Annotated in this window: 107 protein-coding genes and 2 pseudogenes (2 of these 109 running past the window's edge); 41 read left to right on the top strand and 68 right to left on the bottom strand. The window is 65.0% G+C overall.

The genetic code is table 11. The features are described 5' to 3' along the window. The 3 genes in view from glcF to Q4S45_RS01285 are tightly spaced (at most 7 nt apart) and all read right to left on the bottom strand, a layout consistent with a single transcriptional unit that may run on beyond the window. Window positions 1-733: the 5' portion of a glycolate oxidase subunit GlcF gene (gene glcF, locus Q4S45_RS01295; protein ID WP_305508405.1), read on the bottom strand. Its footprint begins 488 nt before the window's first position; 733 of the gene's 1,221 nt are visible here — the first part of the coding sequence; it begins with the start codon at window positions 731-733; its stop codon lies off the left edge, out of view. Continuing rightward, the gene (gene glcE / locus Q4S45_RS01290) at window positions 733-1,785 is read right to left on the bottom strand and encodes a glycolate oxidase subunit GlcE (RefSeq protein ID WP_305508399.1); all 1,053 of its coding nucleotides are present in this window, start codon (window positions 1,783-1,785) and stop codon (window positions 733-735) included. The genes glcF and glcE overlap by 1 nt, the downstream gene beginning before the upstream one ends. A 7-nt stretch (window positions 1,786-1,792) precedes the next feature. Further along, window positions 1,793-3,274, bottom strand: a complete 1,482-nt coding sequence (locus Q4S45_RS01285) for an FAD-linked oxidase C-terminal domain-containing protein (protein ID WP_305508397.1) — start codon at window positions 3,272-3,274, stop codon at window positions 1,793-1,795. Window positions 3,275-3,338: 64 nt separating this feature from the next. Between Q4S45_RS01285 and Q4S45_RS01280 the strand changes: the two genes are divergently transcribed. Further along, entirely contained in the window at window positions 3,339-3,890 is a 552-nt protein-coding gene (locus Q4S45_RS01280; protein ID WP_305508395.1) for a cob(I)yrinic acid a,c-diamide adenosyltransferase, read from the top strand. 99 nt (window positions 3,891-3,989) lie between these two features. On the opposite strand, the gene dxs is transcribed toward Q4S45_RS01280, so the two are convergent. The 3 genes from dxs to Q4S45_RS01265 are packed head-to-tail and all read right to left on the bottom strand — an operon-like array spanning window position 3,990 to window position 7,018. Beyond that, entirely contained in the window at window positions 3,990-5,861 is a 1,872-nt protein-coding gene (gene dxs, locus Q4S45_RS01275) for a 1-deoxy-D-xylulose-5-phosphate synthase (RefSeq protein ID WP_305508393.1), read from the bottom strand. Beyond that, window positions 5,862-6,758, bottom strand: a complete 897-nt coding sequence (locus Q4S45_RS01270; protein ID WP_305508391.1) for a polyprenyl synthetase family protein — start codon at window positions 6,756-6,758, stop codon at window positions 5,862-5,864. Then, entirely contained in the window at window positions 6,755-7,018 is a 264-nt protein-coding gene (locus tag Q4S45_RS01265) for an exodeoxyribonuclease VII small subunit (RefSeq protein ID WP_305508389.1), read from the bottom strand. The genes Q4S45_RS01270 and Q4S45_RS01265 overlap by 4 nt, the downstream gene beginning before the upstream one ends. A 343-nt stretch (window positions 7,019-7,361) precedes the next feature. Here Q4S45_RS01265 and Q4S45_RS01260 point away from each other — a divergent pair, with 343 nt between their 5' ends. The 3 genes from Q4S45_RS01260 to Q4S45_RS01250 are packed head-to-tail and all read left to right on the top strand — an operon-like array spanning window position 7,362 to window position 10,259. After that, a complete protein-coding gene (locus Q4S45_RS01260) occupies window positions 7,362-8,477 on the top strand; it encodes an aromatic ring-hydroxylating dioxygenase subunit alpha (protein WP_305508388.1) in 1,116 nt (371 codons plus the stop codon). Next, window positions 8,477-9,400 (top strand): DMT family transporter, encoded by a 924-nt coding sequence (locus Q4S45_RS01255; RefSeq protein WP_305508386.1) that lies wholly within the window; start codon window positions 8,477-8,479, stop codon window positions 9,398-9,400. Before Q4S45_RS01260 ends, Q4S45_RS01255 begins: the two co-directional genes overlap by 1 nt. A 7-nt stretch (window positions 9,401-9,407) precedes the next feature. Next, complete coding sequence (locus Q4S45_RS01250; RefSeq protein WP_305508384.1) at window positions 9,408-10,259, top strand: sulfurtransferase; 852 nt, start codon at window positions 9,408-9,410, stop codon at window positions 10,257-10,259. A gap of 88 nt (window positions 10,260-10,347) precedes the next feature. On the opposite strand, the gene Q4S45_RS01245 is transcribed toward Q4S45_RS01250, so the two are convergent. From Q4S45_RS01245 to polA, 4 genes are all read right to left on the bottom strand, one after another. After that, complete coding sequence (locus Q4S45_RS01245) at window positions 10,348-11,157, bottom strand: ZIP family metal transporter (RefSeq protein WP_305508382.1); 810 nt, start codon at window positions 11,155-11,157, stop codon at window positions 10,348-10,350. Window positions 11,158-11,253: 96 nt separating this feature from the next. Then, window positions 11,254-12,681: a DUF4382 domain-containing protein gene (locus tag Q4S45_RS01240; RefSeq protein WP_305508380.1), complete on the bottom strand. Its 1,428-nt coding sequence runs from the start codon at window positions 12,679-12,681 to the stop codon at window positions 11,254-11,256. 233 nt (window positions 12,682-12,914) lie between these two features. Then, complete coding sequence (locus Q4S45_RS01235; protein ID WP_305508378.1) at window positions 12,915-14,135, bottom strand: DUF4382 domain-containing protein; 1,221 nt, start codon at window positions 14,133-14,135, stop codon at window positions 12,915-12,917. A 314-nt stretch (window positions 14,136-14,449) separates the two neighbouring features. Next, a complete protein-coding gene (polA, locus tag Q4S45_RS01230) occupies window positions 14,450-17,194 on the bottom strand; it encodes a DNA polymerase I (protein ID WP_305508376.1) in 2,745 nt (914 codons plus the stop codon). 170 nt (window positions 17,195-17,364) lie between these two features. Between polA and Q4S45_RS01225 the strand changes: the two genes are divergently transcribed. The 6 genes from Q4S45_RS01225 (at window position 17,365) to Q4S45_RS01200 (ending at window position 22,247) form a co-directional block, all read left to right on the top strand. Further along, window positions 17,365-17,829: a DUF2782 domain-containing protein gene (locus Q4S45_RS01225; RefSeq protein WP_305508374.1), complete on the top strand. Its 465-nt coding sequence runs from the start codon at window positions 17,365-17,367 to the stop codon at window positions 17,827-17,829. Window positions 17,830-17,887: 58 nt separating this feature from the next. Next, window positions 17,888-18,847 (top strand): homoserine kinase, encoded by a 960-nt coding sequence (locus tag Q4S45_RS01220; RefSeq protein WP_305508373.1) that lies wholly within the window; start codon window positions 17,888-17,890, stop codon window positions 18,845-18,847. Further along, window positions 18,844-19,608 (top strand): BPSS1780 family membrane protein, encoded by a 765-nt coding sequence (locus Q4S45_RS01215; RefSeq protein WP_305508371.1) that lies wholly within the window; start codon window positions 18,844-18,846, stop codon window positions 19,606-19,608. Before Q4S45_RS01220 ends, Q4S45_RS01215 begins: the two co-directional genes overlap by 4 nt. Window positions 19,609-19,732: 124 nt before the next feature. Next, window positions 19,733-21,211 carry a DUF5666 domain-containing protein gene (locus Q4S45_RS01210; RefSeq protein WP_305508369.1) on the top strand — a complete coding sequence of 493 codons (1,479 nt, stop codon included), beginning with the start codon at window positions 19,733-19,735 and terminating at the stop codon, window positions 21,209-21,211. Window positions 21,212-21,342: 131 nt separating this feature from the next. After that, window positions 21,343-21,876, top strand: coding sequence for a hypothetical protein (locus Q4S45_RS01205; RefSeq protein WP_305508367.1), 534 nt, complete (start codon window positions 21,343-21,345; stop codon window positions 21,874-21,876). Further along, complete coding sequence (locus tag Q4S45_RS01200; RefSeq protein WP_305508365.1) at window positions 21,876-22,247, top strand: YajD family HNH nuclease; 372 nt, start codon at window positions 21,876-21,878, stop codon at window positions 22,245-22,247. The genes Q4S45_RS01205 and Q4S45_RS01200 overlap by 1 nt, the downstream gene beginning before the upstream one ends. Window positions 22,248-22,354: 107 nt before the next feature. On the opposite strand, the gene Q4S45_RS01195 is transcribed toward Q4S45_RS01200, so the two are convergent. The 8 genes from Q4S45_RS01195 to Q4S45_RS01160 form a co-directional block, all read right to left on the bottom strand. Beyond that, the gene (locus tag Q4S45_RS01195; RefSeq protein ID WP_305508363.1) at window positions 22,355-24,661 is read right to left on the bottom strand and encodes a UvrD-helicase domain-containing protein; all 2,307 of its coding nucleotides are present in this window, start codon (window positions 24,659-24,661) and stop codon (window positions 22,355-22,357) included. A gap of 39 nt (window positions 24,662-24,700) precedes the next feature. After that, window positions 24,701-25,084 (bottom strand): hypothetical protein, encoded by a 384-nt coding sequence (locus Q4S45_RS01190; RefSeq protein WP_305508361.1) that lies wholly within the window; start codon window positions 25,082-25,084, stop codon window positions 24,701-24,703. Window positions 25,085-25,207: 123 nt separating this feature from the next. Then, window positions 25,208-27,268 (bottom strand): M13 family metallopeptidase, encoded by a 2,061-nt coding sequence (locus Q4S45_RS01185; protein ID WP_305508360.1) that lies wholly within the window; start codon window positions 27,266-27,268, stop codon window positions 25,208-25,210. A gap of 175 nt (window positions 27,269-27,443) precedes the next feature. Beyond that, window positions 27,444-28,253 (bottom strand): hypothetical protein, encoded by an 810-nt coding sequence (locus Q4S45_RS01180; protein WP_305508358.1) that lies wholly within the window; start codon window positions 28,251-28,253, stop codon window positions 27,444-27,446. A gap of 147 nt (window positions 28,254-28,400) precedes the next feature. Beyond that, a complete protein-coding gene (locus Q4S45_RS01175; RefSeq protein ID WP_305508357.1) occupies window positions 28,401-29,507 on the bottom strand; it encodes an S-(hydroxymethyl)glutathione dehydrogenase/class III alcohol dehydrogenase in 1,107 nt (368 codons plus the stop codon). Window positions 29,508-29,570: 63 nt separating this feature from the next. Beyond that, the gene (locus Q4S45_RS01170; RefSeq protein ID WP_305508356.1) at window positions 29,571-29,969 is read right to left on the bottom strand and encodes a response regulator; all 399 of its coding nucleotides are present in this window, start codon (window positions 29,967-29,969) and stop codon (window positions 29,571-29,573) included. A 1-nt stretch (window position 29,970) separates the two neighbouring features. After that, window positions 29,971-30,477 carry a response regulator gene (locus Q4S45_RS01165; protein WP_305508354.1) on the bottom strand — a complete coding sequence of 169 codons (507 nt, stop codon included), beginning with the start codon at window positions 30,475-30,477 and terminating at the stop codon, window positions 29,971-29,973. 316 nt (window positions 30,478-30,793) lie between these two features. Continuing rightward, entirely contained in the window at window positions 30,794-31,426 is a 633-nt protein-coding gene (locus Q4S45_RS01160) for an ANTAR domain-containing response regulator (RefSeq protein ID WP_305508352.1), read from the bottom strand. Window positions 31,427-31,538: 112 nt separating this feature from the next. On the opposite strand from Q4S45_RS01160, the gene Q4S45_RS01155 reads away from it, so the two are divergent. Together Q4S45_RS01155 and Q4S45_RS01150 are read left to right on the top strand one after the other, a co-directional pair. Then, a complete protein-coding gene (locus Q4S45_RS01155; protein WP_305508350.1) occupies window positions 31,539-31,895 on the top strand; it encodes a hypothetical protein in 357 nt (118 codons plus the stop codon). Between the two features lie 79 nt (window positions 31,896-31,974). Next, window positions 31,975-34,776 (top strand): valine--tRNA ligase, encoded by a 2,802-nt coding sequence (locus Q4S45_RS01150; RefSeq protein ID WP_305508348.1) that lies wholly within the window; start codon window positions 31,975-31,977, stop codon window positions 34,774-34,776. 212 nt (window positions 34,777-34,988) lie between these two features. Here Q4S45_RS01150 and Q4S45_RS01145 read toward each other — a convergent pair whose 3' ends face one another. Then, a complete protein-coding gene (locus Q4S45_RS01145; protein WP_305512019.1) occupies window positions 34,989-35,438 on the bottom strand; it encodes a YaiI/YqxD family protein in 450 nt (149 codons plus the stop codon). Window positions 35,439-35,609: 171 nt separating this feature from the next. Between Q4S45_RS01145 and Q4S45_RS01140 the strand changes: the two genes are divergently transcribed. Then, the gene (locus Q4S45_RS01140; RefSeq protein WP_305508347.1) at window positions 35,610-36,032 is read left to right on the top strand and encodes a hypothetical protein; all 423 of its coding nucleotides are present in this window, start codon (window positions 35,610-35,612) and stop codon (window positions 36,030-36,032) included. Here Q4S45_RS01140 and ruvB read toward each other — a convergent pair. From ruvB to tyrS, 10 genes are all read right to left on the bottom strand, one after another. Further along, window positions 36,029-37,093, bottom strand: coding sequence for a Holliday junction branch migration DNA helicase RuvB (gene ruvB, locus Q4S45_RS01135; RefSeq protein WP_305508346.1), 1,065 nt, complete (start codon window positions 37,091-37,093; stop codon window positions 36,029-36,031). The genes Q4S45_RS01140 and ruvB overlap by 4 nt on opposite strands. A gap of 3 nt (window positions 37,094-37,096) precedes the next feature. Further along, window positions 37,097-37,675: a Holliday junction branch migration protein RuvA gene (ruvA, locus tag Q4S45_RS01130; RefSeq protein WP_305508344.1), complete on the bottom strand. Its 579-nt coding sequence runs from the start codon at window positions 37,673-37,675 to the stop codon at window positions 37,097-37,099. Between the two features lie 22 nt (window positions 37,676-37,697). Beyond that, a complete protein-coding gene (gene ruvC / locus Q4S45_RS01125; protein ID WP_305508342.1) occupies window positions 37,698-38,234 on the bottom strand; it encodes a crossover junction endodeoxyribonuclease RuvC in 537 nt (178 codons plus the stop codon). 180 nt (window positions 38,235-38,414) lie between these two features. Then, window positions 38,415-39,998 (bottom strand): bifunctional phosphoribosylaminoimidazolecarboxamide formyltransferase/IMP cyclohydrolase, encoded by a 1,584-nt coding sequence (purH, locus tag Q4S45_RS01120; RefSeq protein ID WP_305508340.1) that lies wholly within the window; start codon window positions 39,996-39,998, stop codon window positions 38,415-38,417. 89 nt (window positions 39,999-40,087) lie between these two features. Next, complete coding sequence (locus Q4S45_RS01115; RefSeq protein WP_133113302.1) at window positions 40,088-40,321, bottom strand: helix-turn-helix domain-containing protein; 234 nt, start codon at window positions 40,319-40,321, stop codon at window positions 40,088-40,090. 93 nt (window positions 40,322-40,414) lie between these two features. Further along, window positions 40,415-41,440: a tRNA dihydrouridine synthase DusB gene (gene dusB / locus Q4S45_RS01110; protein ID WP_305508337.1), complete on the bottom strand. Its 1,026-nt coding sequence runs from the start codon at window positions 41,438-41,440 to the stop codon at window positions 40,415-40,417. A gap of 80 nt (window positions 41,441-41,520) precedes the next feature. Then, window positions 41,521-42,168: a histidine phosphatase family protein gene (locus tag Q4S45_RS01105; RefSeq protein WP_305508335.1), complete on the bottom strand. Its 648-nt coding sequence runs from the start codon at window positions 42,166-42,168 to the stop codon at window positions 41,521-41,523. A gap of 131 nt (window positions 42,169-42,299) precedes the next feature. Further along, window positions 42,300-42,965, bottom strand: a complete 666-nt coding sequence (locus tag Q4S45_RS01100) for a YbhB/YbcL family Raf kinase inhibitor-like protein (RefSeq protein WP_305508333.1) — start codon at window positions 42,963-42,965, stop codon at window positions 42,300-42,302. A gap of 48 nt (window positions 42,966-43,013) precedes the next feature. Further along, entirely contained in the window at window positions 43,014-43,472 is a 459-nt protein-coding gene (gene dtd, locus Q4S45_RS01095; protein WP_305508331.1) for a D-aminoacyl-tRNA deacylase, read from the bottom strand. After that, window positions 43,469-44,731 carry a tyrosine--tRNA ligase gene (gene tyrS / locus Q4S45_RS01090; protein ID WP_305508330.1) on the bottom strand — a complete coding sequence of 421 codons (1,263 nt, stop codon included), beginning with the start codon at window positions 44,729-44,731 and terminating at the stop codon, window positions 43,469-43,471. The genes dtd and tyrS overlap by 4 nt, the downstream gene beginning before the upstream one ends. Before the next feature lie 158 nt (window positions 44,732-44,889). Here tyrS and Q4S45_RS01085 point away from each other — a divergent pair, with 158 nt between their 5' ends. From Q4S45_RS01085 to Q4S45_RS01070, 4 genes are all read left to right on the top strand, one after another. Then, complete coding sequence (locus Q4S45_RS01085; RefSeq protein ID WP_305508328.1) at window positions 44,890-46,266, top strand: M23 family metallopeptidase; 1,377 nt, start codon at window positions 44,890-44,892, stop codon at window positions 46,264-46,266. A 136-nt stretch (window positions 46,267-46,402) separates the two neighbouring features. Next, window positions 46,403-46,714, top strand: coding sequence for a transposase (locus tag Q4S45_RS01080; RefSeq protein ID WP_305505222.1), 312 nt, complete (start codon window positions 46,403-46,405; stop codon window positions 46,712-46,714). Continuing rightward, window positions 46,711-47,580, top strand: coding sequence for an IS3 family transposase (locus Q4S45_RS01075; protein WP_305512018.1), 870 nt, complete (start codon window positions 46,711-46,713; stop codon window positions 47,578-47,580). The genes Q4S45_RS01080 and Q4S45_RS01075 overlap by 4 nt, the downstream gene beginning before the upstream one ends. A 126-nt stretch (window positions 47,581-47,706) precedes the next feature. After that, the gene (locus Q4S45_RS01070; RefSeq protein WP_305508326.1) at window positions 47,707-48,810 is read left to right on the top strand and encodes an anhydro-N-acetylmuramic acid kinase; all 1,104 of its coding nucleotides are present in this window, start codon (window positions 47,707-47,709) and stop codon (window positions 48,808-48,810) included. Between the two features lie 34 nt (window positions 48,811-48,844). Here the strand turns inward: Q4S45_RS01070 and erpA are convergent, their stop codons facing one another. The 4 genes from erpA to rplM all read right to left on the bottom strand — a co-directional run bounded on the left by erpA (window position 48,845) and on the right by rplM (window position 51,487). Next, a complete protein-coding gene (gene erpA / locus Q4S45_RS01065; protein ID WP_305508324.1) occupies window positions 48,845-49,207 on the bottom strand; it encodes an iron-sulfur cluster insertion protein ErpA in 363 nt (120 codons plus the stop codon). 181 nt (window positions 49,208-49,388) lie between these two features. Then, window positions 49,389-50,426 (bottom strand): N-acetyl-gamma-glutamyl-phosphate reductase, encoded by a 1,038-nt coding sequence (gene argC / locus Q4S45_RS01060; protein WP_305508322.1) that lies wholly within the window; start codon window positions 50,424-50,426, stop codon window positions 49,389-49,391. A 230-nt stretch (window positions 50,427-50,656) separates the two neighbouring features. Further along, on the bottom strand, window positions 50,657-51,049 hold the full coding sequence (gene rpsI / locus Q4S45_RS01055) for a 30S ribosomal protein S9 (protein WP_305508320.1): 393 nt from the start codon (window positions 51,047-51,049) through the stop codon (window positions 50,657-50,659). A 9-nt stretch (window positions 51,050-51,058) separates the two neighbouring features. Continuing rightward, window positions 51,059-51,487 (bottom strand): 50S ribosomal protein L13, encoded by a 429-nt coding sequence (gene rplM / locus Q4S45_RS01050; protein ID WP_305508318.1) that lies wholly within the window; start codon window positions 51,485-51,487, stop codon window positions 51,059-51,061. Between the two features lie 278 nt (window positions 51,488-51,765). On the opposite strand from rplM, the gene Q4S45_RS01045 reads away from it, so the two are divergent. The 4 genes from Q4S45_RS01045 (at window position 51,766) to Q4S45_RS01030 (ending at window position 55,608) form a co-directional block, all read left to right on the top strand. Beyond that, entirely contained in the window at window positions 51,766-53,190 is a 1,425-nt protein-coding gene (locus tag Q4S45_RS01045; protein ID WP_305508316.1) for an alpha/beta fold hydrolase, read from the top strand. A gap of 13 nt (window positions 53,191-53,203) precedes the next feature. Further along, window positions 53,204-53,935 carry an ATP-binding cassette domain-containing protein gene (locus tag Q4S45_RS01040; protein ID WP_305508314.1) on the top strand — a complete coding sequence of 244 codons (732 nt, stop codon included), beginning with the start codon at window positions 53,204-53,206 and terminating at the stop codon, window positions 53,933-53,935. Then, window positions 53,932-55,116, top strand: a complete 1,185-nt coding sequence (locus tag Q4S45_RS01035) for an ABC transporter permease (RefSeq protein WP_305508312.1) — start codon at window positions 53,932-53,934, stop codon at window positions 55,114-55,116. The genes Q4S45_RS01040 and Q4S45_RS01035 overlap by 4 nt, the downstream gene beginning before the upstream one ends. 69 nt (window positions 55,117-55,185) lie before the next feature. Beyond that, a complete protein-coding gene (locus tag Q4S45_RS01030; RefSeq protein ID WP_305508310.1) occupies window positions 55,186-55,608 on the top strand; it encodes an OsmC family protein in 423 nt (140 codons plus the stop codon). Between the two features lie 91 nt (window positions 55,609-55,699). On the opposite strand, the gene coq7 is transcribed toward Q4S45_RS01030, so the two are convergent. Further along, a complete protein-coding gene (gene coq7 / locus Q4S45_RS01025; RefSeq protein ID WP_305508309.1) occupies window positions 55,700-56,344 on the bottom strand; it encodes a 2-polyprenyl-3-methyl-6-methoxy-1,4-benzoquinone monooxygenase in 645 nt (214 codons plus the stop codon). A 29-nt stretch (window positions 56,345-56,373) separates the two neighbouring features. Continuing rightward, window positions 56,374-56,823, bottom strand: a complete 450-nt coding sequence (locus Q4S45_RS01020; RefSeq protein WP_305508307.1) for a hypothetical protein — start codon at window positions 56,821-56,823, stop codon at window positions 56,374-56,376. 99 nt (window positions 56,824-56,922) lie between these two features. Between Q4S45_RS01020 and petA the strand changes: the two genes are divergently transcribed. Next, the gene (petA, locus tag Q4S45_RS01015) at window positions 56,923-57,519 is read left to right on the top strand and encodes a ubiquinol-cytochrome c reductase iron-sulfur subunit (protein WP_305508306.1); all 597 of its coding nucleotides are present in this window, start codon (window positions 56,923-56,925) and stop codon (window positions 57,517-57,519) included. 361 nt (window positions 57,520-57,880) lie between these two features. Here the strand turns inward: petA and Q4S45_RS01010 are convergent, their stop codons facing one another. The 3 genes from Q4S45_RS01010 to Q4S45_RS01000 form a co-directional block, all read right to left on the bottom strand. After that, complete coding sequence (locus Q4S45_RS01010; RefSeq protein WP_305508304.1) at window positions 57,881-58,420, bottom strand: hypothetical protein; 540 nt, start codon at window positions 58,418-58,420, stop codon at window positions 57,881-57,883. A gap of 1 nt (window position 58,421) precedes the next feature. Then, entirely contained in the window at window positions 58,422-58,910 is a 489-nt protein-coding gene (locus tag Q4S45_RS01005; RefSeq protein WP_305508302.1) for an AHH domain-containing protein, read from the bottom strand. Window positions 58,911-59,345: 435 nt separating this feature from the next. Then, the gene (locus tag Q4S45_RS01000) at window positions 59,346-59,822 is read right to left on the bottom strand and encodes a hypothetical protein (protein ID WP_305508300.1); all 477 of its coding nucleotides are present in this window, start codon (window positions 59,820-59,822) and stop codon (window positions 59,346-59,348) included. Between the two features lie 891 nt (window positions 59,823-60,713). On the opposite strand from Q4S45_RS01000, the gene Q4S45_RS00995 reads away from it, so the two are divergent. Genes Q4S45_RS00995 through Q4S45_RS00985 form a run of 3 tightly spaced genes read left to right on the top strand, consistent with a single transcriptional unit; the run spans window position 60,714 to window position 65,438 of the window. After that, a complete protein-coding gene (locus tag Q4S45_RS00995; protein ID WP_305508298.1) occupies window positions 60,714-61,604 on the top strand; it encodes an ABC transporter ATP-binding protein in 891 nt (296 codons plus the stop codon). 7 nt (window positions 61,605-61,611) lie between these two features. After that, window positions 61,612-65,181 carry a M1 family aminopeptidase gene (locus Q4S45_RS00990; RefSeq protein WP_305508297.1) on the top strand — a complete coding sequence of 1,190 codons (3,570 nt, stop codon included), beginning with the start codon at window positions 61,612-61,614 and terminating at the stop codon, window positions 65,179-65,181. A gap of 44 nt (window positions 65,182-65,225) precedes the next feature. Then, on the top strand, window positions 65,226-65,438 hold the full coding sequence (locus Q4S45_RS00985; RefSeq protein WP_305508295.1) for an addiction module protein: 213 nt from the start codon (window positions 65,226-65,228) through the stop codon (window positions 65,436-65,438). A gap of 88 nt (window positions 65,439-65,526) precedes the next feature. Here Q4S45_RS00985 and Q4S45_RS00980 read toward each other — a convergent pair whose 3' ends face one another. From Q4S45_RS00980 to Q4S45_RS00965, 4 genes are all read right to left on the bottom strand, one after another. Continuing rightward, window positions 65,527-66,525, bottom strand: coding sequence for a hypothetical protein (locus Q4S45_RS00980; protein ID WP_305508293.1), 999 nt, complete (start codon window positions 66,523-66,525; stop codon window positions 65,527-65,529). Continuing rightward, window positions 66,522-67,115, bottom strand: coding sequence for a hypothetical protein (locus tag Q4S45_RS00975; RefSeq protein WP_305508291.1), 594 nt, complete (start codon window positions 67,113-67,115; stop codon window positions 66,522-66,524). The genes Q4S45_RS00980 and Q4S45_RS00975 overlap by 4 nt, the downstream gene beginning before the upstream one ends. 256 nt (window positions 67,116-67,371) lie before the next feature. Beyond that, window positions 67,372-70,032, bottom strand: a complete 2,661-nt coding sequence (locus Q4S45_RS00970; protein WP_305508289.1) for a DNA topoisomerase III — start codon at window positions 70,030-70,032, stop codon at window positions 67,372-67,374. Window positions 70,033-70,228: 196 nt separating this feature from the next. Further along, window positions 70,229-70,693, bottom strand: coding sequence for a DUF494 family protein (locus Q4S45_RS00965; protein WP_305508287.1), 465 nt, complete (start codon window positions 70,691-70,693; stop codon window positions 70,229-70,231). Window positions 70,694-70,805: 112 nt separating this feature from the next. Here Q4S45_RS00965 and Q4S45_RS00960 point away from each other — a divergent pair, with 112 nt between their 5' ends. Then, window positions 70,806-71,750, top strand: a complete 945-nt coding sequence (locus Q4S45_RS00960) for a hypothetical protein (RefSeq protein WP_305508285.1) — start codon at window positions 70,806-70,808, stop codon at window positions 71,748-71,750. Between the two features lie 96 nt (window positions 71,751-71,846). Here Q4S45_RS00960 and dprA read toward each other — a convergent pair whose 3' ends face one another. Then, window positions 71,847-72,911 carry a DNA-processing protein DprA gene (dprA, locus tag Q4S45_RS00955; protein ID WP_374046071.1) on the bottom strand — a complete coding sequence of 355 codons (1,065 nt, stop codon included), beginning with the start codon at window positions 72,909-72,911 and terminating at the stop codon, window positions 71,847-71,849. Between the two features lie 7 nt (window positions 72,912-72,918). Continuing rightward, window positions 72,919-74,016 (bottom strand): LysM peptidoglycan-binding domain-containing protein, encoded by a 1,098-nt coding sequence (locus Q4S45_RS00950; RefSeq protein WP_305508283.1) that lies wholly within the window; start codon window positions 74,014-74,016, stop codon window positions 72,919-72,921. Window positions 74,017-74,292: 276 nt separating this feature from the next. Here Q4S45_RS00950 and def point away from each other — a divergent pair, with 276 nt between their 5' ends. Next, entirely contained in the window at window positions 74,293-74,835 is a 543-nt protein-coding gene (gene def, locus Q4S45_RS00945; protein ID WP_305508281.1) for a peptide deformylase, read from the top strand. Window positions 74,836-74,851: 16 nt separating this feature from the next. Continuing rightward, window positions 74,852-75,808, top strand: a complete 957-nt coding sequence (gene fmt, locus Q4S45_RS00940; protein WP_305508280.1) for a methionyl-tRNA formyltransferase — start codon at window positions 74,852-74,854, stop codon at window positions 75,806-75,808. A gap of 88 nt (window positions 75,809-75,896) precedes the next feature. On the opposite strand, the gene Q4S45_RS00935 is transcribed toward fmt, so the two are convergent. Further along, window positions 75,897-76,130, bottom strand: coding sequence for a BrnA antitoxin family protein (locus Q4S45_RS00935; protein WP_305508278.1), 234 nt, complete (start codon window positions 76,128-76,130; stop codon window positions 75,897-75,899). Between the two features lie 284 nt (window positions 76,131-76,414). On the opposite strand from Q4S45_RS00935, the gene metH reads away from it, so the two are divergent. Further along, window positions 76,415-80,185, top strand: coding sequence for a methionine synthase (gene metH / locus Q4S45_RS00930; RefSeq protein WP_305508276.1), 3,771 nt, complete (start codon window positions 76,415-76,417; stop codon window positions 80,183-80,185). A 40-nt stretch (window positions 80,186-80,225) separates the two neighbouring features. Here metH and yiaA read toward each other — a convergent pair whose 3' ends face one another. The 14 genes and pseudogenes from yiaA to rsmB all read right to left on the bottom strand — a co-directional run bounded on the left by yiaA (window position 80,226) and on the right by rsmB (window position 92,728). Beyond that, entirely contained in the window at window positions 80,226-80,621 is a 396-nt protein-coding gene (yiaA, locus tag Q4S45_RS00925; protein ID WP_305508274.1) for an inner membrane protein YiaA, read from the bottom strand. Between the two features lie 71 nt (window positions 80,622-80,692). Continuing rightward, complete coding sequence (locus Q4S45_RS00920) at window positions 80,693-81,967, bottom strand: ABC transporter permease (protein ID WP_305508272.1); 1,275 nt, start codon at window positions 81,965-81,967, stop codon at window positions 80,693-80,695. 1 nt (window position 81,968) lies between these two features. Further along, entirely contained in the window at window positions 81,969-82,910 is a 942-nt protein-coding gene (locus tag Q4S45_RS00915; RefSeq protein ID WP_305508270.1) for an ABC transporter ATP-binding protein, read from the bottom strand. A 161-nt stretch (window positions 82,911-83,071) separates the two neighbouring features. Further along, entirely contained in the window at window positions 83,072-84,349 is a 1,278-nt protein-coding gene (locus Q4S45_RS00910; protein ID WP_305508268.1) for an EAL and HDOD domain-containing protein, read from the bottom strand. Window positions 84,350-84,456: 107 nt separating this feature from the next. Further along, window positions 84,457-85,224 (bottom strand): class II glutamine amidotransferase, encoded by a 768-nt coding sequence (locus tag Q4S45_RS00905; RefSeq protein ID WP_305508266.1) that lies wholly within the window; start codon window positions 85,222-85,224, stop codon window positions 84,457-84,459. Between the two features lie 129 nt (window positions 85,225-85,353). Next, the gene (locus Q4S45_RS00900) at window positions 85,354-86,328 is read right to left on the bottom strand and encodes an IS110 family transposase (RefSeq protein ID WP_305505521.1); all 975 of its coding nucleotides are present in this window, start codon (window positions 86,326-86,328) and stop codon (window positions 85,354-85,356) included. Between the two features lie 244 nt (window positions 86,329-86,572). Next, a pseudogene (locus tag Q4S45_RS00895) lies at window positions 86,573-86,680 on the bottom strand (DUF3567 family protein); the annotation flags it as partial. A 2-nt stretch (window positions 86,681-86,682) separates the two neighbouring features. Continuing rightward, a pseudogene (locus Q4S45_RS00890) lies at window positions 86,683-86,745 on the bottom strand (class II glutamine amidotransferase); the annotation flags it as partial. A gap of 139 nt (window positions 86,746-86,884) precedes the next feature. Continuing rightward, window positions 86,885-87,142 carry a DUF3567 domain-containing protein gene (locus Q4S45_RS00885; RefSeq protein WP_054266260.1) on the bottom strand — a complete coding sequence of 86 codons (258 nt, stop codon included), beginning with the start codon at window positions 87,140-87,142 and terminating at the stop codon, window positions 86,885-86,887. An 82-nt stretch (window positions 87,143-87,224) separates the two neighbouring features. Then, entirely contained in the window at window positions 87,225-87,605 is a 381-nt protein-coding gene (locus Q4S45_RS00880) for a GTPase (RefSeq protein ID WP_305508258.1), read from the bottom strand. Beyond that, complete coding sequence (locus Q4S45_RS00875) at window positions 87,602-88,321, bottom strand: response regulator (RefSeq protein ID WP_305508256.1); 720 nt, start codon at window positions 88,319-88,321, stop codon at window positions 87,602-87,604. Before Q4S45_RS00875 ends, Q4S45_RS00880 begins: the two co-directional genes overlap by 4 nt. A gap of 98 nt (window positions 88,322-88,419) precedes the next feature. Continuing rightward, window positions 88,420-90,705, bottom strand: coding sequence for an ATP-binding protein (locus Q4S45_RS00870; RefSeq protein ID WP_305508254.1), 2,286 nt, complete (start codon window positions 90,703-90,705; stop codon window positions 88,420-88,422). A 1-nt stretch (window position 90,706) separates the two neighbouring features. Next, a complete protein-coding gene (locus tag Q4S45_RS00865) occupies window positions 90,707-91,273 on the bottom strand; it encodes a DUF4390 domain-containing protein (RefSeq protein WP_305508252.1) in 567 nt (188 codons plus the stop codon). Between the two features lie 45 nt (window positions 91,274-91,318). Next, window positions 91,319-92,728, bottom strand: coding sequence for a 16S rRNA (cytosine(967)-C(5))-methyltransferase RsmB (gene rsmB, locus Q4S45_RS00860; protein WP_305508250.1), 1,410 nt, complete (start codon window positions 92,726-92,728; stop codon window positions 91,319-91,321). A 224-nt stretch (window positions 92,729-92,952) separates the two neighbouring features. Here rsmB and argS point away from each other — a divergent pair, with 224 nt between their 5' ends. The 7 genes from argS to Q4S45_RS00825 are packed head-to-tail and all read left to right on the top strand — an operon-like array spanning window position 92,953 to window position 98,960. Then, window positions 92,953-94,662: an arginine--tRNA ligase gene (gene argS, locus Q4S45_RS00855; RefSeq protein ID WP_305508246.1), complete on the top strand. Its 1,710-nt coding sequence runs from the start codon at window positions 92,953-92,955 to the stop codon at window positions 94,660-94,662. 31 nt (window positions 94,663-94,693) lie between these two features. Continuing rightward, window positions 94,694-95,353: an SPOR domain-containing protein gene (locus Q4S45_RS00850; protein ID WP_305508244.1), complete on the top strand. Its 660-nt coding sequence runs from the start codon at window positions 94,694-94,696 to the stop codon at window positions 95,351-95,353. A gap of 14 nt (window positions 95,354-95,367) precedes the next feature. Next, window positions 95,368-96,030 (top strand): thiol:disulfide interchange protein DsbA/DsbL, encoded by a 663-nt coding sequence (locus Q4S45_RS00845; RefSeq protein WP_305508242.1) that lies wholly within the window; start codon window positions 95,368-95,370, stop codon window positions 96,028-96,030. Window positions 96,031-96,041: 11 nt separating this feature from the next. Beyond that, entirely contained in the window at window positions 96,042-96,809 is a 768-nt protein-coding gene (locus Q4S45_RS00840; RefSeq protein WP_305508240.1) for an SDR family oxidoreductase, read from the top strand. After that, window positions 96,806-97,573: a biotin--[acetyl-CoA-carboxylase] ligase gene (locus tag Q4S45_RS00835; protein ID WP_374046070.1), complete on the top strand. Its 768-nt coding sequence runs from the start codon at window positions 96,806-96,808 to the stop codon at window positions 97,571-97,573. The genes Q4S45_RS00840 and Q4S45_RS00835 overlap by 4 nt, the downstream gene beginning before the upstream one ends. A 1-nt stretch (window position 97,574) precedes the next feature. Further along, the gene (locus tag Q4S45_RS00830) at window positions 97,575-98,303 is read left to right on the top strand and encodes a type III pantothenate kinase (protein ID WP_305508238.1); all 729 of its coding nucleotides are present in this window, start codon (window positions 97,575-97,577) and stop codon (window positions 98,301-98,303) included. A gap of 3 nt (window positions 98,304-98,306) precedes the next feature. Next, the gene (locus Q4S45_RS00825; protein ID WP_305508236.1) at window positions 98,307-98,960 is read left to right on the top strand and encodes an SPOR domain-containing protein; all 654 of its coding nucleotides are present in this window, start codon (window positions 98,307-98,309) and stop codon (window positions 98,958-98,960) included. Window positions 98,961-98,966: 6 nt separating this feature from the next. On the opposite strand, the gene Q4S45_RS00820 is transcribed toward Q4S45_RS00825, so the two are convergent. The 6 genes from Q4S45_RS00820 to Q4S45_RS00795 all read right to left on the bottom strand — a co-directional run bounded on the left by Q4S45_RS00820 (window position 98,967) and on the right by Q4S45_RS00795 (window position 105,669). Further along, window positions 98,967-99,923 (bottom strand): septal ring lytic transglycosylase RlpA family protein, encoded by a 957-nt coding sequence (locus Q4S45_RS00820; RefSeq protein ID WP_305508235.1) that lies wholly within the window; start codon window positions 99,921-99,923, stop codon window positions 98,967-98,969. Then, window positions 99,920-101,035 (bottom strand): rod shape-determining protein RodA, encoded by a 1,116-nt coding sequence (rodA, locus tag Q4S45_RS00815; protein ID WP_305508233.1) that lies wholly within the window; start codon window positions 101,033-101,035, stop codon window positions 99,920-99,922. Before rodA ends, Q4S45_RS00820 begins: the two co-directional genes overlap by 4 nt. Window positions 101,036-101,037: 2 nt before the next feature. After that, a complete protein-coding gene (mrdA, locus tag Q4S45_RS00810; protein WP_305508231.1) occupies window positions 101,038-103,014 on the bottom strand; it encodes a penicillin-binding protein 2 in 1,977 nt (658 codons plus the stop codon). 13 nt (window positions 103,015-103,027) lie between these two features. Next, window positions 103,028-103,540, bottom strand: coding sequence for a rod shape-determining protein MreD (mreD, locus tag Q4S45_RS00805; protein WP_305508229.1), 513 nt, complete (start codon window positions 103,538-103,540; stop codon window positions 103,028-103,030). Beyond that, window positions 103,537-104,535 (bottom strand): rod shape-determining protein MreC, encoded by a 999-nt coding sequence (gene mreC, locus Q4S45_RS00800; protein ID WP_305508228.1) that lies wholly within the window; start codon window positions 104,533-104,535, stop codon window positions 103,537-103,539. Before mreC ends, mreD begins: the two co-directional genes overlap by 4 nt. 90 nt (window positions 104,536-104,625) lie before the next feature. Then, window positions 104,626-105,669 carry a rod shape-determining protein gene (locus tag Q4S45_RS00795; RefSeq protein WP_018057985.1) on the bottom strand — a complete coding sequence of 348 codons (1,044 nt, stop codon included), beginning with the start codon at window positions 105,667-105,669 and terminating at the stop codon, window positions 104,626-104,628. 318 nt (window positions 105,670-105,987) lie between these two features. Here Q4S45_RS00795 and gatC point away from each other — a divergent pair, with 318 nt between their 5' ends. The 3 genes from gatC to gatB are packed head-to-tail and all read left to right on the top strand — an operon-like array spanning window position 105,988 to window position 109,285. Next, the gene (gatC, locus tag Q4S45_RS00790; RefSeq protein ID WP_305508224.1) at window positions 105,988-106,290 is read left to right on the top strand and encodes an Asp-tRNA(Asn)/Glu-tRNA(Gln) amidotransferase subunit GatC; all 303 of its coding nucleotides are present in this window, start codon (window positions 105,988-105,990) and stop codon (window positions 106,288-106,290) included. Between the two features lie 31 nt (window positions 106,291-106,321). Beyond that, window positions 106,322-107,797: an Asp-tRNA(Asn)/Glu-tRNA(Gln) amidotransferase subunit GatA gene (gene gatA / locus Q4S45_RS00785; protein ID WP_305508222.1), complete on the top strand. Its 1,476-nt coding sequence runs from the start codon at window positions 106,322-106,324 to the stop codon at window positions 107,795-107,797. A gap of 27 nt (window positions 107,798-107,824) precedes the next feature. Then, the gene (gene gatB, locus Q4S45_RS00780; RefSeq protein ID WP_305508220.1) at window positions 107,825-109,285 is read left to right on the top strand and encodes an Asp-tRNA(Asn)/Glu-tRNA(Gln) amidotransferase subunit GatB; all 1,461 of its coding nucleotides are present in this window, start codon (window positions 107,825-107,827) and stop codon (window positions 109,283-109,285) included. 258 nt (window positions 109,286-109,543) lie between these two features. On the opposite strand, the gene pyrE is transcribed toward gatB, so the two are convergent. Further along, window positions 109,544-110,206, bottom strand: coding sequence for an orotate phosphoribosyltransferase (gene pyrE, locus Q4S45_RS00775; RefSeq protein ID WP_305508219.1), 663 nt, complete (start codon window positions 110,204-110,206; stop codon window positions 109,544-109,546). A gap of 88 nt (window positions 110,207-110,294) precedes the next feature. On the opposite strand from pyrE, the gene Q4S45_RS00770 reads away from it, so the two are divergent. Together Q4S45_RS00770 and Q4S45_RS00765 are read left to right on the top strand one after the other, a co-directional pair. Then, entirely contained in the window at window positions 110,295-111,068 is a 774-nt protein-coding gene (locus Q4S45_RS00770; RefSeq protein WP_305508218.1) for an exodeoxyribonuclease III, read from the top strand. Window positions 111,069-111,212: 144 nt separating this feature from the next. Further along, window positions 111,213-112,034 (top strand): PEP-CTERM sorting domain-containing protein, encoded by an 822-nt coding sequence (locus Q4S45_RS00765; protein WP_305508216.1) that lies wholly within the window; start codon window positions 111,213-111,215, stop codon window positions 112,032-112,034. 56 nt (window positions 112,035-112,090) lie between these two features. Here the strand turns inward: Q4S45_RS00765 and Q4S45_RS00760 are convergent, their stop codons facing one another. Beyond that, a complete protein-coding gene (locus Q4S45_RS00760) occupies window positions 112,091-113,008 on the bottom strand; it encodes a pseudouridine synthase (RefSeq protein WP_305508214.1) in 918 nt (305 codons plus the stop codon). 3 nt (window positions 113,009-113,011) lie between these two features. After that, window positions 113,012-113,180: the final stretch of a M48 family metallopeptidase gene (locus Q4S45_RS00755; RefSeq protein WP_305508212.1), read on the bottom strand. Its footprint extends 713 nt past the window's final position; the window shows 169 of its 882 coding nt (coding positions 714-882); its start codon lies off the right edge, out of view; it ends in the stop codon at window positions 113,012-113,014.

Below are 113,180 nucleotides of genomic sequence, written 5' to 3'. Positions count from 1 at the left end.
TCATCACGATCGCCTCGACCTGGTCCACCATCGGCCACCACGCGTCGATATTGCGGCGCATGTCGTCCAGCCCCGCCTCCTGGTCGTTCAGGTGGAAGCGCAGCGCGCCGCAGCAACCGGCCTTTGGCGCCACCAGCAGCTGCACGCCGACCGCATCGAGCACGCGCGCGGTGGCGCTGTTGATGTTCGGCGCCATCGACGGCTGCACGCAGCCATCCAGCACCAGCATCTTGCGTGCGTGGACGCGCGATGGCCACACACCCGCATCGGGCGTCGGCGGCAGCTTGTCCTGCAGGTTCTCGGACAGCAGCGGGCGCACCATCTGGCCGGCCTTGAACGCCGGCTTGAAGATCCATTCGCGCGGCAGCGTCTCTTTCAACAGCGTGCGCGTGATGCGCTCGCCGAGCGGACGCGCGACGCGCTGCTCGACCACCTTGCGGCCGATGTCCACCAGCCGCCCGTACTTCACGCCCGACGGACAGGTCGACTCGCAATTGCGGCAGGTCAGGCAGCGGTCCAGGTGCAGCTGGGTCTTGCGGGTCGGCTCGGCGCCCTCAAGTACTTGCTTAATCAAGTAAATACGGCCGCGCGGGCCATCGAGTTCGTCGCCCAGGATCTGGTAGGTCGGGCAGGTCGCGGTGCAGAAGCCGCAGTGCACGCAGGCGCCCAGAATCGCTTCGGCCTCGTTGCCTTCGGCGGTGCCTTTGATGAAGTCGGCGAGATTGGTTTGCATCAGTACATCCGTCCGGGATTGAATACGTTCGACGGGTCGAATGCCGCCTTGAGACGCTCGTGGATTTTTGCGATGGCCGGCGCCAGCGGCTGGAACACGCCAACGCTCTTGTCGCCGCCGCGGAACAGCGTGGCGTGGCCGCCGACCGCGGCGACGGCTTTACGGATGTCCTGCGCCGAGCCGCTGCCCTTGAGCCAGCGCTGCGCGCCGCCCCACTCGATCAGCTGCTCGCCCTTGAGGATGATGGCGCCGGTGGTCGATGGCACCGACAGGCGCCACAGGCTATCCGCGCCGTCAAAGAACGCATGCTCCTGCTCGCGCAGGCTGGCCCAGAACGCGGGACCGTCAACAACGGCTTCGCCGCCAAACTCGCGCACCGCCGCGTCCACCGCAGCCTGGGCGCCCTCGAGGCGCACGGTCAGCTGGCCATCGTGCCAGCAGCTCGCGGATATCGGCAACGGCTGGCCGCCCCACTCGTTCAGGCGCCGGATGGCGTCGATCTCGCTCATTTCGAATCGCAGCGTCGCCTCTCGCACCGCGCGCGGCAACACCTTGATCGAATGCTGCAGCATCAGGCCCAGCGTGCCCATGGAGCCGGCCAGCAGGCGAGAGACGTCGTAGCCGGCGACGTTCTTCATGACCTGGCCGCCGAAGGTGAGCATCTCGCCGCGACCGTCCATCATTACCGCGCCCAGCACGAAGTCGCGCACCGCCCCGCTGGTGGCGCGCCGCGGCCCCGAAAGTCCGGCCGCAATCGCGCCGCCGAACGTGGCGCCGGCGCCGAAGTGCGGCGGCTCGAAGGCGAGCATCTGGTTGCGCTCGGCCAGCACCGCCTCGATCTCGGCGAGCGGCGTGCCGCTGCGCGCGGTGATCACCAGCTCGGTCGGCTCGTAGTCGACGATGCCGGAAAACGCGCGGGTATCGAGGATGTCGCCATCCAGCGCCTGGCCGTACCAGTCCTTGGTGCCGCCGCCGCGAATGCGCAGGCTGCGCTTGTCGGCCGCGGCCGCGAGGATCCGGTCCCTGAATTGTTCGATGTGCTGCACTGTCATGTCCTCGTCAGAATCGCGGCAAGTCCGCAAACGGCAGCAGGCCGGCGCTGACCCGCATCTTGCCGAATTCGGCGCAACGGTTCAGGGTCGGGATGGCCTTGTCGGGATTAAGCAGGAACGGCACATCGAAGGCGCGCTTCACCGCGAAGAACGCGTCCAGCTCCGCCCTGCCGAACTGGATGCACATCGAATCGATCTTTTCCTTGCCCACGCCGTGTTCGCCGGTGATGGTGCCGCCGACTTCCACGCACAGCGCGAGGATGGCCGCGCCGAACGCCTCGGCGCGCGCGAATTCGCCCGGCTGGTTCGCGTCGAACAGGATCAGCGGGTGCAGGTTGCCGTCGCCCGCGTGGAACACGTTGGCGCAGCGCAGGCCGTATTCGGCTTCCATCAGTTCGATGCCGGTCAGGACCTGGGCCAGCTTCTTGCGCGGTATGGTGCCGTCCATGCAGTAGTAGTCGGGCGAGATGCGGCCGGCCGCCGGGAAGGCGTTCTTGCGGCCGGACCAGAATTTCATGCGCTCCGCTTCGGTCTGCGACACCTGGATCGCGCTGGCGCCGGCCGCTTCCAGCACCGCGGTCATGCGCTCGATTTCCTCATCCACTTCAAGCTGGGTGCCGTCGGCCTCGCACAGCAGGATCGCGGCGGCGTCGATGTCATAGCCGGCCTTCACGAAAGGCTCGACCATGCGCGACGAGGTGCGGTCCATCATCTCCAGGCCCGCGGGAATGATGCCGGCCGCGATCACGCTGGCCACGGCGTTGCCGCCGGTGACCACGTCGTCGAACGAGGCCATGATCACCCGCGCCGACTGCGGCTTGGGCACCAGCTTGACCGTCACTTCGGTGACGATGCCGAGCATGCCTTCGGAGCCGATGAAAACCGCCAGCAGGTCCAGGCCCGGCGCGTCGAGCGCCTCGCCGCCAAGCTCGATGATGTCGCCATCGATGGTGGCCACGCGCACGCGCAGCACGTTGTGCACGGTCAGGCCGTACTTGAGGCAGTGCACGCCGCCCGAGTTTTCGGCCACGTTGCCGCCGATGGTGCAGGCGATCTGCGACGACGGATCGGGCGCGTAGTACAGGCCGTGCGGCGCGGCCGCTTCCGAGATGGCGAGGTTGCGCACGCCCGGCTGGACCACGGCGGTGCGCGCGTACGGCTCGACCCGCACGATGCGGTTCAGGCGCGCGGTGGAGATGACCACGCCGTCGTGCAGCGGCAGCGCGCCGCCGGACAGGCCGGTGCCGGCGCCGCGCGGCACGATCGGCACCTTCAGCTCGCGGCAGATGTTGAGGATCGTGAGCACCTGCTCTTCGGAGTCGGGCAAGGTGACGACCATCGGCAGCTGGCGGTAGGCCGCCAGGCCGTCGCATTCGTAGGGATGCGTGTCTTCGGGGTCGGACAGCACGCAGCGTTCGGGCAGCGCGGCGCGCAAGGCTGCCGCCACCTGTTGCCTGCGCTGGGGATCGATGGGGAGTGACTGGGACATATGACGATTGTACTGGATTGGCATTTTGCCGTATCCTCGGCCTATTCGATTTAAGGAAAAAATCATGGGAAACAGGCTTTCAAAAATCGCGACGCGCACGGGCGACAACGGCACCACCGGGCTGGGCGACGGCAGCCGCACCGAGAAGGACAGCGCGCGCATCGCAACCTTGGGCGATGTGGACGAACTCAATAGCTTTGTCGGGCTGCTGCTGTGCGAGGACATGCCGGCCGACCTGCGCGAGGAACTGGTGACGATCCAGCACGACCTGTTCGACCTTGGCGGCGAGCTGTGCATCCCGGGCTTCCAGCTGATCACGGACGCGCACGTGGTGCGGCTCGATGCGATGCTGGAGAAGTACAACGCGGACCTGCCGGTACTGAAGGAGTTCATCCTGCCGGCGGGGTCGCGCGCCGCGTCGATCGCGCACGTGTGCAGGACCGTGTGCCGGCGCGCGGAGCGCAGCATCGTCACTCTGGGGAAGGCGGAGAAGATCAACGAGCATCCGCGCCAGTATGTGAACCGGCTGTCGGATCTGATGTTCGTGCTGGCGCGGGTGCTGAACCGGTTTGCCGGCGGCAGCGACGTGCTGTGGCAGCACGAGCGCAAGCGGTAAAGCGAAGATGGGGTCAGGTCCGCAGGACCAGACCCCGATACTGCAAGCGCCGCGTCACGAAGCCGGGGTCTGGTCCTGCGGACCTGACCCCATGTTGCATTAGCTATTGTTGACGACCAGCCGCGGCTCGGCCACGGCAAAGCGCTGGCGAATCGACGCGGCGATACCCTTGGCGTCGAGCCCGACGCCGGCCAGCAGTGCCGCCGGATCGCCATGGTCGATGAACTGGTCCGGCAGACCGAGCATCATGATCGGCTTGACCATGCCCTCGGCGGCCAGCGCCTCAGCCACGGCCGAACCGGCGCCGCCCATCACGCAGCCCTCTTCCACCGTCACCAGGTAGTCGTGCTCGCGCGCCAGCTGCTTCACCAGCTCGACGTCGAGCGGCTTCACGAAGCGCATGTTGGCCACGGTCGCATTCAACTCTTCGCCGGCCTTGACGCTCGGCGCCACCATCGAGCCGAACGCCAGGATCGCCACGCCGGCGCCGCGGCGCTTGATTTCGCCCTTGCCGATTTCGATCGAGGTCAGTTCCTTCTCGATGACCGCACCAATGCCGGCGCCACGCGGATAGCGCACCGCCGCCGGTCCGTTGTAATGGAAGCCGGTGGTGAGCATGCGGCGGCATTCGTTTTCGTCCGACGCCGCCATCACCACCATGTTCGGGATGCAGCGCAGGTAGGCCAGGTCGTAATTGCCGGCGTGGGTCGCACCGTCGGCGCCGACCAGGCCCGCGCGGTCGAGCGCGAACACCACGTCGAGGTTTTGCAGCGCCACGTCGTGGATCAGCTGGTCGTAGGCGCGCTGCAGGAAGGTCGAGTAGATCGCCACCACCGGCTTCAGGCCTTCGGTCGCCAGGCCACCGGCGAAGGTCACCGAATGCTGCTCGGCGATGCCGACGTCGAAGTAGCGGTCAGGGTACTGCTGCTCGAAGCGCACCATGCCCGAACCTTCGCGCATCGCCGGCGTGATGCCGACCAGGCGCTTGTCGGCGGCCGCCATGTCGCACAGCCAGTTGCCGAACACTTCGGTGTAGGTGACCTTGCCCGCTGCCGCCGGCGGCTTGATGCCTTCGGACGGATTGAACTTGCCGGTGCCGTGGTACAGGATAGGCTCGGCCTCGGCCAGCTTGTAGCCCTGCCCCTTCTTGGTGACGACGTGCAGGAACTGCGGGCCCTTGAGCTTCTTGATGTTTTCCAGCGTAGGAATCAGCGATTCGAGGTCGTGGCCGTCGATCGGGCCGATGTAGTTGAAGCCGAACTCCTCGAACATCGTGGCCGGAACCACCATGCCCTTGGCGTGTTCTTCCAGGCGTTTGGCCAGCTCGCGCACCGGCGACGGCAGCACCGATTTGCCGACCGTCTTGGCGGCCGCGTAGAACTGCCCCGACATCAAGCGCGCCAGGTAGCGGTTCAGCGCGCCGACCGGCGGCGAGATCGACATGTCGTTGTCATTCAGGATGACGAGCAGGTTAATGTCTTCCTGCACGCCGGCGTTGTTCAGCGCCTCGAACGCCATCCCGGCCGTCATCGAGCCGTCGCCGATCACGGCGATCGCGTGGCGATGCTCGCCCTTGATCTTGGCCGCCTGCGCCATGCCGAGCGCCGCTGAAATGGAGGTTGACGAGTGCGCGGTGCCGAAGGTGTCGTACTCGCTCTCGTCGCGCTTCGGGAAGCCCGACAGGCCGGCGAACTGGCGCAGCGTGTGCATGCGGTCGCGCCGTCCGGTGAGGATCTTGTGCGAATAAGTCTGGTGGCCGACGTCCCATACGATGCGGTCGTGCGGCGTGTTGAACACGTAGTGCAGCGCGATCGACAGCTCCACCGTGCCCAGGTTGGACGACAGGTGGCCGCCGGTTTTCGACACCGACTCGAGCAGGTACTGGCGCAGCTCGTGCGCCAGCGGCGTGAGCTGGGTGCGCGCCAGCTTGCGCAGCTGGGCCGGTTCGTTGATTGTTTCTAGCAAGTTCATTTACGCTTTCCGCTGCACGATGAGGTCCGCCAGCTGGCGCAACCTCTGTGCTCCTTCTCCAAACGGCGCCAGCGCTTCATGCGCTTCACGCCTCAATTTTTCCGCCAGTTGCTGCGACTCTTCCAGGCCGAGGATCGACACGTAGGTCGGCTTGCCGTTCGCCGCGTCCTTGCCGGCGGTCTTGCCCAGCGTGGCCGAATCCGCCGTCGCATCGAGCACGTCGTCCACAACCTGGAACGCCAGGCCGATCGCGTTCGCGTACGCGTGCAGCGCAACGCGTTCGTCGGCCGTTACTTCGCGTCCGGCCAGCGCGCCCAGCATCACGGACGCGCGCAGCAAGGCGCCGGTTTTCAGCTGGTGCATGCGCTCGAGCTGTTCGATCGTCAGCGCCAGGCCAACGCTATCGAGGTCGATCGCCTGGCCGCCGCACATGCCGAGCGACCCGGACGCGCCGGCCAGCACGCGCAGCATCGACACCAGGCGTCCCGGCGGCAGGCTGTAGTCGCGCGACAGCACGTCGAAGGCCTGCGCCTGCAGCGCGTCGCCCACCAGCAGCGCGGTCGCTTCGTCGTAGGCCACGTGCACCGTCGGCTTGCCGCGGCGCAGGGCGTCGTCATCCATGCACGGCATGTCGTCGTGAACCAGCGAGTACGCGTGGATCATTTCGACCGCCGCCGCGGCGCGCTTCAATACATCGGTCTCGGCGCCGAACAGGCCACCGGCGGCGAACACCAGCAGCGGGCGCACCCGCTTGCCGCCGCCGAGCACCGTGTAGCGCATCGCTTCGTGCAATTTGGCCGGCGCCACATCGGGCTGCGGCAGGAACTCGCCGAGCGCGTCCTCGACATGCACCTGCACCGTCTGCATCCAGCCTTCGAAGGAAGCATACAGCGTCATTGCGCGCCCTCGTCGATGCCTTCGGCGGCGAACGGCTTGAGCATGTCGCCTTCGAGCACCTTGACCTGGGATTCCACTTTTTCGAGCTGGGCCGCACAGTACTTGACCAGCTCGGAGCCGCGCGCGTAGGCGGCCACCGATGCCTCGAGCGGCAGCTGGCCCGACTCCATCTGGGTCACCAGTTGCGCCAGCTCGGCCATCGCCTGCTCGAACGATTCGGGCGCCGGCGCCGCGTCGTCCGCTGTTAATTTCTTTGCCATAGATGCTTTATTCGTAAGGCCGCGCGCAACTTGTGCGCCGGCGGCCAGTCTAATTCTTTATTCTAGATCAATCCACCGCTTCGGTGATGACGCGTGGGTCTTATGCCAGCATGCGCACAAATGCACATTTTATCGTACTCGGTCGCGTCCCAATGAAAACGATGCTTTTGCTGCAATACCTGCATCGCACGGCACCACATTCCCGCGCCGATCCGAGACTGTAGAGCCCGTTCCACGGTATAATCGCCGGTTCTGTCCGAAATACCGTATTCCGCAGCCAAAAATACTGGTCTTTGGATTCTTTCTCTTCTTTGCGTGATGCATATATTAAAGGGGGGTTGGGATGTCCGATCTGGCTACCCACGCCAAGCTGGCGCGCCCGAACGCGCAGCTTCCGGTAGATGTTTATTTTGACGACGCGCTCCTGAAGCGCGAGATACAGCAATTGTTCCAGTCGGGGCCGCGCTACGTCGGCCACGAACTGATGGTGCCCGAGGTCGGCGACTTTGCCACGCTCGCGTCCGAGAAAGAAGGCCGCATGCTGGTGCGCAATCCGCACGGCATCGAAGTGCTGTCCAACGTCTGCCGCCACCGCCAGGCGCTGATGTTCAATGGCCGCGGCAACGCCGACAACATCGTCTGCCCGCTGCACCGCTGGACCTACGACCTCAAGGGCGAGCTGATCGGCGCGCCGCACTTCCCCGAGACGCCGTGCCTGCACCTGGCCAAGACGCCGCTGCAAAACTGGAACGGCCTGCTGTTCGAGCAGAACGGCTACAACGTCATGGAAAAGCTGTCGAAGCTGTCGGTGACGAAGGATTTCGATTTTACCGGCTACATGTTCGACCACGTCGAAGTCCAGACCTGCAATTACAACTGGAAGACCTTCATCGAGGTCTACCTGGAGGACTACCACGTCGAGCCCTTCCACGCCGGCCTGGGTGGCTTCGTCAGCTGCGACGACCTGCGCTGGGAATTCGGCCGCGACTACTCGGTGCAGACGGTCGGGGTCAACCGCGGCCTGCAGAAATCCGGTTCGGCGATCTACCAGAAGTGGCAGGAGCAGGTGCTCAAGTTCCGCGGCGGCGTGCCGCCCGAGAACGGCGCGATCTGGTTCACGCTGTACCCGAACATCATGGTCGAGTGGTATCCGCACGTGCTGATCGTCTCGACCCTGTGGCCGGACGGCCCGCAAAAGACGCGCAACGTCGTCGAGTTCTACTACCCCGAGGAGATCGTGCTGTTCGAGCGCGAATTCATCGAGGCCGAGCGCGCCGCGTACATGGAAACCTGCGTCGAGGACGACGAGATCGCCCTGCGCATGGACGCCGGCCGCCGCATCCTGATGGAGCGCGGCGTCAGCGAGACCGGGCCGTACCAATCGCCGATGGAAGACGGCATGCAGCACTTCCACGAGTGGTACCGCGCCAATATCGACATCGCCGGCCAGGAGAGCTGATGGCGTCGATGTGGATGCTGGCCGCCGCCTTCCTGTTTTCCGTGATGGGGGCGTGCGTCAAGCTGGCATCCGCCTCCTTCTCCATTTCCGAAATCGTCATGTACCGCGGCCTGATCGGCGTGGTCATGCTGTCGCTGCTGGTGCGCCACCAGGGCGGCAGTTTGCGCACGGTGCACATCAAGGATCATCTCTGGCGCGGCTTCGTCGGCGTGCTGTCGCTGTGGCTGTGGTTTTACGGGATATCCAAGCTGCCGCTCGCGACCGCCGTCACCCTCAACTACATGTCGCCGATCTGGATGGCGGCCTTCCTGTTCTGCGCCGGCTGGTGGCATTCGAAGGACCACGTCGAATGGCCGCTGGTGGGCGCCATCCTGCTGTCCTTCATTGGCGTCACCCTGGTGCTGCAGCCGGCGTTCGAAGCGCGTCAGTGGCTCGGCGCGATCACCACGCTCTGCTCCGGCATGCTGTCGGCCGCGGCCTACCTCCAGGTGCGCAAGCTGTCGCAACTGGGCGAGCCCGAATACCGCGTGGTGTTCTATTTTTCGGTGGTGAACCTGATGGCCGGCCTGGCGGGCAGCGCCACCACCGTCGTCGATCCTTCCGTCGTCACCTGGCACGCATTGGACCTGCGCGGCGCCGCGCTGATGTTGACGATGGGCGTGTCGGCCACGCTCGCGCAGATGGCGATGACGCGCGCCTACGGCACCGGCAAGACACTGGTGGTGGCCAACCTGCAGTACACCGGCATCATCTTCTCCAGCGTCTGGGGCATGCTGCTGTGGGGCGACCGCTTCGACTGGCACGTCTGGCTCGGCATGGCCGTGATCCTCGGGTCCGGACTGGCCGTCACCTATTACAATACCCGCAGCACCGACCGCGGCACCGCGGTCGAGAAGACCGATCCGATTGCAAGCGAGACCTGAGGACGCCATGAACACCACACTGATTTCCGCCAGCGAACTAGCAGCGCGCATCGACGACCCGAAAGTCATCGTGGTCGACTGCCGCCACGACCTGATGAACCTCGAGGCCGGGCGCGAAGCCTACGCTGCGGGGCATATTCCCGGCGCCGTGTTCGGCGACATGGAGCATGCGCTGTCGGGCGCAAAGCGCGGCGCCGACGGCCAGTTCCGCGGGCGCCATCCGCTGCCCGAGCGCGCCGCGCTGATCGAGACGCTGCGTTCGTGGGGAGTCGGCAACGACACCCAGGTGGTGGCCTACGACGCGCATGGCGGCATGTACGCGGCGCGGCTGTGGTGGCTGCTGCGCTGGGTCGGCCACCCGGCCGTCGCGGTGCTCGATGGCGGGATGCCGGCCTGGCAGGCGCTGGGGCTGCCGCTGTCGGCGGACACGCCGGTGAAGGCGCGCGGTTCGCTTGCCGAGCGCGAGCCGCTGGTACGCACTGTGACTGCGGGCGAGGTGCTGGCCAACATCGGCACGGGCGAGCGCCAGGTGGTCGATGCGCGCGCGCCGGACCGCTTCCGCGGCGAGAATGAAACCATCGACCCGGTGGGCGGGCATATTCCCGGCGCGAAGAACCGCTTCTTCAAGGACAATCTGCAGGCCGACGGGCGCTTCAAGGATGCGGCGCAGCTGAAGGCCGATTTCGCGCCACTGTTCGCCGATCCGGCCAAGGCCGTGATGCAGTGCGGCTCGGGCGTGACGGCCTGCCACAACCTGCTCGCGCTGGAAGTGGCGGGCATGCCGGGCGCCGCCCTGTATCCGGGATCGTGGAGCGAATGGTGCGCAGACCCGGCGCGGCCGGTGGCCACCGGAGCCTGAGCCGCTGGGGTCTGGTCCCGCGGACCTGACCCCATTTTGATATTCACGGCTGAAGATGGGGTCAGGTCCGCAGGACCAGACCCCGGCGCTAGGCCCGGTGCCCGCCCGTCAGGAACAGGACGATCAGGACTCCGGCGCCGATCAATAGCACCTGCGGCACCGATTCGCGCACCGTGGCGCGGCGCTGCATCTGCGGCATCAGGTCGCTGACCGCGATGTAGATGAAGCCCGACGCGGCAAACACCAGCACATACGGTATCAGCCCGCTGGCCCGGTCCAGCGTGAAGTAGCCCAGCAATCCTCCCGCCACCGCCATCAGGCTGCACAGCAGGTTGAACACGTAGGCGCGCGTGCGCGTGAAGCCGGCATTGAGCAGCACGATGAAGTCGCCGATCTCCTGCGGGATCTCGTGCGCGATGATCGCCAGCCCCGTCACCAGCCCGAGCTGCGGATTGGCCAGGAAGGCCGCGGCGATCAGGATGCCGTCGGTGAAGTTGTGCATGCCGTCGCCGATCAGGATCATCCATCCCGCCTTGCCCGCCTCGCGCGCGTCGTGCCCGTGCGCGTGGTGGTGGCCGTCGCCTTCGTGATGGTGCGAGTGGCGCAGGATCGCCAGTTTCTCGAGCATGAAAAAACACAGCAGGCCGGCCAGCAAAGTGCCGAACAAGCTGCGCGGATCGGCCTTCGAATCGAACGCTTCCGGCAGCGCGTGCAGCAGCGACGTCGACAGCATGATGCCGACCGACAGGCTGACCATGCGCTCGACCATCTTCGACAGCAGCGCGAACGAAAACACCGCCGCGGCGGTGATGGAAAACACGCCGGCGATGGTCGTCGCCAGCAGGATGGATAGGAGAATCGGGTCGATTTTGAAGCCTCGTGAACGCGCGTTTGCCATGACGGCAACTCGGCATTGTACTGCACAGCGCCGTCACGGCGGCCCGCTCATCAGCAACCCCGGCCGGCGCTGAGGCGCGCGCCGGCCGGGGCCGGATCAGTTGCCGACGGTCGGCAACGGCAGCGTGCGCGTGGTGGTGTAGCCAGGCGCGGACGCGGCGACCGTGTAGACGCCGACGCCCGGCGTGACCGTCTGGGCGCTGAACGCGAGCGGCTGCCCGGCGGCGTACGGGGCCAGCAGCGGCGCCGCCACCGGCATGTTGTCGAAGCGCACCGAGCCCGTGCCAAGGTCGGCGATCCGGTAGTTGATCGTCACCACCGGGCCCGACGCGAAACTCTGGATCGCGCTGCCGAACGCCGGCTGCACCTGGCTGGCCGGAATCAGCGACAGGCTCGCGTCGATCCGCCCGATGCCGCTGGCCTGCAGCGTCAGCGGCGCGGCGGAGCCATTGAGCGCGACCGTGCTGACCGCGGACGCTACCGGCACCGCGGCGATCACCGCGGCGGAGCGGCCGTCGGCGGTGATCACCACGTCGTAGTTGCCGGGACTCAGGCGCGACAGGAAGAATTCGCCGGTGACCGGATCAGGCACGGTGGCGCGCACGATGATGCCGCCTTGCTGCGCCGTCACCAGCGCATGGGCGCCGAGCAGGCTTGGGGCGACGAAACCGGTGATGCCGTTCTTGACCGTCTGCACGGCCTTGACGTACGGACGCAGCAGGTACTGGCCGCCCTTCGGCACCACCGAGCGGCAGGCGTCGAAATCGGCCACCAGGTTCAGGGTCTGCCCGTTGACCAGGTCGAAGCCCGCGTCGATCAGGATGCCATCTGGCGCGGACTCCTGGGTCAGCAGCGGGACTTCGGTGCTGGTGCCCGTCACCACGACGCTGTTGGTGGTGTCGTGGGCGTTGTTCGGATCGAGCACCAGGCGCGCCTGGCCGTACTGGCCCGGCGTCAGGGCCGCGGTGGCCAGGGCTTCGAGGGCGCCATTGCGCATGTTCGCCAGGTTGATGCGGCGCGCAGGCTGCACCGGAATTTCGGTCCAGCCCGGGTCGCTCGGGGCGGCGGTCGCGCTCGGGTGGAACCGCACCTTGGTGACCGTGACGTTGACGGCATCGAAGCCGCAGGCCGGCTCCGCCACCACGCCGAATTTCACGGTGCCGAACAGGACGGTTGGCAATGGCGTCGGGGCCGGGGCCGGGGCAGGAGCCGGTGCGGGAGCCGGGGCGGGCGTCGAGCCGGTGTCCGTCGCGGGGAAGGTCCACGTCGGCACAGGCGCCTGATCCGGAAGCGGGGTCGGGACGGTGGTGTCGGGCGCCGGCGTTGGCGCTGGCGCTGGCGCCGGGGCCGGTGCGGGTGCTGGCGCAGGCGCGGGGGCTGGTGCTGGTGCTGGTGCTGGTGCAGGCGCCGGCGCGGGCGCGCTGACGCCGCTGGAGCCGCCTCCGCCTCCGCCGCATGCGGTGACGATGGCTGCGGCCATGGTGGTGAGTGCGATCAGGCGAAAGTTGTGGAGCGTGGTTTTCATGGTGAGCCTCGAATTCGAATAGTGGGCAGCGTGCTACGGCCGCAGCAACGAGCTCTGCCACGGATTCGATCTTATAGACTCGTCCCAACATTTCCGTTCGCAAACTCACATAGCAAAAGGAAATTGCGAGAAAGCCATAATTAATAATTATTTAATGCAACTATACTCCGGGAAATAAAAAAAGCCCCAAAGAATCTTTTCTTCGGGGCTGGCAAGTGTTGCTAAACGGCCGATTACGGGATCAGCGCGAAATTCACATTCGCCTGGTTCGCTGCCGAAACATCGACCGGCGTGATCGACTTGGTGGCGTAGCCCGTTGCCGACGCCTCGACTGTGTACTTGCCGGCGCCCGGGGTGCTGGTCAGGTTCTGGCTGAACACCAGCGGCAAGGTCGCGCTGTAGGCCGTGTACTGCGGCGCGGCCACCGGCAGCTTCGCCAGGGTATAGGCGCCGGTTGCCAGGTCGGCGCCGGCGTACTTGATGACGACCGTCGGGCCGGCGGCAAACGACTGCTTCGCCGCGACGTAGGCAGGCTCGGTGGCGCTGGCCGGCGTCATGGTGACGGCGCCCGCGATCGAAGCGCTGGTGCTGGCGGCCAGGGTGATCGGCGCTGCCGCCGTGCTGAGCGCGGTGGTGCTGCTGATGGAGGCGACCGGCACCGCGGCGACCACGGAAGCGGCGCGGTCGTCGGCGGTGATGACGACGTCGTAATTGCCCGGCGTCAGGCGCGACAGGAAGAATTCACCGGTCGAACTCGGCACGGTGGAGCTGACGATCGCGCCGTTCTGCTGGGCCGACACGCTGACGTGGCTGGCCAGCAGCGCCGGGCTGATGAAGCCGGAGATGCCGTTGATCGCGGTCGGCACGACCTTGACGACCGGCTTGAGCAGGTACTTGCCGTTGCCGGTCGTGACCACCGATTTGCAGGCGTTGAAGTCGACCACCAGGTCAACGCGCTGGCCGGCGACGACATCGAATTCGTTGACCAGCTTGATGCCGCTCTGGGTCGCGCTTGGCGTGGTCAGCGAGGTCTCGGTGGTGCTGCCGGTGGCAACGACGGAGTTGGCCAGGCCGTTGCCGCTGTTGGCGTCGAGCACAAGGCGCAGCTGCGAATAATGGCCGGGCGCCAGCGTGGTCTGGCCGAGCGATTCGAGCACGCCATTGGACAGGTTCAGCAGGTTGATCTTCTTGGCGGGCGAGAGCGTGATGTCGGTCCAGCCGGAATCGGTGTCGGACGCGCTGGAGCTCTGGTGCACGCGCACCTTGTTGACGGTGACGTTGACCGCGTCGAAACCGCAGGCCGGCGCGTCGGTCATCGAAACGCCCAGCGTGCCCATGGTGGCGGTGGGCGCCGGCGTGGCGGTCGTGCCGCCCCCGCCGCCGCAGGCGACCAGGGTTGCCGCGGCAATGGCGGTGGAAGCGAACAGGGCGATGCGGGAAGTCGATGCGTTCATAAGATTGCCTTTGATAGTTGTACGGTGAAAGCTTGAAATCAGCCACCCAAACACAGCTGTAATGACACCTTACTATCCGTACGGCAACCTATTGGTGCGCCAACACACCTTGAAACGACTGCTTACACCAATTACAGGATGGCATTGTCAAGACGATCATGGAACGTTGTTAAATGCGCATACCGGGGTAGATTATGCGAGATCTTGCATATTCGGGGAGGGGGCTGGTCCTGCGGACCTGACCCCATTTTTCGGCATCCGCTGGCATCGACCAGGATGGGGTCAGGTCCGCAGGACCAAACCCCGTTGGCAACTTAATGCGCCTCTTCCCAGTTCTTGCCGATGCCCACTTCGGCCAGCAGCGGCACCTTCAGCTCGGCCACGCCGGCCATCAGCGCCGGCAGCTTCACTTTCACCAGTTCCAGCTCCGCTTCCGGCACCTCGAGCACCAGCTCGTCGTGCACCTGCATGATCATGCGCGTGCCCAGATTGTCCTGCTCGATCCAGCCCTGCACCGCGATCATCGCCAGCTTGATCAGGTCGGCCGCCGTGCCCTGCATCGGCGCGTTGATCGCGGCCCGCTCGGCGCCCTGCCTGCGGGGACCGTTCGGCGAATTGATCTCCGGCAGCCACAGGCGCCGCCCGAACACCGTCTCGACGTAGCCGCGCGCCTTGGCCTGCATGCGCGTGTCGTCCATGTACTGCTTCACGCCCGAAAAGCGCGCGAAGTATTTGTCGATGTAGCTCTGCGCCGCGGCGCGCTCGACGCCCAGGTTGGTGGCCAGGCCGAACGCGCTCATGCCGTAGATCAGGCCGAAGTTGATCACCTTGGCGTAGCGCCGCTGCTCGCTGTCGACGTCCGCCGGCGCCACGCCGAAGATCTCGGCGGCCGTGGCGCGGTGGATGTCCTCGCCCTCGGCGAAGGCGTGCAGCATGGCCGCGTCTTCCGAGATGTGCGCCATGATGCGCAGCTCGATCTGCGAGTAGTCGGCCGACACGATCACGTTGCCCGGCGCGGCGATGAAGGCTTCGCGGATGCGCCGCCCTTCCGCGGTGCGAACCGGGATGTTCTGCAGGTTCGGATCGTTCGACGACAGCCGCCCCGTCACCGCCACCGCCTGCGCGTAGTTGGTGTGCACACGGCCCGTGTCGCGGTTGACCATCTTCGGCAGCTTGTCGGTGTAGGTCGACTTCAGCTTGGACATGCCGCGGTATTCGAGCAGGATCTTCGGCAGCGGAAAATCCTCGGCCAGCTTTTGCAGCACTTCTTCGTCGGTCGATGGCGCGCCGCTCGGCGTCTTCTTCACCACCGGCAGTCCCAGTTTGCCGAAGAAGATCTCGCCGATCTGCTTGGGCGAGCCGAGGTTGAACGGGCCGCCGGCCAGTTCGTGCGCCTTGGCCTCGAGCTCCATGATGCGCTTGCCCAGTTCGGCCGACTGCACGTCGAGCAGCGCGGCGTCGATCAGCACGCCGTTGCGCTCGATCTTCTGCAGCACCACCGACGTCGGCAGCTCGATCTGGCGGTAGATGAAGGCCAGCTTCGGATCGCTCTCGACCGAATCCTTCATCGCGTGATACAGGCGCAGCGTGATGTCGGAATCCTCGCCCGCGTACTCGGTCGCGCGCTCAAGCTCGACCTGGTCGAAGCAGATCTGGCCGGCACCCTTGCCGCACACTTCGGTGAACGGGATGGTGGTGTAGCCCAGGTGGCGCAGCGCCATGTTGTCCATGTCGTGCGGCTTGTGCGACTCGAATACGTAGGACTGCAGCAGCGTGTCGTGCGCGATGCCGCGCAGCGTAATGCCGTGGTTGGCGAAGATGTGGCTGTCGTACTTGAGGTTCTGGCCAACCTTCGGCTTGGCCGGGTCTTCCAGCCAGGCCTTCATCTGCTCCAGCACCAGCTCGCGCGGCAGCTGCTGCGGCACGCCGGCGTAGCGGTGCGCCAGCGGGATGTAGGCGCCCTTGCCTTCTTCGACCGACAGTGAGATGCCCACCATCTGCGCCGTCATCGGCTCGAGCGAGGTGGTCTCGGTGTCCACCGAAGTCAGTTCGGCCGCGTCGATCAGCGCCAGCCATTTATCAAGCTGTTCCTGCGTGGTGACGGTCTCGTACTCGCCGCGGATCAGCGGCACCAGCTGCGGCTCGCCGAACAGGTCGGGCGAGGTCGGCGCCGGGCCTTGCGGGCGGCCGGCGTCCGGGCTGTTGACGATTTCCTTGAGCAGCGTCTTGAAGCCGTAGCGCTGGAAGAAGTCCTTCAGGCCTTCGAGGTTCTCCGGCTGGCCGACCAGCGATTCGGTGATCGACACCATGTGCCCGGACAGGTCGCAGTCGCACTTCACGGTGATCAGCTCGCGGCCCTGCGGCAGCCAGGCGAGCGCCGTGCGCAGGTTCTCGCCAACGGCGCCGGTGATCTTCGCGTGGTTCTCCATCACGCCCTCTAAACTGTCGTGCGCCGCCAGCCATTTCAGCGCGGTCTTCGGGCCGCACTTCATCACGCCGGGGATGTTGTCCACGGTGTCGCCGATCAGGGTCAGGTAGTCGATGATGCGGTTCGGCGGCACGCCGAACTTGGCCAGCACGCCCGCTTCGTCGAGCTTCTCGTTGGTCATCGTGTTGATCAGCATGACCTTGTCGTTGACCAGCTGCGCCAGGTCCTTGTCGCCGGTCGAGACAATGGTGTTCATGCCGAGCTTGGACGCTTCGACCGACAGGGTGCCGATCACGTCGTCCGCTTCCACGCCTTCGACCATCAGGATCGGCCAGCCCATGTGCTTGACGGCTTCGTGGATCGGCTCGATCTGCTGGCGCAGGTCGTCGGGCATCGGCGCGCGCGTGGCCTTGTAGTCGGGATACATGTCATCGCGGAAGGTCTTGCCCTTGGCGTCGAACACGCAGGCAATGTAGGCCGCGGGGTAATCGGCGCGCAGGCGGCGCAGCATGTTGACCATGCCGTGCATCGCGCCGGTCGGGTGGCCGTCCGGGCTGCGCAGGTCCGGCAAGGCGTGGAATGCGCGGTACAGGTAACTGGAACCGTCGACTAACAGCAGGGTATTTTGCATAGTGCTCGATATGGATGAGGGCCGCAGGGGCGGCGAAGCGGCTGTCATTATCGCAGAATCCCGCTTGGAGAAAACGCAACAATTCGCAACGCGGTATGCTCTCCATATGGGGACGAATTCGACGCGTTCCACTGGCAGTCGTGTCGATTTGTTACAATGGCATATAACGAATGACTAGGCAAAACATCATGGCGCGCTCTACTTCTGTTTGGAAATTTTTGCTGCTCGGCACGCTCGCGCACGCCAGCTTGGTCCAGGCCCAGCAGGCTCAGCAGACACCGCCCGCGGCCACGCCGCCCAAGCTCGAGCGCATCGAGGACGGCAGCGACCAGCCGGTCACCATCACGCCCCAGCAGCGCGGCAAGCAGAAGGTGACGGAGAAGCGTGAAGGCGGCCGCGTCACCGAAGTGCAGGTGACTACCGGCAAGAGCAGCTACACGATGAAGGCGCCGACGCCCGGTTCGGTGAACGACCAGGCCGACCTGACCGGCAGCAAGCTGCGTCCGCCGCAGTGGAAGGTGCTCGAATTCGACCTCTCCGGCAAGAAGAAGCAGACCGACGCGGAAGCGGCCGCCGCCGCGGCCGAAGCGCCGGTGCTCGCGCCCGCGCCGCCGCCGCCCGTGATCGTCAAGTAAGCCTTGCCCCCGGGCGCCCCGGCGCCCTCCCCCAACTCCTTTTCCCTTTCGCTTGCACATGGCAGTTTTCACCTCGGTCAGCCTGGACGACCTCTCCCACTGGATCGAGCAATTCCCCCTGGGTCAAGCCACGGCAATCAAGGGCATCGCCTCCGGCATCGAGAACAGCAATTTTTTCATCAGCACCGAGCGCGGCGAATTCGTCCTGACGATTTTCGAGAACCTCGACTTCGACCAGCTGCCGTTCTACCTCAAGCTGATGCACCACCTGGCCGAGCGCGGCGTGCTGGTGCCGGCGCCGGTGGCCAACGAGGCGGGCGAGCTGGTGGTGCCGCTGCACGGCAAGCCGGCCGCCATCGTCAGCAAGCTCGACGGCGCTTCGCAGATGGACCCGCAGCCGGTGCACTGCGCCGCGGTCGGCGCGATGGTGGCGCGGATGCACCTGGCCGCGCGCGACTTCCCGATGAGCCAGCCGAACCTGCGCGGCCTCGACTGGTGGACCGCGACGGCGCCCCAAGTGCTGCCGTTCCTGTCGGCCGACAATGCCGAGCTGCTGCGCGCCGAGATCGCGTTCCAGCAGCAGGTCGCCGCCAGCGAAGCCTACCGCCAGCTGGCGCGCGGCCCGGTGCACGCCGACCTGTTCCGCAATAACGTCATGTTCGACGGCGAGCGCCTGACCGGCTTCTTCGATTTCTATTTCGCCGGCTGCGACACCTGGCTGTTCGACCTGGCCGTCACCGTCAACGACTGGTGCATCGACCAGGACAACGGCAAGCTCGACCCTGCCCGCGTGGACGCGATGCTGCTCGCCTACCACGCAGTGCGGCCGTTCACCGACGCCGAGCGCGCCAGCTGGCAAGCGATGCTGCGCGCCGCCGCGCTGCGCTTCTGGCTGTCGCGCCTGTACGACCTGTACCTGCCGCGCCAGGCGGAAATCCTGACGCCGCACGATCCGGCCCATTTCGAACGCATCCTGCGCGAACGCATTGCCACCGCGGCGCCGGAATTGCCGGCATGAGCGCGATTCCCGCAAAGGCAGGCTGGAGCTGGCTCAAGCAAGGCATGGGGCTGTTTCGCAAGCAGCCGGGCGCGCTGACCACGCTGCTGTTCGCCAACGTGTTGTTCAGCCTGGTGGTCGGCATCATCCCCGTGCTCGGCCAGATTGCCGGCGCGGTGCTGATTCCGTCGCTCAGCATGGCGTTCATGCAGGCCTGCCGGCTGATCGAGAATAACCAGCGCGTCACGCCGGCCGTGCTGCTGACCGGCTTTCGCAAGACCGTGGTCAAGGACCTGTGCAAGATCGGGCTGGCCTACCTGGCCGTCTCGATGGTGCTGAAACTGGTCGCGTGGCTGCTGATCGACGACGAATTCCTCAAGCAGGCGATCAATCCGGGCAACCCGCCGGTGGTCGCGCTATCCGACATGCTCGGCATGCTGCTGATCGGGTTCCTGCAAACGGCCACGGTGATCGCGCTGTGCTTCGCGCCGCCGCTGGTGTTGTGGCAGCGGATGCCCCCAGGGAAAGCCATCTTCTTCAGCTTTTTCGCGGTGCTTCGCTCGGCGCGCGTATTCCTGGTCATGCTGCTGGCCTGGGTCGGCATTCTCATGGTGTCGGCGTCGGTACTGATGATGTTCTTCGGCATGAACACGTTCGGCCGCATCGCCATCACCTGGCTGGGGTTCTTGTTCGTGCTGTTCCTGCAGTGCGCGATGTACGTCGGCTACCGCCAGATTTTCGGCGTGCCGGAAGCCGCGGCGCCGGCCAGCGGGCTCCGTTAGCCACGCCGCGCTTGCGCAAAAACAACACCCTGCAGCGTTTGTCTTTACAGATGATATTGCCACACGGCAATATATGATCGCCTGCCTCTGTTGAGGCCGTTCCGATCACCTGTCTGGAGACCGCATGAAAAATCTGCCCTTGACCCGTACTTTGCTCGGCGCCGCGTGCGCTGCCGCCGTACTCGCCGCTTGCGGCGGCGGCGGGAGCGCCAGTGCGCCAGCCGCACCGGCGCCCGCCGCGCCCGCCGCCCCCGTCCTGCTCGGCATGCCGACCGTATCGGGCACCGTCACCGGATTCGGCAGCGTGATCGTTGACGGCGTGCGCATCGACGACGCCAAAGTTGCCGCGGGCAAGGAAAAGGCCGACGGCACCGTCGCAGCCGCCGAACTGAAGATCGGCCAGCACGTCGAGGTCGAGCACGACGGCAACCTGGTGGCGACGAAGATTCGCGTCAGCGCCGAAGTCGAAGGTTCCGTCGCTGCCGTCGACCTGGCCGCCGGGACGATCACGGTGCTGGGCCAGACGGTGACCATCAACGCCGACGCGGCGCTGGGTCCGGTGACCGTGTTTGGCGCGCCCTACACGAAGCTCGATGACGTCAAGGCCGGCGACGCGGTCGAAATCCACGGCCTGATCAAGACCGACGCCGCCGGCAAAGTCTCGCTCCAGGCGACGCGCATCGAAAAGAAGAGCGCCGACATCGCGGACCGCGTGAACGGCATCATCTTCGACCTGTCGGCCACGGCCCACACCTTCAAGGTTGGCAAACTGCTGGTCGATTATTCCGCCGCGACAGTCATGCCGGCCGGCGCGGTGCTGGCCAACGGCAACGAAGTGACGGTGGCCATCCCGGTCGGCACGGTCGAAAAAGGTGTGGCGGTCAAGGCCAGTGCCATCAAGGTCAAGGACCGCAAGGCCGAAAGTCAGGGCAAGGAAGTCGAACTGGGCGGCGCCGTATCGGCGTTCGACACGGCCGCCAAGGTGCTGACGGTGAACGGCGTGAAAGTCGACGTGTCGGCGATCGCATTCAACCAGCCGGGCAAGACGCTGGCCGACCTGAAGCCGGGCGCGTACATCGTCGTCAAGGGCACCTACGGCGCCGACGGCGTGCTCAAGGGCGCCACGGTGGTGGTGCGCGGCGTCGAGCAGGAAAAGGGCAAGGAAGTCGAACTGCACGGCTCGATCGCCGACTTCCGCTCGATGGCCGACTTCAAGCTGCGCGGCGTAACCATCGACGCCACCGGCGCCACCATCGACACCGCGTCCTGCCTTGGCGTGACCCAGCTGGGCAACGAGATGCAGGTGGCCGTCACCGGCAGCCTGAGCCCTTCCGGCGTCGTCAAGATCACTTCGGTGAAGTGCGAAAAGGTTGACAGCGCAAGTATCGTCGTCACGCGCCAGGGCAAGGTCAGCAAGGTCGACACGACCGCCAAAACCTTCGCGATCACGACCAGCAAAGAGACCATCACTGTTTCGTGGGGCAGCGCGACGACCTTCGTCGATGTCGATGCCGCCACCATGGCCGACAAGTACGTCACGGTCGAGGCGAACACGTCCACTACCGGCCTGCAGGCGAGAAAGATTTCGCTGATTAAGCAGTAAGCCGGCCCGCCCCGCCGCCGACTCTCCCCCGGAGCAATCCGCGGGAGAGTTTTTTTTGGCCTGCTCCCGCGAAGAAGGATGCCCGCGCCGCGCGATGTTAAACTTCGCCCCACAGACTAGAGAATGACACCATGAACACCACCACCAAGGCGCCGGCCGCGAAACGCACCGAGCCGAGCGCCGCCCGCGCCGAGAACCCCTTCCTCGACGGCGACCTGTACAAAAGGACCCGCGAGTACTCCCCGCGCGAAGCGATGTTCTCCAAGGAGATGAAGGCCATCAACGAGCGCGGCGCGGGCAAGCGCAACCGCGATCCGCTGCAGGCGCCGTCGCTCAAGCCGCTGCTCGGGATGGTGAAGAAAGGCCTGTCGCTCAAGGACATGTTCGGCCAGATCATTGCAGGCAACGACAAAGGCCTGTGGGAACCGTGGCTGACCGCCTTCGGCTTCGAGATCCGTTCGGTGAACTATGCGCCGACCGGCAAACGCAACGCCGTCATCGCGCTCGACCTGGGCATCGGCTCCAAGGCCAATGCGCTGTTCGCCAAGGAAGGCGTGCCGAACTGGCGCAGCCTGGTGGTCGAGGATTGCGCCGAACTGAAAATCCGCCACGCGACGGAAAAGACGCCGTTCGAGGCGTGCGCGGTCTTTTACCTGGACAAATAATGATTCCGAAAAAACCGGACGCGGCGCGGCTGGACAAGATTGTCGCGGACGCGCGCCGCGCCGCCGACACGCGCGAACAGGGCTACCGCGAGCGGTCGCTGAAGATGTATCCGTGGATTTGCGGGCGCTGCATGCGCGAGTTCACGCATGCGAATGTCAGCCAGCTGACGGTGCATCACCGCGACCACAATCACAACAACAACCCGCCCGACGGCAGCAACTGGGAGCTGTTGTGCCTGTACTGCCACGACAACGAGCACTCGCGCTATCTGGAAGCCGATCGCGGCGCCGGGCTGCAGGCGCCGGAGATGCAGGCGGCGACGCACAATCCGTTTGCGGGGTTGGCGGGGCTGATCAAGAAGAAAGAGTAACCGGGCTTGTCGTACCTGCGCAGGCAGGTACCCATGCTGAGCGAAGAGAATAGCGAGATCGAATTCAGTATGGGTACCTGCCTTCGCAGGTACGACAGTCTCAGGCGTTAGCGGCCCACGCGTTCGAGCTTGGCCACAGACAGATCCAGCACCTTCATGCCGGCGCGGCCGAAATTGATCTGCGCGCGCGCATTGCCGCCACTGCCTTCAATGTTGACGATGACGCCTTCGCCGAACTTGGAGTGCGCCACCGATTCGCCGATGCGCCAGCCCGGCCCCGCCTGCTTCTGCGTGATCTGCTGGGCGATCTTGTTGTCCGATCCGCCCGCGCTGAACTTCGCGTCGTCCCAGGCCGATTTCTTGTTGCCGAACCAGTGCGACTGCACCCGTGGCGACATCCACTTGAGCGACTCTTCCGGCAGCTCGTCGAAGAAGCGCGACTTCATGTTGTAGCGCGTCTGCCCATGCAGCATGCGCGACTGCGTGAAGCTCATGTACAGCCGCTTCTTGGCGCGCGTGATCGCCACGTACATCAGGCGCCGTTCTTCATCGACGCCATCGAGCTCGCGCGAGCTGCTCTCGTGCGGGAACAGGCCCTCTTCCAGGCCGGTGATGAACACCGCGTCGAATTCGAGGCCCTTGGCCGAGTGCACCGTCATCAGCTGCACCGAGTCCTGGCCGGCCTGCGCCTGAGCGTCGCCCGCTTCCAGCGACGCGTGCGACAGGAACGCCGACAGCGGCGACATCACTGTCGGCAGCGGCGCGTCGGCGTCGAGGATCTCGATGCCGTCCTGGCTGACGATCGCCTCGCCCACCTGCGCCTGCGCGCGCGGGCCCAGGTGCGCTGGCGCGCCCTGGCCGAAGCCTTCTTCCTGCACGAACTGGGTCGCCGCGTTGACCATCTGCTCGAGGTTCTCGATGCGGTCGGCGCCTTCCTTCTCGTTGGCGTAATGCGTCAGCAGGCCGCTCGCTTCCAGCACCACGCGCACCATCTCGGGCAGCGGCAGTTGCTGGGTCTCGAAGCGCGCACCTTCGATCAGCTTGACGAAGGAGCCCAGCGACGAACCGGACTTGCCGGTCACGTAAGGCACCGCCGCATACAGCGAGATGCCGTACTGCTCGGCCGCCGCCTGCAGCGTCTCGATCGAGCGCATGCCGATGCCGCGCGTCGGGAAGTTCACCACGCGCAGGAAGGCCTGGTCGTTGTTCGGATTATCCATCAGCTGCAGATAGGCGATCGCGTGCTTGACCTCGGCGCGCTGGAAGTAGCGCTGGCCGCCGTACACGGTGTACGGCAGGCCGGCCGCGAACAGCGCGTGCTCGATCACGCGCGACTGCGCGTTGGAGCGGTACAGGATGGCGATCTCGCTGCGCGCGGCGCCGTCGGCGACCAGGCTCTTGATCTCTTCGATCAGCCATTGCGCTTCTTCCAGGTCCGACGAGGCTTCGTAGATGCGCACCTGCTCGCCGTGGCCGGCGTCAGTGCGCAGGTTCTTGCCCAGGCGCTTGCTGTTGTTGGCGATCAGGTGGTTGGCGCTGTCGAGGATGTGGCCGTGCGAGCGGTAATTCTGCTCCAGCTTGATCAGGTTCTCGACGCGGAACTCGCGCTCGAACGCGGTCATGTTGCCGACGTTGGCGCCGCGGAAGGCGTAGATGCTCTGGTCGTCGTCGCCCACGGCGAACAGCGCGCCGCCGAACTGCTCGCCGTGGCCGGCCAGCAGCTTGAGCAAGCCGTATTGCAGGTCGTTGGTGTCCTGGAACTCGTCGACCAGGATGTGCTTGAAGCGCGCCTGGTAATGCTCGCGCAGCGGCTGGTTACGCTGCAGCAGTTCGAACGAGCGCAGCAGCAGCTCGGCGAAATCGACCACGCCTTCGCGCTGGCATTGCTGGTCGTACAATTCGTACAGCTCGACCATCTTGCGCTCGATCGGATCGTAGGCCTCGACCTTGTTGGCGCGCAGTCCGTTGTCCTTCGCGTTGTTGATGAAGTACATCAGGTTCTTGGCCGGATATTTTTCATCGTCGACGTTGTTCGCCTTGAGCAGGCGCTTGATCATCGACAGCTGATCCTGCGAGTCCATGATCTGGAACGCCTGCGGCAGCGCGGCGTCGCGGTAGTGCGTGCGCAGGAAGCGGTTGCACAGGCCGTGGAAGGTGCCGATCCACATGCCGCGCGTGGACACCGGCAGCATCGCCGACAATCGCGTCAGCATCTCCTTCGCCGCCTTGTTGGTAAACGTCACCGCCATGATGCCGGCCGGCGAGACCTGGCCGGTCTGGATCAGCCACGCGATGCGGGTGGTCAGCACGCGCGTCTTGCCCGAGCCGGCGCCCGCCAGAATCAGGGCGCTTTGCTGCGGCAGGGTGACGGCGGCGAGTTGTTCGGGATTGAGGTTGTGGAGGAGATTCTGCATCCCGCCATTATACCGGCAGGGTGCAGCGCGCCGCTGCCGCTATTTCGCCGTGGCAGGCTGCGTTTCCTCGGTAACAAGCATGCCAAGTTCGCAAGGCTTGTCGCCGGGGCCCTGGATTTTCACGGCCGCATTCTCGCCCAGGCGGGTGATCAGCACCGGGTGCGATTCCTTGCCGTCGGCGCAGCGCACGCTGCCGTCGAGCTTGACCGTGCCGGCGCCGGCGGGCGTCACCGTGAACGACGCGGACATTTTCTCGTCGGCCTCGCCGATGCTTACTTTGAACGCTTCGGATTCGCGCACGATCAGGCGCGGCGATGAGGTGCTGTTCGGGGTCGTCATGGTCATGGCGACCGTGTAGATTTTTGGGTCGGCTGCGTGGGCGGCACCGGCCAGCATCGCTGCGAGCAGAAAGATCTTTTTCATGTTGGCTCCTTCATCTGACTAAAAATGGGGTCAGGTCCGCAGGACCAGACCCCGGCATGCGGCTTTCGCGGGTGGGGGTCTAGTCCCGCGGAGCGACGGGGACGCCGAGTCCCCATCTTCGATTTACCAGACGCGGCACCGCTTCACGGCCACCATCGGCTGTCCCGGCTTGCAGGAGAACGCCTTCTCGAACTCCGGCATGTTGACCACCAGCCCGTTCACGCGGAACTTGCCCGGCGAATGAGGATCGGTCATCGCGTTGACGCGCAGGTTCTCCGGCCGGTCGTTCTCGCACGCCCACTGCGCGTAGCCGACGAAGAAGCGCTGCTCCTGCGTCAGCCCGTCGCGCGGCCCCGCTGCCTGCTGCGGCATGCTCGCCATCTGGGTCTTCCACGCCATCCAGCCGAGGATCAGGCCACCGAGGTCGGCGACGTCCTCGCCCAGGGTCAGCTTGCTGTTGATCTTGACGTCATCGACCACCACGTACTTCGCGTACTGATCAACGATGCACTGGGCGCGATCGTTGAACTCCTTGGCGTCCTTCTTGGTCCACCAATCCTTCAGGTTGCCCTGCGCGTCGAACTGGCGCCCCTCGTCGTCGAAGGCGTGCGTCAACTCGTGGCCGATGGTGCCGCCGGTATTGCCGTAGCCTGGCGCGTCGTCCATCTTTGGGTCGTACAGCGGCGGCTGCAGCACGCCGGCCGGGAAGTTGATGTCGTTCATCTGCGGGTTGTAATAGGCATTGACCGTCGGCGGCGTCATGCTCCACTCCTTGCGATCGAGCGGCTTGCCGATCTTCGCCAGCTGGCGGCGCGCCTCGAACGTGGTGCCGCGTTCGACGTTGCCGGCGAAGTCGTCACGCTTGACGACGTAGGCGCTGTAGTCGCGCCACTGGTCGGGATAGCCGATCTTGTTGACGATCGTGTGCAGCTTTTCCTGCGCGCGCTTCTTGGTCTCGGGGCTCATCCAGGTCAGCGACTCGATGTCCTTTTCCATCGCGTCCTCGACCTGCTTGGTCATGTGCAGCGCCTTCTCCTTCAGCTCCGGGCTGAACGCGCGGCTGACGAATTCCTGGCCCAGCGCTTCGCCCAGCTGGGCGTCCACCAGCGTCACGCAGCGCTTCCAGCGCGGCTTCTGCTCCTTCACGCCGCGCAGGGTGCGGCTGAAGAAATCGAAGTGCTCGTTGTCGAAATTGGACGACAGGGCCGGCGCCATCGAGCGCGCGACGTGCCAGCGCAGGTAGGTCTTGATGGTGGCCATGTCGTTGCCGCGCCACTGCTTGCCCAGCTCCTTGTAGAACTTCGGTTCGGTGACGTTGAAGGTGTTCAGGCTGCCCTCGCCGATTGCGGCCAGGTAGGCGTGCCAGTCGAAGCCGGGCGTGAGCGCCTGCAGGGACTTCGCGTTCATCTTGTGATACAGCTTGTACGGATCGCGCTTGTCGACGCGCGACAGCGAGGCCTTGGCCAGCGCGGTCTCGATGCGCATCACGGTGGCCGCGGAGCGTTTGGCCTGGTCCGCGGGTTCGCCCAGCAGCTCGAACATCTTGCCGATGTGGGCGACGTACTTGGTGCGGATCTCGGCCGACTTGGCGTCGGTCTTGAGGTAGGAGTCGCGGTCCGGCAGCCCAAGGCCGCCGCCGTTGGCAAACGCGATCACCTGCGAGGAATTGCCGAAGTCCTGGTTCGAGCCGAAGCCGAAGAACAGGCCTTCGTCGGCCAGCGCCAGGTGCAGGCGCGCCAGCACGGCCGGCAGGTCGCGCACCGAGCGCATGCCGTCGATCTGGTCGAAATACGGTTTCAGGGGAGCGGCGCCGCGCGCCTCGATGGCTTTTTCATCCATGCAGGCGGCGAAGTAGTCGCCGGTCTTCTGCTGGGTGGCGCTGCGGCCTTCGGTCTTCTTCGCCAAGCCGTCGAGGATGCCCCACAGGTAGCGCTGGTTATCCTGGGTCAGCTTGCCGTACACCGACCAGCGGGCCTGGTCGGCCGGGATCGGATTGTTCTTCATCCAGCCGCCGCAGGCGTACTGGTAGAAATCGACGCAGGGGTCGGCCGTCTTGTCCATCGCCGTTACGTCCAGGCCCGGGGTGTAGGGAAAGCTCGACACCGGCTGGTCGGACTGGGCGGCGGCCTGCGGGATTATCCCCGCCATGCCGAGTGAAAGAAGGATGGGGGCAAGCTGGCGCATCGGCGTTCACTCCAAATCGTCCATGCTGCCATAGTTCATTTGACAACGCAACGCCGAGCCGGTGGCGGGGTCTGGTCCTGCGGAGCGACGGGGACGCCGAGTCCCCATTTTTCATGCGCCGGCTGTGACATCCAACATGGGGTCAGGTCCGCAGGACCAGACCCCTCCCTTCGATTTATGCTGCAGGTGCGGGAGCAGCCAGGCCCTTCGCCATCGCGTCCTTGATCAGCGCGCGCGTGGCCTGTTCGGCGGCGCGCGCTTCGATTTCCATCTGCTTGCCCAGCACGTTCATCTGCTTGCCCAGCGCGTCCATCGGCTTGCTCGCTTCGTGCATCTGCATGCTGATGTCGTGCATCGGCTGCTGCGCGCGGCCCATCTGCTCGCCCTGCTGCCCCATCTGGCGCCCCAGTTCGCGCATCTGCACGCCCAGGTCGTCCATCTGGCGGCGCAGGCTGGCGCGCTGTTCGGCATTGGCGTCCTCCATCTTGCGTCCCAGCTTCTCCATCTGCCGCGCGAGCCGCTGCTGCTCGCGCGCGAGCTTGTCGAGCTTGCGCTCGGCGTCGCGGTCGCCGCGGACCTGCTCCATCTGGCGCCCCAACCCTTCCATCTTCTTGCCGTGCTGTTCCATCTCGCGGCCGTAGCCTTCCATCTCGGCGCCGAGCCGGTCCACCGGCGCCCAGGCCTCGGCCACCTTGGCCACCACGCCGGCGTCGCGCACCACGTAGGCCTTGCCGTCGTCGTGGCGGAACCACAGGAACTCGCCGGGGATCGCGCGCTTGGCCGCTTCGATGTCCTTCCAGTCGGCGCGGTCACCGCTGCCACTGGTGCCGTCGCGGCCGGGACGCACCAGCGCGTAGGGCTGGCTGCCGCCGCCGCGGATGGCGATGTGGCCGGTCTTTGCCGGCGCAGTTTCAGCGTGCGCTGCCAGGCCGCCAAAAGCTGCCGCCACGGCGAGGATCGACAAAGTCAGTTTCAGGTTTCGCATGGAGTCCTCCGAAGGTCGATTGGAATGTGCCAAGCGTAGGCGCGCACCGGGCGGCCAGCCAGCGCGGTGCGATGGACGGCAGAATTGGAGGAGTGGAACGTCGAAGATGGGGTCAGGTCCGCAGGACCAGACCCCGTATATGCATGGTCAGTAGATGACCACGGAGCGGATCGATTCGCCCGCCTTCATCAAATCGAAGCCCTCGTTGATGCGCTCGAGCGGCAGGCGATGGGTGATCAAATCGTCGATGTTGATCTTGCCTTCCATGTACCAGTCGACGATCTTCGGCACGTCGGTGCGGCCGCGCGCGCCGCCGAACGCGGAGCCTTTCCACACGCGCCCCGTCACCAGCTGGAACGGCCGCGTCGAGATCTCCGCCCCGCCCGGCGCAACGCCGATGATGATCGACTGGCCCCAGCCCTTGTGGCAGCATTCGAGCGACTGGCGCATCGTCGCGGTGTTGCCGATGCACTCGAAGCTGTAGTCGGCGCCGCCGTCGGTGATGCCGATGATCTCGTCGACCACGTTCTCCGACGTGGTCGGGTTGATGAAATGGGTCAGGCCGAACTTGCGCGCCATCGCTTCGCGCGCCGGGTTGATGTCCACCCCGATGATCTTGTCGGCGCCGACCATGCGCGCAGCCTGGATCACGTTCAGGCCGATTCCGCCGAGCCCGAACACGACGACGTTGGCGCCCGCTTCCACCTTGGCCGTGAACAGCACCGCGCCCACGCCGGTGGTGACGCCGCAGCCGATGTAGCAGATCTTGTCGAACGGCGCGTCCGAGCGCACCTTGGCCAGCGCGATCTCCGGCACCACGATGTAGTTCGAGAAGGTCGAGGTTCCCATGTAGTGGTAGATTTTCCTGCCGCCGGCCGAGAAGCGGCTGGTGGCGTCGGGCATCAGCCCGCGGCCCTGGGTGGCGCGGATCGCCTGGCAAAGGTTGGTCTTTTGCGACAGGCAGAATTTGCACTGGCGGCATTCCGGCGTGTAGAGCGGAATGACGTGATCGTCCTTGCGCAGGCTCTTGACGCCCGGCCCGACGTCCACCACGACCCCGGCGCCCTCATGCCCGAGGATGGCGGGGAACAAGCCTTCCGGGTCGGCCCCGGACAAGGTGAAGTAATCGGTGTGGCAAATGCCGGTGGCCTTGATCTCGACCAGCACTTCGCCTTCCTTCGGCCCTTCGAGATCGACTTCTTCGACCGTCAGGGGGTGACCCGCTTTCCACGCAATGGCTGCCTTGGTTTTCATGATGCTCCTGTGCCTGAAGGGATAGGGAGCCATCATATCAAAGCCGGCGGCGCGGCCGCGCAATCAGGCCGGCTGCAGCCGCTCTTCCCACAACGCGTGGACCTGGCTGGTCAGCCGCAGCGGCACCAGCGGCTTGGGAATCACGCCGATCGCGCCGGCGGCCATGTAGCGCTCGATATCGTCGGGCGTCGTCAGGCCGGTGACGAACAGCGCTGGCGTGTCGGCCAGGTGCGGCAGGGAGCGCAGCAGCGCCAGCGTTTCGAGGCCGTCGAGCTCGGGCATCATCACGTCGAGCAGGATCAGGTCGGGACCAAAGCTCTCGGCGGCGATCAGCGCTTCGTGGCCGGAACCGCAGGCACGCACGTTGAACTTGCCGATCACCTCGAGCACCAGCGTGGCCGTGGTGCGCACGTGCAGGTCGTCTTCGACGTAGAGGATCGATTTGAGGGCGGGGTCGGACATGTCAGTCTCCGGCGAAGGTTGGATTGGAAATGCCGAGCATGCGCGCAATCGTCGTCCACAGGCGGCGCGGTTGCGTCCATGGCTTCGGCAGGTAGGCGCCGGCCTGGCCGCGCCACACCGGCTCGCTGGCCGAGTAGACCAGCAGCGGAATGGCGGCCAGCGCCGGCAGCAGTTCGGCGGCGTCGCCATCTGGCAGCTGGTGATCGATCACCACGGCCGAAAATATCTGGCGCTTGAGCAGCTCGCGCGCGGCGGCCAGCGTCGGCACGTGCGTCACGCGCGCTTCAGGCGTGAGCAGGATGGACAGCGCCAGCGCGGCCGCCTGGTCCCGGTCGATGTGCAGCACGTGCGGCGCGCCGGCGGGCGCCTCGTTCAGGACGCGGGCGGCCCCAACGTCGTCGGCGGCGCGCGGGGCGGGCAGGCGGATCGATTGCGCGTGCTGCCTTGCCGCGCTGCCGGCCGGCGCGTGGCCGGGCCAGTGTTTTGGGGATGGTAAAGCCGCTGTCATCGCGACCTCCTTCAATGAACCGATACGATTGACTACGGACGCCGGCCGCGCGAAGGCAACGGTGGGGTCATCCGAAAGGGGAAATCGGCGGAGCGGGGCCGAGCGTGCTGCTGTCGGCCGCAGGGAGAAGGCGGCGCTGGGAGACGGCAATCGAAGGTGCGGGATCGCCGTTAATTACTTTACAAGAAGCAATAATACTTAACGGCAAGTGTACCGCATTTGCGGGCCGCTTGCCATGAATTTTGGCTATGCCGTCATTAGTGTGGCGCAAATGGGGACAGGTCCACCGGTCCGGATCCCGGCCCCCTCGCCAACCCTATTTCGACTTCAGCCGGCTGGCGAAGCCCGCGTGCAGGCTGTTGAGCACCTCTTCGGCCGCCAGCAGCTGGTCGGCCACTTCGTTGATCTTGCGCCGGCTCGAGCGCGCATGGTCGCGCAGCACTTCGAACGCGGTGTTGCGGTCGGCCTGGAAGCGCCCCATCAGCAAGCCCACGGCCAGGCTGGTTTCGCGCCCCGCCGCCAGCGCCGCGTTCAGGTTGGCCTCGGTGCGGCGCAGCTGGCGGATCTCGTCGGCGCGCGCCAGGCCCGATTCGAAGGCGGCCATCAGCCGCGCCGCGTCCACCGGCTTGACGACGAAGCCGACCGCGCCGGAACTGGCGGCCTGCCTGGCCGATTCGGCGTCGCCGCTGGCCGACAGGAACATGAACGGCACGGCGGTATTCTCGTGCAGGTGGCGCGCCAGTTCGAGGCCGGACATGCCGGGCATGGTGATATCGAGCAGCGCCATGTCCGGTTCGCGCGCCTCGACCTTGCGGATCGCTTCGGCCGCCGAGGCCGCGGTGGTCGTCTCGTAGCCGGCGTGGCCAAGCACCTCGCTGAGGAATTCAAGCAGCAGCGCGTCGTCGTCGACCAGCAGGACCAGCCGCTTGGCGTTGGAGGATGAGTTCATTGTCGGGGAATCCGTCGAAGTCCAAGTGCGGCCGATTATACCTTGGTTCGCGGCGGAATCATGCTTCATGTCCAGGACATCGGGCGCTCCGGATTCGCATTAAAATGACGCCATGATTTCAGACGACAAAGCCAACCAGGTTGCCGACGAACTGCTCGCGCAGGTGCGCTCCCAGCGGCCGCAGGAACCTGTGCTGCTGTTCTACCGTTCGCCGCAACTGATGGCGCTCGAACCGGCCCTGCGCGCCGAAGTGCTGCGCCACGCCCAGCGCCTGCTGCGCACCGACCCGAAAGTCATCTTGGCGCTGCTGCTCTACTGGGGCGCGGTGATCGCCTGCCTGCTGGCTTGGGACGGCGCCCACGCCGCCACGCTGGCCATCGCCGCGCTGGCGCCGGTGCTGCTGGTGCGCAGCCTGCTGGTGCGCGGCACCGCGCGCCGGCTGGCCGCCGAGCTGCTGTCGCGCGGCTGAAAAAGCGCCCGTGCCGCGGCGCATGCGATGCCCCGGTCATCTATAATGGCTGTTTTCGCCACAAACACGCGCACACACCATGGAATTAGCCAAGTCTTTCGAGCCAGCCGACATTGAACAGTTCTGGCGCACCGAGTGGGAACAGCGCGGCTACTTCGCCGCCAGCACCGACGCCGACAAGCCATCGTTCAGCATCCAGCTGCCGCCGCCGAACGTCACCGGCACGCTGCACATGGGGCACGCATTCAACCAGACCATCATGGATGGCCTGACCCGCTACTACCGCATGCGCGGCCACAACACCGCCTGGATCCCGGGCACCGACCACGCCGGCATCGCGACCCAGATCGTGGTGGAGCGCCAGCTCGACGCGCAGAAAGTCTCGCGCCACGACCTCGGACGCGACAAGTTTATCGAGAAGGTGTGGGAGTGGAAGGAAAAGTCGGGCAACACCATCACCGGCCAGATGCGCCGCCTGGGCGCCTCGGCCGACTGGGCGCGCGAATATTTCACGATGGACGAGCCGCGCTCGAAGGTTGTCACCGAAGTGTTCGTGCGCCTGTTCGAACAAGGCCTGATCTACCGCGGCAAGCGCCTGGTCAACTGGGACCCGGTGCTGGGCACCGCGGTGTCGGACCTGGAAGTGGCGCAGGAAGAAGAAGACGGCTTCATGTGGTACATCCGCTACCCGTTCGCCGACGGCAGCGGCCACGTCACCGTCGCCACCACCCGTCCTGAAACGCTGCTCGGCGACGTCGCCGTGGCGGTCGATCCGACCGACGAGCGCTACACGGCGCTGGTCGGCAAGATGCTCAAGCTGCCGCTGACCGGGCGCGAGATCCCGCTGATCGCCGACGAATACGCCGACAAGGAATTCGGCACCGGCTGCGTGAAGATCACGCCGGCCCACGACTTCAACGACTACGCGGTCGGCCAGCGCAACAAGCTGCCGATGATCTGCGTGCTCACGCTCGACGCGAAGATCAGCGACGAGGCGCCGGAAGCCTACCGCGGCATGGACCGCTTCGCCGCGCGCAAGCAGATCGTCGCCGACCTCGACGCGGCCGGCCTGCTGCAGGAAGTCAAGCCGCACAAGCTGCAAGTGCCGCGCGGCGACCGCACCGGCGTCGTCATCGAGCCGATGCTGACCGACCAGTGGTTCGTCGCCATGAGCAAACCTGCGCCGGAAGGCACCTACTTCCCCGGCAAGTCGATCGCCGAAGTGGCGCTGGAAAAAGTGGCAGACGGCGAGATCAAGTTCGTCCCTGAAAACTGGAGCACCACCTACAACCAGTGGCTGGCCAACATCCAGGACTGGTGCGTGTCCCGCCAGCTGTGGTGGGGCCACCGCATCCCGGCCTGGTACGACGACGCCGGCAACATCATCGTCGCGCGCTCCGAAGAGGAAGCGCAGGCCAAGGCCAAAGCGCTCGGCGTCACGGGCGCGCTGCGCCGCGACGACGACGTGCTCGACACCTGGTTCTCGTCGGCGCTGGTGCCGTTTTCGACCATGGGCTGGCCCGAAGAGACGCCGGACATGAAGATGTTCCTGCCCTCGTCGGTGCTGGTGACCGGCTTCGACATCATCTTCTTCTGGGTCGCCCGGATGGTGATGATGACCACCCACTTCACCGGCCAGGTGCCGTTCGAGACCGTGTACGTGCACGGCCTGGTGCGCGATTCGCAGGGCCAGAAGATGTCCAAGTCGAAGGGCAACACGCTCGACCCGATCGACCTGATCGACGGCATCGACCTCGAGTCGCTGGTCGCCAAGCGTACCACCGGCCTGATGAACCCGAAGGACGCGGCCAAGATCGAAAAGGCCACGCGCAAGGAATTCCCGAGCGGGATCGCCGCCTACGGCACCGACGCGGTGCGCTTCACGATGGCCAGCTACGCCTCGCTGGGCCGCTCGATCAACTTCGACCTGGGCCGCGCCGAAGGCTACCGCAACTTCTGCAACAAGCTGTGGAACGCGACCCGCTTCGTGCTGATGAACACCGAGGGCCATGACTGCGGCGCCAGCGACGCCGACCTGTCGCAGGCCGACCGCTGGATCCTGTCGCTGCTGCAGCGCGCCGAGCAGGATGTGGCGAAGGGCTTCGAGGACTACCGCTTCGACAACATCGCCGCGACGATCTACAAGTTCGTGTGGGACGAGTACTGCGACTGGTACCTGGAAGTGGCCAAGGTGCAGGTCCAGCACGGCACCGAAGGCCAGCAGAAGGCCACCCGCAACACGCTCTTGCGCGTGCTCGAAGTGGTGCTGCGCATGGCCCATCCAATCATCCCGTTCGTCACCGAAGCGCTGTGGCAGACCGTCGCGCCGCTGGCCGGCAGGACGCTCAAGGCCGACGGCGACTCGATCATGATGCAGTCGTATCCGATCGCCGATCCGGCGCTGATCGACGAAGGCGCGGAAAGCTGGATGGCGCAACTGAAGCTGCTGGTGGACGCCACGCGCAACCTGCGCGGCGAGATGCAGATTTCGCCGTCGGTGCGGGTGCCGCTGATCGTCGAGCCGGGCGACGCCGGCGCCAAGGCGCAGCTGGCCGCGTTCGCGCCGTACGTGCAGTCGCTGGGCAAGCTGTCGGAAGTGCAGATCGTCGATGCGCTGCCGGAGTCGCCGGCCGCGGTGTCGATCGTCGGCACCACCAAGCTGATGCTCAAGGTCGAGATCGACGTCGCCGCCGAGCGCGAGCGCCTGTCGAAGGAGATCGCGCGGATCGACGCGGAGATCGCCAAGGTCAACGGCAAGCTGGGCAACGAGAGTTTCGTGGCGCGTGCGCCGGCGGCCGTGGTGGCGCAGGAAAACGAGCGCCTGGTGAACTTCTCGGCGACGATCGCCAAGCTGCGCGAGCAGTTTGCCAAGCTGGGGTAAGCGTGAAGATGGGGACTAGGCGTCCCCGTCGCTCCGCAGGACCAGCCCCCTTCCCTTCGGTCCGCGGCAGTGGCATATCGGGGTCTGGTCCTGCGGACCTGACCCCATTTTTTTGCGTGCCGCGATGGCTTCGTGTTGAGCCGCGGCCCAACACCTGGGGTCAGGTCCGCCGGACCTGACCCCGACGTTGACGCTGCTGTCCGCAATCCACGTTACTTCGCGTAGCGCGCCAGGTGCCGGTCCAGCTGATTGGCAAAATTCTGCCGGTCCGCGTTCCCGTACGGCGCCGGCCCGCCCGTGTCCACGCCGCCGCTCCGCAATTCTTCCATGAACGCGCGCATCGTCAGCATCTGCGCGATATTGTCGTTGGTGTAAAACTCCCCGCGCGGGTTAAGCGCGAAACCGCCCTTCTCCAGCACCTGGCTGGCCAGCGGAATGTCGGCCGTCACCACCAGGTCGCCCGCCGACACCAGCCGCACGATCTCCTGGTCGGCCACGTCCATCCCTCCCGGCACCTGCACCGCGCGGATGAAGCGCGAACCCGGCACTCGCAGCAACTGGTTCGCCACCAGCGTCAAATTGAGCTGCAATCGCTCGGCCACCCGGTACAGAATCTCCTTGCACACGATTGGGCAGGCGTCGCCATCCACGAAAATTTGCATCATGTTATTGTTCACTCAGCATCTTGTGTAATTGTTAAATGAGTGTGGCCAATTTGCTCAAAATCTCTTGCAAATAGGAAAAACCCCGCGAGCTGTGTTATCTTTGGCCAACTGCACTAGACTGGGTGCAAGCCATTGTTTCATGGAGCAAGGCGCAGCCTTGAAGCCGCTATGATCCTTCTACGGTGTTTTTCGTTCCTGATCGGCAGCCTGATCGTGGCGGGAGCCCCATTTTTCCTGTTGCCGGAAGCGCCGCAACGGCCCCGCGACTTTACCGCCGTGCTGCTGGGCTGCACCGTCATCGCCCTGTGTGCATCGGGCTTCCTGCTGGTCGGCGTCGCCGGCAACCACATGAAGCGCTCGCTGCCCACCCGCATCGTGGGCGCCGTGCTGCTCGCCGTTCCCATGGTCGGCAGCATCGCTGTGCTGACGCTCGACGATCTGCCGGAAGACGTCTGGGTCGTCGCCCCGCTGTTCTGCTGCGCGCTGTTCCTGTTCCTCGGCTTTGTTTATCCGGGCCGCCGGCGCCGCCAGTCCCGATCGCTGCGTCCGCGCGACCCGGCCGCCACCATCATCAACGACGCCGCCGCCTAGTCCGGCACGCGGTCCCACAAATCACCGGTCAGGCTGGTGCGCGGCGGCGCCACGCCGAAGTGCGCGTACGCCAGCGCCGTGGCGATCCGTCCGCGCGGCGTGCGCTGCAAATAGCCCTGCTGGATCAGGTAGGGTTCGAGCACGTCTTCGATGGTGTCACTCTCCTCGCCGATCGCCGCGGCCAGGTTGCCCACGCCCACCGGCCCGCCGCCAAACTTGAACAGCACGGCTTCCAGTAATTTCCGATCCATCACGTCGAAGCCGACCGCATCGACGTCGAGCATCGCCAGCGCGGCGTCGGCCATGACCTTGGTGATCTCGCCGGTGCCCTTCACTTCCGCGTAGTCGCGCACGCGGCGCAGCAGGCGGTTGGCGATGCGCGGAGTGCCGCGCGCGCGCAGCGCGATCTCGCGCGCGCCGTCGTCGGCGATCGGCGCGCCCAGCAGCGCGGCGCTGCGGGTGACGATGCGCGCCAGCTCCTGCGCGTTGTAGAACTCCAGGCGCGCGACAATGCCGAAGCGGTCGCGCAGCGGATTGGTCAGCATGCCGGCGCGGGTGGTGGCGCCCACCAGCGTGAACGGCTGCAGGTCGATCTTGACCGAGCGCGCGGCCGGCCCTTCGCCGATCATCAGGTCGATCTGGTAGTCTTCCAGCGCCGGGTACAGGATCTCCTCGACCACCGGCGACAGGCGATGGATTTCGTCGATGAACAGCACATCGTTCGCTTCCAGATTGGTCAGGATCGCCGCCAGGTCGCCCGGGCGCTCGAGCACCGGCCCGGAAGTCTGGCGCAGGTTCACGCCCATCTCGCGCGCGATGATGTGCGCCAGCGTGGTCTTGCCCAGGCCGGGAGGGCCGAACAGCAGGGTGTGGTCGAGCGCTTCCTTGCGCTTCCTCGCGGCCGAAATGAAGATCTCGAGCTGGCTGCGGATCTTTTCCTGGCCGACGTATTCGTCGAGCTGCTTGGGGCGCAGCGCGCGCTCGATCGCCTCCTCGTTGGGCGAGGCCGGCGTGGGCGCGATGATACGCTGCTCGCTGAAATCGTCGGTCTGGATACTCATGGCTTACGCTTTCGACAGCGCTTTGAGCGCGAACTTGATGCCATCGGAGACACTGCTGCCGGCGGGCATATTCTTGATCGCCACCAGCGCTTCCTTGTCAGAATACCCCAACGCCAGCAGCGCGTTGAGGATATCGGACTTCGAATCGTGCTGCACGCCGCCGCCCGCCGCGCCGATGTCGGCGCCCAGCTTGCCCTTCAGTTCGAGCAGCAGGCGCTCGGCGGTCTTCTTGCCGATGCCGGGCACTTTGACCAGGCGTCCGGCTTCCTGCAAGGTCACGGCCTGGGCCAGGTCGGCGATCGACATGCCCGACAGGATGCCCAGAGCGGTGCGGGCGCCGACGCCGGTGATCTTGATCAGCTGGCGGAACACCGCGCGCTCCTCAGCATTGCCGAAGCCGAACAGCAGGTGCGCATCCTCGCGGATCGCCTGGTGGGTAAACAGCACCACCTTCTCGCCCAGCGACGGCAGGTTGTAATAGGTGCTCATCGGCACATCGACTTCGTAGCCGACGCCATTGCAGTCGACCAGCAACTGCGGGGGATTTTTTTCGAGCAGGATTCCGGAAATGCGACCGATCATCGAGAGCCTTCGAGAGAATTAATCAGACGAGCCGGCCGCGCTTCATGCGCAGCCCGCCCAATGCCGGCGCCAGCGCGCCGAGCAGCGCCAGCGCGTCGTGGCTGTTGGCGTGGCAGATGGCAACGCCCAGCGCGTCGGCCGCGTCGCTGCCGGGCAGGCCGGGCAGCACCAGCAGGCGCGACACCATGTCCTGCACCTGCTCCTTGGCGGCCTTGCCGGTGCCGACCACGGCCTGCTTGATCTGGGTCGGGCTGTACTCGGCCACGTCGAGATCGGCGCCGACCAGCGCGGTGATCGCCGCGCCGCGCGCCTGGCCCAGCAGCAGGGTCGAGTGCGGATTGACGTTGACGAACACCTTTTCGATGGCCGCGCAGTCGGGCTGGTAGGTGCGGACGATCTCGGCGATGCCGCCCCAGATGACCTTCAGGCGCGGCGGCAACGCGCCCTCGCCCCCGGTCTTGATGGTGCCGGAAGCGATGTAACGCAGCTTGTTGCCCTGCTTTTCGATCACCCCGAAGCCGGTGGTGCGCAGGCCGGGGTCGATGCCAAGAATAATCATGCCAGCATGTTATACCGGCTGGCACGGTCCGTGGGGAAATACTGTGTAAAAACACAGCATTTATGCGAGATCTCGCATAATATGCGGAAGGGGCCTGGTCCTGCGGACCTAGCCCCATTTTCGAGCAGGCCAGTTCAAGTTGGGGTCAGGTCCGCAGGACCAGACCCCGGCCGCGGTGGATCAGTGGCGGAAGTGGCGCGTGCCGGTGTACAGCATCACCACGCCGCGCTCGTCGGCCGCGTCGATCACTTCCTGGTCGCGCATCGAGCCGCCCGGATGGATCACGCAGCTCGCGCCGGCGTCCACCACCACGTCAAGGCCGTCGCGGAACGGGAAGAACGCGTCCGACGCCACCGCCGAACCGGCCAGCGACAGGCCGGCGTTCTGCGCCTTGATCGAGGCGATGCGGGCCGAGTCGATGCGGCTCATCTGCCCCGCGCCCACGCCCAGCGTCATGCCGTTGGCGCAGAATACGATCGCGTTCGATTTGACGAACTTGGCCACGCGCCACGCGAACATCAGATCCTGCAACTGCTGCTGGGTCGGCTGCTTCTTGCTGACCACGCGCACGTCGCCCAATCCCACATTCTTGAAGTCGGGCGCCTGCACCAGCAGGCCGCCGCCGACGCGCTTGACGTCGAAGGCGTTATGCCCCTCGCCCAGCGGGATTTCCAGCAGCCGCACGTTCTGCTTGGCCGCCATGATCTGCAGCGCTTCCGGCGTGAACGCCGGCGCGATCAGCACTTCGACGAACAGCTTGGCGACCGCTTCGGCCGTCTTGCCGTCCACCGGCACGTTGAAGGCGATGATGCCGCCGAAGGCCGAGGTCGGATCGGTCTGCAGCGCGCGCGAATACGCTTCGTGCGCGTCGGCGCCGATCGCCACGCCGCACGGGTTGGCGTGCTTGACGATCACGCAGCCGGCCGCGCCTTCGCCGCCCAGCGTCTTGACGCATTCCCACGCCGCGTCGGCGTCGGCGATGTTGTTGTACGACAGCTCCTTGCCCTGCAGCTGCTTGTAGGCGGCCAGCGAACCGGCCACCGGCGCCAGGTCGCGGTAGAACGCGGCCGACTGGTGCGGATTTTCGCCGTAGCGCATGTCCTGCACCTTTTCGACCGTGATGTTGAGCGTCTGCGGATACGCAGCGCGCGTCGCGTGGGCCTTGTCGGCGCCCAGGCTGGTCAGGTAGTTGGTGATCGCACCGTCGTACTGCGCGGTGTGGGCGAACACTTTTTTCGCCAGCATGAACTTGGTGTCGTAGCTGACCGCGCCGGCGCCGCCGCCGATGCCCTTCATCTCCGCCAGCACCATGCCGTAGTCGGCCGGGTCGCACACCACCACCACGTCGCGGTGGTTCTTGGCCGCCGAGCGCAGCATGGTCGGGCCGCCGATGTCGATGTTCTCGATCGCGTCTTCCAGCGAGCAGTCGTCCTTCGCCACGGTCTGCTGGAACGGGTACAGGTTCACCACCACCATGTCGATGGTCGGAATCGCGTGCTCCTGCAGCTTGGCCACGTGCTCGGGAAAATCGCGCCGCGCCAGGATGCCGCCGTGCACCTTAGGATGCAGGGTCTTGACGCGGCCATCGAGCATTTCCGGGAAGCCCGTGTAGTCGGCCACTTCGGTGACCGCCACGCCGTTATCGGCCAGCAGTTTCGCGGTGCCGCCGGTGGACAGGATGTTGACGCCCATGGCGGAAAGCGCGCGCGCGAAATCCAGCACGCCGGTCTTGTCGGAAACGGAGATGAGAGCTTGTGTGATCATGGGGTGGCCCGTTGATGGTGGAAATTCGGTGATGCGGCCCGCGCGAGCGTGGCGCGCGCGGACCGCGCCACCACCCGGCGCCGGCAGGTTTACAGCAGTCCGTGCTCTTGCAGCTTCTTGCGCAAGGTGTTGCGATTGATGCCCAGCATTTGCGCCGCGTGCGACTGGTTGCCTTCGGCGCGCAGCATCACCACCTCGAGGATGGGCTTCTCGACGGTGAGCACCACCATGTCGTAGATATTCGACGCCTGCTGCTCGCCCAGGTCGTTGAAATACTCTTCAAGACTCTTCTGGACAACTTCCTGGATACTTTCTTTGCTCATTTTCTCTACTTGATCCGGCTGATTAGTTGTTATATCGCCGCTGCTCTTGGGGCAGCGTTCGTCCCGTTTTCTTCTTCTAGATCCGGCCTTTGGTCACGCGGCCATGGCCTCAACGGCCGCGCTGGCGGGCCGGTATTGTAACCGCTCGCCGAAATCTGCCTGCATTTGGAAGAACTGGTCGACGGCGGCCAGTTGCTCCGCGGTCGATTCGAGCAGGTTCATGCGGCGGCGGAACTGTTCGCCACCGTCGAGCTCGCGCACATACCAGCCGATGTGCTTGCGCGCCGTGCGCACGCCGAGAAACTCGCCGTAGAAGGCGTAGTGCGCTTCCAGGTGCTCGTGCATCAGGCCGCGCACTTCCTCCACCAGCGGCGCCGGCAGGTGCGTGCCGGTTTGCAGGAAATGGTCGATCTCGCGGCAGATCCACGGACGCCCCTGGGCGGCGCGGCCGATCATCACGGCGTCGGCGCCGGTGAAGGCCAGCACGTCGCGCGCCTTTTCCGGCGTGGTGATGTCGCCATTGGCCACCACCGGGATCTTCACGGCGGCCTTGACCGCGGCGATGGTGTCGTATTCGGCGTCGCCCGAGTAGCCGTCGGCGCGGGTGCGGCCGTGCAGCGTCAGCATCTGGATGCCGGCCTGCTCGGCCAGGCGCGCGATGCGCAGCGCATTCTTGTTCTCGCGGTTCCAGCCGGTGCGAAATTTCAGCGTGACGGGCACGTCGACCGCGCCGACCACGGCGTCGAGGATCTTCGCCACCAGGTCTTCGTGCTGCAGCAGGGCCGAGCCGCACCAGCTGTTGCAGACCTTCTTGACCGGGCAGCCCATGTTGATGTCGATGATCTGGGCGCCCCGCTCGACGTTGAATTTTGCACAGTCGGCCAGGTCCTGCGGATCGGCGCCGGCGATCTGCACCGCCTTCGGCTCCATTTCGCCGGAATGGTCGGTGCGGCGCGAACTCTTTTCGGTCGCCCACAGGCGCGGATTCGACGCCGCCATCTCCGACACGGCATAGCCCGCGCCCAGCTGCTTGCACAGCTGGCGGAATGGACGATCCGTGACGCCCGCCATCGGGGCGACGAACACGTTGTTACGCAGGAGATGAGGGCCGATTTGCACTGTAGCTAAATTGGAAACGATTACAGAGCCAGCTATTTTACCCGAGGACTGCTCAAATAATAAGCACTAATTTGTTACAGTCAGGATAATTCGTCGAGCGCGCGGGGCGCCAGGTGGGCCACCTCGCCCCAGCTTTGCAGCTGCAGTTTGCCGGCGGCGAACTCGAAGCGGTTGATGCTGGCATTGAGTACGGGGAAGTTGCGCGGGGTCTCGAGCGGCAGGCCGAGCGCGGCGCGGTAGGCGCATTCGAGCACGCCGCCGTGGGCGACGATGGCGATCGACTGGCCCGGGTGCGCTTCCGCCCAGGACAGGATGGCGCCGACCGAGCGCGCATAAAACTGGCGGAAGCTTTCGGCCTGGCGGGCGCCGTGCGGCATCAGCGCGTCAATGTCGCGCGCCTGCCAGGCCGCGAATTCACGCGGGAAGCGCTGTTCGATCTCGGCGTACAACAAGCCTTCGAAGCCGCCGTAGCAGCGTTCGCGCAGGGCGGCGTCCTGGCGCACCGGCAGGCGGCGCGCGCCCGCGACGGCCTGCGCGGTTTGCAGCGCGCGCTGCAGGTCGCTGGCGATGACGGCGTCGAGCCGCTCGCCGGCCAGCGCCGCCGCCAGCGCCTCGGCCTGGCGCTGCCCTTCGCCGTTCAGGGCGATGTCGATGTGGCCCTGCAGGCGGCGTTCGGCGTTCCAGGCGGTTTCGCCGTGGCGGATCAGGATAATGTTGGTGGAAGACATGGGCGCCATGATACCAGCGCCGCCCGCAACCCCGGGGTCTGGTCCTGCGGACCTGACCCCATCTTGATTTCGCCACGCGCCGGCAGGAAGGCACAAATGGGGTCAGGTCCGCAGGACCAGACCCCGGAGACTCACTTGGCCACGGCTTCGGCGACTTCGGGATTGAGCGAGTACACGCCGAACACCTGCGCTTCGTCGAGAATGTGGCCGCGCATCGCCATGCGCGCTTCGGCCCCGGTAAAACGCCCGTCCAGCGGAAACTGGGGAATGTCCAGCGCGTACAGGCAGAACAGGTAGGCGTGCAGGCGCAGGTCGTTCCACGGCGGACAAGGACCGTCGTAGCCGTAATAGTCGCCCGCCATCGCGGGATCATTGGCGAACCATGCGGTGTAGTCGTTGACGCCCTGGCGCAGCTGGTGCTCGGTGCCGTTCTTGATGGCGAACGGCACCAGCGGACCGGATTTCCCGTGCGGCGTGACGGTATCGGAGAGCTTGCCCTCGGCCAGCGACTTGAGCGCCACCGGGATGTCGACCAGGGTCCAGTGATAGAAGTCGCCGCGCGGCAGCTCCTCGGCCACCACCCTGCCCTCCTGGTTGACGTCGGCGCCGGACAAGGGCGCGTCGACATCGCGGCAGAACAGCGCCAGCGACTGGGTGCCGGGCGGCACCTCGTCCCAGGCCAGGTGCGGATTGCGGTTGCGCGACAGGCGCACGTGCGCGGCAGGGTCGATCAGCGCGAACGCGCATTCGGGCGGGATGACGCCGCCTTCGATAAACGAATCACTCCACAGTTTCATTGCAGCCTCCCCCGCCCCTGTATATGACAGCGGCAGGGGCGCGCAGGTTCAACTCGCGCGCGCCGCCGGAGCGACTTGCAGCCAGAAAGTGACCGGGCCGTCGTTCGTGAGCGACACTTGCATGTCGGCGCCGAACTGGCCGGTGGCTACCGTAGCATGATGCGCGCGCGCCCGGCGCACAAAATGCTCGAACAGGCGCAGGCCGTCCTGCGGGCTGGCGGCCGGCGAAAACGACGGCCGCGTGCCGGAATTGGTGTCGGCCGCCAGCGTGAACTGCGGCACCAGCAGCAATCCGCCGGCCGTGTCGGCGACGCTGCGGTTCATCTTGCCGGCCTCGTCGCTGAACACGCGGTAGGCCAGCAGCTTGGCCAGCAGCGCATCGGCTTCCTTTTCGGTATCGCCCTTCTCCGCGCACACCAGCACCATCAGGCCGGCGTCGATGGCGCCGATGAGCGCGCCGCCGACCACCACGCTGGCGTGGCTGACCCGTTGCAGCAGTGCGATCATGCGGACAGCGTGACGCGGGCGAACTTGCGCTTGCCCACCTGCAGCACGAAGGTGCCGGCGTCGAGTTTCAATGCCTTGTCGCTGATGACCGCGCCGTCGATGCGCACGCCGCCCTGGTCGACCATGCGCATCGCCTCGGAGGTCGAGGCGCACAGGCCGGCCTGCTTGAGCAGCTGCGGCAGGCCCACTGGGGCGCCGGCCAGCGCCAGTTCCGGCACGTCGTCCGGGATGCCGCCCTTCGAGCGGTTGACGAAGTCGGCCAGCGCATCCTCGGCCGCGCGGGCCGAATGGAATCGCGTGACGATTTCCTGCGCCAGCGCCACCTTGGCGTCGCGCGGGTTGGCGCCGCCGTCGATGCGCGCCTTCAGCTCGGCCAGGTCGGCGATCGAGCGGAACGACAGCAGCTCGAAATAGCGCCACATCATGGTGTCGGAAATGCTCATCAGCTTGCCGAACATGGTGTTGGCCGGTTCGGTGATGCCGATGTAGTTGTTCTTGGACTTCGACATCTTCTCGATGCCGTCCAGGCCTTCGAGCAGCGGCATGGTCAGGATGCACTGCTGTTCCTGGCCGTAATCTTTCTGCAGTTCTCTTCCCACCAGCAAATTAAATTTCTGGTCTGTTCCACCTAGCTCAAGGTCTGCCTGCAAAGCGACCGAATCGTAGCCTTGCATCAACGGGTAAAGGAACTCATGGACAGAGATTGGTGTCCCACTCTTGTAGCGCTTGGTGAAATCGTCCCGTTCCATCATCCGCGCCACGGTGTAGCGCGACGAAAGCTCGATCATGCCGCGCGCGCCGAGCGGGTCGGACCACTCGGAGTTGTACCGGATTTCCGTGCGTTCGGCGTCGAGCACCAGCGACGCCTGCTTGAAATACGTCATCGCGTTGATTTCGATCTGCTCGCGCGTGAGCGGCGGGCGCGTGATGTTGCGGCCCGACGGGTCGCCGATCATCGAGGTGAAGTCGCCGATCAGGAAAATCACCTGGTGCCCCAGGTTTTGCAGCTGGCGCATCTTGTTGAGCACCACGGTGTGGCCCAGGTGCAGGTCCGGGGCCGTCGGGTCGAGGCCGAGCTTGATGCGCAGCGGCTTGCCGGTCTGCTCGGAGCGCGCCAGCTTTTGCGCGAATTCGGCTTCGATCAGCAGTTCGTCGACGCCGCGCTTGGTGATGGCGAGCGCTTCCCGCACGGTGTCCGTCAGCAGCGGGGCACTGGCCGGCGCGGCGGCAGCGTTCTTGGAAGGTGCAGGAGAAGTCATGGATACTTTATCAACAGAAAGAAAAAAAGAGAGGCCGGTCGCGGGAGTTTGATATAATGCCCGATCCCATCAACGTTGCCCAATGAAAAGATACGTAACAACAACAAGAAAAAGTAGTCTTCGACTGGAAGTTCAAGCGGCAAATTTTAACTGATTGCATGAACCCTACCCAACAAAACTCAGGCAAAAGCTGGACCGGCCTGCTAGGAACGACGCGAAAGGTGCGCATCATCAGCGCCGGCGCGATCTTTCTTGCAGTCTGCGCATTCGGCGCCGCAGGCGTCGCGCCGCTCGCCCCGGATGCATCCGACCTCCCGGTCAAATCCATCGCGCAAAACCTGGAACTGCCCAACCTGGCGGACCAGATCGCTGCGCTCGACAAAGCTCCCCAGGAATTCATCCACGAAGAACGCGTGCGCGCCGGCGATTCGCTCGCTTCGCTGCTGTCGCGCCTCGGCGTGGACGACCAGGCCGCCGCCAGCTTCATCAAGACCGACAAGGTCGCCAAGGGCGTGATGCAGCTGCGCACCGGCAAGCGCGTGCAGGCCAAGACCGACGACAACGGCCAGCTGCAGTGGCTGCGCGCGACCGTGGTCGACGCCCAGGACATCCCGGTCAAAAGCATTTCGATCACCCGCCAGGACAACAAGTTCATCGCCACCGAGGCCGCGCCAAAACTGGAGCGCCGCGTGGAAATGCGTGCCCGCACGATCACCAATTCGCTGTACTCGGCCACCGATTCGTCGACCGACGGCGGCAAGCTGCCTGACTCGATCGTCGCGCAAATCATCGAGATGTTCTCCACTTCCATCGACTTCCGTTCCGACCTGAAGCGCGGCGACCATTTCAACGTGGTCTACGAAACCTTCTGGCAGGATGGCGAGATGGTGCGCACCGGCCGCATCCTGGCGGGCGAATTCGTCAACCGCGGCGTGACCTACCAGTCGGTATGGTTCGAAGACCCGGCCAGCAAGTCCGGCGGCGGTTACTACACGCTCGACGGCAAGGCGCTGAAAAAATCCTTCCTCAAGTCGCCGCTCGAGTTCTCGCGGATTTCGTCGGGCTTCTCGATGCGAGTGCACCCGATTTCGGGCAACTGGAAAGCGCACAAGGGCATCGACTTCGCCGCGGCGCTGGGCACCCCGATCCGCGCGTCGGGCGACGGCGTGATCGACTTCGAAGGCGTCTCCGGCGGCTACGGCAACATGGTCGTCATCAAGCACTGGGCCAACTACAGCACCGCGTATGCGCACATGAGCCGGTTCGCGCCGGGCTTCCACAAGGGCAGCAAGGTGCGCCAGGGCGACGTGATCGGCTATGTCGGCTCGACCGGCTGGTCGACCGGCGCCCACCTGCACTACGAGTTCCGCGTCGCCAACGAGGCGCGCGATCCGAACACCGTCAACGTGGTGGCGCAAGCGCCGCTGACGGCCGGCGAGATGGCCCATTTCAAGATGGCCGCGGCCGACATGAGCCACCGCTTCGCGCTGCTGCGTCCGGGTGGCGCGGCAGGCACTGCGCTGGCGGCACGCTAAGCTCTATAATCGAGTGGGCGGGAAAAGCGACATGCTTTCCCGCCCATTTTTTTTGCCTGAACAGCAGGGGGTCTGGTCCTGCGGACCTGAGATGTACCGAGTTTGGTGGACATCCAAATAGGGGACAATACGTTCCATGGATACCAAACTCGTAAAATCATCTGAAAACCAGGTCTTTAGCCCGGAGTTCAAGCTCCAAGCGGTTGAACGTCTGAAGCAATGCGATAACGCCGCGGCGCTGGCGCGAGAGCTCGGCGTGCGTCGAAATCAGCTTTATAAATGGGCGAAGCGGGTCGACTTGGTCGGCCCGGACTTGGCGTTTCGACCGCCTGGGCGCCCGCCAGCTGGCGAGGAAGACGAGCTGACTCGGCTTCGCAAGGAGAACCTTCGCCTGGCACTGGAGCTCGAAATTCTAAAAAAAGCCGAGGCGTACTTCATGCGCCGATAGCGCTGAGGTACGCCTTCATTCGCGAGCATGCCGAGATGTATCCGGTCGGGCTGATGTGCCGCTTACTTGGCGTAAGCCGAAGCGGCTACCATGCCTCGCGCTGTCGCCCTATGAGCCCGCGCGATAGCGCGGACATCGCCTTGATTGCGAGGCTTCACGAGATCGACGTGGAACACCGGCGCGCTGCAGGCGTCATCAAGATGTGGCGGGTGCTACGCGCGGAAAAAAATCCATGCGGGCGAAATCGAGTGGCACGTCTACGACGTTGCGCCGGCATTCAGACGCTTCGAACCCAACGACTGCAAAGCAAACCAGCACCGCAACAAAAAGAACCGCCAGCCCCGAATCTGGTGAACCGGAAATTCAAGGTCGCCGTTCCAAACCGCGTGTGGGTGGGCGACATGACGCAAATCACCACGCGGACGGGGATAAGCCATCTGTCGATATTCCTGGATTTGTCCACGCACGCTGTCATTGGCTGGGCGATGGGAACGAGCCAGACCGCCGCCCTGGCCGTGCAGACGATCGAAGCGGCCATGGAGCGATATCGCCCGCCGCCAGGGCTCGTTTGCCACACGGATCAGGGATCGCCTTACGGCTCGAAGAAGTTTCGCGACTACCTCGAGTCGAAGGGCGCAATTGCGAGCATGAGCCGCAAAGGGAACTGTCACGATAACGCGGTTGCGGAGAGCTTCTTCTCGAACCTGAAGAACGAGTTGACGCATCACTTCGTGTATGAAGATCACGCTGCCGCGGTTGCCGCCGTCAAAGATCATATTGAGGTGTACTACAATACAATCCGACTTCATCAATCGCTCGGCTACAAAACGCCGGCGCAGGTCCAGGCGCAGCACATGTGTTGCTAATTAACCTGTCCACCAAACCGGTGCATCTCAGACCTGACCCCAGCCCTTGGGCCGCGGCGCATGATTGAAAATGGGGTCAGGTCCGCAGGACCAGACCCCGGTACTCTCATATTTTAGAAGCACACGATGACCAATACCTCTTCGCTCTACATCGGCATGATGTCCGGCACCAGCCTTGATGGCGTGGACGCCGTTCTCGCCGATTTCTCGGACGACGGCGCGATCCGCACGCTCGGCGCCGCCTTCGCCCCTTTCTCAACTGAACTGCGCGCCGACCTGATGGCGCTGCAGGCAGCCGGCGTCAACGAAATCGAACGCGAGGCCATCGCCGCCAACCGGATCGCAGAGCGCTACGCCGCCTGCGTGGCCGAACTGCTGCCGCACGCCACGGGACCGGTGCAGGCGATCGCCGCGCACGGCCAGACCATCCGCCATCGCCCCGAACTGGGCTTCACGCGCCAGACCATCAACGGCTCCCTGCTGGCCGAACTGACCGGCATCGACGTCGTCGCCGATTTCCGCAGCCGCGACGTCGCCGCCGCCGGCCAGGGCGCGCCGCTGGTGCCGGCCTATCACGCCGCGGTGTTCGGCGCGACTGGCCAGACGCGCGTGGTGGTCAACATCGGCGGCATCGGCAACATCAGCGTGCTGCCGGCCGAGGGCGAGGTCACCGGCTTCGACACCGGTCCCGGCAACGTGCTGATGGACGGCTGGATCGCGCGCCACCTGGACAAGGAATACGACGCCGACGGCGCGTGGGCGGCAAGCGGCAAGGTCGATGCGGATCTGCTGGCGGCGCTGCTGGAGGAGCCCTACTTCGCGCTGCCGGCGCCAAAAAGCACGGGACGCGACCTGTTCCACATGGACTGGCTCGACGCGGTGCTGGCGCGCTGCCCGGCGCTGGCGCCCGCCGACGTCCAGGCCACGCTGACCCAGCTGACGGCCGTGAGCATCGCGCGCGCGATCGAAGGCGCGACCAGCAAGGTCGATGCGGTATATGTGTGCGGAGGCGGCGCTTACAACGGCACGCTGATGCGCGCGCTGGCGGCGGAACTGGGAGGGAAGGTGCCGGTGGAATCGACAGCGGCGCTGGGCGTGCCGCCGAACCGGGTCGAAGCGCTGGCGTTCGCCTGGCTGGGGTACCGCTTCCACCAACGCAAAGCGGGCAATCTGCCCGCTGTGACGGGGGCCAAAGGCGCCAGGATCCTGGGCGCGCTCTACCCCGCGTGATCAAATCGCGCCGGCGTGGGCCGGCGCAGTTTGCTTATACCGAGAACGACGATCCGCAGCCGCAGGTCGAGCTGGCGGTCGGATTCTTGATGACGAACTGGGCGCCTTCGAGGTCGTCCTTGTAGTCGATCTCGGCGCCGACCAGGTACTGGTAGCTCATCGAGTCGATCAGCAGCTGGACGCCGTTCTTGACCATCGTGGTGTCGTCTTCATTGACGATTTCGTCGAACGTGAAACCGTACTGGAAGCCCGAGCAGCCGCCGCCCTGCACGAAGACGCGCAGTTTCAGGTCGGGATTGCCCTCTTCCTCGATCAGCTGGGCGACTTTTTGCGCGGCGCTGTCGGTAAAAATGATCGGCGACGGCATAACGTCTTGCGATTCGGCTACTGCATTCATGGGGGGACTCCTACTTGGATACGATTGGGTCCATTATAGACTGTTGACGCAACTCACGCTTCAGATGCTTGCGGCCCGGCGGCCAGATGCAACACCAGCGCGCCGGCCTGCATTTCCAGCAATTTATAATGGGAATGTCTTCAGATGCGGCCTTTCGGCCGCAATTCAACCGCCGCGGGAATTATGGCAGCAGCGCGATCTGCTGCAAGCCGGTCGTCTCCGGCAGCCCGAACATCAGGTTCATGCACTGCACGGCCTGGCCCGAGGCGCCCTTGACCAGGTTGTCCTGCACCACAAGGATGATGACGGTGTCGCCGCCTTCCGGACGGTGCAGCGCCAGGCGCAGCATGTTGGCGCCGCGGGTCGAGCGGGTTTCCGGATGCGAGCCGAACGGCATCACGTCCACAAATGCGTCGTCCTTGTACTGCGCTTCGAACAGCGCCTGCAGCTCTTCATTGGAAACGTCCTTGGTCAGGCGCGCGTACAGGGTCGAATGCATGCCGCGGATCATCGGCACCAGGTGCGGCGTGAAGGTCAGGCCGACTTTCTGGTCGGTGAAGCGCTGCAGCTGGGCCGAGGTTTCCGGCGTGTGGCGGTGGCCGGACACGCCGTAGGCCTTGAAATTGTCGCTCGACTCGGAGAACAGCGTGCCGATCTCGGCCTTGCGGCCGGCGCCCGAGACGCCCGATTTGGCGTCGGCGATCAGGTGGGTCGCATCGATCAGGCCGGCCTTGAGCAGCGGATAGAAGCCCAGCTGCATCGTGGTCGGGTAGCAGCCCGGATTGGCGATCAGCGTGGCGCCCTTGATGGCTTCGCGGTTCAGCTCGGGCAAGCCGTACACGGCCTGCTCCAGCAGTTCCGGCGCGGTGTGCGGAATCTTGTACCACTTCTCGAAGGCGGCCTGGTCCTTCAGGCGGAAGTCGGCGGCCAGGTCGATCACCTTCACGCCGGCGGCCAGCAAGGCCGGGGCCTGCGCCATCGCCACGCCGTGCGGGGTGGCGAAGAACACCACGTCGCACTGGGTCAGGTCGACCTTGTCGGGAGCCGAGAACGCCAGCTCGACGTGGCCGCGCAGCGACGGGAACATGTCCGCGACGGGCAGGCCGTCTTCCTTGCGCGACGTGATGGCGGTTAGCTGCGCCTGCGGATGGGCGGCCAGCAATCGCAGCAATTCCACGCCTGTGTACCCGGTGCCGCCAACGATGCCAACTTTGATCATGTCTGTTCCTTCGAGATATAAATTAGGTGATGCAATAAGCAGGCCGCAATTTTAACAGCCCACCAAAATCCGCGCGCCCGGCAGGGCTGATGTTAGGCCTGGGGTCTGACGGGGACGCCGAGTCGCCGCGGGTCAGGCCCCGATTTTGAAGTTGGCCCGACGAAAAAAAACCGCCGGGAAGCCGGCGGTCTTTTCGAAGCAGCGCCCGAGGACGCTGCTGATGAAACGAATTAACGCTTCGAGAATTGCTTTGCGCGACGTGCTTTGCGCAGACCAACTTTTTTACGCTCGACTTCACGTGCATCGCGGGTAACGAAGCCGGCACGTGCCAGATCGCCCTTCAGCGTTGCGTCGTAGTCGATCAGGGCGCGGGTGATGCCGTGGCGTACTGCACCTGCCTGGCCCGACTCGCCGCCGCCGTGCACGTTGACTTTGATGTCAAAACGCTCGACGTTGCCGGTCAGTTCCAGCGGCTGGCGAATGACCATCAGGCCGGTTTCGCGCGAGAAGTATTCCGACGCTGGCTTGCCGTTGACGATGATTTGGCCAGTGCCAACTTTGATGAACACGCGAGCGACTGCACTCTTGCGACGGCCGGTGCCGTAATTGTAGTTACCGATCATGTCAGCTCCTTAGAGAACGAGTGCTTTAGGTTGCTGGGCCGCGTGCGGGTGGGAACCTTCCGCATACACTTTGAGCTTCTTGATCATTGCGTAGCCGAGCGGGCCCTTAGGCAGCATGCCCTTGACCGCTTTCTCGAGCGCGCGACCAGGAAAACGCTCTTGCATTTTCTTGAAGTTGGTTTCGTAGATGCCGCCTGGGTAGCCCGAGTGACGGTAGTACGTCTTCTCGGTCGCTTTGGTACCGGTCACGCGCAGCTTGCCTGCGTTGATGACGACGATGAAGTCGCCCGTGTCGACGTGAGGAGTAAATTCTGGCTTATGCTTGCCGCGCAGTCGGCGTGCCACTTCGCTGGCAACACGTCCGAGGACCAAGTCCGTCGCGTCAATCACCAACCAATCGCGCTGGACTTCATGTCCTTTAGCGGAAAAAGTTTTCATGTTGACTTCCTAATTCAAAAAATCGCTCAAATGGTGGTTCCGCTCATGTTGCCTGCGGACTCTGCCTTATTGTCTTTCCTGAGCAAACGGAAAGCCGGCTATGATCGCACATGCGGCCCATCCGGTCAACCCGCGCCTGGCCTTACTGTCGCATTCCCGACGCGCTCCCTCATTGCTAATCGTATTGCCTCAAGACATCATTCAAAACTGAAACTATCGATTGACCGAGGCAACAGTGTCAATTTACTATGGCCAGCATCCATCCGATGGGAGATCCCGTGAAATTTCGTTCTTGCCTGGGCGCCGCACTGACTGCCCTGGCGCTGCTGCCCGCTGCGAGCCAGGCCGCCGCCCCCACCCGCGCCTGCCACCTACCCGGCGCGGAGGAACCGCTGCGCTGCGTGAGCCTGCCGGTTGCCCTCGACTACGCCAAGCCGGACGGCGCCAAACTGAAGCTCCATGTGACCATCGCGCCGGCGTTTCGCGAGTCGGCCCGCCCCGATCCGCTGTTCGTGCTCGCCGGCGGTCCCGGCCAGGCCGGCTCGGACGTGCTGCAGTTGCTAAACAGCACCTTCCGCCGCATCCGCGCCACCCGCGACATCGTGTTCATCGACCAGCGCGGCACCGGCCTGTCCGGCAAGCTCGACTGCGAGAGCACGCCGGCCCAGGAAGCGATGACCGAAGAGCAGCTCGAAGCCGAGATCGTCGCCTGCATCAAGCGCCTCAACACCAACTACGCCGCCTACGGCACCGCCAGCGCCGCGCGCGACATCGACCAGGTGCGCCAGGCGCTCGGCTACGGCAAGATCAACCTGTGGGGCGGCTCCTACGGCACCCGCCTGGCCCAGGCCTACGCGCGCGCCTACCCGGCCCAGGTGCGTTCGCTGACGCTCGACGGCGTGGCCGCGCCCGACCAGGTGATCCCGGCCGGCGGCCGCGACAGCCAGGCCGCGCTCGAAGCGCTGTTCCGCCAGTGCGCCGCCGAGCCGGCCTGCGCGCGCGCGTTCCCGAACGCCCGCGCCGAATTCACGGCGCTGTCGGCCAAGGTCGCCGCCGGCGGCGTGAAGGTGGAAATCGCCGACCCGCGCACCGCCGCGCCGCTCAAGCTGCCGATGACGAGCACGCGCTTTCTCGGCACCGTGCACAGCATCCTGTATTCCCCGGCCGACAGCCGGCGCCTGCCCTTCCTGATCCACAGCGCGGCGCAGGGCCGCTGGGAGCCGTTCATCGCGCGCCGCAACGTTTCCGCCGACCTGTCGGCCGATGGCGCCCACGCGCTGGTGCTGCAACTGGCCGTCATCTGCGCCGAGGACATGCCGCGCCTGACCCCGTCCGTGCTGGCCGAGGACGCCGGGGTGCTGACCGCGCCGATGGCCGCGCGCCTGCCGGCGCTGTGCCGCGCGATCGCCGTGCCGCCCGTGCCGCTGGCGTCGCCGACCCCGATCACGGCGCCCACGCTGATGCTGTCGGGCGCCCTCGACCCGGTCACGCCGCCGCGCCGCGCCGAAGCGGCCGGCAAATTCATGACGCACGCCCAGCACCTGGTGGTGGCCAATGCCGGCCACGGCATCTCCTGGTTGGGCTGCACCCCGCGCCTGCTGCGCGAATTCCTCGACCGCCCCGACGCGCCTGTGCAGGCCGAGTGCCTGAAGGACATCCCGGTGCCCGGCTTTCAGCTCGGCAGCGCCGGACCGCAACCGTAACCGCGAGACCGACATGATTGAAACTACAGATGTGCGCAAGCAGTTCGGCGCCGTGCAGGCGCTGGGCGGCGTCAGCTTCACCGCGCGCGACGGCCAGATCACCGCGCTGCTGGGGCCCAACGGCGCCGGCAAGACCACTCTGCTGCGCCTGCTCGTCGGCCTGCTCAGGCGCGACCACGGCAGCATCCGCATCGACGGCGTCGATCCGGAAAAAGACCCGATGGCGGTGCGCCGCAACATCGGCTTCCTGACCGACCAGTTCGGCCTGTACGAGCGCCTCAGCACGCGCGAATACCTGTCCTACTTCGGCGAACTGAACGGCATGGCCGGCCCCGCCCTGAACACGCGCATCGACGAAGTCGCCGACCTGCTGGCGATGACCGACATCCTCGAGCGCCGCAGCAAGGGCTTCTCGCAGGGCCAGCGCATCAAGGTCGCGCTGGCGCGCACCCTGCTGCACCGGCCGCGCCACCTGCTGCTCGACGAGCCCAGCCGCGGCCTCGACGTGATGAGCACGCGCGCGCTGCGCACCGCCCTGGCCACGCTGCGCGCCGACGGCTGCTGCGTGATCATGGCCACCCACGTGATGCAGGAAGTCACCCATCTGTGCGACGACGTGATCGTCATCGCCAAAGGCCACACCGTGGCGCAGGGCTCGCCGCAGCAGCTGTGCGAGCGCACCGGAATCGCCAGCCTGGAAGACGCGTTCGTCAGCCTGGTCGGCACCGAAGAGGGAATCGCATGAAGTCGAAATGGCAAATCGTTTTTCTGAAGGAGTTGCGCGAAACCCTGCGCGACAAGCGCTCGCTCGGCCTGCTGCTGTTGTTTACGCTGATGTACCCGGTCATGCTGGGCATCATCCTGAACCAGTCGATCAAGCGCGCCACCAAGCCCGAGCGCGAAGGCATCGAGCTGGCCGTGATCGGCGCCGCGCAGGCGCCGAACCTGATGGCGCAGCTCAAGCAGAAGAACGTGCTGGTCAAGCAGGTCGCGCCGATGAGCGAGGAAGCGATCACCGAGCTGCTGCAGGCGCGCAAGGTTGTCGCGCTGCTGCGCATCACCGACAAATTCGCGGAAAACTATGAGGCGATGCGCCCGGCGCGCGTCGAGCTGTGGTTCGATTCGGCATCCGACAACGACAAGCGCCAGCGCGACATCGAGGAAGTGATCCGCAATTACAGCTCGAGCGTGACGGGCGCACGGCTGCTGGCGCATGGCGTCTCGCCGGTGCTGGTGCAGCCGGTGCTGCTGCAGCGCTACGACACCGGCAGCACCGCGGCGCGTTCGGCCGGCCTGATCGGCAGCATCCTGGGCCTGCTGTTCTTCCCCGCCTTCATTTGCGGCTTGTCGGCGGCGGTCGACAGCACCGCGGGCGAGCGCGAGCGGCGCTCGCTCGAGGTGCTGATGTCGCAGCCGGCGCGCGCATGGGAACTGGTGGTGGGCAAATGGATGGCCGCGGCCAGCCTGTCGCTGGTCGGCGTCACCGTCGCCCTGCTGCTGGCGCACGGCATCCTGACCTGGCTGCCGCTGGAGGAAATCGGCATGTCGTGGCGCGTCACCACTGCCGACCTGGCGAAGGTAATCCTGGCGTCGATCCCGCTGTCGCTGTTCGCCGCGGCGATCCAGGTGGCGGTGGCGATGAACGCCAAGTCGTTCAAGGAAGCGCAAAGCATGCTCAGCTTCCTGATGCTGCTGCCGCTGCTGCCCGGCATGGTGGTGTCGATGATGGAAGTGAAGACGGCAACATGGATGTACCTCGTGCCGATCCTGTCGAACCAAACCCTGCTGCGCGAAATCGCCAAGGGCGAGGACATCGGCTCGCTGCCGTATGTGCTGACGTTTTTCAGCGCGCTGCTGCCGGCCTTGGCCGCGGCAGGCTTCGCCAGCTGGCGCATGAAGAGCGAGCGCTACGTGCTGGGCGTGTAGACGCTACAATATTAGCTCCCACACCTGGGTCTGACCGGTGGGTCAGGCCCTTTTTTTCGAGAGCGCGCAATGGAAGTGAAAGTCAGCTGGAACGGCCCGTCGGGCATGAGTTTCCGGGCCGAGACCGGTTCCGGCCACATGGTCAGCATGGACGGCGCGCCCGAGGGCGGCGGCCACAACCTGGCGCCGCGGCCGATGGAGATGATGCTGCTGGGCGCCGGCGGCTGTACCGCCTACGACGTGGTTCTGATCCTCCAGCGCAGCCGCGAAGATGTGCGCGGTTGCGAGGTCACGCTCAAGTCCGAGCGCGCCGAGGTCGATCCGAAAGTGTTCACCAAGATCCACTTCCACTTCACCGTCAGCGGCAGGAATCTCAAGCCGTCCAGCGTCGAGCGCGCGGTCCGGCTCTCGCACGACAAGTACTGCTCGGCATCGATCATGCTGGCCAAGACCGCCGAAATCACCCACTCGTTCGAGATCGTCGAAGGATAAGAAAATGGGGTCAGGTCCGCAGGACCAGACCCCGGCTTCGGAGGCGGCATCGAGGGGTCTGGTCCTGCGGACCTGACCCCATCTTCAGCACTTAGATGTAATACGCTGTACTGGTCATCACCTTCGCCATCGCCGTCATCGCGGCGCGCGCCGGCCCCGGCACCTCCACCGCTCCCAGCGCCTGCGCCGCCGCGCCGTGCGCCGCTTCGTCGGTGCGCATCTGCGCGACGATCGCGCGCGACCTGGCGTCCTGCGGCGGCAACTCGACCAGGTGGCTGTTCAGGTGCGCCTCGACCTGGCGCTCGGTCTCGACCACGAAGCCCAGGCTGCGCGCATCGCCCAGGTGGGCCGCCACCGCGCCCAGGGTGTAGGCGCCGGCGTACCACAGCGGATTGAGCAAGCTTGGCTGCGTACCCAGCTCGTGCAGGCGCTGCGCCGTCCACGCCAGGTGATCCTCTTCCTCGCGCCCGGCCTCCGCGAACTGCGCGCGCATCGCGTCGGATCTGGCAAAGCGCGCCTGGGCGTCGTACAGCGCCTGGGCGCACACTTCGCCCACGTGGTTCACCCGCATCAGCCCGGCGCTGCGGCGCAGGTCGGCGCCCTCCAGGTTGACGTCTTCGGCGTGCGCCGCCGGGTTGGACCGGGTCGCCGTGGCCACGCCGGAAATGACGCGCAGGGCCTTGTCGAAGCCACTGATCAGGTTGTCGAGGGGGTGCAGATTCGGATTGGCGCTCATGATAGGCAGGGAAAGCTGTCAAAACGCCATTATAGAATGCCAGGCAAGGCCGGGTCGCCCGGCTGCGCCGCCAGGTTCTGGCGCTCGATCCAGTCGAGCACCGGGCCGCCGATGTCGAGCTTGGAAATCGCCTTGGCCACGCCCAGGTTCAGCGACAGCAAAAAGCCGATGGTGTCGATCGGCACTTCCGGGCAGTATTCGGCGAACGCCGCCGTGAAGCGCGGCGAATCGACCACCGGCACCACCTTGGCCCCGCTCATGAACTGCAGCGCGCTGGCGATGCTGTGGCCCTTGCCGATCGCCTGGTAGATGAAGCGGTTGTAGGCCCGGTCCACTTTCTTGAAGTCGATCGCCTCGGGACGCACCATCGCGGCCAGGTAATGCAGCCCGATCGCGGTGCGGAACCAGGCAAGGGATTCTTCGCGGTCGCGCGCCGCGCGCATCACCGCGAGGATGTGGTCTTGAATGGCAGTATCCATGCAGACATTATCCACATTTCGGGCCGCGCTGGCGATCAATCGGCCCGCTCCGGCAAACTGATAGCGCGCGGCGTTGTCAAACGAGTTTGGGGGAATAACATGAACCGAACCCTTCCGCTCAATCCGCGCCGCCAGTTCCTGGGCGTCGCCACCAGTGCGATGGCCAGCCTCGGCGTGGTTGCTGTCGCCATTCCTTTCGTCAAGAGCATGAGCCCCAGCGAGCGAGCGCGCGCCGCCGGCGGGCCGGTGGAGGTGGACCTGGCGACCGTTGCCCCTGGCACTCTCACCACCGTGGAGTGGCGCGGCCGCCCGGTCTGGGTCCTGCATCGCACGCCGGACATGCTGGCCGCGCTGGGCAAGCACGACGGCGACCTGGCCGACCCGGGATCGAGCGAAAATCAGCAGCCTTTCTACGCCCACAACGCCACCCGCTCGGTGCGCCCGGAGTTTTTCGTCGCCACCGCAGTCTGCACCCACCTGGGCTGCATTCCCGGCTTCCGGCCCGACGTCGCGCCGGCCGACTTGGGCCCCAACTGGCCGGGCGGCTTCTATTGCCCCTGCCACGGCTCGCGCTTCGACCTGGCCGGGCGGGTCTACCGCAACGTGCCGGCGCCGCGTAACCTCGAGGTGCCGCCGTACAGTTTTGTCGGCAACACCCTGCATATCGGCGTCGAGCCGAACACCGCGAATACCTGAACAAGGCCTGCGCCGGCAACATTAACCGGGGCAGGTCCTAGCCCCGGTTCAATCGGGATGCCCGCGTTGCTACCGACACAGCGCCTGCCTGGGCATATCAGACTATGTTGATTTGTTGACGCCCGTCGCCACTCATTCGGCAATCCGGCCTCTGCTCGAAGGTCAGTCCGTCTAACCCCAAGTCCTTGATTCGACCGCGACATTCGGCGACGGTTCTGCCGCTGCGCCGCTCAGCTTGTGTTGGAATGGCGGTACTGCCCCCCTGCTTCCGACTAGGTCGTGGTACCGGACCAGCTCGCCAGCTCCGCTCCTCACCATCAACTAAGCAAAGGCAGAGCTCATTCCAAAAGTCTCACAAAAGCTAGCAGAACTCTCCGACCGGCTTAAACTTTATTCCTTGCAATCCTAGTTCATGCACTCTTTGAACAAATCGCTCTAAGACGAAAATAGTAGATCGGTTTGAACCATCGATAGTAAAGGCGAGCTTGGACGAAAGTTCCGGGTCGTTCACAAACATTTTTTGTATCAAAAATATCGTTCCAGAAGGATCTCGATGGTAAAGGCTTTTTTTGAGATCCATCCCTCGCGTACTCACCAAGCAATTCGCGAGCACCCAAGCTTGACCGGAGACCGCAATCGGCAAAATTTCAATATCATCCAAAACATCAAAAAATAGCTTTTCAGCCAGCTCCATACGAACAGCGATACCAGGAATGACGACAGCAATATCGGGCTCGATTTTTTTTCTCTTTTCGTCATTGTAAAACTCAAAATTTAATGACTTCCATGTCTCCCCCTGTCTTTCGAAGTTTAATGCCGCCATTCGCGACCAGTCATCTGAATTACTAAGAAGAATTGAGCCATATCCACTTTGAGGCTCGGGACGAAAAATAGTTTTCATATCAATGAGGAAATAATCCCATATAGATTTGTGCGCGAATTGCTGTCAACCGAGCAGCAGCATCAGTATAATTCGCAGCGCCAGTTAAAGCAGCCTGAACACTAATGTGATAAGTATCGGTGTGCAATCCCTGATGGTATCTGGCTGGCAGAATCATTCCATTCCAAGCACTATTCACATCCATTCCTACATTATTAAGGATTTTTCGAGAAACTGCCGCTCTCCTGTCGCCCTCAGCAACAATATGGTGAGCATGCTGCCCATCTTGCTTTTGCACACCAAAAACAGAAGCAATATTCTTCGCCAGAAATCGGCCGGCCTCCATTACTGGTGGACCAACTGCTGCGCCAACAGCACCACCAGCCGCAACACTTCCTCCTACGATTACGGGATTTGCGGCGGCGCAAGTCGCAAAGGTAGCAAGATCACACCCCCCTGCAACAAACCGCCTGCAATGCCACCTAAGGGAGGCCGGGGTCAGTACCGCCATTCCAACACAAGCTCATCGTTAGTCTGCGGGGCCAACCCTAGCACATTCACGCTAATCTACAAACGTCCTCTTACCGCGCTACTTTTCCGTAACGGCGGGTCGCGCGGCTTACTGTCGCCGGGGCGACGCCGAAGAATTTCCCATTTTCTGAAATGGTGAACGCCGTCGGCCATTACGCACGTGCCATCGCCTCATCCCGGACAGGATAATTTGCCGGTACTCCGCGAGGGGCCGAGCCGATGCGCGACGCTGCGTTTTGACTACCGCCACCAAGTCCGAAGACGCGATGGCACTTCTGTGTTTTGCGACAAATTCCTCGTCACCCAAGACTAGCTAGTGTACTTCGATGAGTGGGCTCTCTTCATCGACTCCTTCGGTGACGAACTGGCGGTAGCGCTCAATCGCATAGTTTTGGTCGGGCGCTTCCGAATCGCGTCAGGGTCGCAGGACGCAATGGTGTGCGTCCGCGATCCGGGCGGATCGCGCCAACGTTTCAGCTAGAACAACGCGACGCATATCGGCGAATTTAGTATTGAGAAAATTATTTCTTACACCGATGACTGTGGTCGTAGAAGATAACGGGAATAACAGATCTTTCCTTGCAACAATCTCACAAATCCCTTCGAAGGCGTTCGCATCGAACTGCGAAACATCGACATCCAGCGTCAAAATTATTAAACTCTGTTGCCTAATCGACTCTTTCAGACGGGATGTAACTGAATCTTCTGTCCCGACAGTATTGGCCTTAGATAGCAAAATTTTAACCAAGCTCCCTGTAGACGCACATAATGCACCGGACAACTGAATTGCCCCCTGTCTTCTCTCTTTGAGTAAAATCGCCTGAAAGACTACCGTGAACAACAGCATTGCTATTAGTACCAAAATCGCCCCGCTTAGCTTTGTAAATCGCATATTTTTCTACCTACCTGTATAGGAGTGTCAGCAATCACCGTATTCACCCCACGAGTGCATTGGCTTTCCGTATATACGTTCAAACGTACTTCGTGTAATAACAGAAGGGCCGTACATTTGTAATTGCAACACCTCTTGAAACCTCGGGGGCAACCAGCAGCCTGATGAAGCCGGGTACAGAGTTTGCCATTCCGACACGGTCTCACTGATTCGGGCGAATCGGTCACCACTTGGCTCAGCTTGTGTCTGAATGGCAGACCTGACCGCGGGCCACGCCTGGCCTCGATTTAGTTCCCACTCCCGATCAACTCCGGCAATGAACACCGATGGATATCATCATATTCAATATACCCTATGCATTCGGGCAAATTCGCGCGAACTGTAACCAGGAGGAAATTAATTTTCATGTAGTAGACGGTTCTAAAAAGCGACGTTCACCCAACGCTTGCGAACTTCGGAAGCGGCAGCAGCGATCTGTCGCGTGTCCTCGTGGGCTAGAATTCGCCGACCTCTGCCGTGACAATAGCGACCCTGTCCAAATGCTGCCGTCAACGTTTTTCGGAAGCTTCCATTTGTTATTGAAATCAATTGCCTACACGCCGGCGTGCCAGGCAAAGTCGCAGTGCCAACCTCACGCGTTCTTCCCGGCGCCGTCGCGGCAACCGGACGCCCAGCAGCACCTTCAACCGCCGGGACGAACCCAGTGCAAGTCCTCCCAGCCTTCGGTCGCGCCACGGGCAGCACCCCGATTGAGCACTCTGAACCTCCCAAACCGCCGACTGTCGCAACAGCCCGCCCGGCGCGCCATAAATTTAATACAATGCAATTATCAAGAAGCTCGTCAGCACGGCTGGCGCGGCTTCGCACGGAATCAGGCTCAGGAGTCAACGCATGGAATTACGCATCCGCAATTTGTCCAAGACCTACGCCAACGGCGTGGTGGCACTGGACAAGGTCAGCCTCACCATCCCGGCGGGGATGTTCGGCTTGCTCGGCCCGAACGGCGCCGGCAAGTCGACCCTGATGCGGACCCTGGCCACCCTGCAGGAATGCGACTCCGGTTCGGTGTTCTTCGGCGACCTCGACGTCCTCGACGAAAAAGATGAAATCCGCCGCCTGCTCGGCTACCTGCCGCAGGACTTCGGCCTATACCCGAAAGTGACCGCTTACGAACTGCTCGACCATTTTGCAGTCCTGAAGGGCCTGTCGAACAAGGCGCGCCGGCGCGAGGTGGTGGACGGCCTGCTGCAGCAAACCAACCTGTTCGAGGTGCGCCACCAGCGCCTCGGCGGCTTTTCCGGCGGCATGCGCCAGCGTTTCGGCATCGCCCAGGCCTTGCTGGGCGATCCAAAACTGATCATCGTCGATGAGCCGACCGCCGGCCTCGACCCGCAGGAGCGCGTGCGCTTCCACAACCTGCTGTCGGACATCGGCGAGGACAAGACCGTGCTGCTGTCGACCCACATCGTGTCCGACGTGGCCGACCTGTGCGCCAACATGGCGATAATCAACAAGGGCCACGTGCTGTTGTGCGGCGAGCCGCAGAAACTGATCGACGATATCGACGGCAAGATCTGGACCCGCTTCGTCGCCAAGCACGAGCTGGCCGCCTTCCAGCAGCAGTACGCGGTGATCTCGTCGCGCCTGCTGACCGGCCGCACCCTGATCCACGCCTACGCCGAGAGCGACCCGGGCAACGGCTTCGAGCCGGCCCGCGCCGACCTCGACGACGTGTACTTCGCCACCATCGCCGGGCGCCACGTGGCCGCCAGCAACTGCTAGGAACCCTATGCTGGCAATTGCGTTTTTCGAGGCTCGGCAGCGGCTCAAGCTGCTCTCGACCTGGGTGTATTTCGCCATGTTCCTCGGGCTGGCGATGCTGTGGATGGCCGCCGCCGGCGGCGTGTTCAAGGACGCCGTCATCAGCTTCGGCGGCAAGGTCTTCATCAATGCCCCCCGCTCGATCGACATGACCTGCGCCTTCCTCGGCAGCCTGGGCGTGATCGTCGTCGCGGCCATGATGGGCCGCTCGGTGCAGCAGGACTTCGAGTACGACATGCACCACTTCTTCTTCAGTGCGCCGATCGGCAAGCACGCCTACGTGTTCGGCCGCTTCCTCGGCGCCTACCTGACGCTGGCGGTGATCTTCGCCAGCATCGTGCTGGGCGCATGGCTGGGCACCTTCATCCCCGGCATCGAACCGGAGCGGCTGGGGCCGGCATCGCTGTCGCTGTACCTGCGCCCTTACCTGCTGACCCTGCTGCCCAACCTGTTCATCTTCGGCGCCCTGTTCTTCGTGCTGGCCGCGCTGACCCGGCGCATGCTGCCGGTGTACGTCGCCAGCGTGGTGATGATGATCGGCTACATCGTCGCCCCCTCGCTGGCGCGCGACCTCGACTACAAGACCCTGGCCGCGCTGATCGACCCGTTCGGCACCACCTCGCTGATCCGCGTGACCGAGTACTGGACCATCGCCGAAAAAAATACGCGCGCGATCCCGTTCGACGGCGTCTACCTGATTAACCGCCTGATCTGGTCGGGCTTCGCGCTGGCCGTGCTGCTGCTGGGCTACTGGCGCTTCCACTTCGTCAGCAGCGTGGACAGCCGCGCCGCCAACCGGCCCGAGGGCGAAGCGGCGCCGCGCCTGTCCGGCGCCGCCGTCGCCACGCGCGAGCTGCCCGACTTCGCCGGCCGCAGCCTGGCCGCGCTGCTGCTGCAGTCGGCCTGGCTGAACCTGCGCGAGTCGGTCAAGAACATCTACTTCCTGGCCATCGCGCTGGCCGGCGTGCTGCTGCTGTTCGCCAGCTCGCTCGGCCTGGGCTCGGTCTACGGCACCAACACCTACCCCGTCACCTACCAGGTGCTGGAGATGATCGGCGAGGCCTACGCGCTGGTCATGCTGGTCATTACCACCTTCTTCGCCGGCGAACTGATCTGGCGCGAGCGCGAGGCGCGCATGGACCAGATGCTCGACGCGATGCCGGTGCCGAGCTGGCTGCCGCTGTTGGGCAAGACCTTGAGCCTGGTCGCGCTGCAGGCGCTGATGCTGCTGATCGCGATGGTGTGCGGCATGCTGATCCAGCTGTTCAAGGGCTACTTCGCGCTCGAGCCGGGCCTGTACCTGCAGACGCTGTTGCTGATCAGGCTGCCGCAATACGCGCTGATCGCGGTGCTGGCCATTGCGCTGCAGGTGCTGATCAATCAAAAGTACCTGGCCTACTTCGCCATGATCCTGTACTACGCCGCGACCCTGACGTTCGGCTCGTTCGGCCTGGACCATCCGATGCTGCTGTACGGCACCTCGCCCGACTTCATTTATTCCGCCATGAACGGCTGGGGCCACTACCTGGTGCGCGAGCGCTGGTTCGAGCTGTACTGGGCCGGCGCCGCGCTGGTGCTGATGGTGCTGTCGGTGGTGTTCTGGCCGCGCGGCTACAACGCCGAGATGGGCAGCCGCCTGCAGCTGGCGCGGCGCAACCTGACGGTGCCGGTGCTGGCCTCGCTGTGTGCCGGACTGGCGATTTTCGCCGGCGCCGGCGGCCTGCTGTACTACAACCTGCAGGTCGCCAACGACTTCCAGACCGCCTGGCGCCGCGACCATGCGCGCGCCGAGTACGAGCAGCGCTACAAGCAATTCGCCGCGGCCCCGCAGCCGCGCATCACCGACGTCAACTTGCAGGTCGATATCGTGCCCGAGCGGCGCACCCTGCGCGTGCGCGGCGCCTACCAGCTGGAAAACCGCAGCGGCGCCCCGATCGCCGACGTGTTCGTCCAGCAGGCGCGCACCAGCAAGCTGTCGATGCGCTTCTCGCCCGGCGCGCGCCTGCTGCTGGCCGACAAGGAGCGCGGCTTCTACGCCTGGCGCCTGGCCACGCCGCTGGCGCCCGGCGCCAAAATGGCGCTCGAATTCGACCTGACCGATGCGCCGCAGGGCATCCTCGGCCTGGGCATGAACACCCCCGTGGTCGGCAACGGCACCTTCTTCAACAATGACGCGCTGCCGCGCATCGGCTACCAGCCTGCGGCCGAACTGGTCGACGAGCGCGACCGCAAGCGCCACGGCCTGGCGCCGCGCGCGCCGATGCGCGCCCCGGCCGACCCGCAAGGCGCGGCCGACAGCTACCTGTCCAACGACGCCGACTGGATCAATTTCGACGCCATCGTCAGCACCAGCCCGGACCAGATCGCCATCGCGCCCGGCACCCTGGAGCGGGAATGGATGGACCAGGGCCGGCGCTATTTCCACTACAGGATGGACAAGCCGATCCTCAATTTCTACGCCTTCCAGTCGGCGCGCTACGAAGTGCGCCACGAACGCTGGCAGGACGTGACGATCGACCTGTACTACCACCCCGGCCACGACTTCAACCTCGACCGCATCATCAAGGGCGCCCGCAGCGCGCTCGATTACAACACGGCCAATTTCAGCCCGTACCAGCACAAGCTGCTGCGCATCGTCGAGTTCCCGCGCTACGCGATGTTCGCCCAGTCGTATCCGAACACGATCCCGTTTTCGGAAGGCGTGGGCTTCATCGCCAGGGTGGACGACAAGAACCCGAAGGACATCGACTATCCGCTGTACGTCACCGCGCATGAGGTGGCGCACCAGTGGTGGGGCCACCAGCTGATCGGCGCCGACACCCGCGGCAGCACCGTGCTGTCCGAAACGCTGGCCGAATACTCGGCGCTGATGGTGATGAAGAAAACGGTCGGCCCGGCCAAAATGCGGCGTTTCCTGCGCTATAACCTCGACCAGTACCTGAGGGGGCGTGCCCAGGAAAACCGGCGCGAGCTGCCGCTGGCCCAGAACGAGGACCAGAAGTACATCCATTACCGCAAGGGCGGGCTGGCGATGTTTCTGCTGCAGGACCTGGTGGGCGAGGAGAAGATCAACGGCGCCCTGCACGAGTTGCTTGCGCGCTACGCTTTCCACGCGGCGCCGTATCCGAACGTCACCGCGCTGACCGCGGCGCTGCGGCGCGTGACGCCGCCCGAACTGGCCTACCTGGTCGACGACCTGTTCGATGCGATTGTGTTGTATGAAAACCGCGCCACCCGGGCCAGCGCGGTGCGCCGCGCCGACGGCAGCTACGAGGTGACGCTGACGGCCAGCGCGGCCAAGGTCAGGGCGGGCGGACTGGGCGACGAGCACGATATGCCCCTGAAGGACATGGTCGAATTCGGCGTGGACGACAAGGACGGCAACCCGTTGCTGCGCGAACGGCGCCTGGTCGACCGCAAGGAAATGACGGTCACGATGGTGGTGGGGAGCCGTCCGGGCAAGGCCGGCATCGATCCCGACAATAAATTAATCGATAAGAAGCCATCTGATAACCTGATCGATGTGGAAATGCGTTAGACTTCACAAATTGTTCAAATAATCACGCCTTGGGGGTAGCCGATATGTCCACACTTGTCGCCGAGATTGCCGGAAAACTGAAGCTGTTGACCAGCGCCGAGAAAAACGACCTGCTGCGTTTGTTGCTGCTCGACATCGAGGGTGCGGAGGATTTGGACGCGGAAGAGGCCTGGCGCAACGAGATCGTCAGCCGGGTCAAGGCGATCCGCAACGGCGAAGCGGCGATCAAGGCGCTGCAGGAACAGTGGCACGAATAAGGCCAGGCCGACTGGCGGCCGGGCGCTGAGCCGGCCCGCATCAACGAACAACCGCGTCGCCCTGGCCACGCGGTTTTTTCATGGGCGATCAGTTTTCCGACAGCAGCGCCTGCATCCGGTCCACGATGGGGCCGTAATCGACGATGGCGCTGGTCGCCCTGCGATGCCCGGTGTAGTTGTTCGCCGCGCGCTCGGCCTCGCTGGGACAATCGGGCCGGTTCTTGCCGCCGCAGGCAGCGCTGGCGCCGGCCGGCAGGCCAAGGTAGTAGGACATGATCGCCGCGGACAATCTCAGGGAGCGGCATTCGTCCAGCAGGGTTTTCGTCAGTTCGGCGTCCGATTCATGCAGCACGGAATAGGTTTTTTGCGAGCCCCCTACCGTGGCGCCGATCCGCCGGACCGTTGACACGCGAATCTGCGCCGGCCCCAGGGAGATGTCGGGCAGGCGCCCGGTCAGCGCCGAAAACGCTCGCGCATACGCCCACTCGACGCGCCGGTGCAGCTCGCTGCGGTGGAATTTTTCGACCGCGACGGCCGCCAGCGCCAGCCGTGCCGCCGTGGCCCGCAATGCCCGGGATTTTTCCTGGGCCGCCTCATCGGAACCCGCCGCATCGGCAGCAATCGACGCGCAGGCGAGCGCGGTCCTGTCGGGCGTGAGGTGATAGATCGACCTTTGCGGCGTGCCCTCGACGGCGTAATTGTCCACCTGGGCAATGCTGACGTATCCGGACCGGATCAGGATGTTGATCGCGACCCGGTCTTGCGTCAGCCGTGCCCGCTCGGGATCGACCGCTTCCGGCACCCTCCCGTTCGTTTCCATTCGGACGACGCGCACCGCGATATCTCGAGCCCGCGGTATCTCTTCGGCCGCCGGCGTGGCCGCCGAAGCGGTATGCGGCGCCCGCGGCTCGAACAAGGGACGGATGTTACTGTAGGTTTGCGGCGGGATGACGAAAAACGCGAACAGCACAAGGCACCCGGCAATGAAGGGCAGCGCCAGGTAACGCGGCGCGCTGCCGTCGCCATCGCGAAATCCGCGAAGCCATCGCGCGAGCCTGGCCGGCGCCGGCATCCGCAAGGCCTTCATTTGGTGATGATATCCATGACGGCCGACGCAAGTCCCGAGTTGATGAGCCAGAGCGCGCCCACGCGGGAAAGTTCGGACTTCGACACCAGCCGGTTGGGATCGGCGCCGCCTTCCAGGTGCTCACTGATGAACACCGCGGCCAGGAAGCCGAACAGGGACACATATCCGTAGCCCAGCATGTACAGCCCGTACAGGAGCATGAAGATGGCCTTCAGGTGCATCACCTCGGGGTTCGACAGCAGATCCCAATACACGATGATCGGCCAGGCCGAGAGGAAGGCGGCAAAGCAGCCGGCCAGGAAAATCGTCGGCATCCATTGCCGCTTGACGCGCCTTGCAAAACTCGCGATTGCGCTGCCCGGCCGTCCCGAGGAACGTGCCCGCGCGTAGATGATCCAGCCGGCCGCGAATCCTGTCAGCAGCGGCCCCATCATCTTGCCGAACAGGGCCAGCACCATGCTGCGCGCGGCCCGGTCGGAAAACAGGGACTGAAAAGTGAAGTAGAACTCGGAAGGGATGATGAGCGAAAGCGCCCGGCTGACGGCGAGTATGCCGAAGATCGAGAGAATGAGTGCAGGCGCGTGGATCAATGCGCTTCGCCGTGAGGATCTCATCGCTCTTCTCCGTTGGTGCAAGCGCGCTTGCCTGTTGATGTTGCCTTCCGTGCAAAGCAGACCCTAGCATGGCGGACGCCGAACCGCCATCGGCCGATCTGCGAGGTGCGGGGGGCGCGATAAAGTGCTAGCTGATGGCGCAGAATGAAAAAAAACCGCGTCCCTTCGCGGGAAACGCGGTTTTTTCATTTGGATCAGCGCCGCGGCCCAAGGGCTGGGTCCACGCCAACGCTTACTCTTTCGGTGCAGCCTTCTTCGCCGCCGGCTTCTTCGCCGCGGCTTTCTTGGCAGCAGGCTTCTTCGCAGCCGGCTTCTTGGCCGCGGCCTTCTTCGCCGCCGGCTTGGCGACCGCCTCTTCTGCGCCTTCCGCGCCCTCGTCCGCTACCGGCTTGGCCTTGCCCTTGGCCGGCGCTTTTGCCTTGCGCTCCTCGAACTCGAAGCTGATCTTGCCGTCCTTGCCCTTTACCAGGAAGGCCTTGAACGGCCGGCGCGTGCGCTGCGACACGAAGCCCGGCAGCAGGTCGGTCTTGCCGTCGTTGAGCAGCTTGGCCATCTGCTCGGGCAGGATTTCCTGCTGCAGGATGATGCGGCCGCTGCGGAAGTCGCAGGTCTTCGGCTTGGCGACGCTGTGCTCGCACACATACGCCAGGCCCATCTCGTACACGCCGGCGTTGCATTTCGGGCAGGGTCCCAGCGCGGTCTGGCCGGTGAAATCGACGCCCTCGCCGTTTTCGCCTTCCTCATCGTTCTGGCCGAAGTCGAACTCCAGCTTGAAGTTGTTGATGTCCTCGTCGCGCACGATGCGCAGGATCGCCGCGAACGGCCGCCCCATCTTCGAGCGGAAGCCCTGCATCGGGCCGATCGTGCGGTTCTTCAGCAACTCCTCGACTTCGGCGATCTCGAACTGCCGGCTTCCCGGCGTCTTGCTCATGTTGAAGTCGCACTTGGTGCAGGCGAAACGGCGGTAGTTTTCCTTGACCACGCCGCCGCAGTTCGGGCACGGCGTCGCCAAGGTGGCGTAATCGCCGGGAATGGTGTCGTTGTTGTATTCCTTGGCGCGCTTGACGATGATCTGGGTCATCTTCTCGATTTCGAGCATGAACTGCTCGCGCGAGATCTTGCCCTTTTCCATCTGCGACAGCTTGTACTCCCACTCGCCGGTCAGCTCGGGCGCGGTCAGCTCGTTCACGCCCAGCCCGCGCAGCAAGGTCATCAGCTGCGCCGCCTTGGCGGTCGGCATCAGCTCGCGCCCTTCGCGCAGCAGGTAGCGCTCGCCCAGCAGGCCCTCGATGATTGCCGCGCGCGTGGCCGGCGTGCCCAGGCCCTTGCCGGCCATCGCGTCGCGCAGTTCGTCGTCGTCGATCAGCTTGCCGGCGCCTTCCATGGCCGACAGCAGCGTCGCCTCGGTGTAGCGCGCGGGCGGCTTGGTGACGAGGCCGTTGGCCGTGACTTTCTCGGTGTGCACCTTCTCGCCCTTGGCCACCGGCACCAGCGTGCCGGCGTTGTCCTTGTCGTCGGCGGTGGTGGTGTCCTTGCCGTAGATCGCCATCCAGCCCGCGTTGGTCATGACCTTGCCTTCGGTCTTGAACTGGTGGCCCGACACTTCGGTGTAGCGGGTCGTGACCTGGAACTCGGCGGCCGGGAAGAACACCGCCATGAAGCGGCGCGTGACCAGGTCGTAGAGCTTCTGTTCCGGCTCGGACAGGTTCTTCGGCGCCACGCCGGTCGGGATGATCGCGAAGTGGTCCGAGATCTTGGTGTTGTCGAAGATGCGCTTGTTCGGCTTGACCCAGCCCTTGTCGGTGATCTGCTTGGCGAACTGGTGATAGTTATTGTTCTCGGCCAGCGACTCGAGCGTCGACTTGACGGTGGCGATGTAATCTTCCGGCAGGTGGCGCGAATCGGTACGCGGGTAGGTCAGCACCTTGTGCTTCTCGTACAGCGCCTGCGCCAGGCCCAGCGTGTTCTTGGCCGAAAAGCCGAAGCGGCCGTTGGCCTCGCGTTGCAGGCTGGTCAGGTCGAACAGGCCAGGCGCCATCGACGTGGTCGGTTTCGACTCTTCCGTCACATTGCCCTGGCGGCCCTTGCAGGCCATCGCGATGGTGTCGGCGGCGGCCTTGCTCCACAGGCGCTCGGGGCGCTTTTCCGGATCGTTCTCGTCCTTCTTGAACGACTGGTCGAGCCAGCGGCCTTCGTACACGCCGGCCGCGCAGATGAACTCGGCGCGCACTTCCCAGTAGTCGCGCGAGACGAATTTCTTGATCTTCTCTTCGCGCTCGACCACGATCGACAGGGTCGGCGTCTGCACGCGGCCCACGGTGGTCAGGTAGAAGCCGCCCTCTTTCGAGTTGAACGCGGTCATCGCGCGGGTGCCGTTGATGCCGATCAGCCAGTCCGCTTCCGAGCGGCAGCGCGCCGCGTCGGCCAGCGGCAGCATCTCTTCGTCGCTGCGCAGGTTCTGGAAGCCGTCGCGGATCGCGCCGGCCGTCATCGACTGCAGCCACAGCCGCTTGACCGGCTGCTTGGCCTTGGCGTTCTGCTGGATCAGGCGGAAGATCAGCTCACCCTCGCGGCCCGCGTCGCATGCGTTGATCAGGCTGGTGACGTCCTTGCGCTTGATCAGCTTGTTGAGCACCTTCAGGCGCGCCTCGGTCTTGGCGATCGGGTTCAGCGCGAAGTACGGCGGGATCATCGGCAGGTGCGCGAAGCTCCATTTGCCGCGCTTGACGTCGTGCTCTTCCGGCACGGCGATTTCGAGCAGGTGGCCGACGGCCGACGACAGCACGTACTGGTCCGACTCGAAATACTCATCGTGCTTGGTGAAGCCGCCCAGCGTCTTGGCGATGTCGTTCGCGACTGAAGGCTTCTCGGCGATGATGAGGGTTTTTGTCATATGGTTTCTCGTCGTACATATTTAGGGGTTCGGCTGGCGCATGATACATGGCTTCGCCGCTGGACTGGTTTTTCCGTCCAGATATCTTATTAGTAAGCCGTAAGGTGCGGCCAATGATAAGCGCGTTGCGCGCCAGTTCGCAAGTGGACTCTGCCTGGCCGGATGGCCAAAACAACAGGAGTGGCGCCGCCGGCGCCTAGTGCAGCAGGCGCGGCGCCTGCTCGTCGTCGGCGCCGAACAGGTCGTCGAACATCAGCGCGTCCGGCTCCTTGCCCTGGCTCCAGAGCAGCATCAGCACGATGATCTTCAGCTTGCCGAGGCCAACCGGCGATTCGCCCAGCGCCAGCGCGCGCTCGATGACGATCTCGCGCTGCAGGGGGCTGATCACGCTCGCGCTTTCGAGGAACTGGATGAAGCCGACCGCGCCGCTGCCGAGCGTGTCGAATTCCTGCCCGATGTAAAAACGCGTGCCGGTCGAGGCGGTGACCTCGCTGTGCTCGGCGCCGGCCATTTCGGTCAGGTCGGTCAGCCAGGACAGCGCTTCGGAAATTTCGACATCGTCGAAACCGACCGCCGAGAGCTTGCGCGCCAGCGCCGCCGGCTCGGGACAGGCGTCCGGGCGGTAGTAGGTTTCGTACAGATAGACCAGGATATCGAACATGGCTCTACTCTATCAGTTAAGGCCATCGCGGCACAAGTGGCGCGCGGCGAACGGCGGTTTGCAGCGTAGTTGCCCTACAATCAGGCCGGTCCGACAACACCACAGGAAGCGCATGCCCCGTCACTTCATCCGCCTCGCGGCGGCCAGCCTGCTGTGCGCCGGCGGCGCCGCGCACGCCGCCCTGGCGCCCGCCGGCGCCAAGCCGCTGTACGGCCGCGCCGATTGCGCCCGGATGCTGGCCGGCACGCCGGCGGCGCCCATCGACCGGACCGCGGACGGCGCCGCCCTGCTTGCCGCGCTGCCGGCGCCCCAATCGCCCCAGGTTGCGCGCACGCTCGCGGGGGCCGGCGACGAGGTGCTGTGGTGGCTGCGGCGCAACGGCAAGATCGATTTCGATTCGGTGGCAACCGCATTTCACGAGGCCAACCACGCGCTCGACATGACGCTGTCCGGCTGCGCGGGCGGCAAGGCGGTGTACGTGTTCGAGGGCCGCGCCTGGCCCACCGAGATCGTGCGCGGCTCGACCCCGCCCTACCCGATCGCGGCGGCCATGCTCCCGGCGGCCTTCAAGTCCGGGCAGCCGGGCCGCTACCAGACCTACCTGGTGCAGACGCCTGCGACCTCCGGCAACGATTTCACCACCCTGCTCGACGAACTGAACGCCTATGTCGGCGCGGCGCAGCTGGAGCAGTCGCTCGCCTCGACGCCGCTGTACGCCAGCTTTCGCAAGGACGGCGTGGTCCGGTTCGACGGCGCCGTCGGCGGCAGCGCCGACATGATGCTGTATGTGCTGTGCTACCTGAAGGCGGTGCGCCTGCAGCATCCGCGCGCCTATGCCGGCCTGCGCGACAGCCCGCTCGCGCTGGCGCACCTGCAGCGCCTGTGGAGCGCCGGCGAACGCGTGATCGCCGCGTCGGTGCCGCACAGTACGGCGCACGGCGGGCTGATCGACTTTCCCGAGGCGGCGCTCGACAGCATCTATTCGGACGAATTCATCGGCGAGCTCGATCGCCTGGGGATTCGCCACGACCGCCGGGGCCTGGTCCCGCGCCCCTGACCCCGTTCTTGTCGCCGCGGCGAGATCTGCCGAAACGGGGTTTCAATTGGCGCCGTCCAACGGCGGGGTCAGGTCCGCCGGACCTGACCCCAACGCTCAGCGCACCAGCCGTTGCACCAATCCGCCGGGCAGGCGCTCGACCTGGCCCGCCAGCTCCAGCTCCAGCAATACCAGGCTGAGATCGGCCGGCGCGCAGCCGGCCAGTCGCGCCAGCGCATCCTGCCCGATCGGATCGTGCCCCATCGCATCGAGCAAGGGATGGCTGGCGGCCGGCGCCGGCGCCGCCGCGACCTGCATCCGGCGCAGCTCCCCCAGCACGTCGGCCGCCGACTCGACCAGCTTGGCGCCTTCCTTGATCAGCTTGTGGCAGCCCTTGGCCAGCGAGGAATGAATCGAGCCGGGAATGGCGAACACATCTCGCCCCTGCTCGGCCGCCAGGTGCGCCGTAATCAGCGAGCCGGACTGCGCCGCCGCCTCGACCACCAGCACCCCTTCGGACAGCCCGCTGATGATGCGGTTGCGGCGCGGGAAGTGATGCGGCAGCGGCGGCGTGCCCGGCGGATGCTCGCTGACCACGCAGCCCTCGGCGGCGATGCGCTGCCACAGCGCCCGGTTGCGCGCCGGGTACGCGATGTCGGGCCCGGTGCCGATCACGGCGATGGTCGAGCCGGCGCCGTTCAGGCCGCCGGTGTGGGCGGCCGCGTCGATGCCCAGCGCCAGCCCGGACACGATGGTCAGTCCGGCGCAGCTGAGCGCTTGGGCGAACACTTCGGCGTTGGCCTTGCCCTGCAAGGTGGCGTTGCGGCTGCCGACGATGGCCAGCGCCGGCGCCGCCAGCAGGTGCACGCGCCCGGCCACGAACAGCAGCGGCGGCGGATCGGGAATCTGCAGCAGCAAGGCCGGATAGTCCGGATCGGTCAGGGTGATCAGATGGTGGCCGGGATGGCCGAGCCAGTCGAGGGCGCGCTCGACCTCGCGATGGTGCTCGGCGGACGGCGCCGGCCACTTGCGCGGTGCGGCGTCGAGAATGGCTTGCGGTGAGCCGAACTCGTCAATCAGGCGGCGGATCGTCGCCGCCCCGACGCCCGGAGTCTGTTCAAGGCGCATCCAGGCGGCCAGTGCGGCCGCGTCGATCGGGGGGCGAAGGTCCGTGTCCTGCACGGCGGTGTTACTCCGGTGATTTAGCCACGTCGCCGACTTCCACCGGCTGCGTCGTTTGCATGATCAGGCCATAGGAAACATGCTTGAACACGCGGAAAATGAACAGGGTCCCGACCTGTTCGTCGGGCAGCTTGATCATCGTCTTGCCCAGGCCGAACAAGCCCTTGCTGCCGCCCGGGTCGGCGATGGTCTTCCCGAAATGGTACAGCTGCAGCACGGCGCCGACATCGAGTCCGTCAAGCGAACCGCGATTGATGCTGACGACCTGGTTCTGGCCGGCGTAGGTCACGCCCGAATAGCTCGACAGCACGCGCGCCGCGACCGGGCGCTCCGGCGGATGCGGCACGTAGTTGCGGATCGGCGTTGGCGGCGCCGGCAGCAGGCGGTCGCCCACGCCCATCTCCTGCTTCGAGCTCGACACGGTGAAGGTGTGCACGTCCACGCCCGGCTTCGCTTCGGTGCGCAGCTTGGCGGTGCCGAGGTAGACCGCCTCGTAGGCCAGCAGACGGCCGGTGTCCGGGTCGCGCAGCGCATTGCCTGGGCGGAACACCTGGAACGAGGTGCCGCCGTTCAGCGCGCCGCGCACGTACACCTTGTCGTCCTTGCCGATATAGACATGGCCCTCTTCGGCCGCGGCGATGCGCGGCGCGGCCTCCAGTTCGTTGGTTTCCACGATCAGCGGCATCGACAGGAAGGGTTCGATCACGCCCGACGGAATCGACTGCACCGCGTCCACGCCCAGGCCCTCGGTGCGGATCTGCGGCGACAGCCGCGTAGTGCCGGCAATGCCGTCGGCGTCGTCCGAACCGGGCTTGTTCAGCGTCAGGCGCCCGGTCTTGCGGTCGAAATACACGATCTGGCCCGGATAGATCCAGTGCGGATTGCGGATCTCGTCGCGGTTCATGCCCCACACTTGCGGCCAGCACCACGGATGCTCGAGAAACTTGCCGGAAATGTCCCACAGCGTGTCGCCGCGCACCACCAGGTGCTGATCCGGCGCATTCGGACGGAACTCACATGTAGCGGCCTGAACCGGGCCCGCCGCGGCGCACGCAAATAGCGCGGCGCCTGCGATGCGTGTGCCGACTGTGATAAAATTTTTCATTGAGATGTCCGTAAAATGCGGCATGAAAACGGCATTGCTGGCTGCGCCTGGCGCCCGCCAACAAGGCTTGGGCAAAGGCACGAGCCGGCTCCTTGCATCCGGCAGACGGATGAAAAGGTTGCCCTACTGGATCAAATTCTGCACATAAATCCTTGAACTAGCAAGACAAACCACGCTCGGCCATGCCGGGTATCTGTTGCGTTTTTGTTGATTTAGGGCATTAAATTTGCGTGCGCCGTCAAACCCTTATTCAATTGTTACCGAGTTGTCCGACCTATGGCCTTACTGAACATCCTGCGCTACCCCGATCCCCGCCTGCACAAGGTGGCCAAGCCGGTCACCGAATTCGGCGATCGCCTGAGCAAGCTGGTCGCCGACATGGCCGAGACCATGTACGACGCGCCCGGCGTGGGCCTGGCCGCCAGCCAGGTCGACGTGCACGAGCAGCTGGTGCTGGTCGATATCTCCGAGACCAAGGACGACCTGAAGGTCTTCATCAATCCCGAGATCACCTGGTCCAGCGAGGAAAAGCAGGTCTACGACGAAGGCTGCCTGTCGGTGCCCGGCATTTACGACGGCGTCGAGCGCCCGGCGCGTGTGAAGGTGCGCGCGCTTGGCCTGGACGGCAAGCCGTTCGAGCTGGAAGCCGACGGCCTGATGGCGGTGTGCATCCAGCACGAGATGGACCACCTGATGGGCAAGGTGTTCGTCGAATACCTGTCCCCGCTCAAGCGCAACCGCATCAAGTCCAAGATGGTCAAGGAAGTGCGCGGCCTCGAACGCGAGGCGGCGCTCAAGGCCGCCGGCCGCCGTTACTAAGCGGCCCGGGCGCACGATGAAAGTCATCTTCGCCGGCACGCCGGAGTTTGCCGCGCAGGCGCTGGCCAGATTGCACGCGGCCGGCTTCGAGATCCCGCTGGTGCTGACCCAGCCCGACCGCCCTGCCGGCCGCGGCCTGCAGCTGCACGCGTCGGCCGTCAAGCAGTTCGCGCTGGCGCACGGCATCGAGGTGCTGCAGCCGCTGTCGCTGCGCATGGACAGCGCCGACCCGCAGCGCGCCGAAGAAGCGCGCGCCGCCCATGCGCGCCTGCTGGCAACCGACTACGACGTGATGGTGGTGGCGGCCTACGGCCTGATCCTGCCGCGCAGCACGCTCGACATCAAGCCTTGCATCAACATCCACGGTTCTCTGCTGCCGCGCTGGCGCGGCGCCGCGCCGATCCACCGCGCGATCGAAGCGGGCGACCAGGAAACCGGCGTAACGATCATGGAAATGGAAGAAGGCCTGGACACCGGGCCGATGCTGATGATCGAGCGCATCGCCATCGAAGCGGCGGACACCACCGCCAGCCTGCACGACAAGCTGGCCGCGCTGGGCGCCGAGATGATCGTCGCCGCGCTGCGCAAGATGGAACAGGGTCCGCTCGAAGCGGTGCCGCAGCCGGCCGAGGGCGTCACGTACGCGACCAAGATTGGCAAGGAAGAAGCGCGGCTCGATTTCAACCTGCCGGCGCAGGAACTGGGCCGCAAGATCCGCGCCTTCAACCCGTTCCCGGGCGCCCAGGCGCAGGTGCACGGCGTGACCATCAAGATTTGGGGAGCGGAAGTGCTGGACGCCGACAGCCGCGCGCTGCCGGGCCAGGTGCTGGCGGCCGACGCCACGCATGGCATCGTGGTCGCCTGCAAGAGCGGCACGCTGCGCCTGACCGAACTGCAAAAGCCGGGCGGCAAGCGCCTGCCGGCTGCCGAATTCCTTAAAGGGTTTCCCCTGGCGGAACTCTGTTTCGACTAGCGAAACAAGCTGATCTGTCGCACCTGCGAAGGCAGGTGCCTATGCTGAGCGTGCTTGAACTCTATCGCGTCTCAGCATAGCTCCGACATTAGTTGACCTGTGCGTCATCCTGCTCACGATGGTCCGCCATGTACTGGCGCAAAATCTGGTTGATCCGCGTCTGGTACCCCGGGCCGGCGCCCTTGAACCATTCCAGCATGTCGGTGTCGAGGCGGATCGTGACGATCTGCTTGAGCGCAACCACATTGGTTTTCGGTGCCGTCGGCCGTGTCTCCGGGACGCTTGCCGACGTTTCCCACTCCTGCGCGAATTCTTTGTTCATGTTGTTTTCCAATACGTGCTACATCATCGAGTATCGGAGTGGCGCCACGGCCACCCCCAATATTCATTTTGTAACCGCCATGTATCGTAAAGATTGCGCACGATTGGGTAATTGTATCTTTGTGTAACAATTGGCTTTTAGATACACAAAGATACATACACGGACCAGCGCCCCGCGTCTGCCGCGGCGCAATGGCCGCCGGGGCCTGCGGAAAACCGAAATGGCTCGATGACGTATAATTTTATGCTACCGCTTCCGCGCCTCCCCCATTGAAAGCCCCCAGCATGACCACTTCCACCACCGCCGCCGTTTCCCAGACCGACATCCAGCTGCGCGAGATCCTCGCGCGCCGGATCATGATCCTGGACGGGGCGATGGGCACCATCATCCAGCAGTACAAGCTGGGCGAGCGTGAATACCGCGGCGAGCGCTTCGCGAGCTTCGCCGCGCCGGAAGGCAGCGGTGCGCGCGAGCTTTTCGTCAAGGGCAACAACGAGCTGCTGACGCTGACACAGCCGCACATCATCCAGGAAATCCACGAGCGCTACCTCGCGGCCGGCGCCGACCTGATCGAGACCAACACCTTCGGCGCCACCAGCATCGCCCAGGACGACTATCACATGGGCCACCTGGCCTACGAGATGAACGTCGCCTCGGCAAGGCTGGCGCGCGCCGCCTGCGACAAATACACCAGCGCAGACAAGCCGCGCTTCGTCGCCGGCGCACTGGGCCCGACCCCGAAGACCGCCTCGATTTCGCCCGACGTCAACGACCCGGCCGCGCGCAACGTCACCTTCGACCAGCTGGTCGCGGCCTACCACGAGCAGGTGCGCGGCCTGGTCGACGGCGGCGCCGACGTGCTGCTGGTCGAGACCATCTTCGACACCCTCAACTGCAAGGCCGCGCTGTTCGCCATCGACCTGTATTACGAACAGCATCCTGGCATGGCGCGCCTGCCGCTGATGATCTCCGGGACCGTCACCGACGCCTCGGGCCGCATCCTGTCCGGCCAGACCGTGCCGGCCTTCTGGAACTCGGTGCGCCACGCCAAGCCGCTGACGATCGGCCTCAATTGCGCGCTCGGCGCCGCGCTGATGCGTCCTTACGCCGAGGAGCTGTCGCAGATCGCCGACACCTTCGTGTGCATCTACCCGAACGCCGGCCTGCCCAACCCGATGAGCGACACCGGCTTCGACGAGCTGCCGTCCGACACCTCCTCGCTGCTGCGCGAATTCGCCGACGCCGGCTTCATCAACATCGCCGGCGGCTGCTGCGGCACCACGCCGGAGCACATCGCCGCGATCGCCAACCTGCTGGCCGACACCCCGCCGCGCCAGGTACCCGAGGCGCCGGTCGCGCTGCGCCTGTCCGGCCTGGAGCCGTTCACGGTCGATGCCGACTCGCTGTTCGTCAACGTCGGCGAGCGCACCAACGTCACCGGCTCGAAAGCGTTCGCGCGCATGATCCTCAACGAGCAGTTCGACGAGGCGCTGTCGGTCGCGCGCCAACAGGTCGAAAACGGCGCCCAGGTCATCGATATCAACATGGACGAGGCGATGCTGGACTCCGTCGCGGCAATGACGCGCTTCCTGAACCTGATCGCCTCCGAGCCCGACATCTCGCGCGTGCCGGTCATGATCGACTCGTCGAAGTGGTCGGTGATCGAGGCGGGCCTGAAGTGCGTGCAGGGCAAGGCCGTCGTCAACTCGATCTCGATGAAGGAAGGCGAGGAAGAATTCATCCGCCAGGCGCGCCTGTGCCGCCGCTACGGCGCCGCGGTCATCGTCATGGCCTTCGACGAGCAGGGCCAGGCCGACACCTTCGAACGCAAGATCGAAATCTGCAAGCGCGCCTACGACGTGCTGACGCAGCAGGTCGGCTTCCCGCCCGAAGACATCATCTTCGACCCGAACATCTTCGCGATCGCCACCGGCATCGAGGAGCACAACAACTACGCGGTGGACTTCATCAATGCCACGCGCTGGATCAAGCAGAACCTGCCGCACGCGCACGTCTCGGGCGGCGTGTCGAACGTGTCGTTCTCCTTCCGCGGAAACGACCCGGCGCGCGAAGCGATCCACACCGTGTTCCTGTACCACGCGATCAAGGCCGGCATGACCATGGGGATCGTCAACGCCGGCATGATGGGCGTGTACGACGACATCCCGCTTGAACTGCGCGAACGCACCGAGGACGTGGTGCTGAACCGCCGCGAGGACGCCACCGAACGCATGATCGAGATCGCCGGCACGCTCAAGGCCGGCGGCAAGCAGGACGTGCAGAACCTGGCCTGGCGCGACGGCACGGTGCAGCAGCGCCTGTCGCACGCGCTTGTGCACGGCATCACGCAATGGATCGTCGAGGACACGGAGGAAGCGCGCCAGGAATTGCTGGCGTCGGGCGGCCGCCCGATCCACGTGATCGAAGGCCCGCTGATGGACGGCATGAACGTAGTCGGCGACCTGTTCGGCCAGGGCAAGATGTTCCTGCCGCAGGTGGTCAAGTCGGCGCGCGTGATGAAGCAGGCCGTGGCCCACCTGATCCCGTTCATTGAAGAAGAAAAGCTGGCCGAGGAAAAACGCACCGGCATCGTCGCCAAGCCGAAGGGCAAGATCGTCATCGCCACCGTCAAGGGTGACGTGCATGACATCGGCAAGAACATCGTCTCGGTGGTCCTGCAATGTAATAACTTCGAAGTCGTCAACATGGGCGTGATGGTGCCCTGCTCCGAAATCCTGGCGCGCGCCAAGGTGGAAAATGCCGACATGGTCGGCCTGTCCGGCCTGATCACGCCGTCGCTGGAAGAGATGGCGCACGTGGCGAAGGAGATGCAGCGCGACCCGCATTTCCGCATGATGAAGATCCCGCTGCTGATCGGCGGCGCCACCACCAGCCGCGCGCACACCGCGGTCAAGATCGCGCACAACTACGAAGGACCGGTGGTGTACGTGCCGGACGCATCGCGTTCGGTGTCGGTGGCGCAGGCGCTGCTCACGCCCGAAACGCGCGAGCAGTACATCGACGACATCGCGCAGGACTATGAGCGCATCCGCGAGCAGCACGCCAACAAGAAGGCGCTGCCTATCCTGCCGCTGGCCGAGGCGCGCGCCAACAAGGCCAAGCTCCCGTTCGCGCCGGTCAAGCCGAAGTTCATCGGCCGCCGCGTCATCAAGAACGTCGACCTCGCGGTGCTGGCGCGCTACATCGACTGGGGCCCGTTCTTCCAGACCTGGGACCTGGCCGGCCCGTTCCCGGCGATCCTGACCGACCCGGTGGTCGGCGAGGCTGCGTCGAAGGTGTTCGAGGAAGGCCAGGAGCTGCTGAAGAAAATTATCGAAGGCCGCTGGCTGACGGCCAACGGCGTCATCTCGCTGCTGCCTGCCAACAGCGTGAATGACGACGACATCGAGATCTATACCGATGAATCGCGCAGCGACGTCGCGCTGACCTGGTACGGCCTCCGCCAGCAGGGCGTCAAGCCGAAGGTCGACGGCGTGCAGCGGCCGAACCAGTGCCTGTCGGACTTCATCGCGCCAAAGGATTCGGGCGTGCAGGACTACATCGGCATGTTCGCCGTGACGGCCGGGCTGGGAATCGAGAAGCACGAGAAGCGCTTCGAGGACGCGCACGACGACTACTCGTCGATCATGCTCAAGTCGCTGGCCGACCGCCTGGCCGAAGCGTTCGCCGAATACCTGCACGAGCGCGTGCGCACCGACCTGTGGGGCTATGCGGCCAATGAAGACCTGTCCAACGAGGCGCTGATCGGCGAGAAGTATTCCGGCATCCGCCCGGCGCCGGGCTATCCCGCGTGCCCGGAGCACACGGTCAAGGCCGACATGTGGAAGGTGCTGCAGCCGGAGGAAATCGGCATGACGCTGACCGAGTCGTACGCGATGTCGCCGGGCGCCGCGGTATCGGGCTTCTACCTTGCGCACCCGGACTCGAAGTACTTCGTGGTCGGCAAGATCGGCGCCGACCAGGTGGCCGACATGGCGGCGCGGCGCGGCGTCGAAGGCGCGCAAATGGAAAGCTGGCTGGCGCCGAACCTGTAAGCGAAGACGGGGGTCTGGTGCTGCGCACCTGACCCCATCTTCAAATGGCCGATGCGCGCGCGGTGTCGCGCACGTTCTTCTGCACCGTGATCGCCGCGAACAGGCTCAGTACGAACGCCATCGCATAAAACCCCTTCTCGCTCGGCGCGATGGCGGCATTCCACAAGCCGACCGCGATCAGCACCACCGCCGACAGCACCGACATCCAGCACAAGCCGAAGTACATCGCCGTGACGGGCGTGCCTTCCATCCGGTCGCGCGTGGACTTCTGCAGCGAGACCGCGGCGAACAGCCCGTACAGAAGCAGCGTCAGGTAGTAGCCTTTTTCATTGAGCGCCATGCCGGCGTTCCACAGGCCGACCAGGTACATCAGCACCCCGACAATCAGCGCCAGCCAGGTGGCGCCGACAAAGGCGGAAGAAGGTTGATTGTTCATTTTGCGCTCCCAGGTGGCAAAGACATCAGCCTAGCCGCTTCTCCCGACACAGCCTTGCGCAACAGCAATGGCTATCGGTGCTCTCGCTTGAATTTTGTCAGCGCCAGCACCGCGAACAGCAGCGCGAAGCCCAGTTCCGCCGCCATGGCGGTGCCCGCCGCGTCCATGCCCAGCCCGCGCCAGGTCATCGCATCGAGCCCGTCGATCGCCCAGCGCGTCGGCACCGCCACCGTCACCTTCTGCACCCAGCCGGGGAACATGAACGACGGTACCCACGCGCCGCCCAGCATCACCATGATCAGGGTGGCGAAGACGGCGATGCCGCGCGCCGCTTCCGCCGTCTTGCCGTACGCCGCGATCAGCAGCCCGAAGCTGGCTGTCAGCAAGCCGAAGCACACCGCCACGCCAAGGAAGCCAGCCAGGTTAGTGATATGGACGCCGAACACGCCGGCCGCAAACGCGAACATCACGCACAGCAGGGCGACCGAGATGATCGCGCCCGACGCGGCCCGCGCCAGCAGCACGGTCGTCAGCGTCACCGGCGCGGCCAGCAAGCGGTTCCAGATGCCGCTGCGGCGCGCCTGCAGGATCTCGATGCCCATGTTCACGCCGAGGAACAGGATGAACTGCACTCCCATGCCGGCGAACGAATGCGCGTAGCCGTTGTATCCGGCCTCCTTCGGCCCCAGGCTGACCTGCTGGTCGCTGGTGGTGAACGGCATCGACAGCCCGCCCGCCTTCCCGCCCGTCCGCTGCACCTCGGGCCGCGCCTGAAATTTCTGCAGGCTGCCCAGGAAGTCCTTGAGCGAGGGGTCCGCCCCGGCCGCCTGTTCCAGCTGCTTGATGCTCTTGTCGGTGAACGCCTTGCCGGCCTTCCCTCCGAACATCTCCGAGCTCACCACCTGCATGACCTGCTGCGTCAGCAGGCCCTTGACCATCGCCAGCACCGCCTGCTGCGACGGGTCGTACAGCACGTCGATGCGCGGCTTCTCGCCGGAGCCGAACAGCGCCGAACCGGCCGCCTCGCCGAAGCCTGGCGGAATAATGATGGCCGCTTTCTGCTTGCCCCTGCCGACCGCTTCGCGCGCCTGATCGGCACTCATGTCGGTGATGCGCAGCGTGGTGTCGGCCTTGAGCGCGGCGACGATCTTTGCGCCGATTTCGCCGCTATCCTGCTGGACCAGCGCGACATCGATGGCGCCGCCCTTGGCCGGCCCCGGTCCGCCGAACAGGTAGCCGAAAAAGGTGGCAATCAGGATCGGCAGCACCAGGTTGACGAGCAGCGCGCGGCGATCCGACAGGAACAGGATCAGGTCTTTGCGTACGAGTGCGAGGAATGCGGTCATGTCAGTCGCGCAGCGAGCGCCCGGTGAGGTTGAGGAAAATGTCTTCGAGCTTGGTCTGCGCGGTGGCGAAGTGCAGCGGGCGCACTCCCTGGCGCTCCAGGTAGCCCATCACCGGCAGCGCGTCGTCGGTCGAGGCCAGCAGGATGTCGATCCGCCCCCCTTCGCCATTCGCGGACGTCACGCCGTGCAGCGCACGCACGCCGTCGAGCAGTATCTGCGGCGCGGCGTCGTGCAGGTCGATGCGCAGGGCCGCTTGCGCCGGCAGGCGCCGGTGCAGCGCGGCCGGGCTCTCGTCGGCCAGCACCTTGCCGTGGTCGATGATGACGATGTGGTCGGCCAGCCGTTCGACTTCTTCCATGTAGTGGCTGGTGTAGATCAGCGAGCTGCCCATGCGCTTCAACTGTTCGAGCGTGTCGAAGATGGCGTTGCGGCTTTGCGGATCGACGCCCACCGTCGGCTCGTCGAGGATCAGGAGCTGCGGGTCGTGCATCAGCGCGGCCGCGATATTCAGGCGCCGCTTCATCCCGCCCGAGAACGTGGCCGGCTTCTCGCCGGCGCGGTCGAGCAGGTTGACCAGCGCCAGCACCTCGTCGCAGCGGCGCTTCGCGTCCGCGCCGCGGAGGCCGTACAGCGCGGCGAACAGCTTGAGGTTCTCGCGCGCCGGCAGGTCGTCGTACAGCGCCAGGTCCTGCGGCACGAAGCCGATCTTTCGCTTGGCGCCGGACAGGCCTTGCGTGACCGGCTCGCCATCGAGCTCCACGCTGCCGGCGTCGGGACGAAGCAGGCCGCAGATCATGCTGACGGTGGACGATTTGCCGGCGCCGTTGGGGCCGATCAGGCCGACGGTCTGGCCGGCATGCACATTGAACGAGACGTCATCGACCGCGCGGCGGGCGCCGTACGATTTGGTCAGGTGTGAAACATTGAGAAGAACAGAAGCCATGGCGGCGATCCCCGAATAGACAGTGAAGCAAGTGTAGCGGGCCGCGCACGGCTTGGCCCATTACATTTGTCACCACTTGCCAGGGAATGTCGTACCAGCGAAGGCTGGCACCCATGCTGAGCGGAATAAGTTAGGTACCTGCCTGCGCAGGTACGACAGGCCTAAATCGCGTAGCGCACCACGTTGTCGCTCCACGAATACGCGGCGACTTCGAACTCCACCAGCTCTTCGCTGGAAATGGCCAGCTGCTTGAGCGTCGGCAGCACCATGTCCTCGCCGGATTCCATCTGCTCGATCGATTCGGCCAGTTTGAGCAGCTCGCCGAAGAAGCCGGTGCGGTGCACCAGCGCCGCCGCCACTTCGTCGATCACCGGGATCTGCGCCACGATCTCCTCCATCTTCATGCCGAACAGCGCGTCCATCAGCGACATGATGCCCACCGTGAAGGCGACGTCGGCGACGTTGCGCTGGCTCGGACGCAGGCGCTTGGCCAGCAGTTCGAGCAGGCGCCCGCGCGTGGTGGCGAGCATCAGCAGCGGCGAGGCGCTGTGGCCGCGCTGCGCCGGGTCGGCGTAGAGCATGATCTGCAGCCAGCGCTGCAACTGGCGCCGTCCCAGCACGATCAGCGCCTGGCTGACCGAGTCGATCTTCTGGCGCATGCCGACCGCCGGCGTGTTCACCAGCCGCAGCAGGTTCAGCGCCAGCGTCACGTCGCCCTTGACGGCGCGTTCGATCTCGATGTTCTCGGCATCCGAGCTCACCAGCGTCAACAGCTGGGTGATGGCCATCTGCGATGGCGTCAGCTTGCGCCCGCCGATCACCATCGGCTTGCAGAAGTAGTACCCCTGGAAGTAATCGAAGCCCAGCTCGCGGCAGCAGTCGTACTCGGCGCGCGTCTCGATCTTTTCGGCGACCAGCTTCTTGTTATCGCGCTTGAAGCGGGGCGCCAGTTGCTGCAGCGCCGACGGCGTCAGCGCGCGCGTGTCGACCTTGATGAAATCGGCCATCGGCAGCAGCCGCTCGAAGTCCGGGTTGGCGGCGCCATCGTCCAGGGCGAAGCGGAAGCCGTGGCCGGCCAGTTGCGCCATGCGGTCCACCAGCGCGGCGCTGGCCTCGACCGTGTCGACCAGTTCGAGCACCAGCTTTTCGCGCGGCAGGAAGACGAAAATGTCGCTCATCAGGACGTCCGCATCGACGTTCAGGAACGCCTGGGCGTCGCCGATGACCCGGTCCAGCCCGAGCTGCCCCGCGTGCGCGATGACGGCGGCGGTGGCCGACATCCCGCTGGCGATGCTCGCGCCGCCCGCCGGCGCGCCGCGAAACAGCAGCTCGTAGCCGAACAGTGCCTGGTTGCGGTCCAGGATAGGCTGGCGCCCCAGGTAGAAGTCGCGCACGCCGAATTCTTTCGAAGCGTGGGAAGTGCTGGCGTAGTCGGTCATCGCAGTCGTCGCAGGAACGGAGAATGGGCTTACTTTACCCCATTCTCTTGCATTGGTGAATTTTTGTCATCAAGCAAGCAAAAATATTCTGTTCTTTTGACCAACAATTACGCCAGCGGCGCGCCATCGACAAACACTTTCAGTTCGCCGGGGCGAAATTCGGTCCAGGTCTCGTTGGTGGTCAGCGGCTCGGTGACGATGATGGCGACCCGGTCCTCGGGCGTGGTGACTTGCGAAAAATCGACGCTCACGTCCTCGTCCGACAGCCTGGCGGTGACGAACGGGTACTGGCGCACCACGTAGCACAGCCTGGTGGAGCAGTGCGCGAACAGGGCCGAGCCGTCCGACAGCATCAGGTTGAACGCGCCGTGCGCGGCGATGCCGGCCACCAGTTCGGCCAGCGCAGCGCGCAACTGGTCCAGCGGCGGCGCCGTGTCGCCGAAGCGCGCGCGCAGTTGCTGCAGGAGGTAGCAGAACGCCAGTTCGCTGTCGGTGTTGCCGACGGGGCGGAACGGGCCGTCGAGCAAGGGCGCAAATTCCTTCAGGTCGCCGTTGTGGGCGAACACCCAGTAGCGGCCCCACAGTTCCCGCACGAACGGATGGCAATTCTCCAGCGCGACATGGCCTTGCGTGGCCTTGCGGATGTGCGCGATGACGTTCTTCGATTTGATCGGGTAATTCTTGATCAGTTCCGCGATCGGCGACTCGACAGCGGCCTGGTGGTCGACGAAATGGCGCACGCCGGCCCCTTCGAAAAATGCGATGCCCCAGCCGTCATGGTGGGTGTCGGTGTGGCCGCCGCGCTTGGCGAAGCCGGTGAAGCTGAAGACAATGTCGGTCGGGACATTGCAGTTCATTCCGAGGAGTTGGCACATGGTATCGAGCATACCATGTCAGGTGGAATACCGGTCGTCGCACCTGCGAAGGCAGGTGCCCATGCTGAATACGCTTTCCCAGTACTCTGCGCTCAGCATGGGTACCTGCCTGCGCAGATACTGTGGTCCCTAATTTTTTGCAAGCGCCATTTTTGGATCGAAGCGTGCGTTACTCTTCAGTACCGCCATCATCCAATGGATCAGCTTGCGCATGACTGCGACCAACGCGACTTTACCCCCTTTGCCTGCAGCTCGAAGTCGCGCGTAGAGCGCTTGGGCAGCTGGATTGAACCGAATCGCGGTCATCGCCGGGCAGTACAATATTTTGCGTAGTCGTCCATGTCCTAGCTTGCACAAGTGTGATTTGCCGTGCACCGAATCGCCGGACTGATTATGTTCCGGTGATAGTCCTACGAACGCCACCATCTGGCGGATATTATCAAAGCGGTCTACAGGAAGCCACGCAAGAAAATAACTGCTAACCCGTTCCCCCACCCCGGGAATACTGCGTAGGAGTTCCTGTTGATTCCGCAGTCCGGGGTGGCGGTCGATATGATCGCGGATTTTTTGCGTCAATAATGCTTCCTCTTCCTTCAAAGTCAGCAATATGCGATCGACCGATTCCAACGCTTGGCCCGCCGCTTCGTGACGCCGATTCTGCTCCTGCACATGCATGCCTTGAACCGCTTCCAGGCGCGCGATGAGGCGCTGCAACTCCCGCACTTCCGTCGCGGGAGGCTCCCAGAGGACCAACTTCTTGGATTGCTCGCCAAATCGGGCGATCAACTCGGCATCAGCTCGGTCAGTCTTTTGTCTGCGCATCTCAGATTGGCCAAAAGCTTTAATTTGCAAAGGATTGACGACGCTGACCAAATATCCAGCGTCAAACATGGCATGCGCCAGAGCTTCGTAATACTGGCTGGTCGCTTCCATCACCACGCGACACTCATTCGCCGAAATACCCTGCTCGACGAGCCAATCGCAAAGCGCCTGAAAGCCAACGGGCGAATTTTCAAATGCCTTGTTACGAATCTTGCCCGTTTTTCCCGACAGCCAAGCCAAGTCAAATTTACGCTTTGCGATATCGATTCCGACTACTTCCATGGCAGCCTCCCCCATCCGCTGGTGATTTCGCTAGGACTTTATCTCGTGCATCCTTAAGAACACAGGCTCGCAGCCTCAGATACTGTTCGCACTCTGCGATAAAGGGAAGGACATGCGGCTTATCTGCGTCAACAGGCTCGAAGCCTCGGGTACGACTCAGCCTACATGCCCTTCGTTTTCCAAGCGTCCTCAGAAATCATAACGTGTTCCACAGCGTATAAGGTACGACGCATTCGGGCTGTGCCTAGTGCAGCAATACTGGCTGGCTCATCAGTGAATCGTAGGAGCCGAGGAAGTCGTCGATCTCTTCCATCGTCGGTTCGCTGGCGATCAGGTTGTTGACGTCGCGCCGGAGCCGGTGAAGCTGAAGACAATGTCGGTCGGGACATTGCAGTTCATTCCGAGGAGTTGGCACATGGTATCGAGCATACCATGTCAGATGAAATACCGGTCGTCGCACCTGCGAAGGCAGGTGCCCATGCTGAATACGCTTTCCCAGTACGCTACGCTCAGCATGGGTACCTGCGTGCGCAGGTACGACGCATTCGGGTTGTGCCTAGTGCAGCAGCACTGGCTGGCTCATCAGTGAATCGTAGGAGCCGAGGAAGTCGTCGATCTCTTCCATCGTCGGTTCGCTGGCGATCAGGTTGTTGACGTCGCGCCGGAACGATTGGGCGAGCTTTCCACCGATAAACGCTTCGCGCCGGCCGGACTTGTCGACGATCTCGTAACCGCCAAAACGCAAGGCTTCGAGATTGTGGTCGACGCCGAACTCGACGACGCTGTACTGCTCGCTGTTGTAGATCATGTTCATGGTGACTCCTCTCGATCAGACGGTTAAGCAGGCTGACGTTCCGCTCCGCCTCCATAACGAGGTGGGGCTGGCCGGTCCGATTTCAAGGGTGCAGGTCCGGCGTCAGTTCCAACAGCTGATCGTATGGCGCTTGCAAAAGCCACGATCTCAACTGATCAAGGTGACCTGTGGTTGCCACTCCGATATACAACCGTTCGGGGCGACGCCGCAGGAGACGATTTAATGTTACACGCAAAACGAGATTGCCGGTGCAGCACAGGCAACCGGGCGCGATGCGTTCCAGCCACAGGGTGGCGGAAGGGAGAAGGATGGTGTGGCCGTCAGGCAAACCTTCGAGCAGGACGGCGGTGGCGGGATGGCTTGACGAGGTAAGTTGCGCGGCGATCAGCCGCTCACGCGCGCCGGCGTCGGCGCCGGTGACCAGCGTGGTGATCACCCGGGCCGGCGCGGCGCCGCCGGTCATCCGCCTTTTTTGGCCAGCTTGCCCGGCTCGACGCCGAGCTGCTTGAGCTTGCGGTACAGGTGGGTACGTTCGAGGCCGGTCTTTTCGGCCACCCGCGTCATGCTGCCGCCTTCGCGCCCGAGATGGTGTTCGAAATACATGCGCTCGAAGGCGTCGCGCGCCTCGCGCAGCGGCAGGTCGAAACTGAGGTTGTGGCCCTGCTGCTCGCCGTTCGGCAGGCCGCCCATGCGCGGCGCGGCGCCGGCCGACTGCAGCGACTGCGCCGTGAACAGCGCCGACGGCGCGACGCTCTCCTCGGCTTGGGGCGCGATCATCGGGCGCGCCGCGGCGACCGGCGCGCGCGGCGCTTCCTGCGCGCGGGTCAGGCCCTGCTGCACCGCCTTGAGCAGCTTTTGCAGCGCGATCGGCTTTTCGAGGAAATTGAGCGCGCCGATTCGGGTCGCCTCGACCGCGGTGTCGATCGTCGCATGGCCCGACATCATGATGACCGGCATGGTCAGGAGGCCGTCGCGCTGCCACTCCTTGAGCAAGGTCACGCCGTCGGTGTCGGGCATCCAGATGTCGAGCAGCACCAGGTCCGGCGCGCCGGCATTGCGCGCGTCGCGCGCCTGCTGTGCGTTTTCGGCGAGCTGGATCGCATGGCCTTCATCGCCCAGGATCTCCGAGAGCAGCTCGCGGATGCCCATTTCATCATCAACTACGAGAATGTTTGCCATCTGTGTGTATGCCTTCTTTGATATACGCCCCCCGGATGCGCCCTGCGCAGCGGTCGATAAACGGTATTCTAAGTGCGATTGTATGTGCGCAGCGGCGTTTATGCCATATTTGCGGCCTCAGGCGCTAACTTTAACAGCAAAATCAGGACCGACGCGCCGGATCCGTCCTGCCGGTTCTGGATGTCGATGCGTCCGCCGTGTTCATCGATGATTTTTTTCACCATCGGCAGCCCCAGCCCGGTGCCGCGCGCTTTCGACGTGACGTAGGGCTCGAACGCGCGCGACAGGATGCGCGGCGCGAAGCCCGGGCCGTTGTCGACGATCGCCAGGCGCACCGCGGTGCCCTGCCCGCCCTCGGCGTTCTGGTAATAGATCGCCTCGGTGGTCAGGTCGATGCGGGCCGGCGGCGCGCCTGGCGGACGCTCGCCCATCGCATCCTGCGCGTTGGCCAGCAGGTTGTGGATCACCTGGCGCAGCTGGGTCGCGTCGCCCATCACCGCCGGCAGGTCCGGCGCCAGCTTCGCGTGGATGATGTCGGTCTCGTCGCCGGCCAGGTACAGGTCGAGGATGTCGCCGATCAGGCGGTTCAGGTCGAGCCGCTGCAGCACCGCCGGCGGCGCCTTGGCATAGTCGCGGAAGTCGTCGACCATGCGCTTCATCGCGTCGACCTGGTTGACGATGGTGCTGGTGCTGCGGTGGAGCAGCTCGGCGTCGGCCGGCGCCAGGTGGCCCTCCAGCTTCATCTGCAGGCGTTCGGCCGACAGCTGGATCGGCGTCAGCGGGTTCTTGATTTCGTGCGCCAGCCGGCGCGCCACCTCGCCCCAGGCCACCGAGCGCTGGGCCGAGATCACGTCCGAGATATCGTCGAACACCACGATGTAGCCGCTGCCGGCGCCCACCGGCAGGCGCGAGCCGCGCGCCAGCAAGGTGATGTCGTGGTCGTCCGCGGTGCCGACCCGGCGCGGGATCTCGATCTCCTGCTGCCAGTGGGTGCGCTGGCGCGCGCCGCCGGCGGCCGACTGCGCGCTCTGCGCCGAGAAGGCGCGCGTGGCGGCGCCGGCGAACACTTCCAGGCCTTCGATCTCGGACAGCGCGCGGCCCTGGTGCGCGCCGACCTCGCTGAGCAGGATGCGGTCGGCCGCGTCGTTGGCGTTGACCACGTTGAAGTCGGAGTCGAGCACGATCACGCCGGCCGACATGTTGGCAAGCACCGACTCGAGGTGGACCTTGGCGCTTTGCAGCGCGGCGCGGTTGCGCTCGACCGCGCTGCGCGCTTCGAACAGCTGGCCGGTCATGGCGTTGAACGACTGGGTCAGGGTGCCCAGTTCGTCGGACGTTTCGACGATCGGGCGCGGCGACAGGTCGCCCTCGGCCACCGCGCGCGTGCCTTCGGCCAGCACCAGCAGCGGCGCCGCCAGGTTAGACGCGATCAGGAAGGCGCTGGCGACGGCGCCGAAGATCGCCAGCAGCAGCGTCAGCGTCAGCGTCACGATGTACATCTTGCGCAGGCCCACGCGGGCCACGAAGCGCGACTTGTATTCGCTGTTGGCGTTGCGCAGCACCTCGGCGTTGGTGGCCAGGTTGACCGGCACCGACTGCAGCAGCTGCAGGAAGTGCGGCGCGGTGCCCGGCGGCTCCGGCACCGCCATCACGGCGCGCATGCGCAGCCCGGTGGCCGCGTCGAGCCCGTCGGAGGCGGCAGATGCGGCTTCCTTGAAGTCGCGCTCGATGCCGCCTTCGGACTGCATGAAGCCGCTCGGCATCATGGCCTGCTTGATCATGGCCGGCGTCGGCAGGTCGGCCGCCATGTTGGCGTTCTTGTCGTCGGACGCGGCCACCAGCAGCTTGCCGTCGGCGTCCACCAGCATCGCGCTCTGGATGCCGTCCTGCTCGCTGACGATGCGGTTCAGGATCGCCTGCGACGCCGGGCCGTCCTGCCCGGCCAGCGTGGCGCTGGCCACCTGGGTGTTGGCGCCCAGTTCGGCCAGCGCCTGGTCGAGCGCCGCCACCCCGAGGTCGAGGCCGGACTTGAGCGCGGCCTCGATCTTCACGTCGAACCACGATTCGATCGAATTGGACACGAACAGCACCGAGACCAGGAAGATCACCAGGCCAGGCAGGATGCCGATCATGGCGAACAGCAGCACCAGGCGCGCCATCAGGCGCGAGCCGAATTTGCCGGCCCTGAAGCGTGCGTACAGGCGGCCCAGCGCGACCACCACGAAGATCAGGAGCGCGCCGGCGACGGCGGCGTTCAGGCCGAGCAGCCAGGAATAGTAGCGGTCGAGGAAGCTGGAATTTTCGGACGCGGTGGCGAGCAGGAACAGCAGGATGCTGACCAAAGCTCCGCCGACGATCACGCCATACCGCAAGGCTTGCTTCACCTTACTCCGCCCTGTAGCTGAAGTATTTCTTGCCGGAGCTGAGCTGCCATCCGGCGTTGTTGAAGGCGTTGACCTGCAGCGGCTTTTCCAGGAAGGCGCGGTCCATGAACATGCGCACGCTGACGTTGTAGGTCTCGCCCGGCTTGAGCGCGCCGCGCGGCGCGATGACCCAGCGGCTAGGGCGCCGGATCATCAGCAGCGCTTCGTCGAGCGTGGGGAAGCTTTGCTGGACGCTGCCCAGCGCGCGCACGTTATAGCGGCGCAGCAGCGCGTCGTAGGAGATCATCAGGGTCTGGCGCGTCGCCACGGCCTTTTCGTCATACACCCACCACCAGCGCGGGCGGGTCAGCTCGATTTCGGTGGTGAAGTGCAGCTTGACGCCGTGCTGCAGCGCGTCCTCGAGGTCGTGATTGAGGTCGAACGCGAAGCTGGCCGCCAGCTTGTAACCATCTTCGGTCGACTCGATATGCGCATGCACGACGTCGACCGTGTCGGCCGCCAGCGCCTGCGCGCACGCGAACAACAGCAGCAGCTGGCAGGCGAGGAGTCGAAAAAATCGGGTTGTCACAAGTGGGCCGAAACCTTAAAAAAACATCGCATGGTCAAAGACCCGTCACGCCGCGCTTTTCTGGAACAGGGCGTAGAACAATCCGTCGTGATCCTCCTCCGCGCCTCCGGTGGGAAGCAGCTGGCCGGGCGCGTCGAGCCGGATCGCTCCGTGGCGCGCCGCAAATGCCGCCGCCTGGGCCTCCGATTCCTGGGGCCACAGCGAGCAGGTCACGAACAGCAATTTACCATTGGGCCGCAGCATCTGCCAAAGGTTGTCGAGAATTTTGGATGAAAGTGTTGCAAGTTGGAGCGCGTCGCCCTTGCGCCGCAGCCAGCGGATGTCGGGGTGGCGCCGCACGATGCCCGAGGCGGTGCATGGCACGTCGGTCAGGATGCGGTCGAACGGCTCGCCGTCCCACCAGACCTTCGTCTGCGCCTCGAACGCCTTGAGCGTGGCCGTCAGGCCGAGGCGCTGCAGGTTCTCTTCGACGCGCACCAGGCGCTTGGGATCGGCGTCCACCGCGGTCAGGTCGACGTCGGCCAGTTCGAGCACGTGGCCGGTCTTGCCGCCCGGGGCGGCGCAGGCGTCGAGCACGCGCATGCCGTCATGGACATCGAGCAGCGGCGCGGCCAGCTGGGCGCCGGCGTCCTGCACCGAGCACAGGCCCGCGTCGAAGCCGGGGATCAGATTCACGCCGATCGCCTTGTCGAGCCGCACCGCCGACGGGCCGATGCGGGTCGCGCCGATGCCGGCGTCCTGCAGGGTTTGTAAGTACGCTTCGACCGTGGTCTTGCGCACGTTGACGCGCAGGGTCAGTGGCGGCTGCTCGTTGCCGGCCGCGAGGATCGCCTGCCAGTTGTGCGGATAGGCCGCCTTCGCCGTGTCGATCCACCACTGCGGGTAGTTCCATTGCGCCACCGGCTGCAGCAACGCGGTCTTCACCAGCTCTTCGCGCTCGCGCAGGAAGCGGCGCAGCACGGCGTTGACCATGCCCTTGGCGTGCGCCATGTCAGGGTGCGAGGCGGCGACGGTGACGGTCTGGTCGACCACGGTGAATTCCTCGTACGGCGGCTTGGCGCCGTCGGGCGTGTCGATCAGCGCCAGCGCGCAGCACAGCAGGCTGGCGAGCATCGGCGGCTCCGGCGCCTTGGACGTCATCAGGCCGAGCAGGGTCTCGCTGCGTCCCAGCTGACGCATGGTGCGGTAGGCGATGTCCTGGATCGCGCCGCGCGTCTGCGGCGTGGCCTGGGTGACGCCGAACGCGGTGGTCAGGGCCTGCGGCAAGGTCACGCCGGCGCGCACCTGCGACACCGCGTTGGCGGCGCCCAGCAGCGCCAGCGCCAGCGAATCGGCCTTCAACTGCGGCAGGTAGCCTGGCTGCAGCACCGGCTTGACTTCATAGCTGGCGCGCACGCGGGGAGGCGCTTTTGGCGCTGAAGGCTTGATGGAGAGCGTTGGGCGCTTGGCTGTCATGATGGTCTTTGCGTGAGGCGCGGACGCCGCGGCGCCCACTATATAAAGGCGCCAATTGTAACGGCTAAGGCTTGCGGCGCATCAAAAACGATACATTTTGGCAACGAAATCGCTCAAAACTGTATCATAGGCAACATATTCCACACGGCTTCAAACCAGTATAATGGGCACTGTTTGCCTGTGGCTCAGCCACCGCCTTTTTCACTCTGACAGAACACCAGCACATGCTCGCCCAACAAAAACTTGAAATCGTCGCCCTGTTCCAGGCCGCCCTCGCCCCACTGACCGCCGGCACCGACCTGGCGCCCGCCGTGGTGCTCGAGCGGCCGCGCGATCCGGCGCACGGCGACGTCGCCTGCAACATCGCGATGCAGTTGGCCAAGCAGCTGAAAATGAACCCGCGCGAGCTGGCGACCAAGATCGTCGCCGCCCTGCTGGCCGATCCCGCCGCACAAGGCCTGGTCGAAGCGGCCGACGTCGCCGGCCCCGGCTTCATCAACCTGCGCGTGGCCGCCAGCGCCAAGCAGTCGGTGGTCTCCACCATCCTGGCGCAAGGCGCCCAATACGGCCGCAGCGAAGCCGGCGCCGGCAAGAAGGTCATCATCGAATTCGTCTCGGCCAATCCGACCGGCCCGCTGCACGTGGGCCACGGCCGCCAGGCCGCGCTGGGCGATGCGCTGTCGGCCCTGTTCGAGTCGCAGGGCTACGCCGTCACCCGCGAGTTCTACTACAACGACGCCGGCGTGCAGATCCAGACCCTGGCCAACTCGGTGCAGGCGCGCCTGAAAGGCTTCCGCCCGGGCGACACCCAGTGGCCCGAGTCGGCCTACAACGGCGACTACATCGCCGACATCGCCGAGGACTTCAAGCTTGGCAGGACCGTCTCCGCCAGCGACGGCCTGCCCGCCACCGCCAGCAAGAACGTCGAGGACATCGACTCGATCCGCTCGTTCGCCGTGACCTACCTGCGCAACGAGCAGGACATCGACCTGCAGGCCTTCGGCGTCAAGTTCGACAACTACTTCCTCGAGTCGTCGCTGTACGCCGACGGCAAGGTGAACAAGGCGGTCGATACCCTGGTCGCGGCCGGCCATACGTTCGAGGACGGCGGCGCGCTGTGGCTGCGCACCACCGACTACGGCGACGACAAGGACCGCGTGATGCGCAAGTCCGACGGCACCTACACCTACTTCGTGCCGGACGTGGCCTACCACATCGTCAAGTGGCAGCGCGGCTTCGTCCAGGCGATCAACATCCAGGGCAGCGACCACCACGGCACCATCGCGCGCGTGCGCGCCGGCCTGCAGGCGGTGGACATGGGCATCGCCCAGGGCTATCCCGACTACATCCTGCACAAGATGGTCACCGTGATGAAGAACGGCGAAGAGGTCAAGATCTCCAAGCGCGCCGGCTCGTACGTGACCGTGCGCGACCTGATCGAATGGTCCGGCAACGGCGACATCGCGCGCGGCCGCGACGCGGTGCGCTTCTTCCTCATCTCGCGCAAGGCCGACACCGAATTCGTGTTCGACGTGGACGTCGCGCTGAAGCACTCGGACGAGAACCCGGTCTACTACGTGCAGTACGCCCACGCGCGCATCTGCTCGGTGCTGGCGCAATGGAACGGCGACGAATCGACCCTCGCCGGCGTGGACCTGTCGCCGCTGACCGCCCCGCGCGAAGCGACCCTGCTGGCGACCCTGGCGCACTACCCTGAAGCGCTCGAGCGCGCGCTCACCGAGCTGGGCCCGCACCAGATCGCGTTCTACCTGCGCGACCTGGCCGGCGAACTGCACGGCTACTACAACGCCGAGCGCGTGCTGGTGGACGACGAGGCGACCAAGATGGCGCGCCTGGCGCTGATGGTCGCCACCCGCCAGGTGCTGCGCAACGGCCTCGCGCTGATCGGCGTCTCCGCGCCGAACAAGATGTAACCGCTCCCGGACAGTCAACCTGAAGGCACCAATGCACCTTACTCCTCGCCGCCAGCAAGGCAACACCCTCACGGGACTCATCATCGGCCTGATCGTCGGCCTGGGCATCGCGGTGGCGGTGGCGCTCGTCATCACCAAGGGTTCGACGCCGTTCACCGAAAAGAGCGCCAAGGCGGGCAAGCCGACCGATCCGACACCGGGCCAGGTGACCGATCCGAACAAGCCGCTGTACGGCAGCCGCGACGCGGCGCGCGAGGCGAACAAGCAGTTCGCCGAGAAGGCCAAGCCTGCGGCGGACGCCGACCCGCTGGCGAAAGTCATCGCGGGCCTGAAGGATCCGGCCGACCTGAAGGCCGAGGGCAAGGCGCCCGTCGCGCCGCCGGCGGCCGAAGCGCCGGCACCGCACGAACTGGCGCGCGTCGTTGCCGCGCGCACCGAAGCGGCGGCCGACGACAAGGTGGTCTACTTCCTGCAGGCCGGCGCATTCCGCGAGATGTCGGATGCGGAAGCGACCCGCGCCAAGCTGGCCCTGCTCGGCTTCGAAGCGTCGATCAGCGACCGCACCAGCGACGCCGGTGTGCTGCACCGCGTGCGCATCGGGCCGTTCAGCCAGGTCGAGGCAAGGGATCGCGCGCGCGCCAAACTGATCGACAGCGGCGTTGACGTCGCCATCGTCCGCAACCAGAAATAAGCCAGGAGTATTCGATGCGATTGATCCGTACCTTGCTGTGCGCGGCCGCCCTTGTGCTGGCCGGTTTTGCCGCCGCGGCGGAGCCGAAGAACGGCGCCGATTACCTGACCCTGCCGGAGGCGCAGAACACCGACGCCGGCAACAAGGTTGAAGTCACCGAATTCTTCGCCTACTACTGCCCTCACTGCAACCGCTTCGAGCCCCTGATCAGCGCCTGGGTCAAAAAGCAGGGCGCGAACATCGTGTTCAAGCGCGTCCATGTGGGCGGCAGCGGCGGCATCGCGGCGCAGCAGCATCTGTTCTACACGCTCGAAGCGCTGGGCATGCTCGATCCGTATCACCAGAAGGCGTTCGACGCGATGCACATCGAGCGGCTGCGCCTTGCCACCGACGATGCCGTGTTCGACTGGGCCGCGAAGGCCGGCATCGACCGCGCCCGTTTCGTCGAAGCCTGGAAGTCGTTCGGCGTGCAGGCCAAGCTGCGCCGCGCCAACGCGCTGATGGGGGCCTATCGCGTCAACGAGTGGCCGCTGGTCGCCGTGGACGGCCGCTTCATCACCTCGCCGTCGATCGCCGGCGAGGCCGACAAGTCCGCGCAGACCGAGGACGCGCAGCAGCAGGCGGCGCTCAAGGTCATGGACTACCTCGTCGCGAAAGCGAAAGCGGAAAAGAAATAGGCACGCGCGCCATGAAACGCGTCTTCATCACCGGCGCCTCGAGCGGCCTCGGCGCGGCGCTGGCGCGCGAATATGCCGCCCAGGGCGCCACGCTCGGACTGCTGGCGCGCCGCCGTGGCGCGCTCGAGGAGCTTGCCGCCAGCCTGCCCAATCCCGAACGCCATCGCGTGTATGAAGCCGACGTCACCGACCGCGCGGCCCTTGCCGCGGCGGCCGCGGATTTCATCGCCAGCGTGGGCGGCGCCGACATCGTCATCGCCAATGCGGGCGTCTCGGCGGGCACGCTGACCGAGCATGCCGAAGACCTGGCGGTGTTCGACACCATCCTCGCGACCAACGTCAGCGCCACCGTCGCGACGTTCGCGCCCTTCATCGCCGGCATGAAAACGCATGGCGGCACGCTGGTCGGCATCGGCAGCGTGGCCGGCATCCGCGGCCTGCCCGGCGCCGGCGCCTACAGCGCATCGAAGGCGGCGGTGCTGAGCTACTGCGAATCGCTGCGCCTCGAACTCAAGCCGCATGGCGTGCGCGTCGTCACCATCGCGCCCGGCTACATCGACACCCCGATGACCCAGAACAATCCCTACCCGATGCCCTTCCTGATGCCGGCCGCGCGCTTCGCCGAAAAGGCCGCCGCGGCGATCGCCGCCGGCGACAGCTACCGCGTCATCCCGTGGCAGATGGGCGTGGTCGCCAAGCTGCTGCGCGCACTGCCGAACGCGGTGTACGACAAGGCCTTCGTGCGCGCGCCGCGCAAGCCGCGCGGGAGCGCGCTGTGAACGCCGCCGCCATCATGGCGCTGCGCACTGCCGCCGCCGACGTGGAAGTGGTGGCGCAAACCGGCTCCACCAACGCCGACCTGATGGCGCGCGCGGCCGGCCTCGCCCGCCCTCTGCTGCTGGTTGCCGAACACCAGACCGCGGGCCGCGGCCGCGCCGGACGCAGCTGGCTGTCGGCGCCCGGCGATTCGCTGACCTTTTCGCTGGCCTGGAAATTCGAAGGCTCGCCGCAGCGCCTGCTCGGGCTGCCGCTGGCGGTGGGCGTCGCGCTGGCCGAGGCGCTCGGCGCGCTCGACGTTCCGGTGCAGCTGAAGTGGCCGAACGATGTGCTCAAGGACGGCGAGAAGCTGGCCGGCATCCTGATCGAAACCCAGGGTGCGCCCGACGGCGGCACCTGGGCGGTGATCGGCATCGGCCTGAACCTTCAGATGCCTGCCGATCTCGAAACGCGCATCGGCCGCGCGGTGGCGACTGCGCCCTGGCTGGCGCGCATGGATCGCAACGTGCTGATGGCCGCCCTGCTCGACGCGCTGGCCGCGGCGATGAATCAGTTCGAACAGGCGGGCTTCGGCGCCTTCCGCGCGCGCTGGGACGCCCTGCACGGATGGCGCGGCCAGCCGGTGCGCATCCTCGACAACGGTGAATGTGTCCAGCAGGGACTGGCCGTGGGCGTGGACGACAGCGGCCGCCTGCTGCTCGACACCGATGCGGGCCGCGTCGCCGTGCTGGCCGGCGACGTGTCGCTGCGGCTGGGAGGCGCCTGAGATGCTGCTGCTGATCGACGCCGGCAACACCCGCGTCAAATGGGCGCTCGCCGCCGACGATGCGGCCGTGGGCGAATGGATCGCTTCCGGCGCCGCCGCGCATGACGAATTGCCGTCGATGCAGGCCAGTTGGGCGCAGCACGCGCTCACGCGCGCGATCGTGTCCAACGTGGCCGGACCCGGCGTGCGTGCCTCGCTCGAACAAATTCTGCCTGCGGTCGAATGCGAGTGGTTCGCCTCCGTGCCGCGGCGCGCGGGCGTGCGCAACGGCTATCGCGATCCGGCGCAGCTGGGCAGCGACCGCTTCGCCGCCGCCATCGGCGCACGCGCGCTGGAGCCGGGCAAGGCGCTGGTGGTAGCCACCTGCGGCACCGCGACCACCATCGACGCGCTCACCGCGGATGGCCGCTTCCTGGGCGGGATGATCCTGCCGGGCCTCGGCCTGATGGCCAGTTCGCTGGCGCGCAACACGGCGCAGCTGCCGCATATCGCCCCGGCCGGCGCGGTGCCGGCCGGTTTCGCCGACAATACCGACGACGCGATCCTGTCCGGCTGCGTGTCGGCGCAGGCCGGCGCCATCGAGCGCGCGTGCCGCCTGCTCGGCGCCAGCCTGTGCATGCTGTCGGGCGGCGCGGCGCGCTACATCGCACCGGCGCTGTCGGCGCCGTGCCGGATGGTCGACAACATCGTGCTGGCCGGCTTGCACGCCGCCGCAATCTCGGGGGAATAGCCGGTGCTGAAATTTATCTTCTGGTCCCTGCTGGCGGCGAACGCCGTGCTGCTCGCCTACAGCCAGGGCATGCTTGGGCATTTCAGCGGCAATGAGCACGAGCCGGCGCGCATGAAGAACCAGCTCAATGCCGGCAAGATGGTAATGGTCGCGGCGCCGCCGGCGCCGGCCGAGCCGTCCAAAGCGGCGGAAACGGTCGCCTGCCTCGCGGTCGGCAATCTCGCCGCCGCGGAGGCGCGGCGCTTCGAATCCCGGCTCGCGTCGCTGCAACTGGGCGATCGCATGAAGCGCGAAACCAGCGCGGGCTCCGACGCCACCAGCCACATCGTCTACATTCCGCCGCAAGGCAGCAAGGAAGGCGCCGAGAAGAAGGCCGGCGAGCTGAAGGCGCTGGGCGTGACCGACTACTTCATCATGTCCGACAGCTCGGCGATGAAGTGGGGCATTTCGCTTGGGGTGTTCAAATCGGAAGCGGCGGCGCAGGCCTTGCTGGCCTCGTTGGTCAAGCAGGGCGTGCACAGCGCGCGCATCGCCTCGCGCGGCGGTTCGGCCGAAAAGGTGGAGTTCCGCTTCCGCGGCATCGATGCCGCCGCGAAGGCGCGCATCGTGGATATCGCGGGCAGTTTTGCTTCGGCCGAAACCGGCTCCTGCAAGTAATCCGGTTCAGTCGGCGCTGCGTCTCACCACGATCGGCTTGATTCCCAGCGTTGAAGGCAGCGCGCGCGCCGCCTTCAACGCTTCGTCGCGGCTGGCGAACGGGCCGCCGTACAGCCGGTGCACGGCGCCGGCCTGCACCACTTCCACCTGTTCCACCGCGCCCGATGCGAGCACGCGGCTGCGCACGCCGGCCGCGCTCTCCTGTCTGCCGAAGGCGCCAAGCTGCAGATAAAAACCGTCGGTCTGCCGGCGCACCAGCGGCGCCGCTTCCACGCGCGCCTCGTTCTCCTGCAACGTGTGCTCTTCCACCACCAGCGTCGTCACCGGTGTGGGCTGCTCCGGCCTGCCGGCAAACAGGCGTTCGATTTCAACCTCGTGGCTGCCCTTCCCCAGCAGGCCCAGTTTCAGCGCCGCCGTGTAGGAAACGTCCACCACGCGGCTCGAATGGAAAGGCCCGCGGTCGTTGACGCGCACCACCACCGATTTGCCGGTCGCCAGGCTCGTGATCCGCGCATACGACGGAATCGGCAAGGTCGGATGGGCAGCCGTCATCTTGTACATGTCGTAAAGCTCGCCCGACGACGTGCGCTGCCCGTGGAACTTCTTGCCGTACCAGCTGGCGACGCCGCGCTGCGTGAACGGCGCGTCGCCGGTCACCGGCGTGTAGGTTTTCCCGAACACGACGTAGGGCCGGTTGCCGTACTTCGACAGCACCTCGGCCTTGACCACCGCATCGGGCACGTCGCGCAGGCCCGGCGGCGGATTGTCACCCGGCCCGTCGTCGAGATAGTAGCCGCCCCGGCCCGAGCCGGCGGCCGGCAACGCCGGCAGGTCCACGGCCTTGGGATGGGCGGCCACCGGCGCGCGCGGAGAGGCCGGAACCGGCGCCGCCGGCTTGTGCTGCGTCGTGCCGCAGGCGGCCAGCGCCAGCGCCGCCGCCACGCAAATCAGGCGCCGCATCATGTCTGCACCAGCTTGCGGTTTTTCTGAATGCTCATCAGGATGCCGGCGCCCAGGCCCAGCGTGAACAGCGCGGTGCCGCCGTAGCTCATGAACGGCAGAGGCACGCCGACCACCGGCAGGATGCCGCTGACCATGCCCATGTTGACGAAGGCGTAGGTGAAGAAGATCATCGTGATCGCGCCGGCCAGCAGGCGCGTGAACAGGGTCGGCGCGTTCGCCGCGATCATCAGGCCGCGGCCGATCAGAAGAAGGTACAGGAACAGCAGGAACAGGTTGCCCACCAGGCCGTACTCCTCCGAATACACAGAGAAGATGAAGTCCGTGGTGCGTTCCGGGATGAATTCGAGATAGGCCTGCGTGCCCTTGTGGTAGCCCTTGCCCATCACGCCGCCCGAGCCGATCGCGATGGTGGACTGGATGATGTGGAAGCCCTTGCCCAGCGGGTCGGAAGTCGGATCGATCAGCGTCATCACGCGCTCGCGCTGGTAGTCGTGCATCATCGACCAGGCCACCGGCAGGCTGGCGCCCACCGCCGCCACCAGGCCGACCAGCGCCTTCCACGACAGGCCCGCCAGGAAGATCACGTAGAAGCCCGACGCGGCCACTAGCAGCGCGGTACCGAGGTCGGGCTGCTTGGCGATCAGGCCTACCGGGACGAACAGCAGCACCGCCGCCAGCAGGAACGAATGCCAGCGCAGCATGCCGGAACGCTGCTGGAAGTACCAGGCCAGCATCAGCGGCATCGCGATCTTCATGATTTCGGACGGCTGGATGTCGAAGCCGATGTGCAGCCAGCGCCGCGCGCCCTTCTTCACCACCCCGAACAGGAACACCGCCACCAGCAGGCTGACGCCGAGCGTGTAGATCGGCACCGCGAAGCGCATCAAGGTCTGCGGCGGCACGTTCGCCGCGATCCACATGATGACGAAGGCCAGCACGATGTTGCGGATCTGTCCTTCGACGCGGCCGGGGAAGTCCATGCCGGCGGAGCTGAGCGTGACGAGTCCCGTGGCCAGCAGCAGGAACAGGATAAGCGCCAGCGCCGGGTCGAATACATTGAAATAGTGCTTGGTGCGCCGCCAGAGCGAGCGCCGTTCTTGAAAGTGCGCCACGCTTACTCCTTGTTGCCGGGGGTTTCACCGCCTGGTTTGAAATCGCTGCTCACGCCGGCCGGCGCTTCCACCGGCAGCACGTTCGCGTCTTCTTGCGGCACCGGGACCTTGGTCTTGTCACCGGGCCGCTTGCCCAGCAGGTAGAAGTCGAGCGCCTTGCGCACGATCGGCGCCGCGATGGCCGCGCCGAAGCCGGCATTTTCCACCACCACGGCGATCGCGATGCGCGGCTTGTCGGCCGGGGCGAACGCGGTAAACAGCGCGTTGTCGCGCAGCCGCTCGGGCGTGGCCGCCGCATTGTATTTACCGCCGCGCAGGCCGACCACCTGCGCGGTGCCGGTCTTGCCGCCCACCGTGTAGCCGGCATTGCGGAAGGCCTGGTAGCCGGTGCCGCTCTGGTCGCTGGTGACGCCGACCATGGCGCGCTTGATGGTGTCGATGTTTTCCTGCTTGAGCGGAATGCGCCCGCTCTCCTTGGCCACCGTGAGCGTGCGCGCCCGCGTGGCGCCGTCTTCCATGATCTTCACCAGGTGCGGCTTCATGATGACGCCATTGTTGGCCAGCGTGGCGATCGCATGCGCCATCTGGATCGGCGTGTAGCTGTTGAAGCCATTGCCGATACTGATCGAGATGGTGTCCCCGCCGACCCATTTCTGCGCGGCGCGGTTCTTCTTGAAACGATCGCGCTTCCACTCCTGCGACGGCAGGATGCCCATCTTTTCGTGTTCGAGGTCGATGCCGGTGATCTGGCCGAAGCCGAACGGCTTCATGAAATTGGCGATCGCGTCGATGCCCATCTCGTTGCCGAGCTGGTAGTAGTAAGTGTCGCACGACACGACGATCGAGCGATACATGTCGATATAGCCGTGGCCGCCCTTCTTGTCGTCGTTGAAGCGGTGCCCGCCCAGCGTGAAGAACCCGGGGTCGCTGAAGCCCCACTCGGGGCGGCGCTTGCCCAGTTCCAGCGCGGCCAGCGCCATGTACGGCTTGAAGGTCGAGCCGGGCGGATAGATGCCGGACAAGGGCCGGTTCATCAGCGGCCGGTCGAGCGAGGTATTGAGTTCGTTCCAGTTGGCGCTGTCGATGCCGTCCACGAACAGGTTCGGATCGAACCCCGGACGCGACACGTAGGCCAGCACGTCGCCGGTCTCCGGCTCGATCGCCACCAGAGCGCCGCGGAAGTCGCCGAATGCTTCCTCGATCACCTTCTGCAGCTCGATGTCGATCGACAGGATCAGGTTGCTGCCTGGCGTGGCCGCCGTGCGCGACAAGGTGCGGATCGCGCGCCCGCCGGCGGAACGCTCGACCTGCTCGTAGCCGGTCTGGCCGTGCAGCTGCTTCTCGTAGCTCTTTTCGAGCCCTTCCTTGCCGATATGGTCGGTGCCGCTGTAATTGGTCGCGTCCTCGCTCTCTTCGAGCACCTTCGATTCGGCGCTGTTGATGCGGCCGATGTAGCCGATCACGTGCGAGGCGACTTCGCCCAGCGGGTATTGGCGGAACAGGCGCGCCTGCACCTCGACGCCGGGAAAGCGGAAACGCTGCGCGGTGAAGCGCGCCACCTCGTCGTCGGTCAGTCGGGTGCGCAGCGGCACGCCGGAAAAGCTCTTCGATTCCTCCAGCAGGCGCTTGAAGCGCTTGCGGTCTTTCGGTTCGATCTCGACCAGCTTGGCCAGTTCGTCGATCACCGATTCGAGGTTCGCTTCCAGTTTCGACGGCGTGATTTCGAGCGTGTAGGCCGAGTAGTTGCGCGCCAGGACCACGCCGTTGCGGTCGACGATCAGGCCGCGGTTCGGCACCACCGGCACGATCGCGATACGGTTGTCCTCCGCCTGCGCCATGTACTGGCTGTGCTTGACGACCTGCAGCCACACGAAGCGCGCCACCAGCAGAGCGAAGCAGATGAACACGAAGCCGACCACCGCGGTCAGGCGCATCCGGAACAGGTGGATTTCGCGGTCGTTGTCTTTAATTTCAGTCATTGCGGGAGCCGGGTCAGATCGGCCGGGTGTGGTCTTTGTCGACCGCGCGGCGCTGCGGCGCCAGCAGCAGCCAGGTCACGACGGGCCACAAGGCCACCGCCACGGCGCTTTCGATGAATTGCAGCCAGCCGGGGAATTTGCCGGACACGAAGAAGCGCACCGCGACCTGGATCGCCTGGGTGAACAGCAGCAGCGGGAACACGTGCACGGCCTGGGTCATCACCGGGAACCAAAGCACGCGCCGGTGGATCATGATCGCCAGGTAGGACAGCAAGGTGTAGGCCAGCGCGTTCTCGCCCAGCAGGGTCGAGTCGTGCACGTCCATCATCAGGCCCATGAAGAAGGCGATGCCGATGCCGACCTTGCGCGGCTGGTGGATGCCCCAGAACACCAGCACCAGCGCGACAAAATCGGGCGCGCCGACCCAGTGCCCCCACGGGAACAGGTTGAGCATGAAGGCGCCGGTCAGGCTGGCCGCGATGAACAGCGGGCTGACCGGTTGCAGGATGTAGTGCGGGCGATTCATGGCGCGGCTTTCTTGTCGGTCGCCGGAGCCGGGGCGGGCGCCGGCGCCGCGGGAACGGCTTTCGCCGGCAGCGGCGGCACGTTTTCCAGCGGCGTCATTTTCGGCAGGCCCTGCTTCTTGCTCACCACCTTGGGCGGCTCGGCCGGAGGGCGCGGCAGCACGTCGGGCGCGGCCATCAGGATCAGGAGCTGGCGATGGCGGTCGATGCCGGCCAGCGGCTGGCACACCACGCGGCCGAACACGCCGCCGGCGCTGCTCTCGACCTGCACCACGCGCGCCACCGCCAGGCCGGCCGGATAGACGCCGTCCATGCCGGACGTGATCAGCACGTCGCCGACGACGATGTCGGCGTTCGGCGCCATGAAGCGCAGGTCGAGCAGGCCGGACTGGCCGCGGCCGTAGGCGACGCTGCGCAAGCCGTTGCGCAGCACCTGCACGGGAATGGCCTGCTCCTTGTCGGTCAGCAGGGTGACTTCCGAAGTGAACGGGAATACGCGGGTGACCTGGCCGACCACGCCGGCATTGTCGATCACCGGCAGGCCGAGCGCGACGCCCTGGTGCGTGCCGCGGTCGAGCACCACCTTGCGGGTGGACGGGTCGCGCGCGTCGTACAGGATTTCGCTCATCATCGACTTGACGGGCAGGTGCTCGCGCGCGCCCATCAGCTTGCGCAGCTGGGCGTTTTCGGCCATCTGCAGCTGGGCCGCCTGCAGTTGCTGGGCGACCGCGACCTGCTGACTTTTCAGCTCGCGCACTTCGCGCTGCAGGGACGATAAAGTGGAGAAGTAGCTTCCCATGTTCGCCATCGCATCGCGCGGCATCAGGGCAGCCATCTGGAACGGGTACAGCACGGTGCCGGCGGCCTGGCGCACCGTGGCGAGCATGTGCACGCGCGCATCGAGCATCAGCAATGCGATCGAAATGAATGCGAACACCGTCACCTTGACCCGGGCAGGGGCGCCTTGCTTGAAGAGTGGCGGAGGACTGTATTCCATGAGTTCCAATAGAAACCAGGCTGACCGTGCGGATCAACCGCAGCAGGTCAACATGGGGTCAGGTCCGCAGGACCAGACCCCTACTGCACTTTACTCGTACGAGAAGATCGATCCGAGCTTGTCCATGCGCTCGAGGGCCATGCCCGAACCGCGCACCACGCAGGTCAGCGGATCTTCTGCCACCAGCACCGGCAGGCCGGTTTCTTCCATCAGCAGGCGGTCCAGGTCGCGCAGCAGCGCGCCGCCGCCGGTCAGCATCATGCCCTTTTCGGCGATGTCGGCGCCCAGTTCCGGCGGGGTCTGCTCGAGCGCGTTCTTCACCGCCGAGACGATGTTGTTCAGCGGGTCGGTCAGCGCTTCGAGGATCTCGTTCGACGAAATCGTGAACGAGCGCGGGATGCCTTCGGACAGGTTGCGGCCCTTGACTTCCATTTCCTTCACTTCCGAACCCGGGAACGCCGAGCCGATCGCCTTCTTGATCGCTTCGGCGGTCTGCTCGCCGATCAGCATGCCGTAGTTGCGGCGGATGTAGTTGACGATCGCCTCGTCGAACTTGTCGCCGCCCACGCGCACCGAACCCTTGTAGACCATGCCGCCGAGCGAGATGATGCCCACTTCGGTGGTGCCGCCGCCGATGTCGACCACCATCGAGCCGGTCGCATCCGACACCGGCAGGCCGGCGCCGATCGCCGCGGCCATCGGCTCTTCGATAAGGTACACCTGCGAGGCGCCGGCGCCGAGCGCCGACTCGCGGATTGCGCGGCGCTCGACCTGGGTCGAGCCGCACGGCACGCAGATGATGATGCGCGGCGAAGGACGGAAGAATTTCGAGTCGTGCACCATGCGGATGAACTGCTTGAGCATCTGCTCGGTGACGGTGAAGTCGGCGATGACGCCGTCCTTCATCGGGCGGATCGCCTCGATATTGCCCGGCACCTTGCCCAGCATCTGCTTGGCTTCCTTGCCTACTGCCTGGATGGTCTTCTTGCCGTTAGGGCCGCCTTCCTGGCGGATTGCGACAACCGATGGCTCGTCGAGGACGATGCCCAGGCCGCGCACGTAAATCAGGGTGTTGGCGGTACCGAGGTCGATCGCCAGGTCATTCGAAAAGTAGCTGCGTAAAAAACCAAACATGTGTGTCCTGATGCGCAAACGCTGCGCCTAAGCTTTTTAAAAGGATCGTCGGTGACGTTCGCCATGCCGCCCGCCGGGCAGTGCCGACATGGTCTTTATATGCTGCGACAGCCCGTTTTCGGCGCCGGCAACGCATTAGCCCGCCATTCTACCTTATAATTTGCCCGTTTAATGCCGAAAAGCCTCTCAATCGCAGACTGCCGTGCCGAGCCAGATCGGCGGCATTGCCAAGCTTTTACGATCTTTTAGTGCGGCGTTGTGTAAACTTCTTCACCATTCCTCAACCAGACGATCGCGGCCCGCGCCGCGTTAATTGCCATGTCCCTGACTCTTTCAGACGTAAAACGGATCGCCAACCTGGCCCAACTCGATATGGACGAGGCGCACGCCGAGACCGCGCTCGGTGAACTGAATGGCATCTTCGCGCTGGCCGAGCAGATGCAGGCGATCGACACCGAAGGCGTGGCGCCGCTGTCACAGCCGCTCGCCGCTTTCCTCGGCAGCCTCCCCCTGCGCCTGCGCGAGGACGTCGTCACCGAAGAAAACCGCCGCGACGCCTACCAGGCGCCGGCGCCGAAGACCGAGGACGGCCTGTACCTCGTGCCGAAAGTGATCGAATAAGCCACTCCCCGACGAATCCGAACTCGAAGCCATGCATACTAAAACCATCAAACAGCTGTCCGAGATGCTGCACGCGAAGCAGGTCTCCGCCACCGAACTGGCGCAGCACTACCTGCAGCGCGCCCAGTCCAGCGACCTGAACGCCTTCCTGCACATCGACCCGGCCATGACCCTCGCGCAGGCAGCCTCCGCCGACGCGCGCCTGGCCGCCGGCAGCGCCGGCCCGCTGACCGGCGTGCCGATCGCCCACAAGGACATTTTCGTCACCGAAGGCTGGCGTTCGACCGCCGGCTCGAAGATGCTGGCCAATTACGTCAGCCCGTTCAACGCCACCGTCGTCGAGCGCTTCAACGCGGCCGGCATGGTCACCCTCGGCAAGCTCAATTGCGACGAATTCGCGATGGGTTCGTCGAACCAGAACTCGTTCTTCGGCGCCGTCAAGAACCCGTGGGACAAGCTGGCCGTGCCGGGCGGCTCGTCGGGCGGCTCGGCCGCGGCGATCGCGGCGCGCATCGCGCCGGCCGTCACCGCCACCGACACCGGCGGCTCGATCCGCCAGCCGGCCTCGTTCTGCGGCGTCACCGGCATCAAGCCGACCTACGGGCGCGTATCGCGCTTCGGCATGATCGCCTTCGCCTCCTCGCTCGACCAGGGCGGCCCGATGGCGCAGACGGCCGAAGACTGCGCCATGCTGCTCAATGAAATGGTCGGCTTCGACGAGCGCGACTCGACCTGCCTGACCGCCGCCCAGGGCAACATGCGCGAGGACTTCGCGCGCGAGCTGAACACGCCGCTGGCCGGCCTGCGCATCGGCGTGCCGAAGGAGTATTTCGGCGAAGGCCTGGCCGCCGACGTCGAAGCCGCCGTGCGCGCCGCGCTCGAGCAGTTCGTCAAGCTGGGCGCCACGCTGGTCGACATCTCGCTGCCGAAGACGTCGCAGTCGATCCCTGTTTACTACATCATCGCGCCGGCCGAAGCCTCGTCCAACCTGTCGCGCTTCGACGGGGTGCGCTACGGCCACCGCGCCAGCGAGTACAAGGACCTGGCCGACATGTACAAGAAGACCCGCGCCGAAGGTTTCGGCCGCGAAGTCCAGCGCCGCATCATGGTCGGCACCTACGTGCTGTGCCACGGCTACTACGACGCCTACTACCTCAAGGCGCAAAAGATCCGCCGCCTGATCGCCGACGACTTCCAGGCCGCGCTGGGCAAGACCTGCGACGTCATCATGGGCCCGGTCGCGCCGACCGTGGCGTGGGACCTGGGCGAGAAGACCGACGACCCGGTCGCCGCCTACCTGGCCGACATCTTCACGCTGTCGACCAGCCTGGCCGGCCTGCCCGGCATGTCGATCCCCTGCGGCTTCGGCCAGGGCGAAAAGAACGGCAAGCGCCCGGTCGGCCTGCAGATCATCGGTAACTATTTTGCGGAAGCGAAGCTGCTGGGCATCGCCCACCAGTACCAGCAGGTCACCGACTGGCACACGCGCGCGCCTGCCGGCGTCTGAACCCGCTAGAGAAGAAGAGAGAACACTATGCAATGGGAAGTCGTCATCGGTCTTGAGAACCACGTGCAGCTCACGACCAATTCGAAAATTTTCAGCGGCAGCTCGATCCAGTTCGGCGCCGAGCCGAACACCCAGGCCAGCCCGGTCGACCTGGCGCTGCCGGGCGTGCTGCCGGTGATGAACAAGGGCGCCGTCGAACGCGCGATCCGCTTCGGCCTGGCCGTCAACGCGAAGATCGCGCCGCAGTCCATCTTCGCGCGCAAGAACTACTTCTACCCCGACCTGCCGAAGGGCTACCAGATCAGCCAGTTCGAAGATCCGGTCGTCATCGGCGGCCAGGTCAGCTTCGGCTTCGAAAAAGACGGCAAGTTCGAGACGCGCACAATCAACCTGACCCGCGCCCACCTCGAGGAAGACGCCGGCAAGTCGCTGCACGAGGACTATCACGGCATGACCGGCATCGACCTCAATCGCGCCGGCACGCCGCTGCTCGAGATCGTGTCCGAGCCGGAGATGCGCAGCGCCCAGGAAGCGGTGGCCTACGCCAAGGCGCTGCATTCGCTGGTGGTGTGGCTGGGCGTTTGCGACGGCAACATGCAGGAAGGCTCGTTCCGCTGCGACGTCAACGTCTCGGTGCGCCCGGTCGGCCAGAAGGAATTCGGCACCCGCTGCGAGATCAAGAACCTGAACTCGTTCCGCTTCATCGAAGAAGCCGTGAACTACGAAGTGCGGCGCCAGATCGAACTGATCGAAGACGGCGGCAAGGTCGTGCAGGCCACCCGCCTGTGGGATCCGGACAAGAAGGAAACGCGCTCGATGCGCACCAAGGAAGACGCGCAGGACTACCGCTACTTCCCCGATCCCGACCTGCCGCCACTGGAGATTTCCGAAGAGTGGATCGCGCGCATCAAGGCCGACATGCCGGAACTGCCGGCGGCGATGCGCACGCGTTTCGTCAGCGACTACGGCCTGCCGGAATACGACTCGCTGATCCTGACCTCGTCGCACGAGATGGCTGCGTATTTCGAGGCTGTCGTGGCGACCGCCGGCAAGCAGAACGCCAAGGCGGCTGCCAACTGGCTGATGGGCGACGTCGCCTCTACCCTGAACCGCGAGAACGTCGCCATCGCCGACTCGCCGGTGGAAGCGTCGCAGCTGGCGCTGCTGCTGGTGCGCATCGCCGACGGCACGATCTCCAACAAGATCGCCAAGGAAGTGTTCGCGGCGATGTGGGAAGCGAAATCGAGCGACGAGAAGATCGCCGACGCGATCATCGACCAGAAGGGCCTGCGCCAGATTTCGGACAGCGGCGCGTTGGAAGCGATCGTCGATGAAGTGCTGGCGGCGAACGCCAAGTCGGTCGAGCAGTACCGCGCGGGCAAGGAAGCGGCGATCAACGCGCTGATCGGCCAGGCGATGAAGGCGTCGAAGGGCAAGGCCAATCCGGCGCAGTTGACGGAGCTGCTAAAGAAGAAGCTGGCCGGCTAAATCAGCGGCGCTTACAAAAACGGCGACCCGAGGGTCGCCGTTTTGTTTAGCGGGTCAGATCCAAAATGACCATGTCATTTTGACCCCGCGCGAGGTGCTTTAGTTCGGACCGCAGGCGTGTTTCGATATACCGATTGATCATGCTCGGTATGGATTCCCGCCTGCGCGGGAATGACGTATCAAAGTATGTTGGCCCTAAAGCTGTCATTCCCGCGCAGGCGGGAATCCATGCTGATTATGCAAAAAATTGCATAATTTTTACACCCCGTAACGCGCCCGATACGCCGACACCGCATCGCGATAGCGCGCCAGCTCCGGGTCGGCGCCTTCACGCGACAGATAGCTGAACAAGTCGTCGAGGTTGCCGATCGAGATGACCGGGATGCCAAACTCGCGGCTCACTTCCTGCACCGCCGAACTGGCCGACAGCGCGCCGTCGGCGCCCGAGCGCTCCATCCGGTCCAGCGCGATCAGCACAGCGCAAGGCTCGGCGCCGGCGGCGCGGATCATGTCGACCGATTCGCGCACCGAGGTGCCGGCCGAAATCACGTCGTCGATGATGACGACCTTGCCCTGCAGCTTGGCGCCGACGATGGTGCCGCCCTCGCCGTGGTCCTTCGCTTCCTTGCGGTTGAAGGCGAACGAGGTGTTGCGCCCCTTGCCCGCCAGCGCCACCGCGGTCGCCGACGCCAGCGTGATGCCCTTGTACGCGGGCCCGAACAGCATGTCGAATTCGACGCCGGAGTCGAGCAGCGTCTGCGCGTAGAACTGCGCCAGCTGCGCCAGCGTGGCGCCTTCGTGGAACAGGCCCGCATTGAAGAAGTACGGCGACAGGCGCCCCGCCTTGGTCGTGAATTCCCCGAAGCGCAACACCCCCGCCGAGACTGAAAACGCGATAAACTGTTGCCGCAAATTGTCCACGATGACCCCTGTCGATAAAAAAGTGGCTGTATTTTAATCCCGCGCCACCGCAAGCGCACGCGCCCTCCTTCTTTTGCCCACTGGAACCATGCCTAAAATTATCTCCGCGAACCTCAACGGAATCCGCTCCGCCCACAAAAAAGGTTTTTTCAACTGGATGGCGGCGCAGGACGCCGACTTCATCTGCGTGCAGGAGCTGAAGGCGCAGCACGGCGACATGACCGAGGAATTTCTGGCGCCCGGCGGCTATCATGGCCATTTCCACTATGCCGAGAAGAAGGGCTATTCCGGCACCGGCGTGTACAGCCGCACCAAGCCGGACGCGATGCGCACCGGCTTCGGCTGCGCCGAATTCGACGCCGAGGGCCGCTACACCCGCTGCGATTTCGGCAACCTGACCATCATTTCGGTGTACTGCCCGTCCGGCTCGTCGTCGCCGGAGCGCCAGGAAGCCAAGTTCCGTTTCATGGAAGTGTTCCTGCCGCACCTGCTGGAACTGAAGGCCGAGGGCCGCGAAGTGGTCATCTGCGGCGACTGGAACATCGCGCACAACGAGATCGACCTGAAGAACTGGAAGGGCAACAAGAAGAACTCGGGCTTCCTGCCCGAAGAACGCGCTTGGCTGACGCGCATCTTCGATGAGGTGGGTTTCGTCGATGTGCACCGCGGCCTGGACAAGCGCGAGGAGCAGTACACCTGGTGGAGCAACCGCGGCCAGGCCTGGGCCAAGAACGTTGGGTGGCGCATCGACTATCACGTCGCCACACCAGGCATTGCGGGCAAGGCCAAGGCGGTCGCGATCTACAAGGACGAGCGCTTCTCCGATCATGCGCCTTTGATCATTGAGTATCACGAAGATTGAGGCTAGCCTGTCGAGTTTTCTTACAGCATGATGACCATGACTTAAGGCGTCTCACTTAACTCATTGTTTCAATTATAGATTTTGGAACGGTGATTTCAGGCACGTTTTATGCTTTATGTGCAATACTTAACATAAGGAGTGAAAATGTTCAAAATGATCCTGAAAGCCCCCGTTGCCGCATTAATCCTCGCCAGCGCGGCCCCGCACGCAGCGCCTGTTGTTTTCGATCGCGGCTTGCCGACCGCTAACCTGAACGACAGTTTTGGCGCCAGCCGCAGCAACGTCGCGTGGGGCTCGAACCAGGCCACTCCGCCGAAGTACACCGGTGATGATTTCACGCTTGCCGCAGGTACGTGGAATATTAGTACGGTACGCGTCTGGGCCGTGATCGGGCTTACATCTAACAATTCGGCCTCGCTGATCGCCGACCGTTACAGCTCGATTTCGCTGTACGGCGGCGGCGCCGGTAATTCGCTCACAAACCTGATGTCGGGCAACACCACCGGCAACACCACGGACAACGCCAACATCACCATCAAGAAGGTCCAATACGCGGGCGGCGAGAATTACGAATCGTTCGGGAACCTGCTGAACATCTTCGAGATCGACTTCAACAACCTGAACTGGACGGTCACTGGCGGCGAACTTCAGAACTTCTCGGTCGCTGGTCTCGACAATACGGCGGAAACGACTTTCCGTCCGTTCTTCATGCACGCATCGAATGCGGCTGCCGGCGTCGCGCCCGCGGATGGCGCGGATAACTTGTTCAAGGAATTCGTCCAAAACGGCGCAAACCTCGACTTCGTCAGCACGGTCAATTCCAATGGCAACGGTTGGGACAAGTCGAGCGACATCAATGTGCAGATCGAAGCGAACGCCGTCCCGGAGCCGGCATCGATGGCGCTGTTCGGCGTCGCAATGGCCGGATTTGGACTGGCGCGTCGTCAGCGCCGCATCAAGGGCTGATCGCAAGCGCTGGCCCGGAAGCCGCGTCTCCTGACGCGGTTTTTTTACGCCTGGCGTCAGCGCGTTTGGATCAGAATGCGTTCGCTGCTGAAGCTGCGCTGCGCGCCAGTCAGCGGATCGGGGAAGGCAATCGAACGCGCCAGCAGCTGCAGCGGCCGCGTGAAGTCGTCGCCCTTGCACGGCAGCGCAACCGGGTAGAAGGCGTCGTTGACGATCGGCGCCCCCAGCGATGCCATGTGCACGCGCAGCTGGTGCTTGCGGCCCGTGTGCGGATGCAGGCGGTACAGCGCCAGCTCGCCGCGCATCTCGATCATCTCGACGATGGTTTCCGAATTCGGCTCTCCCTGCTCTTCCTTCATCAGAAAGAACTGGTCGGCATCGACCATGCGGCTCCGATGCAGATACGGGTAATCCAGCGCCAGCGGCGCGGCCAGCGCTTCGTACACCTTCTTCACGCTGCGTTTCTGGAACAGCGACTGATAGGCGCCGCGCGAGCGCTGGTTCGCCGAGAACACGACCACGCCGGCCGTTTCGCGGTCGAGGCGGTGGATCGGCGTCAGGTCGGGCAGCGCCAGCTTGTCCTTCAGCCGCACCAGCAAGGTCTCGCGCAGGAAGCGGCCGGACGGCGTCATCGGCACGAAGTGCGGCTTGTCCACCACCACCAGGTGCTCGTCCTGAAACAGCACTCTTTCCTCGAACGGGATCGGCGTCTCGGCATCGAGCTCACGGTAGTACCAGATGCGCGCGCCGGGCCGCACCGCGCTGTCGGGCTTTAGCGGCGTGCCGGCGCCGTCAACCACCTGGCCGCGCGCCATGCGGTCGCGCCACGACGCTTCATCCACCGCGGGAAACTGGTCGATCAGGAAGGCCAGCATGCCGTCCCAGCGGCCGTGCGGCAGCCACAGATAGCTGGGCGCCACGCCGCGCACGATCGGCAGCGGTACGAAGGCGTTTTTTTCAGCTTGCCGTCCCATCGCCTAGTTCGGAAGTGCGGTGGTGCGGTACGGCGGCAGCTGCGCCACGTTGGTGCTCCTGGCGCGTGCGTACACCGGGAGCAGCGCGTTCATGTGCTCGTTGATCAGCTCTATCCGATTCGCGCCGCTCGGGTGGGTCGACAGGAACGTCAGCGGCTGGCGCTTGTTCAGC

This window comes from Massilia sp. R2A-15 (assembly GCF_030704305.1).
In the GTDB taxonomy this organism is placed as follows: domain Bacteria; phylum Pseudomonadota; class Gammaproteobacteria; order Burkholderiales; family Burkholderiaceae_D; genus JAFCUW01.
The sequence above is the reverse complement of the archived record's forward strand: the minus strand, read 5'-3'. Positions and strand labels throughout refer to the sequence as shown.

Coding starts and splice junctions, on each gene's coding strand:
- glcE (WP_305508399.1), bottom strand. CDS start 1,785: ATGACAGTGCAGCACATCGAACAATTCAGGGACCGGATCCTCGCGGCC.
- Q4S45_RS01285 (WP_305508397.1), bottom strand. CDS start 3,274: ATGTCCCAGTCACTCCCCATCGATCCCCAGCGCAGGCAACAGGTGGCG.
- Q4S45_RS01280 (WP_305508395.1), top strand. CDS start 3,339: ATGGGAAACAGGCTTTCAAAAATCGCGACGCGCACGGGCGACAACGGC.
- dxs (WP_305508393.1), bottom strand. CDS start 5,861: ATGAACTTGCTAGAAACAATCAACGAACCGGCCCAGCTGCGCAAGCTG.
- Q4S45_RS01270 (WP_305508391.1), bottom strand. CDS start 6,758: ATGACGCTGTATGCTTCCTTCGAAGGCTGGATGCAGACGGTGCAGGTG.
- Q4S45_RS01265 (WP_305508389.1), bottom strand. CDS start 7,018: ATGGCAAAGAAATTAACAGCGGACGACGCGGCGCCGGCGCCCGAATCG.
- Q4S45_RS01260 (WP_305508388.1), top strand. CDS start 7,362: ATGTCCGATCTGGCTACCCACGCCAAGCTGGCGCGCCCGAACGCGCAG.
- Q4S45_RS01255 (WP_305508386.1), top strand. CDS start 8,477: ATGGCGTCGATGTGGATGCTGGCCGCCGCCTTCCTGTTTTCCGTGATG.
- Q4S45_RS01250 (WP_305508384.1), top strand. CDS start 9,408: ATGAACACCACACTGATTTCCGCCAGCGAACTAGCAGCGCGCATCGAC.
- Q4S45_RS01245 (WP_305508382.1), bottom strand. CDS start 11,157: ATGGCAAACGCGCGTTCACGAGGCTTCAAAATCGACCCGATTCTCCTA.
- Q4S45_RS01240 (WP_305508380.1), bottom strand. CDS start 12,681: ATGAAAACCACGCTCCACAACTTTCGCCTGATCGCACTCACCACCATG.
- Q4S45_RS01235 (WP_305508378.1), bottom strand. CDS start 14,135: ATGAACGCATCGACTTCCCGCATCGCCCTGTTCGCTTCCACCGCCATT.
- polA (WP_305508376.1), bottom strand. CDS start 17,194: ATGCAAAATACCCTGCTGTTAGTCGACGGTTCCAGTTACCTGTACCGC.
- Q4S45_RS01225 (WP_305508374.1), top strand. CDS start 17,365: ATGACTAGGCAAAACATCATGGCGCGCTCTACTTCTGTTTGGAAATTT.
- Q4S45_RS01220 (WP_305508373.1), top strand. CDS start 17,888: ATGGCAGTTTTCACCTCGGTCAGCCTGGACGACCTCTCCCACTGGATC.
- Q4S45_RS01215 (WP_305508371.1), top strand. CDS start 18,844: ATGAGCGCGATTCCCGCAAAGGCAGGCTGGAGCTGGCTCAAGCAAGGC.
- Q4S45_RS01210 (WP_305508369.1), top strand. CDS start 19,733: ATGAAAAATCTGCCCTTGACCCGTACTTTGCTCGGCGCCGCGTGCGCT.
- Q4S45_RS01205 (WP_305508367.1), top strand. CDS start 21,343: ATGAACACCACCACCAAGGCGCCGGCCGCGAAACGCACCGAGCCGAGC.
- Q4S45_RS01200 (WP_305508365.1), top strand. CDS start 21,876: ATGATTCCGAAAAAACCGGACGCGGCGCGGCTGGACAAGATTGTCGCG.
- Q4S45_RS01195 (WP_305508363.1), bottom strand. CDS start 24,661: ATGCAGAATCTCCTCCACAACCTCAATCCCGAACAACTCGCCGCCGTC.
- Q4S45_RS01190 (WP_305508361.1), bottom strand. CDS start 25,084: ATGAAAAAGATCTTTCTGCTCGCAGCGATGCTGGCCGGTGCCGCCCAC.
- Q4S45_RS01185 (WP_305508360.1), bottom strand. CDS start 27,268: ATGCGCCAGCTTGCCCCCATCCTTCTTTCACTCGGCATGGCGGGGATA.
- Q4S45_RS01180 (WP_305508358.1), bottom strand. CDS start 28,253: ATGCGAAACCTGAAACTGACTTTGTCGATCCTCGCCGTGGCGGCAGCT.
- Q4S45_RS01175 (WP_305508357.1), bottom strand. CDS start 29,507: ATGAAAACCAAGGCAGCCATTGCGTGGAAAGCGGGTCACCCCCTGACG.
- Q4S45_RS01170 (WP_305508356.1), bottom strand. CDS start 29,969: ATGTCCGACCCCGCCCTCAAATCGATCCTCTACGTCGAAGACGACCTG.
- Q4S45_RS01165 (WP_305508354.1), bottom strand. CDS start 30,477: ATGACAGCGGCTTTACCATCCCCAAAACACTGGCCCGGCCACGCGCCG.
- Q4S45_RS01160 (WP_305508352.1), bottom strand. CDS start 31,426: ATGAACTCATCCTCCAACGCCAAGCGGCTGGTCCTGCTGGTCGACGAC.
- Q4S45_RS01155 (WP_305508350.1), top strand. CDS start 31,539: ATGATTTCAGACGACAAAGCCAACCAGGTTGCCGACGAACTGCTCGCG.
- Q4S45_RS01150 (WP_305508348.1), top strand. CDS start 31,975: ATGGAATTAGCCAAGTCTTTCGAGCCAGCCGACATTGAACAGTTCTGG.
- Q4S45_RS01145 (WP_305512019.1), bottom strand. CDS start 35,438: ATGCAAATTTTCGTGGATGGCGACGCCTGCCCAATCGTGTGCAAGGAG.
- Q4S45_RS01140 (WP_305508347.1), top strand. CDS start 35,610: ATGATCCTTCTACGGTGTTTTTCGTTCCTGATCGGCAGCCTGATCGTG.
- ruvB (WP_305508346.1), bottom strand. CDS start 37,093: ATGAGTATCCAGACCGACGATTTCAGCGAGCAGCGTATCATCGCGCCC.
- ruvA (WP_305508344.1), bottom strand. CDS start 37,675: ATGATCGGTCGCATTTCCGGAATCCTGCTCGAAAAAAATCCCCCGCAG.
- ruvC (WP_305508342.1), bottom strand. CDS start 38,234: ATGATTATTCTTGGCATCGACCCCGGCCTGCGCACCACCGGCTTCGGG.
- purH (WP_305508340.1), bottom strand. CDS start 39,998: ATGATCACACAAGCTCTCATCTCCGTTTCCGACAAGACCGGCGTGCTG.
- Q4S45_RS01115 (WP_133113302.1), bottom strand. CDS start 40,321: ATGAGCAAAGAAAGTATCCAGGAAGTTGTCCAGAAGAGTCTTGAAGAG.
- Q4S45_RS01105 (WP_305508335.1), bottom strand. CDS start 42,168: ATGTCTTCCACCAACATTATCCTGATCCGCCACGGCGAAACCGCCTGG.
- Q4S45_RS01100 (WP_305508333.1), bottom strand. CDS start 42,965: ATGAAACTGTGGAGTGATTCGTTTATCGAAGGCGGCGTCATCCCGCCC.
- dtd (WP_305508331.1), bottom strand. CDS start 43,472: ATGATCGCACTGCTGCAACGGGTCAGCCACGCCAGCGTGGTGGTCGGC.
- tyrS (WP_305508330.1), bottom strand. CDS start 44,731: ATGACTTCTCCTGCACCTTCCAAGAACGCTGCCGCCGCGCCGGCCAGT.
- Q4S45_RS01085 (WP_305508328.1), top strand. CDS start 44,890: ATGAACCCTACCCAACAAAACTCAGGCAAAAGCTGGACCGGCCTGCTA.
- Q4S45_RS01080 (WP_305505222.1), top strand. CDS start 46,403: ATGGATACCAAACTCGTAAAATCATCTGAAAACCAGGTCTTTAGCCCG.
- Q4S45_RS01070 (WP_305508326.1), top strand. CDS start 47,707: ATGACCAATACCTCTTCGCTCTACATCGGCATGATGTCCGGCACCAGC.
- erpA (WP_305508324.1), bottom strand. CDS start 49,207: ATGAATGCAGTAGCCGAATCGCAAGACGTTATGCCGTCGCCGATCATT.
- argC (WP_305508322.1), bottom strand. CDS start 50,426: ATGATCAAAGTTGGCATCGTTGGCGGCACCGGGTACACAGGCGTGGAA.
- rpsI (WP_305508320.1), bottom strand. CDS start 51,049: ATGATCGGTAACTACAATTACGGCACCGGCCGTCGCAAGAGTGCAGTC.
- rplM (WP_305508318.1), bottom strand. CDS start 51,487: ATGAAAACTTTTTCCGCTAAAGGACATGAAGTCCAGCGCGATTGGTTG.
- Q4S45_RS01040 (WP_305508314.1), top strand. CDS start 53,204: ATGATTGAAACTACAGATGTGCGCAAGCAGTTCGGCGCCGTGCAGGCG.
- Q4S45_RS01035 (WP_305508312.1), top strand. CDS start 53,932: ATGAAGTCGAAATGGCAAATCGTTTTTCTGAAGGAGTTGCGCGAAACC.
- Q4S45_RS01030 (WP_305508310.1), top strand. CDS start 55,186: ATGGAAGTGAAAGTCAGCTGGAACGGCCCGTCGGGCATGAGTTTCCGG.
- coq7 (WP_305508309.1), bottom strand. CDS start 56,344: ATGAGCGCCAATCCGAATCTGCACCCCCTCGACAACCTGATCAGTGGC.
- Q4S45_RS01020 (WP_305508307.1), bottom strand. CDS start 56,823: ATGGATACTGCCATTCAAGACCACATCCTCGCGGTGATGCGCGCGGCG.
- petA (WP_305508306.1), top strand. CDS start 56,923: ATGAACCGAACCCTTCCGCTCAATCCGCGCCGCCAGTTCCTGGGCGTC.
- Q4S45_RS01010 (WP_305508304.1), bottom strand. CDS start 58,420: ATGAAAACTATTTTTCGTCCCGAGCCTCAAAGTGGATATGGCTCAATT.
- Q4S45_RS01005 (WP_305508302.1), bottom strand. CDS start 58,910: ATGGCGGTACTGACCCCGGCCTCCCTTAGGTGGCATTGCAGGCGGTTT.
- Q4S45_RS01000 (WP_305508300.1), bottom strand. CDS start 59,822: ATGCGATTTACAAAGCTAAGCGGGGCGATTTTGGTACTAATAGCAATG.
- Q4S45_RS00995 (WP_305508298.1), top strand. CDS start 60,714: ATGGAATTACGCATCCGCAATTTGTCCAAGACCTACGCCAACGGCGTG.
- Q4S45_RS00990 (WP_305508297.1), top strand. CDS start 61,612: ATGCTGGCAATTGCGTTTTTCGAGGCTCGGCAGCGGCTCAAGCTGCTC.
- Q4S45_RS00985 (WP_305508295.1), top strand. CDS start 65,226: ATGTCCACACTTGTCGCCGAGATTGCCGGAAAACTGAAGCTGTTGACC.
- Q4S45_RS00980 (WP_305508293.1), bottom strand. CDS start 66,525: ATGAAGGCCTTGCGGATGCCGGCGCCGGCCAGGCTCGCGCGATGGCTT.
- Q4S45_RS00970 (WP_305508289.1), bottom strand. CDS start 70,032: ATGACAAAAACCCTCATCATCGCCGAGAAGCCTTCAGTCGCGAACGAC.
- Q4S45_RS00965 (WP_305508287.1), bottom strand. CDS start 70,693: ATGTTCGATATCCTGGTCTATCTGTACGAAACCTACTACCGCCCGGAC.
- Q4S45_RS00960 (WP_305508285.1), top strand. CDS start 70,806: ATGCCCCGTCACTTCATCCGCCTCGCGGCGGCCAGCCTGCTGTGCGCC.
- Q4S45_RS00950 (WP_305508283.1), bottom strand. CDS start 74,016: ATGAAAAATTTTATCACAGTCGGCACACGCATCGCAGGCGCCGCGCTA.
- def (WP_305508281.1), top strand. CDS start 74,293: ATGGCCTTACTGAACATCCTGCGCTACCCCGATCCCCGCCTGCACAAG.
- fmt (WP_305508280.1), top strand. CDS start 74,852: ATGAAAGTCATCTTCGCCGGCACGCCGGAGTTTGCCGCGCAGGCGCTG.
- Q4S45_RS00935 (WP_305508278.1), bottom strand. CDS start 76,130: ATGAACAAAGAATTCGCGCAGGAGTGGGAAACGTCGGCAAGCGTCCCG.
- metH (WP_305508276.1), top strand. CDS start 76,415: ATGACCACTTCCACCACCGCCGCCGTTTCCCAGACCGACATCCAGCTG.
- yiaA (WP_305508274.1), bottom strand. CDS start 80,621: ATGAACAATCAACCTTCTTCCGCCTTTGTCGGCGCCACCTGGCTGGCG.
- Q4S45_RS00920 (WP_305508272.1), bottom strand. CDS start 81,967: ATGACCGCATTCCTCGCACTCGTACGCAAAGACCTGATCCTGTTCCTG.
- Q4S45_RS00915 (WP_305508270.1), bottom strand. CDS start 82,910: ATGGCTTCTGTTCTTCTCAATGTTTCACACCTGACCAAATCGTACGGC.
- Q4S45_RS00910 (WP_305508268.1), bottom strand. CDS start 84,349: ATGACCGACTACGCCAGCACTTCCCACGCTTCGAAAGAATTCGGCGTG.
- Q4S45_RS00905 (WP_305508266.1), bottom strand. CDS start 85,224: ATGTGCCAACTCCTCGGAATGAACTGCAATGTCCCGACCGACATTGTC.
- Q4S45_RS00900 (WP_305505521.1), bottom strand. CDS start 86,328: ATGGAAGTAGTCGGAATCGATATCGCAAAGCGTAAATTTGACTTGGCT.
- Q4S45_RS00885 (WP_054266260.1), bottom strand. CDS start 87,142: ATGAACATGATCTACAACAGCGAGCAGTACAGCGTCGTCGAGTTCGGC.
- Q4S45_RS00880 (WP_305508258.1), bottom strand. CDS start 87,605: ATGACCGGCGGCGCCGCGCCGGCCCGGGTGATCACCACGCTGGTCACC.
- Q4S45_RS00875 (WP_305508256.1), bottom strand. CDS start 88,321: ATGGCAAACATTCTCGTAGTTGATGATGAAATGGGCATCCGCGAGCTG.
- rsmB (WP_305508250.1), bottom strand. CDS start 92,728: ATGACAGCCAAGCGCCCAACGCTCTCCATCAAGCCTTCAGCGCCAAAA.
- argS (WP_305508246.1), top strand. CDS start 92,953: ATGCTCGCCCAACAAAAACTTGAAATCGTCGCCCTGTTCCAGGCCGCC.
- Q4S45_RS00850 (WP_305508244.1), top strand. CDS start 94,694: ATGCACCTTACTCCTCGCCGCCAGCAAGGCAACACCCTCACGGGACTC.
- Q4S45_RS00845 (WP_305508242.1), top strand. CDS start 95,368: ATGCGATTGATCCGTACCTTGCTGTGCGCGGCCGCCCTTGTGCTGGCC.
- Q4S45_RS00840 (WP_305508240.1), top strand. CDS start 96,042: ATGAAACGCGTCTTCATCACCGGCGCCTCGAGCGGCCTCGGCGCGGCG.
- Q4S45_RS00830 (WP_305508238.1), top strand. CDS start 97,575: ATGCTGCTGCTGATCGACGCCGGCAACACCCGCGTCAAATGGGCGCTC.
- Q4S45_RS00820 (WP_305508235.1), bottom strand. CDS start 99,923: ATGATGCGGCGCCTGATTTGCGTGGCGGCGGCGCTGGCGCTGGCCGCC.
- mrdA (WP_305508231.1), bottom strand. CDS start 103,014: ATGACTGAAATTAAAGACAACGACCGCGAAATCCACCTGTTCCGGATG.
- mreD (WP_305508229.1), bottom strand. CDS start 103,540: ATGAATCGCCCGCACTACATCCTGCAACCGGTCAGCCCGCTGTTCATC.
- mreC (WP_305508228.1), bottom strand. CDS start 104,535: ATGGAATACAGTCCTCCGCCACTCTTCAAGCAAGGCGCCCCTGCCCGG.
- Q4S45_RS00795 (WP_018057985.1), bottom strand. CDS start 105,669: ATGTTTGGTTTTTTACGCAGCTACTTTTCGAATGACCTGGCGATCGAC.
- gatC (WP_305508224.1), top strand. CDS start 105,988: ATGTCCCTGACTCTTTCAGACGTAAAACGGATCGCCAACCTGGCCCAA.
- gatA (WP_305508222.1), top strand. CDS start 106,322: ATGCATACTAAAACCATCAAACAGCTGTCCGAGATGCTGCACGCGAAG.
- gatB (WP_305508220.1), top strand. CDS start 107,825: ATGCAATGGGAAGTCGTCATCGGTCTTGAGAACCACGTGCAGCTCACG.
- Q4S45_RS00770 (WP_305508218.1), top strand. CDS start 110,295: ATGCCTAAAATTATCTCCGCGAACCTCAACGGAATCCGCTCCGCCCAC.
- Q4S45_RS00765 (WP_305508216.1), top strand. CDS start 111,213: ATGTTCAAAATGATCCTGAAAGCCCCCGTTGCCGCATTAATCCTCGCC.
- Q4S45_RS00760 (WP_305508214.1), bottom strand. CDS start 113,008: ATGGGACGGCAAGCTGAAAAAAACGCCTTCGTACCGCTGCCGATCGTG.